This window comes from Streptomyces sp. NPDC054770 (genome assembly GCF_053611985.1).
Genome location: NZ_JBSHBL010000046.1, coordinates 1 through 96,272 on the forward strand (window position 1 = coordinate 1; position 96,272 = coordinate 96,272).

At 70.9% G+C, this 96,272-nt stretch carries 94 protein-coding genes; 48 read left to right on the top strand and 46 right to left on the bottom strand.

The features are described 5' to 3' along the window. Positions 1 to 275 precede the first annotated feature (275 nt). Positions 276 to 950: a transglycosylase SLT domain-containing protein gene (locus tag ACWGKQ_RS32540; RefSeq protein ID WP_453295590.1), complete on the top strand. Its 675-nt coding sequence runs from the start codon at positions 276 to 278 to the stop codon at positions 948 to 950. A 26-nt stretch (positions 951 to 976) separates the two neighbouring features. Here ACWGKQ_RS32540 and ACWGKQ_RS32545 read toward each other — a convergent pair whose 3' ends face one another. The 3 genes from ACWGKQ_RS32545 to ACWGKQ_RS32555 all read right to left on the bottom strand — a co-directional run bounded on the left by ACWGKQ_RS32545 (position 977) and on the right by ACWGKQ_RS32555 (position 3,102). Continuing rightward, a complete protein-coding gene (locus ACWGKQ_RS32545) occupies positions 977 to 1,171 on the bottom strand; it encodes a twin-arginine translocase TatA/TatE family subunit (RefSeq protein ID WP_453295591.1) in 195 nt (64 codons plus the stop codon). A gap of 153 nt (positions 1,172 to 1,324) precedes the next feature. Then, a complete protein-coding gene (locus tag ACWGKQ_RS32550; protein ID WP_453295592.1) occupies positions 1,325 to 2,437 on the bottom strand; it encodes a sensor histidine kinase in 1,113 nt (370 codons plus the stop codon). Continuing rightward, positions 2,434 to 3,102 carry a response regulator gene (locus tag ACWGKQ_RS32555; protein WP_453295593.1) on the bottom strand — a complete coding sequence of 223 codons (669 nt, stop codon included), beginning with the start codon at positions 3,100 to 3,102 and terminating at the stop codon, positions 2,434 to 2,436. Before ACWGKQ_RS32555 ends, ACWGKQ_RS32550 begins: the two co-directional genes overlap by 4 nt. Before the next feature lie 173 nt (positions 3,103 to 3,275). Between ACWGKQ_RS32555 and ACWGKQ_RS32560 the strand changes: the two genes are divergently transcribed. Beyond that, positions 3,276 to 4,589, top strand: coding sequence for a DUF418 domain-containing protein (locus ACWGKQ_RS32560; protein ID WP_453295594.1), 1,314 nt, complete (start codon positions 3,276 to 3,278; stop codon positions 4,587 to 4,589). A 17-nt stretch (positions 4,590 to 4,606) separates the two neighbouring features. Here ACWGKQ_RS32560 and ACWGKQ_RS32565 read toward each other — a convergent pair whose 3' ends face one another. Next, positions 4,607 to 5,014, bottom strand: a complete 408-nt coding sequence (locus ACWGKQ_RS32565; RefSeq protein ID WP_453295595.1) for an ArsR/SmtB family transcription factor — start codon at positions 5,012 to 5,014, stop codon at positions 4,607 to 4,609. A 168-nt stretch (positions 5,015 to 5,182) separates the two neighbouring features. Between ACWGKQ_RS32565 and ACWGKQ_RS32570 the strand changes: the two genes are divergently transcribed. Further along, on the top strand, positions 5,183 to 7,168 hold the full coding sequence (locus ACWGKQ_RS32570) for a heavy metal translocating P-type ATPase (protein ID WP_453295596.1): 1,986 nt from the start codon (positions 5,183 to 5,185) through the stop codon (positions 7,166 to 7,168). A gap of 258 nt (positions 7,169 to 7,426) precedes the next feature. Here the strand turns inward: ACWGKQ_RS32570 and ACWGKQ_RS32575 are convergent, their stop codons facing one another. Next, entirely contained in the window at positions 7,427 to 7,873 is a 447-nt protein-coding gene (locus ACWGKQ_RS32575; RefSeq protein WP_453295597.1) for an anthrone oxygenase family protein, read from the bottom strand. Positions 7,874 to 7,963: 90 nt separating this feature from the next. On the opposite strand from ACWGKQ_RS32575, the gene ACWGKQ_RS32580 reads away from it, so the two are divergent. Then, complete coding sequence (locus ACWGKQ_RS32580; RefSeq protein ID WP_453295598.1) at positions 7,964 to 8,542, top strand: TetR/AcrR family transcriptional regulator; 579 nt, start codon at positions 7,964 to 7,966, stop codon at positions 8,540 to 8,542. Positions 8,543 to 8,604: 62 nt separating this feature from the next. On the opposite strand, the gene ACWGKQ_RS32585 is transcribed toward ACWGKQ_RS32580, so the two are convergent. Genes ACWGKQ_RS32585 through ACWGKQ_RS32595 form a run of 3 tightly spaced genes read right to left on the bottom strand, consistent with a single transcriptional unit; the run spans position 8,605 to position 9,641 of the window. Further along, positions 8,605 to 8,847, bottom strand: a complete 243-nt coding sequence (locus ACWGKQ_RS32585; RefSeq protein ID WP_453295599.1) for a hypothetical protein — start codon at positions 8,845 to 8,847, stop codon at positions 8,605 to 8,607. A gap of 33 nt (positions 8,848 to 8,880) precedes the next feature. Further along, a complete protein-coding gene (locus tag ACWGKQ_RS32590; RefSeq protein WP_453295678.1) occupies positions 8,881 to 9,123 on the bottom strand; it encodes an FAD-dependent monooxygenase in 243 nt (80 codons plus the stop codon). Further along, positions 9,090 to 9,641: an SDR family NAD(P)-dependent oxidoreductase gene (locus tag ACWGKQ_RS32595; RefSeq protein WP_453295600.1), complete on the bottom strand. Its 552-nt coding sequence runs from the start codon at positions 9,639 to 9,641 to the stop codon at positions 9,090 to 9,092. The genes ACWGKQ_RS32590 and ACWGKQ_RS32595 overlap by 34 nt, the downstream gene beginning before the upstream one ends. A gap of 6 nt (positions 9,642 to 9,647) precedes the next feature. Between ACWGKQ_RS32595 and ACWGKQ_RS32600 the strand changes: the two genes are divergently transcribed. Further along, entirely contained in the window at positions 9,648 to 10,136 is a 489-nt protein-coding gene (locus ACWGKQ_RS32600; RefSeq protein ID WP_453295601.1) for a cupin domain-containing protein, read from the top strand. Here the strand turns inward: ACWGKQ_RS32600 and ACWGKQ_RS32605 are convergent. Together ACWGKQ_RS32605 and ACWGKQ_RS32610 are read right to left on the bottom strand one after the other, a co-directional pair. After that, positions 10,106 to 11,155 (bottom strand): nuclear transport factor 2 family protein, encoded by a 1,050-nt coding sequence (locus tag ACWGKQ_RS32605; RefSeq protein ID WP_453295602.1) that lies wholly within the window; start codon positions 11,153 to 11,155, stop codon positions 10,106 to 10,108. The genes ACWGKQ_RS32600 and ACWGKQ_RS32605 overlap by 31 nt on opposite strands. Before the next feature lie 104 nt (positions 11,156 to 11,259). Further along, positions 11,260 to 12,060 carry an alpha/beta fold hydrolase gene (locus ACWGKQ_RS32610; protein WP_453295603.1) on the bottom strand — a complete coding sequence of 267 codons (801 nt, stop codon included), beginning with the start codon at positions 12,058 to 12,060 and terminating at the stop codon, positions 11,260 to 11,262. Between the two features lie 287 nt (positions 12,061 to 12,347). Here ACWGKQ_RS32610 and ACWGKQ_RS32615 point away from each other — a divergent pair, with 287 nt between their 5' ends. Then, entirely contained in the window at positions 12,348 to 13,295 is a 948-nt protein-coding gene (locus ACWGKQ_RS32615) for a GlxA family transcriptional regulator (RefSeq protein WP_453295604.1), read from the top strand. A gap of 142 nt (positions 13,296 to 13,437) precedes the next feature. On the opposite strand, the gene ACWGKQ_RS32620 is transcribed toward ACWGKQ_RS32615, so the two are convergent. Further along, entirely contained in the window at positions 13,438 to 14,403 is a 966-nt protein-coding gene (locus ACWGKQ_RS32620; protein WP_453295605.1) for a GlxA family transcriptional regulator, read from the bottom strand. Positions 14,404 to 14,480: 77 nt separating this feature from the next. Between ACWGKQ_RS32620 and ACWGKQ_RS32625 the strand changes: the two genes are divergently transcribed. The 7 genes from ACWGKQ_RS32625 to ACWGKQ_RS32655 all read left to right on the top strand — a co-directional run bounded on the left by ACWGKQ_RS32625 (position 14,481) and on the right by ACWGKQ_RS32655 (position 20,130). After that, the gene (locus ACWGKQ_RS32625) at positions 14,481 to 14,828 is read left to right on the top strand and encodes a DUF6616 family protein (RefSeq protein WP_453295679.1); all 348 of its coding nucleotides are present in this window, start codon (positions 14,481 to 14,483) and stop codon (positions 14,826 to 14,828) included. Then, complete coding sequence (locus tag ACWGKQ_RS32630; protein ID WP_453295606.1) at positions 14,825 to 15,487, top strand: HD domain-containing protein; 663 nt, start codon at positions 14,825 to 14,827, stop codon at positions 15,485 to 15,487. The genes ACWGKQ_RS32625 and ACWGKQ_RS32630 overlap by 4 nt, the downstream gene beginning before the upstream one ends. 175 nt (positions 15,488 to 15,662) lie before the next feature. Then, the gene (locus tag ACWGKQ_RS32635; protein ID WP_453295607.1) at positions 15,663 to 16,559 is read left to right on the top strand and encodes an AraC family transcriptional regulator; all 897 of its coding nucleotides are present in this window, start codon (positions 15,663 to 15,665) and stop codon (positions 16,557 to 16,559) included. Positions 16,560 to 16,834: 275 nt separating this feature from the next. Next, the gene (locus tag ACWGKQ_RS32640) at positions 16,835 to 17,617 is read left to right on the top strand and encodes an alpha/beta fold hydrolase (protein WP_453295608.1); all 783 of its coding nucleotides are present in this window, start codon (positions 16,835 to 16,837) and stop codon (positions 17,615 to 17,617) included. Between the two features lie 40 nt (positions 17,618 to 17,657). Further along, a complete protein-coding gene (locus ACWGKQ_RS32645; RefSeq protein WP_351708201.1) occupies positions 17,658 to 18,038 on the top strand; it encodes a YybH family protein in 381 nt (126 codons plus the stop codon). 84 nt (positions 18,039 to 18,122) lie between these two features. Then, complete coding sequence (locus tag ACWGKQ_RS32650) at positions 18,123 to 18,800, top strand: response regulator transcription factor (protein ID WP_453295609.1); 678 nt, start codon at positions 18,123 to 18,125, stop codon at positions 18,798 to 18,800. 40 nt (positions 18,801 to 18,840) lie between these two features. Continuing rightward, positions 18,841 to 20,130 (top strand): ATP-binding protein, encoded by a 1,290-nt coding sequence (locus ACWGKQ_RS32655; protein WP_453295610.1) that lies wholly within the window; start codon positions 18,841 to 18,843, stop codon positions 20,128 to 20,130. A gap of 178 nt (positions 20,131 to 20,308) precedes the next feature. Here ACWGKQ_RS32655 and ACWGKQ_RS32660 read toward each other — a convergent pair whose 3' ends face one another. Next, entirely contained in the window at positions 20,309 to 20,770 is a 462-nt protein-coding gene (locus ACWGKQ_RS32660; protein ID WP_453295611.1) for a winged helix-turn-helix transcriptional regulator, read from the bottom strand. A gap of 133 nt (positions 20,771 to 20,903) precedes the next feature. Between ACWGKQ_RS32660 and ACWGKQ_RS32665 the strand changes: the two genes are divergently transcribed. From ACWGKQ_RS32665 to ACWGKQ_RS32685, 5 genes are all read left to right on the top strand, one after another. Continuing rightward, on the top strand, positions 20,904 to 21,521 hold the full coding sequence (locus ACWGKQ_RS32665; RefSeq protein ID WP_453295612.1) for a nuclear transport factor 2 family protein: 618 nt from the start codon (positions 20,904 to 20,906) through the stop codon (positions 21,519 to 21,521). Beyond that, complete coding sequence (locus ACWGKQ_RS32670) at positions 21,518 to 22,456, top strand: MBL fold metallo-hydrolase (RefSeq protein WP_453295613.1); 939 nt, start codon at positions 21,518 to 21,520, stop codon at positions 22,454 to 22,456. Before ACWGKQ_RS32665 ends, ACWGKQ_RS32670 begins: the two co-directional genes overlap by 4 nt. A gap of 288 nt (positions 22,457 to 22,744) precedes the next feature. After that, positions 22,745 to 23,107 carry a hypothetical protein gene (locus ACWGKQ_RS32675; RefSeq protein WP_453295614.1) on the top strand — a complete coding sequence of 121 codons (363 nt, stop codon included), beginning with the start codon at positions 22,745 to 22,747 and terminating at the stop codon, positions 23,105 to 23,107. Between the two features lie 231 nt (positions 23,108 to 23,338). Continuing rightward, the gene (locus ACWGKQ_RS32680) at positions 23,339 to 23,989 is read left to right on the top strand and encodes a DsbA family protein (protein WP_453295615.1); all 651 of its coding nucleotides are present in this window, start codon (positions 23,339 to 23,341) and stop codon (positions 23,987 to 23,989) included. Between the two features lie 39 nt (positions 23,990 to 24,028). Next, positions 24,029 to 24,838 (top strand): MBL fold metallo-hydrolase, encoded by an 810-nt coding sequence (locus ACWGKQ_RS32685; RefSeq protein ID WP_453295616.1) that lies wholly within the window; start codon positions 24,029 to 24,031, stop codon positions 24,836 to 24,838. A gap of 84 nt (positions 24,839 to 24,922) precedes the next feature. Here ACWGKQ_RS32685 and ACWGKQ_RS32690 read toward each other — a convergent pair whose 3' ends face one another. After that, positions 24,923 to 25,876, bottom strand: coding sequence for a helix-turn-helix domain-containing protein (locus ACWGKQ_RS32690; protein WP_453295617.1), 954 nt, complete (start codon positions 25,874 to 25,876; stop codon positions 24,923 to 24,925). Positions 25,877 to 26,046: 170 nt separating this feature from the next. Between ACWGKQ_RS32690 and ACWGKQ_RS32695 the strand changes: the two genes are divergently transcribed. Then, positions 26,047 to 26,637, top strand: a complete 591-nt coding sequence (locus ACWGKQ_RS32695; protein ID WP_453295618.1) for a flavodoxin family protein — start codon at positions 26,047 to 26,049, stop codon at positions 26,635 to 26,637. Between the two features lie 389 nt (positions 26,638 to 27,026). On the opposite strand, the gene ACWGKQ_RS32700 is transcribed toward ACWGKQ_RS32695, so the two are convergent. The 7 genes from ACWGKQ_RS32700 to ppgK all read right to left on the bottom strand — a co-directional run bounded on the left by ACWGKQ_RS32700 (position 27,027) and on the right by ppgK (position 36,416). Next, a complete protein-coding gene (locus tag ACWGKQ_RS32700) occupies positions 27,027 to 28,214 on the bottom strand; it encodes an AAA family ATPase (RefSeq protein ID WP_453295619.1) in 1,188 nt (395 codons plus the stop codon). A 1,207-nt stretch (positions 28,215 to 29,421) separates the two neighbouring features. Then, positions 29,422 to 30,831 carry a glucose-6-phosphate dehydrogenase gene (gene zwf, locus ACWGKQ_RS32705; protein WP_453295620.1) on the bottom strand — a complete coding sequence of 470 codons (1,410 nt, stop codon included), beginning with the start codon at positions 30,829 to 30,831 and terminating at the stop codon, positions 29,422 to 29,424. A 48-nt stretch (positions 30,832 to 30,879) separates the two neighbouring features. Continuing rightward, positions 30,880 to 31,572, bottom strand: coding sequence for a 6-phosphogluconolactonase (pgl, locus tag ACWGKQ_RS32710; protein ID WP_453295621.1), 693 nt, complete (start codon positions 31,570 to 31,572; stop codon positions 30,880 to 30,882). Positions 31,573 to 31,577: 5 nt separating this feature from the next. Further along, complete coding sequence (gene gnd / locus ACWGKQ_RS32715; RefSeq protein ID WP_453295622.1) at positions 31,578 to 32,609, bottom strand: phosphogluconate dehydrogenase (NAD(+)-dependent, decarboxylating); 1,032 nt, start codon at positions 32,607 to 32,609, stop codon at positions 31,578 to 31,580. Beyond that, on the bottom strand, positions 32,576 to 33,520 hold the full coding sequence (locus ACWGKQ_RS32720) for a transaldolase family protein (RefSeq protein WP_453295623.1): 945 nt from the start codon (positions 33,518 to 33,520) through the stop codon (positions 32,576 to 32,578). The genes gnd and ACWGKQ_RS32720 overlap by 34 nt, the downstream gene beginning before the upstream one ends. After that, the gene (gene tkt, locus ACWGKQ_RS32725; RefSeq protein WP_453295624.1) at positions 33,517 to 35,583 is read right to left on the bottom strand and encodes a transketolase; all 2,067 of its coding nucleotides are present in this window, start codon (positions 35,581 to 35,583) and stop codon (positions 33,517 to 33,519) included. Before tkt ends, ACWGKQ_RS32720 begins: the two co-directional genes overlap by 4 nt. A gap of 59 nt (positions 35,584 to 35,642) precedes the next feature. Continuing rightward, the gene (gene ppgK, locus ACWGKQ_RS32730; protein WP_453295625.1) at positions 35,643 to 36,416 is read right to left on the bottom strand and encodes a polyphosphate--glucose phosphotransferase; all 774 of its coding nucleotides are present in this window, start codon (positions 36,414 to 36,416) and stop codon (positions 35,643 to 35,645) included. Between the two features lie 315 nt (positions 36,417 to 36,731). Between ppgK and ACWGKQ_RS32735 the strand changes: the two genes are divergently transcribed. The 3 genes from ACWGKQ_RS32735 (at position 36,732) to ACWGKQ_RS32745 (ending at position 40,105) form a co-directional block, all read left to right on the top strand. Then, positions 36,732 to 37,535 carry a Cof-type HAD-IIB family hydrolase gene (locus tag ACWGKQ_RS32735; protein ID WP_453295626.1) on the top strand — a complete coding sequence of 268 codons (804 nt, stop codon included), beginning with the start codon at positions 36,732 to 36,734 and terminating at the stop codon, positions 37,533 to 37,535. Between the two features lie 435 nt (positions 37,536 to 37,970). Continuing rightward, positions 37,971 to 39,335 carry a glutamate decarboxylase gene (locus ACWGKQ_RS32740; protein ID WP_453295680.1) on the top strand — a complete coding sequence of 455 codons (1,365 nt, stop codon included), beginning with the start codon at positions 37,971 to 37,973 and terminating at the stop codon, positions 39,333 to 39,335. A gap of 377 nt (positions 39,336 to 39,712) precedes the next feature. Further along, positions 39,713 to 40,105, top strand: coding sequence for a hypothetical protein (locus ACWGKQ_RS32745; protein WP_453295627.1), 393 nt, complete (start codon positions 39,713 to 39,715; stop codon positions 40,103 to 40,105). A gap of 235 nt (positions 40,106 to 40,340) precedes the next feature. Here the strand turns inward: ACWGKQ_RS32745 and ACWGKQ_RS32750 are convergent, their stop codons facing one another. Continuing rightward, positions 40,341 to 41,525: a magnesium and cobalt transport protein CorA gene (locus ACWGKQ_RS32750; RefSeq protein WP_453295628.1), complete on the bottom strand. Its 1,185-nt coding sequence runs from the start codon at positions 41,523 to 41,525 to the stop codon at positions 40,341 to 40,343. Positions 41,526 to 41,716: 191 nt separating this feature from the next. Between ACWGKQ_RS32750 and ACWGKQ_RS32755 the strand changes: the two genes are divergently transcribed. Continuing rightward, entirely contained in the window at positions 41,717 to 42,850 is a 1,134-nt protein-coding gene (locus tag ACWGKQ_RS32755; protein ID WP_453295629.1) for a winged helix DNA-binding domain-containing protein, read from the top strand. 19 nt (positions 42,851 to 42,869) lie between these two features. Here ACWGKQ_RS32755 and ACWGKQ_RS32760 read toward each other — a convergent pair whose 3' ends face one another. After that, positions 42,870 to 43,517 (bottom strand): LysE family translocator, encoded by a 648-nt coding sequence (locus ACWGKQ_RS32760; RefSeq protein WP_453295630.1) that lies wholly within the window; start codon positions 43,515 to 43,517, stop codon positions 42,870 to 42,872. A 98-nt stretch (positions 43,518 to 43,615) separates the two neighbouring features. On the opposite strand from ACWGKQ_RS32760, the gene ACWGKQ_RS32765 reads away from it, so the two are divergent. Both ACWGKQ_RS32765 and dmpI read left to right on the top strand, forming a co-directional pair. Then, on the top strand, positions 43,616 to 44,482 hold the full coding sequence (locus tag ACWGKQ_RS32765; protein ID WP_453295631.1) for a LysR substrate-binding domain-containing protein: 867 nt from the start codon (positions 43,616 to 43,618) through the stop codon (positions 44,480 to 44,482). Between the two features lie 128 nt (positions 44,483 to 44,610). Beyond that, a complete protein-coding gene (gene dmpI / locus ACWGKQ_RS32770) occupies positions 44,611 to 44,793 on the top strand; it encodes a 4-oxalocrotonate tautomerase DmpI (protein WP_453295632.1) in 183 nt (60 codons plus the stop codon). Positions 44,794 to 44,892: 99 nt separating this feature from the next. Here the strand turns inward: dmpI and ACWGKQ_RS32775 are convergent, their stop codons facing one another. The 3 genes from ACWGKQ_RS32775 to ACWGKQ_RS32785 form a co-directional block, all read right to left on the bottom strand. Then, positions 44,893 to 45,684 carry a S1 family peptidase gene (locus tag ACWGKQ_RS32775; RefSeq protein ID WP_453295633.1) on the bottom strand — a complete coding sequence of 264 codons (792 nt, stop codon included), beginning with the start codon at positions 45,682 to 45,684 and terminating at the stop codon, positions 44,893 to 44,895. Positions 45,685 to 45,888: 204 nt separating this feature from the next. Continuing rightward, the gene (locus ACWGKQ_RS32780) at positions 45,889 to 48,690 is read right to left on the bottom strand and encodes an AAA family ATPase (RefSeq protein WP_453295634.1); all 2,802 of its coding nucleotides are present in this window, start codon (positions 48,688 to 48,690) and stop codon (positions 45,889 to 45,891) included. Between the two features lie 143 nt (positions 48,691 to 48,833). Beyond that, positions 48,834 to 49,667: a response regulator transcription factor gene (locus tag ACWGKQ_RS32785; RefSeq protein ID WP_453295635.1), complete on the bottom strand. Its 834-nt coding sequence runs from the start codon at positions 49,665 to 49,667 to the stop codon at positions 48,834 to 48,836. Positions 49,668 to 49,795: 128 nt separating this feature from the next. Here ACWGKQ_RS32785 and ACWGKQ_RS32790 point away from each other — a divergent pair, with 128 nt between their 5' ends. Continuing rightward, positions 49,796 to 51,478 carry an AMP-binding protein gene (locus ACWGKQ_RS32790; protein ID WP_453295636.1) on the top strand — a complete coding sequence of 561 codons (1,683 nt, stop codon included), beginning with the start codon at positions 49,796 to 49,798 and terminating at the stop codon, positions 51,476 to 51,478. Then, complete coding sequence (locus ACWGKQ_RS32795; protein ID WP_453295637.1) at positions 51,475 to 53,082, top strand: AMP-binding protein; 1,608 nt, start codon at positions 51,475 to 51,477, stop codon at positions 53,080 to 53,082. Before ACWGKQ_RS32790 ends, ACWGKQ_RS32795 begins: the two co-directional genes overlap by 4 nt. 75 nt (positions 53,083 to 53,157) lie before the next feature. Here ACWGKQ_RS32795 and ACWGKQ_RS32800 read toward each other — a convergent pair whose 3' ends face one another. Further along, complete coding sequence (locus tag ACWGKQ_RS32800) at positions 53,158 to 53,829, bottom strand: hypothetical protein (protein WP_453295638.1); 672 nt, start codon at positions 53,827 to 53,829, stop codon at positions 53,158 to 53,160. Between the two features lie 199 nt (positions 53,830 to 54,028). Here ACWGKQ_RS32800 and gcl point away from each other — a divergent pair, with 199 nt between their 5' ends. Then, a complete protein-coding gene (gcl, locus tag ACWGKQ_RS32805; RefSeq protein ID WP_453295639.1) occupies positions 54,029 to 55,813 on the top strand; it encodes a glyoxylate carboligase in 1,785 nt (594 codons plus the stop codon). 209 nt (positions 55,814 to 56,022) lie between these two features. On the opposite strand, the gene ACWGKQ_RS32810 is transcribed toward gcl, so the two are convergent. Beyond that, positions 56,023 to 56,265, bottom strand: coding sequence for a hypothetical protein (locus ACWGKQ_RS32810; protein WP_453295640.1), 243 nt, complete (start codon positions 56,263 to 56,265; stop codon positions 56,023 to 56,025). A 73-nt stretch (positions 56,266 to 56,338) separates the two neighbouring features. On the opposite strand from ACWGKQ_RS32810, the gene ACWGKQ_RS32815 reads away from it, so the two are divergent. After that, complete coding sequence (locus ACWGKQ_RS32815) at positions 56,339 to 57,556, top strand: Shedu anti-phage system protein SduA domain-containing protein (protein ID WP_453295641.1); 1,218 nt, start codon at positions 56,339 to 56,341, stop codon at positions 57,554 to 57,556. 293 nt (positions 57,557 to 57,849) lie between these two features. Here ACWGKQ_RS32815 and ACWGKQ_RS32820 read toward each other — a convergent pair whose 3' ends face one another. The 3 genes from ACWGKQ_RS32820 to ACWGKQ_RS32830 all read right to left on the bottom strand — a co-directional run bounded on the left by ACWGKQ_RS32820 (position 57,850) and on the right by ACWGKQ_RS32830 (position 61,335). Beyond that, positions 57,850 to 59,307, bottom strand: coding sequence for a catalase (locus ACWGKQ_RS32820; RefSeq protein ID WP_453295642.1), 1,458 nt, complete (start codon positions 59,305 to 59,307; stop codon positions 57,850 to 57,852). Between the two features lie 184 nt (positions 59,308 to 59,491). After that, positions 59,492 to 60,385, bottom strand: coding sequence for a 2-hydroxy-3-oxopropionate reductase (locus ACWGKQ_RS32825; protein WP_453295643.1), 894 nt, complete (start codon positions 60,383 to 60,385; stop codon positions 59,492 to 59,494). A 110-nt stretch (positions 60,386 to 60,495) separates the two neighbouring features. Continuing rightward, the gene (locus ACWGKQ_RS32830) at positions 60,496 to 61,335 is read right to left on the bottom strand and encodes a TIM barrel protein (RefSeq protein ID WP_453295644.1); all 840 of its coding nucleotides are present in this window, start codon (positions 61,333 to 61,335) and stop codon (positions 60,496 to 60,498) included. 133 nt (positions 61,336 to 61,468) lie between these two features. Between ACWGKQ_RS32830 and polX the strand changes: the two genes are divergently transcribed. The 8 genes from polX (at position 61,469) to ACWGKQ_RS32870 (ending at position 68,998) form a co-directional block, all read left to right on the top strand. Further along, positions 61,469 to 63,208 carry a DNA polymerase/3'-5' exonuclease PolX gene (polX, locus tag ACWGKQ_RS32835; RefSeq protein WP_453295645.1) on the top strand — a complete coding sequence of 580 codons (1,740 nt, stop codon included), beginning with the start codon at positions 61,469 to 61,471 and terminating at the stop codon, positions 63,206 to 63,208. A 47-nt stretch (positions 63,209 to 63,255) separates the two neighbouring features. After that, positions 63,256 to 63,510: a hypothetical protein gene (locus ACWGKQ_RS32840; protein WP_453295646.1), complete on the top strand. Its 255-nt coding sequence runs from the start codon at positions 63,256 to 63,258 to the stop codon at positions 63,508 to 63,510. After that, entirely contained in the window at positions 63,507 to 63,875 is a 369-nt protein-coding gene (locus ACWGKQ_RS32845) for a helix-turn-helix domain-containing protein (protein WP_453295647.1), read from the top strand. The genes ACWGKQ_RS32840 and ACWGKQ_RS32845 overlap by 4 nt, the downstream gene beginning before the upstream one ends. Positions 63,876 to 64,002: 127 nt before the next feature. Next, on the top strand, positions 64,003 to 64,515 hold the full coding sequence (gene uraD, locus ACWGKQ_RS32850; protein WP_453295648.1) for a 2-oxo-4-hydroxy-4-carboxy-5-ureidoimidazoline decarboxylase: 513 nt from the start codon (positions 64,003 to 64,005) through the stop codon (positions 64,513 to 64,515). A 4-nt stretch (positions 64,516 to 64,519) separates the two neighbouring features. Continuing rightward, positions 64,520 to 64,927: a hydroxyisourate hydrolase gene (uraH, locus tag ACWGKQ_RS32855; RefSeq protein WP_453295649.1), complete on the top strand. Its 408-nt coding sequence runs from the start codon at positions 64,520 to 64,522 to the stop codon at positions 64,925 to 64,927. A gap of 6 nt (positions 64,928 to 64,933) precedes the next feature. After that, positions 64,934 to 65,866: a factor-independent urate hydroxylase gene (gene pucL, locus ACWGKQ_RS32860; protein WP_453295650.1), complete on the top strand. Its 933-nt coding sequence runs from the start codon at positions 64,934 to 64,936 to the stop codon at positions 65,864 to 65,866. A 113-nt stretch (positions 65,867 to 65,979) separates the two neighbouring features. Then, on the top strand, positions 65,980 to 67,356 hold the full coding sequence (locus tag ACWGKQ_RS32865) for an 8-oxoguanine deaminase (protein WP_453295651.1): 1,377 nt from the start codon (positions 65,980 to 65,982) through the stop codon (positions 67,354 to 67,356). A gap of 310 nt (positions 67,357 to 67,666) precedes the next feature. Beyond that, positions 67,667 to 68,998: a nucleobase:cation symporter-2 family protein gene (locus ACWGKQ_RS32870; RefSeq protein ID WP_453295681.1), complete on the top strand. Its 1,332-nt coding sequence runs from the start codon at positions 67,667 to 67,669 to the stop codon at positions 68,996 to 68,998. Here the strand turns inward: ACWGKQ_RS32870 and ACWGKQ_RS32875 are convergent. Continuing rightward, entirely contained in the window at positions 68,983 to 70,107 is a 1,125-nt protein-coding gene (locus ACWGKQ_RS32875) for an Lrp/AsnC family transcriptional regulator (RefSeq protein WP_453295652.1), read from the bottom strand. The two genes, ACWGKQ_RS32870 and ACWGKQ_RS32875, sit on opposite strands and share 16 nt — an antisense overlap. Before the next feature lie 122 nt (positions 70,108 to 70,229). On the opposite strand from ACWGKQ_RS32875, the gene ACWGKQ_RS32880 reads away from it, so the two are divergent. Together ACWGKQ_RS32880 and ACWGKQ_RS32885 are read left to right on the top strand one after the other, a co-directional pair. Continuing rightward, on the top strand, positions 70,230 to 71,492 hold the full coding sequence (locus ACWGKQ_RS32880; protein ID WP_453295653.1) for an amidohydrolase family protein: 1,263 nt from the start codon (positions 70,230 to 70,232) through the stop codon (positions 71,490 to 71,492). Then, positions 71,492 to 73,063 (top strand): AbgT family transporter, encoded by a 1,572-nt coding sequence (locus tag ACWGKQ_RS32885; RefSeq protein WP_453295654.1) that lies wholly within the window; start codon positions 71,492 to 71,494, stop codon positions 73,061 to 73,063. The genes ACWGKQ_RS32880 and ACWGKQ_RS32885 overlap by 1 nt, the downstream gene beginning before the upstream one ends. A gap of 5 nt (positions 73,064 to 73,068) precedes the next feature. Here the strand turns inward: ACWGKQ_RS32885 and ACWGKQ_RS32890 are convergent, their stop codons facing one another. The 4 genes from ACWGKQ_RS32890 to ACWGKQ_RS32905 are packed head-to-tail and all read right to left on the bottom strand — an operon-like array spanning position 73,069 to position 76,251. After that, entirely contained in the window at positions 73,069 to 73,851 is a 783-nt protein-coding gene (locus tag ACWGKQ_RS32890; RefSeq protein ID WP_453295655.1) for an alpha/beta fold hydrolase, read from the bottom strand. Positions 73,852 to 73,862: 11 nt separating this feature from the next. Then, on the bottom strand, positions 73,863 to 74,903 hold the full coding sequence (locus ACWGKQ_RS32895; protein ID WP_453295656.1) for an LLM class flavin-dependent oxidoreductase: 1,041 nt from the start codon (positions 74,901 to 74,903) through the stop codon (positions 73,863 to 73,865). After that, complete coding sequence (fdxA, locus tag ACWGKQ_RS32900; protein WP_453295657.1) at positions 74,903 to 75,223, bottom strand: ferredoxin; 321 nt, start codon at positions 75,221 to 75,223, stop codon at positions 74,903 to 74,905. The genes ACWGKQ_RS32895 and fdxA overlap by 1 nt, the downstream gene beginning before the upstream one ends. An 11-nt stretch (positions 75,224 to 75,234) precedes the next feature. After that, positions 75,235 to 76,251: an NAD(P)/FAD-dependent oxidoreductase gene (locus tag ACWGKQ_RS32905; RefSeq protein WP_453295658.1), complete on the bottom strand. Its 1,017-nt coding sequence runs from the start codon at positions 76,249 to 76,251 to the stop codon at positions 75,235 to 75,237. Between the two features lie 223 nt (positions 76,252 to 76,474). Between ACWGKQ_RS32905 and ACWGKQ_RS32910 the strand changes: the two genes are divergently transcribed. Continuing rightward, entirely contained in the window at positions 76,475 to 77,452 is a 978-nt protein-coding gene (locus tag ACWGKQ_RS32910; RefSeq protein ID WP_453295659.1) for an ABC transporter substrate-binding protein, read from the top strand. Here the strand turns inward: ACWGKQ_RS32910 and ACWGKQ_RS32915 are convergent. From ACWGKQ_RS32915 to ACWGKQ_RS32945, 7 genes are all read right to left on the bottom strand, one after another. After that, the gene (locus ACWGKQ_RS32915; RefSeq protein WP_453295660.1) at positions 77,421 to 77,846 is read right to left on the bottom strand and encodes an acyl dehydratase; all 426 of its coding nucleotides are present in this window, start codon (positions 77,844 to 77,846) and stop codon (positions 77,421 to 77,423) included. The genes ACWGKQ_RS32910 and ACWGKQ_RS32915 overlap by 32 nt on opposite strands. Then, positions 77,843 to 78,349 (bottom strand): FAS1-like dehydratase domain-containing protein, encoded by a 507-nt coding sequence (locus ACWGKQ_RS32920; RefSeq protein WP_453295661.1) that lies wholly within the window; start codon positions 78,347 to 78,349, stop codon positions 77,843 to 77,845. Before ACWGKQ_RS32920 ends, ACWGKQ_RS32915 begins: the two co-directional genes overlap by 4 nt. After that, a complete protein-coding gene (locus ACWGKQ_RS32925; protein WP_453295662.1) occupies positions 78,346 to 79,179 on the bottom strand; it encodes an IclR family transcriptional regulator in 834 nt (277 codons plus the stop codon). The genes ACWGKQ_RS32920 and ACWGKQ_RS32925 overlap by 4 nt, the downstream gene beginning before the upstream one ends. A 94-nt stretch (positions 79,180 to 79,273) precedes the next feature. After that, positions 79,274 to 80,134 (bottom strand): alpha/beta fold hydrolase, encoded by an 861-nt coding sequence (locus ACWGKQ_RS32930; protein ID WP_453295663.1) that lies wholly within the window; start codon positions 80,132 to 80,134, stop codon positions 79,274 to 79,276. Then, positions 80,131 to 81,120, bottom strand: a complete 990-nt coding sequence (locus ACWGKQ_RS32935) for a DODA-type extradiol aromatic ring-opening family dioxygenase (protein WP_453295664.1) — start codon at positions 81,118 to 81,120, stop codon at positions 80,131 to 80,133. Before ACWGKQ_RS32935 ends, ACWGKQ_RS32930 begins: the two co-directional genes overlap by 4 nt. Further along, positions 81,117 to 82,448: a M20 family metallopeptidase gene (locus ACWGKQ_RS32940; RefSeq protein ID WP_453295665.1), complete on the bottom strand. Its 1,332-nt coding sequence runs from the start codon at positions 82,446 to 82,448 to the stop codon at positions 81,117 to 81,119. The genes ACWGKQ_RS32935 and ACWGKQ_RS32940 overlap by 4 nt, the downstream gene beginning before the upstream one ends. Positions 82,449 to 82,563: 115 nt before the next feature. Beyond that, positions 82,564 to 83,766 (bottom strand): Rieske 2Fe-2S domain-containing protein, encoded by a 1,203-nt coding sequence (locus ACWGKQ_RS32945; protein WP_453295666.1) that lies wholly within the window; start codon positions 83,764 to 83,766, stop codon positions 82,564 to 82,566. 255 nt (positions 83,767 to 84,021) lie between these two features. On the opposite strand from ACWGKQ_RS32945, the gene ACWGKQ_RS32950 reads away from it, so the two are divergent. The 3 genes from ACWGKQ_RS32950 to ACWGKQ_RS32960 are packed head-to-tail and all read left to right on the top strand — an operon-like array spanning position 84,022 to position 86,680. Then, positions 84,022 to 84,927, top strand: coding sequence for an ABC transporter ATP-binding protein (locus ACWGKQ_RS32950; protein WP_453295667.1), 906 nt, complete (start codon positions 84,022 to 84,024; stop codon positions 84,925 to 84,927). Further along, complete coding sequence (locus ACWGKQ_RS32955; protein WP_453295668.1) at positions 84,924 to 85,733, top strand: ABC transporter permease; 810 nt, start codon at positions 84,924 to 84,926, stop codon at positions 85,731 to 85,733. Before ACWGKQ_RS32950 ends, ACWGKQ_RS32955 begins: the two co-directional genes overlap by 4 nt. Continuing rightward, entirely contained in the window at positions 85,730 to 86,680 is a 951-nt protein-coding gene (locus ACWGKQ_RS32960) for a quinone oxidoreductase family protein (RefSeq protein ID WP_453295669.1), read from the top strand. The genes ACWGKQ_RS32955 and ACWGKQ_RS32960 overlap by 4 nt, the downstream gene beginning before the upstream one ends. Positions 86,681 to 86,738: 58 nt before the next feature. Here the strand turns inward: ACWGKQ_RS32960 and ACWGKQ_RS32965 are convergent, their stop codons facing one another. Together ACWGKQ_RS32965 and ACWGKQ_RS32970 are read right to left on the bottom strand one after the other, a co-directional pair. Next, positions 86,739 to 87,164 (bottom strand): MaoC family dehydratase, encoded by a 426-nt coding sequence (locus ACWGKQ_RS32965; RefSeq protein ID WP_453295670.1) that lies wholly within the window; start codon positions 87,162 to 87,164, stop codon positions 86,739 to 86,741. Further along, positions 87,161 to 87,640, bottom strand: coding sequence for an FAS1-like dehydratase domain-containing protein (locus ACWGKQ_RS32970; RefSeq protein WP_453295671.1), 480 nt, complete (start codon positions 87,638 to 87,640; stop codon positions 87,161 to 87,163). The genes ACWGKQ_RS32965 and ACWGKQ_RS32970 overlap by 4 nt, the downstream gene beginning before the upstream one ends. A 103-nt stretch (positions 87,641 to 87,743) precedes the next feature. Here ACWGKQ_RS32970 and ACWGKQ_RS32975 point away from each other — a divergent pair, with 103 nt between their 5' ends. From ACWGKQ_RS32975 to ACWGKQ_RS32985, 3 genes are read left to right on the top strand one after another with little or no spacing between them, the layout of a single operon-like run. Continuing rightward, positions 87,744 to 88,610: an alpha/beta fold hydrolase gene (locus ACWGKQ_RS32975; RefSeq protein WP_453295672.1), complete on the top strand. Its 867-nt coding sequence runs from the start codon at positions 87,744 to 87,746 to the stop codon at positions 88,608 to 88,610. A gap of 18 nt (positions 88,611 to 88,628) precedes the next feature. Then, the gene (locus ACWGKQ_RS32980) at positions 88,629 to 90,956 is read left to right on the top strand and encodes a CoA transferase (protein WP_453295673.1); all 2,328 of its coding nucleotides are present in this window, start codon (positions 88,629 to 88,631) and stop codon (positions 90,954 to 90,956) included. Between the two features lie 19 nt (positions 90,957 to 90,975). Then, a complete protein-coding gene (locus ACWGKQ_RS32985) occupies positions 90,976 to 92,535 on the top strand; it encodes an AMP-binding protein (RefSeq protein WP_453295674.1) in 1,560 nt (519 codons plus the stop codon). Here the strand turns inward: ACWGKQ_RS32985 and ACWGKQ_RS32990 are convergent. Beyond that, the gene (locus ACWGKQ_RS32990) at positions 92,483 to 93,274 is read right to left on the bottom strand and encodes a helix-turn-helix domain-containing protein (protein ID WP_453295682.1); all 792 of its coding nucleotides are present in this window, start codon (positions 93,272 to 93,274) and stop codon (positions 92,483 to 92,485) included. The two genes, ACWGKQ_RS32985 and ACWGKQ_RS32990, sit on opposite strands and share 53 nt — an antisense overlap. 102 nt (positions 93,275 to 93,376) lie before the next feature. On the opposite strand from ACWGKQ_RS32990, the gene ACWGKQ_RS32995 reads away from it, so the two are divergent. Continuing rightward, positions 93,377 to 94,231 (top strand): SDR family NAD(P)-dependent oxidoreductase, encoded by an 855-nt coding sequence (locus tag ACWGKQ_RS32995; RefSeq protein WP_453295675.1) that lies wholly within the window; start codon positions 93,377 to 93,379, stop codon positions 94,229 to 94,231. A gap of 36 nt (positions 94,232 to 94,267) precedes the next feature. Here the strand turns inward: ACWGKQ_RS32995 and ACWGKQ_RS33000 are convergent, their stop codons facing one another. Then, positions 94,268 to 95,701, bottom strand: a complete 1,434-nt coding sequence (locus tag ACWGKQ_RS33000; protein WP_453295676.1) for an MFS transporter — start codon at positions 95,699 to 95,701, stop codon at positions 94,268 to 94,270. Positions 95,702 to 95,832: 131 nt separating this feature from the next. On the opposite strand from ACWGKQ_RS33000, the gene ACWGKQ_RS33005 reads away from it, so the two are divergent. Then, a complete protein-coding gene (locus tag ACWGKQ_RS33005; protein WP_453295677.1) occupies positions 95,833 to 96,234 on the top strand; it encodes a winged helix-turn-helix transcriptional regulator in 402 nt (133 codons plus the stop codon). The last annotated feature ends 38 nt before the right edge of the window (positions 96,235 to 96,272 follow it).

The following is a 96,272-nucleotide window of genomic DNA, read 5'->3' on the forward strand; positions in this document are numbered from 1 at the left end:
GCGGGTGATGGTGGGGCAGCTGACCGCGCGTTCGCACCAGGCCGGCGCGTCGGTGCACCGGCTGCACGGGACCGGTGGCTGAGACCACCGCGGCCCCGGGACCGGCCGCCGGGCCGCCCGGCCGTGCTGCGGCCACGCGAACTCCTTTGCTTCAGCGCGGGCTTCGGACCGGCACCGAGACGTGAGGCCCGGGCCCGGCGGTGCCTCACGGGGGTCTTAGCCCCGCTCCTGTACAAGGGGTGCCGGTACCGGCCCGGGGGCGAGAGGGGCGAGACATGTCCGAGTCCCGTACACCGAGGCGTCGGCGATGGCTCGTGGTGATCGTCCTCGCCCTGGCGCTGTACGTCATCGCGCGTGCGGCAGCCACCCCGCAGGGGGCCGCACCGCCTTCGGCGGGCGCCGCCACCCGGGCCTCCTCGCCCGGCCCGGCAAGTCCTTCCGCTTCGGCGACGACGGCCTCGCCGTACGACCCCGCCGCCTACGTGACCCGGATCCGTGCCCGGGCCCAGCAGACGGGCGTCAGCGCCCAGTTGCTGCTGGCGATCCTCTACAACGAGGCGTACAAGCCTCATGACCCGGCCGTGGAGAGGGCCTGGCAGAAGATCAAGCCGGACGCGGCCTTCGGGATCGCGAACATGCACCGCGCCACCTTCGACGAGGTGAAGAAGGGCCGGGACTTCACCGGCCGGAGCTGGAACGAGCTTCCCGACGACCGGGACCTCGCCATCGAGGCCGAAGCCTGGTACCTGCACGACCTCGCGGCCCGGCTGCCCGCGACCTGGTCCGCCCCCTACACGAAGAGCGAGCTGCTGGCCGTGGGCTACAACGCGGGTCCCGGCAACATGCTCGCCATCGCCCGTGGCGCGACCCCCGGCAGCCAGGTCCGGTCGTACCTGGAGCAGCTGCACACGAACTGGGCCAAAGCGGGGCGCGAGGTCGACCAGGACTGAGGCGCGTCCTGCGCAGGCACCGCGCCTCAGTCCCGGTCGACCACGATGCCCGGGACCACGCGGTCCGAGCCGGGCGGGTCCTGCTCCCGGAGCGCCCTGGCCTCGCTCTTGAAGATCCGGGTCGCCTTGCCCGCCGAACGCGCCAGCTCGGGCAGCTTCTTGATGCCGAGGACCACGACGGCGACGACGAGGATCAGGGCCAGCTCACTCAAGCCGAACATCAGATCTGCCCTCCGCATTTCGATCTACAGTGCCGTAGAAGTCTCCCTGCAAGGTGATCACGCGGCAAGCCCGCCCTCCGACCGGGGCGGCGGGGCGCGTCGCAGTGCGGCCGGGACACCGGAACCCGCCCCGGAGCCGCGGAGGAGCCTCGTTCAACGGCTCGGCTCGGCGGGCAGATCCAGGTGGAGCTCGTAGCCGCCGTCGGGCGTGGGGCCGGATGTGACCGTGCCGCCGAGGAGTTCCGCGCGCTGACGCAGACCGGCGAGACCGTGGTGGGCGCTGGGCAGGGCGAGCGGGAGGTGGGTGGGGGCGGTGTTGGTGACGATGGTGCGGAGGGTGCCGCCCCGGAGGTGGATGTGGATGGTGGCTGTGGCACCGGGGGCGTGTTTGCGAACGTTGGTCAGGGCTTCCTGCACGGTGCGGTAGACGGCGCGCTGGATGGTGGGCGGCAGGTCTTCCGGCAGGTCCGTCTTGAGTCTCGCTTCGATGCAGCTGGTGTCGACCAGCCGCTGCAGGTCGGCGAGGGACGGCTGCGGAGTGAGTTCCGTGGGACTGCTGCCGGAGGCGCGCAGCACGCTCACCATGTGCCTGAGTTCGTCGAGGGTCTGCACGCTGAGCTGGCGGATGGTGGCCGCGGCCCGTCTGGTCTCGCCGTCGCCGCTGCCCACTTGGAGTGCCCCGGCCTGTACGGCGATGAGGCTGACCTGATGGGAGACCACATCGTGCATCTCCCGGGCGAGCTGCGCGCGTTCCTTCGCGAGGACGCTCTGCGCGGTCAGCAGACGTTCGTACTCGCGGGCCTCGGAGATCTCGGCGAGCCGGAGGGACAGGTCGCGCCGGGCCTGGACGAGCTGGCCCAAAAAGACGGGGGCGGCCGCGGTGGCCAGTGTGTAGGTGAGATGGAGGAGGCCGTCGGCACCGGAGACCTGGGCGGCCTTCAGGGAGGACCACGGCCAGGGGAGGAAGTCGCCGGCGGCGAAGAGCAGCGCGCAGCCGGCCAGCAGGAGGCGGTGGCGGCTGAGCGAGGCGAGTGTGTACAGCGCGACCGTGATGGCGAACATCGCGTCGGAGACGAGGGCGGCGGGCAGCGTGAGGACGAAGGTCGTCAAGGGGAGCCGGCGACGCAGCGTGAGCGCTCCGGCGGCGAGCAGCGCCAGCGCCATGGCCGGCTGCTCGCCGCCGTCGACGTGCACCCATGTGTCCGCCAGCGCGACTCCGACGAGCACGAGGTCCAGGACCACGGCCGACGGCCTGGCGGTGGTCACCCGGCGTCCTCGTCGTCCGGTGAAGTCAGCAGGCCCGCGCGCTCGGCGATCAACGCGGCCTGGACGCGACTGCCGACCTCCAGCTTGCCCAGTACCGCACTGACATGGCCCTTGACGGTGCCGGTGCTCAGATGGAGCCGTTCGCCGATCTCGTTGTTGGCCAGTCCCTCGGCCATCAGCACGAGGACGGCATGCTCGCGCTCCGTCAGCCGGTGGGCGAGGCGTACGGCGGACGGGTCACGGCCGCCGGCGTCGAGGTAGCCGTCCACCACCGTGCGGGTGATCCTGGACGACAGCGCGGGGCTGCCTTCGGCCAGCGTTCGTACCAGATGGGGGAGCTCCTCGGGGTCGGTGTCCTTGAGCAGGAATCCCGCGGCACCCGAGCGCAGGGCGGTCGCCACGTATTCGTCGGTGTCGAAGGTGGTGAGCATGGCCACCACCGGAGGGTCCGGCATACGACGGAGCTCGGCCAGCACGGTGAGCCCGTCGACGTCCGGCATCCGGATGTCCAGCAGGACGACGTCGGGGCGCAGCTCCCGCACCGTCCGGACGGCCTCGCCGCCCGGTACCGCGGCCGTGACCTCGATGCCGTCCGCCGCGTTGAGGATGTGCGAGAAGCCCATGCGGACCAGGGCTTCGTCGTCGACCACCAGGACCCGGATCACGTGCGCTCCGCTCGTCGCATGCCCAGCAGCGAATCCGTACCACCGCAGCGCCGTCCGTCGCCGGGCCGGCTGCGATACCCGCCGGTTGGCGGGGGTGACATCAGCCGGTCGGCGGGGTGTTTCCGGAAACCCGCCCGGGTGGATCGCGCGGCCCGTCGGTCAAAGCTCAGGACATGAGGCTGAACGCACCGTCGGCAGTGCCGGCAGACGTGTCGGACGAGTGCACGAGGGCACGCTCCTCCGCTTCCCCCGTCACGCCCTCATCCGTCGCCTCAGACACGGCCACCCCCGTCGCGGCCGGTACCCCGTCCACGGGGCGGCTCGTCGGCATCGACCTCGCGCGCGGTCTCGCGGTCTTCGGTATGTACGCCGCGCACGTCGGCCCCGACGTCACGGTGGGAGGCCCGGTGGGATTCCTGCTGGAGACGGCGCGGGGGCGCAGCTCCGCCCTCTTCGCGCTGCTGGCCGGCTTCTCGCTGATCATCATCACCGGTCGTCCGCATCCGCGGACCGGGCGCGCCGGACGTCAGGCCATGGCCCGGATCGTGATCCGCGCCGTCGTCCTGGCGGTGCTCGGCTACGCCCTGACCGCCCTGGACACCGACGTGGCCGTGATCCTCAGCTTCTACGGGCTGCTCTTCCTGGCCGTCCTACCGCTGTACCGGTTGCGGGCAGGGACGCTCGCGCTGATCGCCGCCGCGGGTGCGCTGGTCATGCCCCAGCTGCTGTACATGATCAGAAGCACGATCGAGCGAGGGAGCTGGGCGGACGCCGTCATCGCCCGGGATCCGCTTGCCCACCTGACCGGCACGGACGGCTTGGTGGAACTGCTGTTCACGGGCGAGTACCCGGTGCTCACCTGGATGCCGTTCGTGGTCGCGGGTATGGCGGTGGCCCGGCTGGACCTCACCCGGCCGGGCGTACGGTCACGACTCGCCCTCGCGGGCGGGGGGCTCGCCCTGCTCGGCTACGGCGGTTCCTGGCTGGCCCTGCGCCTGGTGCCGCACGCCCTCTCCACCGTGGCGGCCGCCACGGACGGCGGGTCGGCGTCGTCGGCCTGGTGGTCCGACACCGTCGGTGACCCCGAGGGCCGCACCCCGCTCACCTGGCTGCTGGTGGCGGCGCCGCACAGCCAGACGACCTTCTCCGTCCTCGGGAACACGGGCGTCGCCCTCGCGGTGGTGGCCGGCTGCCTGACCGTCGCCGACCGGATGCCGCGCCTCATGGCCCTGGCCGGACCCGTCGCGGCCGTCGGCACGATGGCGCTGACGCTGTACGTCCTGCACATCGTCGCCCTCTGGTTCCTCACCGACGTCTGGCGCGTGCCGGCGATCGAGGACGAATCCCTGCGCGGGGGGCTGCCGGTCCTTCTCGGCTTCATCGGGACGGCGACGGTCCTGGCCGTCGTCTGGACCCGCCTGTTCCGGCGCGGCCCCCTGGAGTACCTGCTGCACAACGCCACCCGACCTGCCCGCCGCCTCAGGTAGGCGAGGACCTGTCGGGCTCAGCGGGCCCCCGCCGTCACGGCGGCCGGAGTCTCCGCCTGCGCCTGGGCCGGGGTGTCCCGCAGACCGAGGCGCAGGTGCTCGACGTGGTAGAGGGCCTGCTCCAGGAGTTCGGCGACATGGTCGTCGTAGAGGGCGTAGATGACCGAGCGGCCCCGGCGCTCGCCGGTGACCAGGCCGAGGTTCCGCAGCAGCCGGAGCTGGTGGGAGCAGGCGGACTGCTCCATGCCGACGGCGTCGGCGAGTTCCGTCGCCGCGCACGGGCCCTCCTGGAGGCGGGCCAGGATCCGCAGCCGGGAGGGCGTGGCCAGTGCCTGGAGGGTGGTGGCCACGTCGGCGGCGCCCACGGTTTCCAGACGCTCACGCGCGGTGGCTTTGGTCTTGGCGGCGTCAGCTCGGTGGCCCATGCCCTTCATCCTACGGAGAACGATCCATGAACGTATGAATGAGTCTTCATGTGATCCTGTACGGTGGGGAGCGCGGCGCCCACCCGGGCTGCCCGCGATCTCGTCCTGGCCGTCCTGGCCGTCATGTCTGTCGTGCCCGTCGTGCCTTCGTGAAGGATCTCCGCTCCGATGACCTCCGCTCTCGCTCCGGCGCCCGCCGTCCGCACCACCGATACACGTGGCGACAACGCGCCCCGGCGGCGCACCCGTCTCTTCGCGTTGCCCGAGGCGCGCTGGGCGGCCGCGGCCACGGTGCTGTTCCTGCTCGCGCTCCCGTTGCGGCCGGCCGGCGCACCGGCGTGGGTGTGGGGGCCGCTGTACGCGCTCACCTACGCGGCCGGCGGCTGGGAGCCGGGCTGGGCGGGTGTACGGGCGCTGCGGGACCGGACTCTCGACGTTGACCTGCTGATGGTCGTCGCCGCGCTCGGGGCGGCGGCGATCGGGCAGTTCACGGACGGAGCCCTGCTGATCGTCATCTTCGCCACGTCAGGGGCGCTGGAGGCGCTGGCCACCGCGCGTACGGCCGACTCGGTGCGGGGGCTGCTCGACCTGGCGCCGGCCACCGCCACGCGTATCGACGCCGATGGTGACGAGGATGCCGTGGCCGTCGGGGAACTGTCCGTCGGCGACGTGGTCCTCGTGCGGCCCGGTGAGCGCATCGGTGCCGACGGGCGGGTGCTCGACGGGGCGAGCGAGGTCGACCAGGCCACCATCACCGGCGAACCGCTGCCCGTGGCCAAGGAGAAGGACGACGAGGTCTTCGCGGGCACCCTCAACGGCACCGGAGCCCTGCGCGTCCGCGTCGAGCGCGGCGCCTCCGACACGGTGATCGCCCGGATCGTGCGGATGGTGGAGGAGGCGTCGGAGACCAAGGCGCCCACACAGTTGTTCATCGAGAAGATCGAACAGCGGTACTCGCTGGGCATGGTGGCGGCGACCCTCGCCGTGTTCCTCCTGCCGCTCGCCCTCGGCGCCGACCTCACCGGCTCCCTTCTGAGGGCGATGACCTTCATGATCGTCGCGTCGCCCTGCGCGGTCGTCCTGGCGACCATGCCGCCGCTCCTGTCGGCGATCGCGAACGCCGGACGTCATGGTGTGCTGGTCAAGTCCGCGGTGGTGATGGAACGGCTGGGCGAGGTCGACGCGGTGGCGCTCGACAAGACCGGGACGCTGACGGAAGGCACCCCGCGCGTCACCGACGTACGGCCGCTGGCCGGATCCGGTGTGGACGAGGGGGAGCTGCTGGCGCTGGCGGCCGGGGCCGAGCACCCGAGTGAACATCCGCTGGCCCGGGCGGTGGTCGCCGCGGCGCGCGAGCGCGGACTCGCCGTCGCGGTGGCGGAGGACTTCGACTCGACACCCGGGGTCGGGGTGACCGCGGCCGTCGACGGGCGGGTGGTCGCGGTCGGGGCTCCGGCGCGGCTCCTCGGCGGCGCGACGGACGGCGCGTCCGCGCGTGCCGCTGCCCTCGCCCTCGCCGGTGCGTTGGAGGGGGACGGGCGCACCGCGGTGCTGGTCATGGCGGACGGTGTGCCTGTGGGACTGCTCGGCATCGCCGACCGGCCGCGCGCCGACGCCGCCGTGACCGTCTCCGCCCTGACGGCCCTCACCGGGACCGCGCCCCTGCTGCTCACCGGTGACAACCCGCGCGCCGCCGCCCGCCTCGCGGCCGAGGTCGGCATCGAGGACGTCCGCGCCGGGCTGCTGCCCCAGCACAAGGCGGGCGCGGTCAGGGAACTGGGGGAGACGGGCCGCAAGGTGCTGGTGGTCGGCGACGGTGTCAACGACGCCCCCGCGCTGGCCGCCGCGCACACCGGGGTCGCCATGGGCCGGGCGGGCTCGGACCTGGCGCTGGAGACCGCCGACGCCGTGATCGTCCGCGACGAACTGGCCACCGTCCCGGCCGTGATCTCCTTGTCCCGGCACGCCCGGGCCCTCGTGGTGCAGAACCTGGTGATCGCCGCGGTGTTCATCGCCGGCCTGGCGGTCTGGGACCTGGCCGGTACCCTGCCGCTGCCGCTCGGCGTCGCGGGCCACGAGGGCTCCACGGTCATCGTCGGCCTCAACGGCCTGCGGCTGCTGCGCGAAGCGGCCTGGCGGCGGGCCGCCGAGTGAGCCGCCGGAGCGGTTGCCCGGGTGAGGACGGTGAACTGCCTCCATGCCTGCGGCAGGCCGACGTCATCGCCGTAGAGGCCGCACCGCCGGCTTGAACAGCACCCGGTCAGGGGCGCAGCCTTGCCGCGACCTTGCGCCTGCTTGCGAAGCAGGGTGTCCTGTTCGTGGTCCGTTCCTGATGTCGCCGTGGTTTCGGTGGCTCGCCGCCGCCCGGGGAGTGGGGGCTGTGCGCCACCGGCGCGATGCCGGCTCGCGGGCTCAAGCGAGGGCGGCGGCCAGCAGGGTGAAGGCGGCGATGATGACGGCGACGCGGACGTAGTGGAAGCGGTCCCAGCGGTTCATCTGCTCCTTCCAGTCCTCGGGCAGGTTCTCGGTGGTCCACGTCTTGGTCCTGTTGTTGATCGGGACGAGCAGCAGGAGCGACATGATCACGCTGAGGATCAGCAGCGCGGCGGCGATGACGACGAGGCCGGCGCCGTGGTGATGCCGTCCGGCGATGGCCCAGACCGCGCTCAGGGCGAGCGAGCCGATGTACCAGAACGGCATCAGGGCGCCGAGCATCCGGGCCCCGTGGGTGCGGCCGCGCAGGCCGCTGTCGCCGGGGAGGCCGTTGAGGATCGGGTTGATGACGAAGGCGACGGAGAACTCCACCCCCACCATCACGCCGACGACCACGGTGGTGAAGACCTCAAGTGCGTTGAGCATGATGACCCCTCCAGGATCTAGCGCTGCTAGATGATGAGTCAACGCTAGTACTGCTGCCGCTCGATTGTCTAGCGGTGCTAGGATCGAATCATGTCGGTACAGGAACGCAAGGAGCGCGAACGGGCGGACCGCGAGCGCCTCATCGTGGCGACGGCCCGCGAACTCGCCGAGCAGCAGGGCTGGGACGCGGTCACCACCCGCCGGCTCGCCGAGCGCATCGAGTACAGCCAGCCCGTCCTCTACAGTCACTTCCGCGGCAAGCGCGAGATCATCGGCGCCGTCGCCCTCGAGGGCGCCAGCGAGATGGCCGCGGCGCTGCGGGCCGCGGCCTCGGTCGCGGAGGGTCCGCGCGCCCGGGTCACCGCCCTCGCCCGCGCCTACCTCGCCTTCGCCGAGCGCAACCCGGCGGTCTACGACGCCATGTTCCAGCTCGACGGCGGCCTGGCGTTCGCGCAGGAGGACACCCCGGAGCCGCTGAAGGACGCCTTCGCCGCCCTGCTGGAAAACCTCGGCGAGGTCGCCGGGGACGGCGTCCACCCGGGGCTTTTCACCGAGGTGTTCTGGGCGGCCCTGCACGGGCTGGCGACCCTGACCCGGGCGGGGCGACTGCCGCCGGAGGACACCGAGCGGAGGACGGAGCTGCTGGTGGACCGGCTCGCCGTGGTCTGACCCGCCCACCGTCGCGGTCGGTACGCAGCCGGGGTCCTCGGGCCCGGCCGCGTACCCCCGACCTAGGGATGCCGGGCGGAAGCTGCTGTGCCGGGAGCAAGTCCCAGGGCTGCCTTGGCCTGTCGGGTGCGTTCGTCGGCGAGGACGCCGGCGTCGTGGAGTTCGCCGCGGATCCCGTTGGTCAGGGCCCAGGCGGGTTCGACGACCGACCGCGGGTCGCGGGCTCCGCCGTAGACGCGCTGCGCGCCGTGTTGCAGGAGCAGCCGGGCCGCCACCTGTCCGAGCCCCCGGTTCGCACCGGTCACCAGCGCTGTCGCCCTCTTTGGACCCGGATGCTGTCAGGACGCCGGCAAGGGGTCCTGGCCGAGCATGCGCCGTCCGTTGTCGGCTGAGGTGCGCACCGCATCGAATCCATATCCGGTCATCACGGACTCGTAGTCGGCGAGTGCGTCGATGACCGGCCGGCCATGGGCTGCCTCCCCCAGCGCGGCGGCGAGCAGGCCGGCGTCGCGCAGGGCGGTGTTCGCGCCGATCCCGCCCGCTGGGCTCATCGCGTGGACGGCGTCCCCGAGCAGCGTGATGCGGCTCGGGCGGGATCGCCGAGCCGCAGACCGCGCATGTCGAGGCGGCGTTCGCGGACCGGGGCGAAGACCGGGTCGTAGTCGGCGATGGTGCTTTCTACGCGGTGCATGGAGCGGCCGGCCCAGTCGGTGCGGAAGGAGCCGGGCTCGAACGCCGCGACGTGAATGCCGAATGGCGCGACGTCTGAAGCGAGCGTGGCCGCAATGCCCTCGACGGCGAACTTTGAGCCGTGATAGGCGGCCAGCCCGGAGAACGCGCGCAGACCGCCCATGGAGGTCACGAACAGGATGTTCCCGGCACGGCGCTCACGCATGCGGGGCAGAACGGCTTGGGTGACCGCGATGACACCGAAGACGTTGACGTCGAACTGGTGGCGGAAGGTGTCGGGCGGGGTTTCCTCGAAGGTGCCCTCGACGCCGTAACCGGCGTTGTTGACGAGTACGTCGATGGGGCCCACGGTGCCCTCGATCGCTGCGCCGGTCGGCTCGATGGCATCGGTGTCGGTGACGTCCAGCACGCGGGCGTGAGCGCGGCCCGGAGCACGACGTACATCTCGCTGGTGGGCGACACGTACGCCATGCTGGTCACCGGCGAGCAGACCAACGGCCGGTACTGCCTGATCGACATGCACGTCCCCGACGGCGGCGGCCCGCCGTCGCACCGGCACGACTTCGAGGAGATGTTCACCATCCTCGAAGGCGAGGTCGGGCTCACCTTCCGCGGCGAGAAGCACACCGTGCGGGCCGGGTCCACGATCAACATCCCGGCCAACGCGCCGCACAACTTCCGCAACGGGTCAGGTGCACCGGCCCGCATGCTGTGCATGTGCACCCCGCCGGCCAGGACGAGCTCGCCGAACGTCGCCGTCGCGCCGCCGAGTTGGCCTCGACCTACCGATGCGAGTTCCCGTAGCTCGCAGGCCCGGCAAGCCCTGGGAGGGGCGGGCGGCCTGTGCTTCCGTGTCCAGGCCGCCCGACGCGATCAGCTGAAGAACGGGTCGTCCACGACGTGAACCCAGCCGCCCCCCGGCTGGCGCCGGAGGATCTCGGTGGTGGTGGAGACCACCGGCTCCGGCCCGACCCCGGTGAGGGTGGCGATGTTCGACACCAGGGCGACGTCGTCGACCTGTCGGATCTCTCGCGGTTCGAGCTTGAGGTGGGCACCGCTGTCGACCATCTGCTGCATGGCCGTGCGGATGGCGTCCGTGCCCACCAGGTGGGTCCCGGGAGCGGGGACGAAGTGGGCGTTCGGCTCGTAGAGCGACACCAGCCCCTCGACGTCGCCGGCCTCCAGGTACTCCATGTACAAGGTCCCCACCTGCTGGGGCGTCTCGGCACGGCGCCGGGCGGTGACGCCGACCGGCTTGTCGCCCCAGCCGGCCGCGTCGATCAGGTCGTACCAGGTGGGATAGGCGCCGTAGGGCAGGTGGCGACGCACCAGGTCACCGATGAAGGTCGTCGGGGACGCCTTCTGGGGCTTGGCCACGCCCTGGGTGATGATGAGGTCGCTGAACCCGTGGGCCAGGTCCCGGCGCGGCAGCAGGGCGTGCACTTCGTCGGCGAGGCCGGCCGGAAGGCTCTCACGCTGGATTCCGAGGATGTCGGTGGCGATACCCGCCTGGGCCAGTGCCACCTCCGTGCCCTTCCGTGACGCGATGCCGTCCGAGGTGTGCAGGGCGATGGCGTCCCAGGCGACGGCGATGCGCTCTTCCTCGACTCCGCGCTCGCGGAGGAACGCCGCGGCGAGGTCGGCGCCGTCGACCTCGAAACGCTGGTCGCCGTTGCTGCCCTCCTCGCTCAGTCCCAGGTCGTGCAGGACGCAGGCGACGAACAGCAGCTCGTCGTCGTAGTCGGTACCGGCGCGTAGCCCCTTGTTCTGGGCATGGGCGCGGGCGAACACGTAGCTGCGGACGCAGTGATCGTGGATGAAGGCAGGCGTGGCCTGTGCCGCGAAGGCGAATGTGTCCCGGGTGAGGCTCGTGTCGGGGAGGTCGAGCTGCTCGAAGACGGACAGGTGTGCGTCGGTGGTCATGAGGTGTCTCCTTCTTTCGGGCCCCGGTCCGGGGCGGATCGGCACGGTGGCCGGGCGGCACGCGCACGCGTGCCGGGTATGGGGGTGCGGCTGGAGTGCTGCGCTTACAGCTGGGCGACGAACGCGTCGATGCGCGCGGCCACCTGGTCGGGCACCTCGAGGGGCGAGAGGTGGCCGGTGTCCTTCAGGACGGTCAGCGTGGCGGTCGGGATCAGCGGCAGCAGGTGGTCGGCGAGCACGGTCGGCGGGTCGACCTGGTCGTGGCTGCCCGCGAGAACCAGCACCGGCACCTCGATGGCCGAGAGGCCGGCCGACACGTCCTGGACCAGGCCCTGGCGCGGCCACTCGAGACGGGCCTCGTCGCCGCCGCGCAGACTGTCCTCGACCACCTGCCGACGCAGCTCGGGAGTCAGCCCGCCGCGGGTCAGCATCAGGTCGATGCTCTGAAGAACCGCCTCCTCGCTGTCGTAGGCGTGGGAAAACGTCTCCTGCACCTGCTCGGTCACCCCGATCGGCGCGGGCGGCGCGGGCGCCACGAGCACGACTCCCCTCAGACCGGCGGGCTTGCGTGCGGCCACCATCTGAGCGACCTTGCCGCCCATGGAATGCCCGACCAGCACGTAGTCGGAGTGTCCGAGCGCGTCGACGACCCGCTGCGTGTCGTCGGCGAGCTGCTCCAGGTCATAAGGTCCCGGCACGCTCGTGGAGTCGCCCCATCCACGCTGGTCGTAGGCCACGAAGCCCTGCCGGGGATCCAGCCGTTGCAGCACCGGGATCCAGGTGCGCCGTGAGCCTCCCCAGTAGTGCAGGAAGACCAGCGCCGGGCCGTCACCCTCGCGGACGTGGGCGTACACCTGGCCGCCCCGCACGTCGAAGAAGCGGCCCACCACACTCTGCGAAGTCATCGCCGGCTCCTCGTCCACGGCCGGGGCTCTCGGACCACTCCACCGGTGTGTGGAGTCGGCCGCCCCGTGCTCGCTCTTCGATCCTGCTCCGGAACACCCCTTCCAGGACACGGCTCATCTGCCAGCATGCGCATCTTTCGGGCCAGGTCGCGCAGGTGAGCCCTTGCTTTCCGGTCACACGGCCAGCGACTTGATCAGGGGATTTGCCCTGGGAGCATTATTGGGGCGAGGCGCGACGGCTCCCTGGCTCTCCCTGCGACTCCGGTGCTGGACGTAATATTGCGGCCATGAACAAGCACCGGGTCATGGTCCTGGCGGTCGACGGCGTGCTGCCCATGGATCTGGGGATCCCCACGCAGATCTTCAACGCCCGTCCGAACACCCCCTACGAGCTGACCGTGTGCGGCGACACCGAGGAGGCCGTGACCACGAGCTCCGGTTTCACCCTCGGGCTGACCGCGGGTCTCGAGGCGCTCGCCGAAGCGGACACGATCATCGTCCCGGGCTTCGAGGACTTCCGGCGCCCTCCGCGTCCACGGGTGAGGGCCGCTCTCAAGCTCGCCGGCCGCGCCGGGATACGCATCGCTTCCATCTGCACCGGCGCCTTCGCCGTCGCCTCGGCCGGACTCCTCGACGGCCGCACCGTCACCACCCACTGGGCCAAGGCGGATGACCTCGAAGAGCTCTACCCCCGGCTGCGCGTCGACCGCAACGTCCTCTACATCGACAACGACACCATCCTGACCTCCGCGGGCTTCACCGCCGGCATCGACCTGTGTCTGCACCTGGTCCGCAAAGACCTCGGCGCGGCCGTCGCGAACGACATCGCCAGGGACATCGTCGCCGCCCCGCACCGCGACGGCGGACAGGCCCAGTACATCAACAGGACCCTCCCCACCCCCCAGGCCACCACGCTCGCCGACACTCGTGAATGGGCCCTGCTCCGCCTCGAAGAAGACCTCACCATCCCCCACCTCGCCGACCATGCCGGCGTTTCTCCGCGCACCCTGACCCGCCTGTGGCGCCAGGAAACCGGCGTCAGCCCCCACCAGTGGCTCCTGACCGCCCGCATCAACCGCGCGCGCGAACTCCTGGAGGCCACCGACCTCCAGGTGGAGCAGATCGCCGTCCGGTGCGGACTCGGCAGTGGTGCCAACATGCGCGCCCGCTTCCGCGACACCGTCGGCAACACCCCCACGGCCTATCGCCGCACCTTCCAGCACCAGGCCGCCTGACGGCGAAGGCCGGACCGCGCGCGGCCCGGGAAGATCGCCTCACGGCAGGGCGTCGAGAAGACTCGTGGCTTGTCCGGTTCGAACGGGCATGATCGCGCACCTCGGCTCTGTGCGGTCTGCCGAAGGCTGTCGGGCAACAGCATCAGGAAGCGAAGGTGCGGCGGTAGTTCGATGGGCTGGTCCTGGTCGTCGCGGTGAAGTGGATGCGCAGTGACTCCGCGGAGCCGAAGCCGCATCGGTGGGCGATGTCGTCGATGCCGAGCCGAGTGGTCTCGAGGAGTTCGCGCGCGCGGGCTACGCGTTGCATGGCCACCCAGTTCATGACGCTCGTTCCGGTCACGGCCCGGAATCTGCGGCGCAGGGTTCGTGTGCTGATGTGGCTGTGCCGGCCGACCGACTCCAGGGTGAGCGGCTCGTCGAGGTGTTCCAGGATCCAGGCGATCAAGTCGGTGATCTCGGAGTCACCGTCGGGCGGGATGTGCTCGATGAACTGGGCCTGTCCTCCTTCGCGGTGGGGCGGGCTGACCAGGAAGCGGGCCATCGTGTTCGCGGCGGCCTGACCATGGTCGAGCCGCAGGAGATGCAGGCACAGGTCGGTTCCGGCGAGGACACCCGCGGAGGTGAAGACGCCGGTGTCCTCGACGTAGAGCTCCGCTTCGCGGACCTCGACCGACGGGTGGCGGTCTCGTAGCAGGCCGGCCCAGCGCCAGTGGGTGGTGGCGCTGCGGCCGTCCAGGATCCCGGCCGCCGCCAGGGCGAAGGCGCCCGTACAGATCGACACCATCCGGCTGCCCCGGTCGTACGCGTCACGCAGCCGTTCGACCAGCTCGGCGTCCGGAGAGCCGGTGGGGTCCTGCACTCCGGCGACGATCACGGTGTCCGCCGTGTCCAGCCGGTCGAGCGGCTCGACCTCGCGGGGCACCAGCGGGTTCTCCGCGGGAACCGCACTCACCAAGGTCAGCTCGTAGGGGGCGCCGCCGGGCCAGCAGGCGGTCACCCAGTCCGGCCAGCGGCCGAACACCTGCTGAGGAACGGCTACGTCCAACAGCACGTAGCCGGGCTGCACCACCACCGCGACCTTGGCCGGATCTTTGGGATTAATGGCCATCTGGCCATCGTACGGTGATCGCGGCCTTCCTAGGCTGGTCGCATCACGCCGATGCGATTGGTCAGGAGATGTGCAATATGTACGTAGTCGTCGAGACGTGGACACCGAAGCCCGCGTTCTTCGCAGCCGCCGAAAAGACGCGGAACGACCTGTTCACAGGGATTCAGGAAGCCATGAAGCAGCTCGCGGACATCGGATTCGTGACGCTCGGCTGGGGCAGGGTGGAACCGGCCGCGCACTCCGCGTCCTATGAGTGGTTCGCGGTCTGGCAGGCCCCTTCGAGGGAAGTGGCCGACGTGTTCCTGAACGGTGTCGAGAGCTCCGGCTGGTACACCTACTTCGAGCAGACCAACGTCGTGGGTGAGCTGCGCCCGGCCGAGGGGGTCATGGCCGAGCACCTGGCACTGGAGGCTGAGGTCCAGTGAGCGTGCTCGACAATCTGCCGGAGGAAATCGGAGGGTGGCCGCGTACGGCGGCCACGGAGGCCGCCGTTGCCTTCACTGCCGAGCACTCTCCGGATTGGCTGCTCAACCACACTGTCCGCAGCTACTTCTATGCGCGCAGCATCGCCACCGCCAGGAACCTGGTCGCGGGGGTGGACTACGACGACGAGACGCTCTTTCTCGCCACGGTGCTGCACGACATCGGTCTGACCGACGCGGGGCAGGGGCCGAACCGGTTCGAGGTGGACGGTGCGTTCCGGGCCGCTCGATTCGCCCGGGAGCACGGGCTGTCCGATGTCGCCGCCGACCGGATCTGGGATGCGGTGGCGCTGCACACCTCGCCGGGGATCGCGCCCCACAAGCATCTGGTCGGCGCGCTCGCGCATTTCGGTATCGGTGCCGACATGTTCGCTTTCGGCGTCGATGAGGTGGACCGGGCGGTACTGGACGCGGCGCACGCGGCGTTTCCGTATCTGGATCTGCGGAACAAGATCCATGCGCAGCTGGTCCATCAGATCGACGAGCAGCCGTCGAAGTGGGCGCCGGTGTCGTTCGTCGACATCGTGTATCGCAAGCACCGGCCGGACAATCCGTTCCCCGGGCTGGACGAGCTGGTCGCCGCCCCGGTGCGCCCGGACTGACGGCGGTGCGCGGCGGCTGCGGCCGGGTTCCGTGGCCGCTTGCCGGCGGGCAGCCGTCACGCAGAAGACGCGGAGCCGGGCATCCCGTGTGCCTGGCTCCGCGCCTGTGTCGGCCCGGCACCGCGTCACGGGCCTTTGAGCGTCTGTGGTCAGCCACAACTGCGATCATGGGTGGATGGCTGGTATGGGAGGCCCGGATGTTGTCGACGTCAGCTATTACAACCCGGATCAGCCCCGGCTGGGGCTGGAGGTCTTGTCCTTCGCGACGCTGCGTGAGCGGCTGCTGCCGTCTGTCGCGACGGCGCCCAGTCGTCCGGACTTCCATCAGCTGACCCTGGTCACCCGCGGCGAGGGCACCGCGTTGATCGACTTTGTGGCCTACCCGTGCGCTCCGGGGACTCTGCTGCATCTGCGTCCTGGTCAGGTGCAGCGTTTCCCCGCGGATCCGCAAGGGGGCATTGCGGATCTCGACGCGACCTTGGTGGTGTTCACGCCTGCCTTTCCAACGCCGGTGCCTGCCAGCGCAGCCGTCATCGACGAGGGGCTCAGTCCTGCCGCTTTCGCACTGTCCGCGGGGGAGTACCGGGCCATGTCGGTGGCGGTGGCCGAGATAGCGGCCGAATACGCCACGCTGCCCGAGCGGGACGCTTCACAGGCGGAACTCACCGTGGAACTGCTGCGGCAGCTTCTTGCCGCGCTGCTGGTACGCATGGCCCGGCTGCCGCATCCCGGTGAATGGAATCCCGCGGCGGGAGGCGAGGTGTTCCGGGTCTTCCGCGGCGAGCTGGAGCGCGCGTTCGCCACGAGGCGCCGTGCTGCCGAGTACGCCGCGCACCTCGGTTACGCGCCGCGGACGCTTACGCGAGCCTGTCTGGCCGCTACCGGCCGTACCGCGAAGGATCTCATCGACGACCGTGTCGCCCTGGAGGCCAAGCGGCTGCTGGTGCATACCGGCCTTCCTGTCGCGTCCGTCGGGCGCATGCTGGGCTTCACGGAGCCCACCAACTTCGGGAAGTTCTTCGAGCGGACGGTGGGTGCCACTCCCGGGGCGTTCCGCGCCACGCAGCGCTGACAGCCCCGACCGCTCGGACAGTCGCTGACAGCCCCGACCGCTCGGACAGCCAGCGGCATCTGGGCCGTGGGGCGGAGACTGCGCCGCGCCCGGGCTCTCCGAGGCGCACGCCTTGAGCGGATCGGTGAGTCCATTTTCGACCATGGCGCGTCTCTTGCATACCTCGCCTGCGCAGCACGCATCGCGCATTGTTTAAGCACGCAGTCAGCGCGTAATCCGCGCCCGGTCAAGCCTCTGACTGCCTGGTGAGGCCGGGAGGAATGGAGAAAACAACCATGCCGTACGCAGACGTCAACGGTGCCCGCCTCTACTTCGAGGACAGCGGTGGTGAGGGCCCGGTCGTGGTCTTCAGCCACGGCAACGTCATGGACCGTGACATGTGGGTGCATCAGATCCAGGTCCTGGCCGGTGACTTCCGGGTCGTCGTGTGGGACGAGCGGCTGCATGGCCGGACCGAGGACGACGGCAAGACCTACACCTACTGGGACTCGGCCGCCGACTTGATCGGACTGCTGGATCACCTGGGCGTGCCGCAGGCGACGCTGGTGGGGCATTCGCAGGGCGGCTTTCTGTCGATGCGGGCCGCTTTGCTGGCGCCTGAGCGGGTCAAGGCCCTGGTGCTGATCGACACGACCTCGGTCTCCTGGCCGCTCGAGGCACTGGAGCAGATGCGTGGTGTGTCGGAGGGATTCCGCGGCGCGGGTCCGGAGGCAGTGGCCCCGGTACTGCTGGGGATGCTGCTGGGCCGGCCCGCGATCCACGACCAGTGGCTGGCGAAGTGGAGGGCGCAGCCGCGTGAACGGCTCGCCGACGCGGTGCAGGTACTGATGGGGGCCGACGACATCACCGACCGGCTCGGTGAGATCACGGTGCCCGCCCTGGTCGTCCATGGCGACGCGGACCAGCCGATCCCGTACCCGTTGGGCCAGGCACTGGCCGGGAAGATCCCCGGTGCCCAGGAGCTGGTCACCGTGACCGGGGCCGGACACACGCCGAACCTCACACATCCCGACCAGGTCAACCCGGCGTTGACCGGCTTCCTTCGCCGGTATGCCTGACGGCCCCACGCCTCCCCATCCCATTCTGAAAGGAACGACCATGCCGACTCCCATCACCGACCCGGCGCAGCTCCCCCCGGCCTTCGAGAAGGCCATGAACTCCGGGAATCTTGACGAGGTCCTGAGCCTGCTCGCGCCCGGTGCCGTCATGCGTACCGTCACCGGTGAGACCGTCACAGGTCAGGCGCTGCGCGACTACACGGCCGGGTCGATCGCCGGCAACGCCCAGCTGTCCAACGGCCCGTCGCGCATCGTGGCCGGCGACGACATCGCGTTCATCAGCGAGGAGTGGACCCTCGAGATCACCGGTCCCGACGGCAACCGGAAGAAGGCCACCGGCACCACTGCCAACGTCGCCCGTCGTGGTCAGGACGGCACCTGGCGCATGGCCATCCTCAACCCCCTCGGCACCGCCGCCTGAGCGTCCGTGGGCGGCCGGGCTTCGCTGAACGTCCTGAAGATCCTCTTCAGCGCCTGGCGCGACCGATCGGGCAAGGTAGAGGGCATGCGTGTGCTGGTGATGGACGACGACACCCGTCTCGTGGAGCTGCTCCAACAGGGCCTTCGCGCAGAGGGTTTCGCGGTGGACGCCGCGAGCGACGGCCTTGACGGTCTCGCCAGGGCGGCGGCGGAGACCTACGACGTGATCATTCTCGACGTCATGATGCCGGGCCTGAACGGCTACAAGGTCTGCGCCCACCTGCGGTCGATCGGCGACAACACCCCGATCCTGATGCTGACGGCGAAGGACGGTGAGTACGACGAAGCGGAAGGGCTGGAGACCGGGGCGGACGACTATCTGACGAAGCCCTTCTCCTTCGTCGTCCTCACCGCCCGGCTGCACGCCCTGATACGTCGCACGCGCCCGGAGCGGCAGATCGTCCAGCACTTCGGGGACCTGGAGATCGACACCGGAGCCCGCCGCTGCCGCCGCGCCGGTACGGACATCGCCCTCACTCCTCGCGAGTTCGATGTCCTCGCGCTGCTCGCGGCAACGCCGGACATCGCCATCAGCAAGGCCGCGATCCTGGACCGGGTATGGGACAGCGCGTACGAGGGCGGCCCGAACATCGTGGAGGTCAACGTCAGTGCTCTTCGCCGGAAGCTCGACCGGCCCTTCGGCCGGGCCAGTATCGAAACCGTGCCCGGCGGGGCCTACCGGCTCCGCTCCGACGGGGCGTGACCGCGGACACCACCGGCGCCGGTGGCTGCGGCCGCAGACCGTGCGTGTCCGTGCCACCGTCGCCGTCGCACTGGTCGCCAGCCTTGCCCTCGCCGCCTGCTCGGTGGTCCTGCTCTACGCCGTCCACACCAACCTGGTCGCCTCCGCCCAGAACGCGGCTCGTGACCACGTCGACAAGGCAGCCCACCAACTCGGCTCAGGGATGACTCCGGCCGACGTACAGGCCGCCCTGCCGGACATCGTCCTGGACACCGCGCCCCCTGCCGACGCGTCGTCCACCGCGTCGGCAGACCAGGGTGCCAGTGCCAGTGTGAGCACGCCCACGGGGCCGATCCTGGTGCAGGCGTTTGCGAACCGTGCTCCCGCGCATACCGCCGTCATCACTCTGACCTGGGCCCTGGTCCCCTGTACCGCCCTGCTGGTCCTGCTGGTGGCCTACCTGACGTGGTACGCCATGGGCCGGGCCCTGCGACCGGTGGAGAACATCCGTGCCGAGTTCGCCGACATCACCGCCCACAGTCTCGAGCGGCGCGTCCCCGTCCCCGACTCCGACGACGAGGTCGCATCGCTGGCGGAGACGATGAACGGCACTCTCGATCAACTCCAGCGCGCCGTCGGCCGCCTGCGGACCTTCACCTCGGACGCCTCGCACGAACTGCGTGGCCCCCTCACCACCCTGAAGGCCCGTCTCGAGCTGGCCCTGGCCCGTCCCGACCGGGCTGAATGGACCGCGGTCGGCAGCGAGGCGCTGCGCGACACCACACGTCTTGAGGACATCGTCGCCGATCTGCTGCTCCTTGCCCGCCTGGATGCGCGCCAGCCCCTGAAACTCCAACCCCTGTGCGTGACCGACCTCTTGCGACGGACCCTCGCCGAGCGCTACCCCGGTCGACCTGTCGTCCTCGTGGCGGACCCCGACCCCGATGAGACGGTGCTGGGCAGTCGTACGGCACTCGCCCGCCTCTTCACGAACCTCCTCGACAACGCCCTGCGCCACGCACACAGCACGGTGACGGTTCAGGTGCGGCACACGGAGCACGACGTGGTCGTCGAGGTGAGCGACGACGGCCGGGGCATCCCCGAACCCGACCGGGAGCGGGTCTTCGACCGTTTCACGCGTCTGGACAACGCCCGTACCCGCAGCGAGGGAGGCACTGGTCTCGGCCTCGCCATCGCCCGCGACATCGCGACCGCCCACGGGGGGACGCTCACTGCGGAATCGCCGCGGACCACCGACGGGGGTGCCCGTCTGCTCCTGATCATCGCCAGGCAAGCGGGCGACCGCGTGCCTCCGGTACCCCGGACCGGGGACCCGGGCACGCTCCGCTGAGCGGCGGATCCGGTGGAAGTGACAGCTCCGATGGCGCTGAACCGCTCCCGGGCGCCGACCGGAACACGCGGTGGGCCGCGGGACCGGCGCGGAAGACACGGCTCAGGGCCCGGCTTGTGGTGGGCGGAGGCGGCCGGCGCGAGGTTCCGGGCCGGAGGGCGTGCGAGACGCTAGGCGCTCAGGGTCGTATCTGCGGCGGGTGGGTGCCTCCCACCACGGCCAGGTCCTCGAAGCGGATCTCCTCGCCGCAGGCTGCGCAGTCCGCTCGGGTGTGCAGGACGGCACCGCATCGGTGCTGGAACTCCGCTGTGGCGATGCCGTCGCGGCAGTACGTGTCGCCCCACTCCTTGAGGGCGGCGAGCACGGGGAGCAGGGCCCGGCCCGCCTCCGTGAGGACGTATTCGTCTCGCGGCGGATGCTCGCTGTAGCGCCGCCGTTCCACGACGCCGGCCGTCTCCAGCCGGCGCAGCCGTGTGGACAGCAGCGTCCGGGAGAGTCCGACGGCGTCGGCGATCTCGGAGAAGCGCCGGTTGCCGTACAGCAGCTCGCGCACGATCGGCAGCGAATGGCGTTCGCCGACGACTGCCACCGCGTCGGTCACAGAACAGACACGGGGTGTCGGTGCAGATTCAGTACTCACTGTGCTAGGTTAGCGTCACCAGTGAGTACATTTTTTGTACCCACTTCTCCGGGTGTGGCCGCCGCCCTCGACGGGGTCCGGTGCGGCCGTACGACGGTCAGCCCCCGTTTGCGAACGACAAGAGGCGAACGTCATGAGCAATGAAGCCAACAAGCAGGTCGTCCTAGCGGCCATCGACGACACCACCGGGCGCAAGAACCAGGTGCACCGTGTGCTGGCACAGGGGGACTTCGTCGTGACTCACGCCACGACGACGTTCCCCGACGGCGGCCGGGCCGCAGCCTTCGATCTCTGGCAGATCGGGGATGGGCAGATCACCGGCCACTGGGGTGACCAGGAGCCGATCGTGGAACAGACCGCCAACGGTCACACCCAGGTCGACGGCGCCGCCGTCACCGACACGGCGGCCGACACGGACGCCACGCGCAGGGTGGCGGAAGAGACGGTGCGCACGATTCTGGTCGACAACGACTTCTCCGACCTGGACCACTACCTGGCGGGCGAGTCCTACATCCAGCACAATCCCCGCTTCGCCGACGGCATCAGCGGGCTGGCGGCCGCACTGGGTGAGTTGGCGAAGTCCGGCCAGTCCCTCAAGTACTCCGACGTACTGGACGTCGTCGCCGAGGGGAACTTCGCCTACGTCCGTTCGACGGGCGTCTTCGCGGGCGCCGACTTCGTGTTCCACGACCTGTTCCGGGTGGCGGACGGGCGAGCCGTCGAGCACTGGGACGTCATGGTCCCCAGGTGAAAGGGGCAGCCGAGCTGTCCGGCCCCGTCAAGGTGCCACCAGACAACCACCACACGGAAAAGGGCGTGGCAGAGATGGTCTCCCAGACCGGTTTGGCGTACGAAGTCTTCATCTCCGATCCGATCCCCACCAGCGTCACGGATCCCATTCCCGACGGAGAGCTGTTCTCCTGGTCGCCGATGTCGACCACGCTGATCCATGGGGAGAGGAACGCGGTGCTGGTCGATCCACCGCTGACGATCGAGCAGGCCCGGAGGGTGGGGGACTGGGTCGAACAGTCGGGCAAGCACCTCGAACACATTTTCATCACGCACGGCCACGGTGACCACTGGTTCGGCTCCGGCCCTCTGGTCGAGCGCTTCCCCGGCGCCGTGGTACTCGCCGGCGAGGACAGCATCCGCCTCATGCGGCAGCAGAGCTCGGCGGAATTCAGAAAGGCCCAGTGGGACAACCTGTTCCCCGGTCAGATCCCGCCGACTCCCGTGCTCGCACAGCCCGTACCACCGCAGGGATTTCTTCTGGAGGGCAACGTCCTGCGCTCCGTCGAAGTCGGGCACAGCGACACCGACGGCACCACCGTGCTGCACGTTCCCTCGATCGGGCTCGTCGTCGCCGGCGATGTCGTCTACAACGGCGTGCACGCGTACCTCTCCGAATCCGCGGATGGCGGGCGTGCACAGTGGCTTCAGGCACTCGACACGGTCGAGCGCCTCGCGCCGCGCCACATCGTCTCCGGACACAAGAACAAGGCACTTCCGGACAGTCCGGCCACCATCGAGGAAACTCGGCAGTACATCCGTGACGCGGACCGGCTCCTGAAGGAGACAACGAGCCGGATCGAATTCTTCGACGCCATGTGCTCCCTTCATCCCGAGCGCCTCAACCGGGCAGTCGTGTGGCTCACGGCCACCGCGCTCATGGACGCACAGAGCTGAACTGCGAAAGCAAAGGCTGCCGTGCCGTCCGGGTATCCCTGTCCTTCCGGGCTTGAGGCCTGCGATTGCGCTGTCATCACCGATGGCCGGAAGGATCTCTTCAAGGACCGCGGTGCGTGCCCGAGGGTGCTGCGCCCGAGACTTCAGGTGCTGAAGGGGATCTTCAGGACGTTCAGCGGATCTTCAGCAGGCAGGGGCGAGAGTTGCCTCGTTCTCGATCCCGAGGGACCCGGGGCCGGACGCGTGCCGGTACCCCTGTCTCCCTCCACCTGCGAAGGAGTTGATCACATGAAGCTGCGTACGAGTGGCATCTCGCGTCGTCAGGGTGCCGTGATGGCCGGCGCACTGGCCGTACTGCTCGCCTCGGGCGGGGTTGCCGCTGCGGCCTCGACCGGCGGCGGTACCGCCAAGCACGACGGCGTCACGATCTCCGAGGCGCCCGGCAACCCGCACCCGCACCACATCAAGCCGGGCACCGCCAAGAAGCTGCGCGACCTCACCGTCGTCGAGGGCGGCCCCGTCACGGCCGAGAAGCCGTCCCTTGTCGAGGTGCCCGGCGCGAAGCCGAAGGACTGGGTTCCCGGCGAGGCCACGCCGGTGAAGGGCGCCCCGGTCGTCGTCGGCGGCGAAGGCAACACCACGCTGCGCTAGCCGCACAGCGACAGGGCAGACGTGGGGCTGCCGCGTCGCAACCACGAAACGCCCGGCCGGACATCTCCGGCCGGGCGTTTCGCCCCCGAGGGGATCGCCGGGCAGTCGGATTTTGACCATGGTCAGTCGTCTGCGTATCCGGCAACGACGTACTTCTGAACATAGCTTTGACGGTGTCGGCCCGACCGATGCAGAGAGCCGGGTGACGGATTCCGGAAAGGACCAAGCGCGATGAGTTCTGTGGAGCGCATTCGGCTGACCTACGCCTTCGACGCCTACTGCGGCTGGTGCTACGGCTTCGAACCCGCCTTGCACGAGTTCGCCACCACCAACGCGGACCGGATCGAGCTGCGAGTGCTGTCCGGCGGTCTGTTCACCGGCTCCCGCGCACTTCCCGTGTCGTCCTACCCGCACATCCCCGGCGCCAACGAGCGCATCACCCAACTGACCGGTGCCACTTTCGGCGACGGTTACCGGGCCGTGCTGGCGGACGGAAACGCGGTGATGGACTCCGCCGACGCCGCCACCGGCCTGGTCGCGCTGCGCAGCCGGCCAGGCGTGAACGCCCTGGAAGCGGCGGCCGCGATGCAGCGTGCTTGGTACCGTGACGGCCGCAGTCTCTCCGCCGCCGGGGTGTACCGGGAGCTCGCGGCCGAGCTGGGTCTGGACGCCGAGGCGGTGGCGGCCGCGTTCGCTTCGCCCGCCGCCCGTGCCGAGGCGGAGGCCGACTTCCTCGAGGTGCGCCGTCTGGGCGTCGATGCCTACCCGACGCTGCTGCTGCACACCCCCCACGGCACCGACCGCCTGGGCGGCCCGATCGCCTCGGCCGACGCGCTCACCCAAGCCCTGGACCAGCACGTGGCCGCCACCACGGCCGCCTGAAGCCACCCCCCCCCGCAACCCCCGAAGGGCAGTGCACCCATGTCCAGCCTGACGTATTCCGTTCACACGGCCGGCGACACCGGCCTGAACAAGTCGTCCGTCCTCGTCACGGGCGAGCGCGAAGCACTCCTGGTCGACGGCCAGTTCACGCTCGCCGAGCAGCACCGGGTCCTGGCGGGCGTCATCGACAGCGGCAAGGAGCTGACCACCGTCGTGGTCACCACCGCCGACCCTGACTACTACTTCGGCCTGGAGGTGATCCGCCGGGCGTTCCCGGAGGTGCGGATCGTCGCCACCGCCACCACCGTGGAGCGGATCAGGAGCAGTTGGCAGGGCAAGCTCAAGACCTGGGCACACCTGGGCAGGAACCTGCCCACCGAGGTGATCGTCCCGGAGGTGCTGCAAGGAGACCGCGTCAGCATCGAGGGCCACGACTTCGAGCTGCGCGGCGGCCACCCCGACCTGGTCTGGCGCACCGAGTACCTGTGGCAGCCCGAGGACCGCGCGGTGGTGGGTGGGGTCCTGCTCTTCGCCGGTCTGCATGTGTGGACCGCCGACACCCCTACGCCGCGTGAGCGGCACGCCTGGGCCGAGACGCTCACCGAGATGGAGCGGCTCGCCCCGCGGTTCGTGATCGCCGGCCACCGTTCCGCCGACTCCGCCACCGATGCCTCGGTGATCGGCTTCACCCGCACCTACCTCGCCGAGTTCGAGGAGGAACTGGCCGAGCACGGCGACGACTCCGAGGCCCTGAAGTCCGCGATGCTCCAGCGCTACCCGGACCTGGGCCTGGCGGTGGCTGTGGATTTGGGCACCAAGGTCGCCACCGGCGAGATGCGCTGGGGCTGACCCGCACTCACTACGGGCCCGCCGGATGACGGCGGTCTCCCGCTCGGCCGGGACCTGCCGTGACCGCGTCTTCGGGAGCGACGCTCACCAACCAGGTGGGGTGGCGTGGGGCGTTTCGCTCCCGCCGTCCTCCGAGGAGTGGCCGCGGACGGTCGCGCGGAAGGCGATCGGTGACTGGCCGGTGCGCTGGTGGAAGAACTTGCTGAAGTTGGTGGCACTGGTGAAGCCCAGTTGCGCCGCGACACGGGCGGCTGATTGATCGCCGTGCGCCAGCAGGCGTTTGGCTTCCAGGACGACCCGCCGGTCGATGAACTCCTTCGCCCCCACCCCGGCTCCGGTCAGCGCGGCCCTGGAGAGGGTGCGCGGTGAGTAGCCCAGTTCTCGGGCGTAGTCCTCCAGGCGGCGGGTGCGGGTGAAGTCGCGTTCGACCGCGTCACGGAAGCGGAGGAATGCCTCCCCCGGATCCGGTGCCGGGCTGCCCACGGGCGCGGTGCGCTGCGAAAGGCGCAGCACGAGGACCGCCAGCAGGTGGCGCAACACCGCCACGTGAGCTTCCAGGGAGATGCCGCGCAACGCCTGGAACTCCAGCGCCAGATGGTCCACGGCCAGCTCCAGCGCGTGACGGTCCTCGGGACCGGGAACCTGGAGCGCGGGGGCGTACGGATCGTCCATCCGCGCTGCGGCCGCGGTGGCCGGATCCAGGAAGTCGCCCTCGAAGAGGACCAGGGTGCCCTCGGCGTCGTCCAGATCACCCCACTGCTGCACCTGACCAGGTCGGGTCCAGAGCCAGGAGCCCGGCTCAAGGGCGTAGCCGGTGAAGTCCACCGTGTGCCACAACGAGCCGCTGGAGAGGGTGATCAGGTGGTGGAACGTGGGTCGCTGCGGTGCCTGCAGCCGTCCTTCGCCCATGTGGACGGCGGCCCGCTCCCGCAGGTCGGCCAGAGAGATGATCTCGATGCCGGCAGGTGTGCCGACGGCGGGAGCGAAGCCGATGTCCGCGATCTCGCGCGATGCGTCCTGTCGTTTTCTCACCGTCATCAGTAGCCACCATCACGCAGGGAACCAGGCCGATGCCAGCGTAACGGAGTAGCCCTCGCACCCGAGTGTCGGATTTTAACCATGATCTGTCAGCGTCGTACCTGGTTCACCTCCGAGGGCGCCAATAAGTTGAATATCGAAGCTTTCACTTTCAAGCGTAGGAGGTACTTGTGACTTCGCCCATCGTGTCCATCGCCTATCACTCCGGCTACGGCCACACCGCCGTCATCGCCGAGGCTGTCCAGCGTGGCGCCAAGGAGGCCGGCGCCGTAGTGAACCTGATCGCCGTCGGTGAGATCACCGACGCCCAGTGGAGGCAGCTGGACGCCTCGGATGCGATCATCTTCGGTTCCCCCACCTACATGGGAACCGCTGCCACCGCCTTCCACGGCTTCGCGGAGGCCAGCTCCGAGCGTTGGTTCGGGCAGGCCTGGAAGGACAAGCTGGCGGCCGGATTCACCAACTCGGCCTCCAAGGCGGGCGACAAGCAGTCGACTCTCCAGTACTTCGCGACGCTGGCGTCGCAGCACGGTATGCACTGGATCGCGCTCGGCCTGCCGGGAGGCTGGAACTCGTCCAAGGGGAGCGAGAACGATCTCAACAGGCTGGGCTTCTTCCTGGGCGCCGCCGCTCAGTCCAACGCGGATCAGGGGACCGAGGGGGTGACGGCCAGCGACATCGCCACCGCCGAGGCGCTGGGGCGTCGCGTCGCGGATGCCGCCACCACGTGGCTGGCCGGCCGCGCCGCTCGCGCCGCCTGATCCCAGGCCGTTCGCCCCGGCGCCGGGTTTCCGTACGGCGCCGGGGCGGGCGGCGGACCTTGTCCTTCTTACGACGATCGTCCCGACCAGTGTCCGAGCGAAGAGAACGGCCGCCCAAGAAGAGGCCTTCTTGAAGTTGTCTACCTGGTGGCGCTGACCTGCACGGATGTGCCTCTGCTGGCCTCTGGCATGCGCGGATGGATCTGCCGGGTCTTGTCACGGCCGCGGGGACGTGCCCCGGCCTCGCGGTGGGTGGTGAAAGCCATGCCCGAAGAGATCCAGACGACCGGCAAGGTGGTCAGCGTCAGCGCGAACCGCTATGCGGAAATCGTCACTGAGCTGCGGAAAGTGGTCGAGACGTCCAGCCGCATCCAGTTCACGATCGGCGACTACGCCCTGGAGGCCGAGCCGATGCGCGAGCACGGCGGCTCGGCGCCGGCCGCCGTGATCGCATCGGCTACCTGTTCGACGGTATGTCCGTCGGTGTCGATGCGCAGATCACCGATCCCGGCATCTTCCAGGCTGGCGGCCGATGCCACCGACTGGTCGGCGACGTGGAGCAGGCGTGTGACGGACTGCCCCCGCAACGGGTCGCCCGGTTGGGCCCAACTGCCGCCTTGTCCACGGGACATGATGCGTTCCGTCAGGTGCTGCCGTCCGGCGTGCAGTCGGCACAGCGTGAGCTCGGCCGCAGGCATCGCGTCGGAGTACGCCTTGACCGTGGCCTCGTCCTCGACCGGGCCGGACATGATCAGGCACTGGGCCCCGACCGCACGGTAAGTCCGCCACACGGCGGCCAGGTTGCGGGCCTTGACCCGGTGGTTGGCGGGATCATCCGGAACCGGGCGGCAGAAGCCGAGCTGGTCGAGATCGAGATACGCGGCGGTGGCACCAGCACCCAGGACTCTTCGGTAGACCTCGAAGCCGACCGTCGACTTGCCGACGCCGGTCGCGCCGCACAGCCACAGAACCGGAAGATCAGCGGAAGGCTCCGCCCGCGCCAAGGCCGAGCTCCTGCCCACAGCGGTGACCGCCGACGGCTCGGGCGCGTCAGCTGACCGGCCAAGAGCCGTGGCCGGCCATCCGCCGGTTCGCTCCCCGACACGCCGCGCCACCTCGTTCACCAGCAATCCGCTGGTGTCGACGCAGGCATCCGCGAAGGTGCTCGCGTCCAGGGCGTCGGCTTCCCGCAGCACCTCGTCGACCAACTCGGCAGGGCCTCCGCGACCGGTGAACCGCTGCTGAAGCACCTCCCGGTCGGCACGCAGGCGGCAGACCGTCACCGCGGCCTGCGGAATCTGGTCGACGTGCACTCCGCAGGCGGGATCGACGACACCCGAAACGATGAGACACCGGGCGCCGGCCGCCCGGAAACCGGCCACCACCGCATCAACGTTGCGTGCCTTCAGACGGTGTCGCCCTGGATCCCCCGCAGGCTCGGGGTAGCAGATCCCCAACTGGTCAATGTCAACGAAACCGCTCTCGATCCCGGCCCGTATGAGGTGGGAGTACAACTCCCAGGCGACCGTGGTCTTACCGACTCCTGGCGGACCGCAGAGCCACAGCACGGGGAACACGGCGCCCCTCACCAGCTTGCCGCCAGATCCGGGCGACGCGCCGTGAGCTCCGGAAGCGCGGCTTCGATGACAGAGGCCATGGCCCCGGATTCTCTCCATCGCGCACGTACTTGTCGACAGATTTTGGCGCGCTCGCGGAACGCCCCCACGAGGATCAGGAACAGGCACTGAGCTTGTTCTTTAACCTCGGTCCTGCCATGGCGGGGTGGCTGGCGGGTCTGAGCGTGAGCGGTCGAATCGGGATGCACCGCTGTGCAAGGCGGTTGCGTACTCACTGCGGCCTTGTTCTCTGGGCGGTTCCGGGATCCGCGTAGCACTGAGTACGACTTCATCAGCCTGATCATTGTGCGGTGTCCTGGTTGCGAGAAGGCCGCTCGTGTCGTTCCAGCGCCCGAAGACTCTGATCCCGGGGGTCGGATCCTGTTCAGGCCGCGGCATCGCTGCGGGAACGAGCGCCCTGGTACGACACCGGGCAGAAGATGACGTTGGTGGCCCGTCTTCCGGCATGGATCAAGCGGGCGAAGAACCGGGGCGAGATCCTGCGGGCCGTCAGCCGCATCCAGGCCTCGCTGGTTGCCGCCTGACCTGCTCACCGGCGTTCAGACACCACTCGAACTCGGTCTCTGGTTGGGCTGTTCAACGGACACGCGGGCGGCACCTCCGCACGATCATGTGCTCTGACCAAAGAGGCACTTGACCAGTGCGAAGGCCGTAAGGGTGAGTCTGATGCCTGATGCCGTTCCGGCGGAGGCGTTCGCGAACGCCTCACGCTTTCGGGACGACGGTGAACTCCTCACCCGGACGCATCCAGTGATCGGTTCCCCACGGCTCGACCCAGAGGCAGACCATGCTGCTGGTCTCGTTTCTCACACTCGTCTTGGACACGCTCGCACCCTGACCAGCAACATGATCGGCCGGACACGTGAGGACCCCCGTCGGCTTGCTCCGGCGGGGGTCCTGCGTAGACGGGGAGGTGCGTGCCTGCGCAGCGGTCCGGATCCCCTTGCTGTGCAGCAGATGTGACGCCACGTCAAGCAGTAACTCTCCCGGTGGACAACCCCCTTGACCTGGTGACTCTCCTGGAGTTCCCCAGCCTCTGCTGCCCGCCCGGCTGCCCCACCTCGCGCGGGCGATATCCGTTGCGGTGGTTGACCCACCGTCTCCAGGGGCGCAACCGGCGGTTCACCGGGTCCGGGGCGTGACGGTGTCAGTCGGGAGACCTCTCCGGCAGCCATGGTTCGTGCCATCGCGGGTATCCGGCGACGAGCTTGCTCGCGCCCGCCGGGCCCCAGGTCCCCTGCCGGTAGAGCTCGGGGTCGCCGGGCGCCTCCAGCAGTGGCTGGACGATTCGCCACGTCTCCTCCACCGAGTCCTCCCGGGTGAACAGGCTGGCGTTGCCTTGCATCGCATCACTGAGCAGGCGCTCGTACGGCTCGGGTGCCTCACCGAGCTCGGCCGCGAAGAGGAGGTCAAGGTCCACCAGCTGCGTGTCCTGCTTGCCCGGCTGCTTGGCCTGGATGCGGAAGTTCATGCCAGGGCTCGGATCGATCCGCAGGATCCACTGGTCGGGCTCGGGCGCGAAGTGCTCCGCGAACGCAAGCCGCGGCGGGCGCTTGAACATGATCCGGATCTCGGTCACTCGTTCGGGGAGCGACTTGCCGGCGCGGATGAAGAACGGCACCCCGGACCAGCGCCAGTTCTCGACCTCCAGCCGCAACCCTACGAAGGTCTCGGTGCGCGAGCGCGGCCGCACGCCGGGGACCTGCAGGTACCCCTCGTACTGCCCGCGGACGTAGTGGGCCGGGTCGGCGTCGGGGATCGCCCGGAACACATCAACCCGGCGGTCCCGGAGCGCGTCCGCATCGGCGGCTGATGGCGGCTCGGACGCCATCAGGGCGAGCAGCTGCAGCAGGTGGTTCTGCACGACGTCGCGGAGCGCGCCGACCGGGTCGTAGAAGTGGCCGCGGTCCTCGACCCCGAAGTCCTCGGCCATGGTGATCTGCACGCACGAGATGTGGTCGCGGTTCCACACCGGTTCGAACACGGAGTTGGCGAACCGCAGGAACAGGATGTCCATCGCCGGCTCTTTGCCGAGGAAGTGGTCGATCCTCAGCAGCTGATCCTCATCGAGGAGCTGACGCAACTCGGCGTTGAGGGCGCGCGCCGACGCGAGGTCATGCCCGAATGGCTTCTCCACGACAACCCGGGCGCCCTTGGTCATCCCTGCGCCTGCCAGGCCCCCGACCACCCGGGCGAACAGCGACGGCGGGATCTCCAGGTAGAAGACCGGGCGCCGCTTGCCGTTGACCGTCCGGGCGAGGCGATGGAACGTCTCCTCGTCGGTGTAATCGCCCTGCACATAGCTGAGTCGGGCGGCGAACCGGGCAAAGACGCTGTCGTCGAGCGGCTCGCCCGTTGCCTTGATCGCCGCGCGGGCGTGGTCACGCAGCGCGTCGTCGGACCAGCTGTCGCGCGCCACTCCGACGATCGGGCAGGTCAGCAGCTTGCGCCGCTCAAGCCGATAGAGCGAGCGAAACGTCATCTTTCGCGCGAGGTCGCCGGTGATCCCGAAAATGACCAGCACGTCTGCGGGAACGTTCGATGAGTTCAAAGCCATCTGATCCCCCTTACGGGGCCGGCACGGCAAAAGGGTTGGGCGTCATGGTCATGCTGGCGACTGGGCGTCGGCGCGCGCCGGGCCCTGGCCGGCCGCCGCGTCCGCGAGGATGAGCGACGCCGCCGCCTCGACCCGGCCGGCGGGAATCGACCGGTCTCCCGTGACGAGCCTCGAGAGCGGTTCGCGCTTGTCCGCTCCGGTGATGAGCCAGAGCACTTGCCGGGCGCGGGCGAGCGCGGGGTAGGTGAGTGTCATGCGCTGGTGGCCCATGTAGGGGGCCGTCAGGGCCACCAGCCGGTCCGAGACTTCGAGCACCGGGTCCCGTGGCACCAGCGAGGCGGTGTGCCCGTCCGGGCCGAGGCCCAGGTGAACGAGGTCGAAACGCTCGGGCAGGGACCGCCCGTAGGCGGCCGCCGCCGCGTCAAGGTCGGCGTCGTTCACGGGCATCGCGATGACCTCGGCCGGGGCCGCACCGAGGCTCTCTCGCAGGTGGGTGAGGTTGCGGTCCGGGTCGCCGTCGGGCGCGACGCGTTCGTCGACCTGGAACACCGCCACGTGCTCCCAGGGGACGTGCTCATGTGCGAGCCGCGCGAACATCGCCCAGGGCGTGTGTCCCCCGCTGACGGCGAACGTGAATCGGCCGTGGGCTTGCACGCAGGCCCGGGCCAGCCGCGCCACGAACGCCGCCGCGGAGCCGGCGACCTCATCGGGGCCGGCGACGACTTGGAGTTCGTGATGCACAGCCCTCAGCCCTTCTTTTCGGCGTGCCCGCCGAACTCCGAGCGCATCGCCGAGAGGATCTTGTCGGTGAACTCCCCGGCCTGCCTGGACTCGAAGCGCTCGTAGAGCGAGGTGGTGATGACCGGTACCGGGACGCCTTCGTCCACGGCGGCGAGGACGGTCCAGCGGCCTTCCCCGGAGTCGGAGACCCGCCCGGCGAAGCCGTCGAGGGAGGGCGAGCGGGCGAAGGCGTCGGCGATCAGGTCGACCAGCCACGAGCCGACGACCGAGCCGCGCCGCCAGACCTCGGCCACCTCTCCGACGTCGATGCCGTACTGGTAGGCCCACGCATCGCGCAGGGGCGTCGTCTCCGCGTCGACCTCTTGCCGGCTTGTGCCGGCGTCCGCGCGCTTGATGATGCTCAGGCCCTCGGCGATCGCGGCCATCATCCCGTACTCGACCCCGTTGTGGACCATCTTCACGAAGTGCCCGGCGCCGTTCGGTCCGCAGTGCAGGTACCCGAGCGGGGCGGTGCCCCCGGTCCGGGTCCGGCTCGGGGTCGGCTCGGCGCTGCCCTCTCCGGGAGCGATCGTCTTGAAGATCGGGTCCAGATGGGCCACGACCTCGTCCTCGCCGCCGATCATCAGGCAGTAGCCGCGCTCCAGGCCCCAGACTCCACCGCTGGTCCCGCAGTCGACATAGTGCAGCGACTTGTCGGCAAGACGCTTGGCGCGTGTGATGTCGTCGCGGTAGTAGGAATTGCCGCCGTCGATGAGGATGTCGCCGGGCTCCAGCAACGGCTCGAGCTGGTCGAGGATGGAGTCGACGATCGCAGCCGGAAGCATGAGCCACAGCGCCCGTGGTTTGTCCAGTTTCGCAACCAGATCCTGGAGTGAGTCTGCGCCCGTCGCGCCCTCGCCGGCCAGTTCGGCGACTGCGTCCGCGTTGACGTCGGACACGACGCAATGGTGGCCGTCCCGCATCAGCCGACGCACCAGGTTCGCCCCCATCCGGCCGAGCCCGATCATCCCGAGCTGCATGGGCTTGTCTGTCGCCATGTGGTGCCTCCTAGTCCTTGAGCGTGCGGTAGTGCCGGATCAGCGCGTTCGTGGACGAGTCGTGGCAGGGTGCCGTCGGGCATCGTGTTGACCGTGAGCGGCGCGGCCAGACCGTGGACGTAAAGCATGTCGGAGGCGGCCGGGTCCTTCGTCCTCGTGCCGGCCCAGAGCAGCCGCTGCATGCGCGCGCCGGCGTTCTCCAGCCGCTGGAGGCGCTGCGAGCCCATCACTTCGCGGTACGCCCGGTACAGGTCGAGGCCGACGGCGAGCGCGAGGGTATCGGTGAGGCCGGCCGGTGCGGTGTCCTTGACCGCCACGTCCCAGCGTGACACGAACACCGACGGGACCGATCCGACAGCGGGGTCGTGGTCGGCCTGCACCCGGCGCTGGACGCCACGCAGGTAGGCGTCAGCCGCGGCCCGGTACTGGTCTGCCGAGCACAGCAGTGCCACGTTCACCGGAACGCCCGAGGCGATGGCCTCCTCGATCGCCGGCAGCCCCTCGGGCGTCCCGGGGATCTTGATGAAGAGGTTGCGCAGGTCGGCCCTGGCGTGCAGCGCCTTGGCGGCCGCCACCGTGCGCTGCGTGTCGTAGGCGAGCAGCGGCGAGACCTCCAGCGAGACCCAGCCGTCCACGCCGTCGGTGCGTTCGTGGATGGGCAGGAACAGGTCGACGGCCGGCTCGAAGAACAGCTCCTCGCCCGTGCGCCCGCCCGCCGCCTTCGCGCGGATCGCGTCGTCGTAGTCACCGGAGCCGATCGCCTTGTCGAAGATCGAGGGGTTGGAGGTGAGCCCTGCCACCGAGTACCGGTCGATGTACTGCTGGATCTGGCCCGTACCGAGCATCGAACGGGTGATGTTGTCCAGCCGGATGCTCTGGCCCTGCTCATGGAGCGCCTGGGTTGCGTTCACGCCCGCTCCCTGCCGGCGGCCACGCACTCGCGGGCAACCTGGGTGACCTTCTCGGGAGTGAAGCCGAATTTGGTCAGCAGCATCTTGAGCGGCGCCGATGCCCCGAAGGTGTGCATGCCGACGACCGCTCCGCCGTCGCCGACGTAACGGTCCCAGCCGAGGGTCGCCGCCTGCTCGATGGCGACCCGGGCCCTGACCCCGGGCGGGATGACCGAGTCGCGGTATTCCTTGGGCTGGCGGTCGAACAATTCCCAGCAGGGCATGCTGACCACGCGAGCCGTGAGGCCTTCGGCGGCGAGCTCGTCACGGGCCGCGAGCGCGAGGTGCACCTCCGACCCGGTGGCGAGCAGGACGACGTCGGGCTTGCCGTCCACCGCGTCGACCAGAACATAGGCGCCCCGGGCCACCCCGGATGCGGCCCCCATCTCGGAGCGGTCGAGGGTCGGCAGTGCCTGACGGGAAAGGACCAGCACCGCCGGCTCGTGCCTGAGCGCGGCGACGACCCGCCAGGTCTCGACGACCTCGTTCGCGTCGGCCGGGCGGAACACCAGCAGCCCCGGCATCGCGCGCAGCGACGCGAGCTGCTCGACCGGCTGATGGGTGGGACCGTCCTCGCCGACCCCGATCGAGTCGTGGGTGAAGATGTGCACGACCGGGATCTCCATCAGCGCTGAAAGCCGGATCGCGCCGCGTGCATAGTCCGAGAAGATCAGGAACCCCGACCAGTACGGGCGCAGCTTGGTCAGCGCCATCCCGTTCGTGATCGCGGTGGCGGCGTGCTCGCGGATCCCGAAGTGCAGGTTGCGCCCCGAGCGGTCATCGGCCTGGAAGTCGCCGGCGCCGGAGAACGTGAGGTTGGTCTTGGTCGACGGTGAGAGGTCCGCCGACCCGCCAAGCACCCACGGCACGGCTTGGGCAAGCGCGTTGAGCACCTGGCCGCTGGAGTCACGGCCGGCGATGCCCTTGGGGTCGGCCGGGAAGGTCGGCAGCGCCGACTCCCAGCCCTCCGGCAGCTCACGCCGCTGGATGCGCCCCAGCTCGTCGGCGAGCTCGGGATGGGTGGCCGAGTAGGCCTCGATTCGAGCCTCCCAGCTCGTCCGGGCTTCGCGACCGCGCGCGCCGATGCCTGCGGCGAAGTGCTCGTAGACGCCGTCGGGAACGAAGAAGTCCTTGTCCTCCGGCATCCCGAGGAATCGCTTGGCCGACTTGACGCCCTCCACGCCGAACGGCGCGCCGTGCGCCTTCGGGGTGTCCTCGACCGGTGACCCGTAGCCGATGTGGCTGTGCACCACGATGAGCGTCGGGCGCTCGTTCTCGGACTTGAAGGTGTGCAGCGCGCGGGCCACGGCGTCGAGGTCGTTGGCGTCGGCCACGGTGGTGACGTTCCAGCCGTAGCCGATGAACCGGGCCGCCACATCCTCGGTGAACGCGATATCGGTGTGGCCCTCGATCGTCACCCGGTTGGAGTCGTAGATCCAGCAGAGGTTGGACAGCCGCTGATGGGCCGCGAGCGAGGCAGCCTCCGAGGAGATCCCCTCCATCATGCAGCCGTCGCCGGCCATCGCGTACACGTCGAAGTCGAAGACGGTGAAGCCGTCGCGGTTGTACCGGGCGGCGAGCCACTGCCCGCCGATCGCCATCCCGACCGAGGTCGCGACGCCCTGGCCGAGCGGGCCGGTCGTGGCCTCCACGCCGCTGGTCCACCGGTACTCCGGGTGCCCGGGGCAGCGCGAGCCGAGCTGGCGGAACGTCCTGAGGTCGTCGAGGGTCACGGCGTTCCGGCCGAGGACCTCGTAGTCGGGGTCGACAGCCCGCACGCCGGTGAGGTGGAGCAGCGACCAGAGCAACGCGGAGGCGTGTCCTTCCGACAGCACGAAGCGGTCGCGGTTGGGCCAGATCGGGTCGGCCGGGTCGAAGCGCAGGAAGCGTTGCCAGAGCGTGTACGCGACCGGAGCGATTCCCATCGGTGTCCCCGGATGGCCGGAGTCCGCCGCCTGGATGGCGTCCATGCACAGAGTGCGCATCGTGTTGACGGAAAGTGTTTCCAGGTCGTTGCTGCTCAATGCGAGCCTCCCTGAAGGTGCTGCCCCTGCGCCCCTGCGCTCATATCGAGCGCGGCAGACTAGGGTTGAGCTTTCCCGGCCGGGGCGATGAGCGCCGCGCCGACAATGCCCGCATCGTTCAACAGCTGCGCCGGCACGATCTCGGTCCTGAGTTCGATGTACGGCAGGAACTTGTCGGCCTTCTTGCTGACGCCGCCACCGATGACGATCAGGTCGGGCCACAGCAGCCGCTGGACGAGCTCGAGATACGTCTCCAGACGGTGCGCCCATTTCTTCCAGGACAGGTCGTCGTGCTCGCGCACCGACTCCGCGGCCCAGTCCTCGGCATCCCCGTGGTGCAGCGGCAGGTGCCCCAGCTCGCTGTTGGGCACCAGGAACCCGTCGGAGAAGACGGCGCTGCCGATACCGGTGCCGAGCGTCACCATCACGACGACGCCCTTGCGTCCCTTGCCGACGCCGAAGCGCATCTCGGCGATCCCGGCCGCGTCGGCGTCGTTCACCACCTTCACGTCGCGGCCGGTCGCTCGTGCGAAGAGCTGGGCCGCGTCCGTCTCCATCCAGGCCGGGTCGATATTGGCCGTCGTCTGGACTCTGCCGCCCCGGATGACTGCCGGGAGGGTCAGCCCGACCGGTCCTGGGACGCCGATCTGGGAGAGCACCTGCACGACCACGTCCGCGACTGCCGCCGGGGTCGCCGGATGCGGCGTCGGGATCCGGACCCGCTCACCGATGAGGCTGCCGAGCTCGAGGTCGACCGGCGCTCCCTTGATACCGGTCCCGCCGATGTCGACCCCCAGTACGTGGGCCGTCTTGTCCTGACTTGCCTGCGCCACTGCCCGCTCCCCTCAGGGGCTGGCCCAAAATGTGTTGCTTGAAATTTGGACATCAAACCCCGTAAGAGATTCGCCATACAATTCTCAATACTCCCACATATTCTTTATATTCGCCACATCGCCCTTATGGGGTTATTTTGAAGATTGCTGGGTATATTCAAGAATCGCGCACCCTAAAAGGCATCGGCCTTCCCCTCTGCTCAAGGGGAACGCGAAATCAAGCCGACCGGGAACCCGTCACCCAGATCCCCCGCATCCACGAGCCGATGCCTCTCCCCACACGGACCGGCAGCGACCAGAGCTTACGGAGGCGTGATGTCAACCCGCCCGATCCGCCTGCTTCTTGCCGACGTCGATGGCACTTTGGTCACGAGCGACAAGGTCCTCACCGACCGCGCCGTCCGTGCGGTCCACAAGCTCTACGACGCCGGCGTCCTCTTTGCGGTGACCAGCGGGAGACCGCCCCGAGGCATGTCGATGATCATCGAGCCCTTGACGCTGGCCACTGAACTCGCCGCCTTCAATGGTGGTCTCATCGTCAACCCGGATATGACCGTTGTCGAGCAGCAGGTCGTTCCCGCGGAGGTGGTGGCCCCGGTCGTCGCGCTGATGGAGTCGTTCGGCCTCGGCGTCTGGATCTACCGGGGTGCCGACTGGTACGTCCGCGACGTGAAGGGGCCACACGTGGATCGTGAGAGCTGGACGGTGCAGTTCGCCCCCACGCTCGTTCCCGGCTTCGACGGGCTCGAGCAGGGCACCGCCAAGGTCGTCGGGGTCAGCGATGACCACCAGGTCGTCGAGGCGGCCGCGGTCGCAGCTCGCGCGCAGTTCGGCGAGCATGTCTCGGCTGCCCGCTCGCAGCCCTACTACCTCGATGTGACCCATCCGCAGGCCAACAAGGGCGGTGTCGTCAAGTACTGGTCCGCCAAGCTGCAGATTTCCCCCGAACAGATCGCCACGATCGGCGACATGCCCAACGACGTACTGATGTTCGCCCACTCGGGACTGTCCATCGCGATGGGCAACGCCAGTCACGAGGTCCAGCGCGCGGCGAGGCGGGTTACGACGAGCAACGAGGAGGAGGGCTTCGCGAACGCGGTCGAGCAGTTCATCCTATGACCCGCGTCACCGCATGCCCGCGCCTGGCGCCCTGAGCCTGAGACCTGGTCTGGTCAAGGCTCGATCTGCGGGTCGAACCGTTCGGCAGCATCGACCGCTTCGACGTCGCGATCGGCGGTGCGGACCAGGTGCGCCGGACGGCTGGCTCGTCAAGGGCGGCGGCGCCGCGCACACCAGGGAGGGTGGCGCGCTCCACCTGGACGCCCGGCACCGCGCCCGCTCCGCATAGGTGGGGGTCGACGGCAGACGGGATGGGCGTTGGGCGGGTCGGTGCGTGTGGGCAGGCGAGCCGACGAACTCCGGGGGCTGGTCGGTGCCTTTTCTCAAAGAAAGGGCTATTCCGTTCGCGCTGGGCCGCAGCCAGTTCGGAGCCTCACTTTTCCATCTCGGCGTGTCCCTCGCCGAGGCGGGCACCGGCGCTGTTTGAATCGCCATATGACTAAGGGTGACGACGCGGCTCTTTTCGGCAACAGATTCTTGACCGTGCCCGCTCCCTCGGAGACCTTCCCCGAGGAAGGCATGCCTGCGACGGACGCAATGAGGCTGCTGGATGTGGACCTCGCCATGGAGGGGGACCCGCAGCGTAACCTCGCCACGTTTGTCACCACGTGGATGGAGCCGGAGGCGCAACGGATCATCGCCGAGAATCTCCACCGCAATTTCATCGACCATGCGGAGTACCCGATTTCCGCCGAGATCGAGCAGCGTTGCGTGCGCATGCTCGCCGGCCTCTTCAACGCGCCGGGCAGGACGACCGGATGCCGGACCCAGGGCTCGTCCGAGGCGATCATGCTCGGGGCGCTGTCGCTGAAGTGGAAGTGGCGGGAGCGCCGCCGGGCGGCCAATCTGTCGGTCGACCGACCCAACTTGGTCTTCGGCGGGGACGTCCACGTCGTGTGGGAGAAGTTCTGCCGCTACTTCGACGTCGAGCCGCGGATCGTGCCGCTTGCCGAGGGCAAGTACACGATCGGCCCGGAGGACGTGGAGCCTCACCTCGACGGGAACACGATCGGCGTCGTCGCCGTCCTCGGCACCACGTTCACCGGCCACAAGGACGACGTCGTCGGGATCGACAAGCTCCTGCGGGACGTCCGCAAGGAGCGGGACCTCGACATCCCGATCCACGTTGACGGAGCCAGCGGCGCATTCGTGTGGCCCTTCCTCTACCCGGACTCGAAATGGGACTTCCGGCTCGAGCACGTCCGTTCGATCAACGTCTCGGGACACAAGTACGGCCTGGTCTACCCCGGCATCGGCTGGCTGGTCTTCCGCGAGGAGTCCGACCTGCCCATGGACCTGGTGTTCCACGAGAACTACCTGGGCAAGACCGACGCGACGTTCACGCTGAACTTCTCCACCGGCGCGTCGATGGTGCTCGCGCAGTACTACAACTTCGTCCGGCTCGGTCGCCAGGGCTACACCTACGTCATGAAGATGTTGCAGGAGAACGCCCACACGTTGGCGGACAACCTGCGTAGCAGCGGCCGCTTCGAAGTGATCGGGAGCGACCTCGAGCAGCTGCCGCTGGTTGCTTTCCGCCTCGCCGGCAAGCACGCCTACGACGAGTCCGACGTCGCCTGGCAACTCTCGGCCGAGCGCGGCTGGATGGTGCCGGCGTACACGCTCCCGCCCAACGCGGAGCGGGTGAAGATCATGCGCGCCCTGGTCAAGGAGACCCTGAGCCGCGAGCAGATCGATCGCCTGAGCCAGGACATCACCGACGCGTGTCGCACATTGGACGACAAGGGTGCGACCCATGAGATCGAGCGGACCCAGGTCAAGCGCGGCACCGGCTACTGACGCACCTCTGCCCTCCCCGGTTGCACACATCTGCCGGCTCTGAGGGCGTCTCCACCGCGGACCTGCCTCGGGTAGATCTGCTGCGCGTGCCGGATCGAACGGTCTGTCCGAACCAAGGGCGCCACGCCCGGGCCTCGTCCTCCGGCTGCCGGACGCGCACAAGGACCTGCGGAGCGAGAAGTATCTGGTTCTGGTGCGGTAGCCGGGCATACCCGCCCGCCCTACCGTGAACAGGAGGAGCGGGCGTGTCTCTGCACCGAATCGACGAGGAGGCCACGGGTGCCCCTTCGCGACGGGCTGGAATGGCTGCGGGCCCGTGATCCGGGCGGCGCTTGCACTTCACACTCCCGAAGGGCGGCAAGGCGTGCGTCGTCGACATGCCTCCCTCGGTTGCCTCGGCGCTGGCGGAGTACTTCCTTGAGTACCCTGCCGTCGAGGCGGAGCTGCCCTGGGGCGGTCTGGAGGACGACCGGGAGAGGAAGAAGTTCCCGCTCATTCTCACCACGACGTACGGCAACGCCCTCCGGGCGGACATCTTCGATGTCGAGGTGTGGAAGCCCGCTCCGGCCGCGGCCGGCGTCATCCCGGTGCGGAATGTCATCCTGGAAGCGGGCGAGTCCGTGGTCACGCTCGCTCGGTGGCTTGGCCACTCGACCCCCACCATCACCCTCGACTTCTACGCCCACTTCATGCCCGAGGCCGGCGGAGAGGGGCGCGGTGCCATCGACGCACTCCTCAACCGAAGCGCCCGGGCCGTCACGGCCGGGTAGTGGGACGCTGCTTGGACGCCCACGAGAAGAGGGGCGCAGCATTGCTGCGCCCGTCTTCGGCGTTCCGGTCCGGAAGTGCGGTTACCCTCCGTGATGTTCGGCGTCCGCCGTTGATGCTGATGCCCCAGGGTTCAGCAAGACCGTTGGCCCGCGGCCCCAGCGGCCTTGGGCGGGCCTTCTGGCGACTACCTCGGCTCCCGCGAGGCCCTGGCGCAGGCCCTCGTCTTCCGGTTGCTCAGAGCCAGTCCTTCCGCTTGAAGATGAAGTACAGACTGGTGCATACGACCGCCATGAGGACGATGGCGAAGGGGTATCCGAGTACCCAGTGCAACTCCGGCATCTCCCGGAAGTTCATCCCGTAGATCGTCCCGACCAGTGTCGGAGCGAAGAGAATGGCCGCCCAAGAAGAGATCTTCTTGATCTCCTCGTTCTGTTCGAAGCCTGCCTCCGCCAACGCCCGCATCTCCGCGTTCTGTTGCTGGGTGACGAGGGTCGCGTTGACCGTGAGGATTTCCGTGAGGGCCTGGCGGAAGCCGTCCACGCGTTCGCTGATGTGGGTGACGTGGTCGGCGACGTCGCGGAGGTAGCGCTGGAGTTCCTCGTCGGTCTCGTATTTGGTGAAGCCGGCCATGAGGCCGTGCAGCATGCCGACGAGGGGGCGGGTTGCACGCTGGAACTCGACCATCTCGCGGGAGAGTTCGTAGATACGGCGGGACACCGACGGGTCGCCGCGGAAGACCTCCGTCTCGATCTCGTCGATGTCGTTCTGGACGCCCTCGACGACCGGGACGTAGCCGTCGACCACCGCGTCGAGTATCGCGTACAGGACCGCCTCCGGGCCGAGCTTGAGGAGGTCGGGGGAGTCCTCCATGCGGCGGCGGACCGCCGAGAGGTCCGGGGCCGCGCCGTGCCGGACCGTGATCACGAAGTCGGGGCCGACGAACACATGCAGCTCGGCGAAGTCGACCTCCTCCGGCGCGTCCAGGTAGCGGGCGGCCCGCAGGACCACGAAGAGCGTCTCGCCGTACCGCTCCAGCTTGGGGCGCTGGTGTGCCTCCATCGCGTCCTCGACCGCGAGTGGGTGCAGGTCGAACTCGGAGGCCAGGGACAGGAGTTCGTCCGAGGTGGGCCGGGCCAGGCCGATCCACGCCATGCCCGAGGGTGTGTCGCGCAGTTCACGGTACGTCTCCGCGAGGGTCGACGGCGTCGACACGCGCACTCCGTCGCTGTACAGCGCCGCTTCCACGATGCTCGGCGGCTCGCCGGACTCCCCGCCCGACGGGGACCCGGGCTCCGGCAGCTCGGCCGTGTCGTCATGCGCCGGTGACAGGGCACGGCGCCAGACGGACCTTCGGGTACCCCGGCCGTTCCTGCCGTTCGCGGAGTTCTTCGAGGCCGGGCTGGGGCGTCGCTCGGACATCGCGGCCGCCTCTCGGTGGAGCCTGCATCGGCGTGATCTGGGAGATCCGCGTGGTCCAGGTGAATACGCGTGATCGGTGAGTCTCGGAGCAGGATATACGGGGCATACGGGCCCGGCGGAGGGAATCCAGGACGGGATTCGGTGAGAGATGGGGACAGGAGGTGTCCGCATTCGACGTTAGCGTGCCCGGCATGACGAAGCAGCCGCCCGCCCCGGTCCTCGGCACCCGTGCCCTCAACCGTGCCACCCTCGACCGTCAGCTCCTGCTGCGCCGCTCGTCCCGGTCGGCGAAGGAGGCCGTGGCCCACCTCGTCGGCCTCCAGGCGCAGAACGTCAAGCCGCCGTACTACGCGCTCGCCGCCCGCCTCGACGGCTTCGTCCCCGAGCGGCTCTCCGAGCTCATGGCCGACCGGGAAGCGGTCCGGATCGTCACCCTGCGGTCGACCATCCACACCCACACCGCCGCCGACGCGCTGACCCTGCGCCCGCTCATCCAGCCCGCCCGGACCCGGGAACTGACCGCCTTCCGCAAGGGCCTGGCCGGGGTCGACCTGGACCGGCTCGCCGCACTCGCCCGGGACCTGGTCGAGGCCGAGCCGCGCACCATGGCCGGGCTGCGGGAGGCACTGCGCGCCGAGTGGCCCGACGCCGACCCGCAGTCCCTCGCCGTCGCCGCCCGCTGCACCCTGCCCCTCGTCCAGGTCACCCCGCGCGGACTGTGGGGGCGGTCCGGGCAGGTCGCCCTCACCACCGCCGAGCACTGGCTCGGCCGCCCCGCTGTCGAGCCCGCACCCGCGCCCGACGCCACCGACGCCGTGGTCCTGCGGTACCTCGCCGCGTTCGGCCCGGCCTCCGTCAGGGACATGCAGACCTGGGCCGGACTGACCCGGCTCCGCGCGGCCTTCGAACGGCTGCGGCCCCGCCTCCTCACCTTCCGGGACGAGGCCGGCGTCGAACTCTTCGACCTGCCCGACGCGCCCCGCCCCGACCCCGGAACCCCGGCCCCGCCCCGCTTCCTCCCCGAGTTCGACAACCTTCTCCTCTCCCACGCCGACCGCACCCGCGTCGTCCCGCCCGAGCTCCGGGGCCGCGCCTGGCAGGGCAACCAGGCCTACCGCACCCTGCTCGTCGACGGCTTCCTGGCCGGTGTGTGGAAGCTGACGGAGGACGCCCTGGTCATCGAGACCTTCGGAGAGAAGCAGCGGACCCGGGCGGGGGAGCGGGACTCGATCCTGGCGGAGGGCGAACGGATGCTGGCCACCCTGCACCCCGGCACGTCCTACGACATCCGGTTCGGGGCCGTCGCAACCCAAGGCCGCCCGTGAGCAGCCGGTCGGCCGGCGTTCAGTCCGCCCGGCCCGTCACCGCCACCGTCACGCCCAGCCCGATCATCGTGACCCCGCCCGCCCCGCCGATCAGCGACAGACGGCGGTCGGACCGGGCGAACCAGGTGCGGGCCGCGGACGCGGTCAGGCCCCACAGGGTGTCCGTGACCAGGCCGATCGAGATGGGGACCAGGCCGAGCAGCAGCATCTGAAGGGGGACCCGGCCCGCCGAGTGGTCGACGAACTGGGGGAGGACCGCGGCGAAGAAGACCACGCCCTTGGGGTTCGTGGCACCCACCAGCACGCCGTCCAGAACCGTGCGCAGATCGCCGCGCGGTTCGCCTGCCGGGGCCCGCCGGACCGCGGCGGCCGTCAACTCCCTGCGATGCCGGACGGCCTGGACGCCGAGGTACACCAGGTAGGCCGCGCCCAGCAGCTTGACCGTCAGGTACACCGTCACCGAACGCTCCACCAGCGAGCCGATGCCGACCGCGACGGCCACCACCAGCAGATACGAGCCGAAGACGTTGCCGACCGCGGTGGCCACGGCGGTGCGGCGGCCGTGCGCGAGCGCCCGGCCGATCACGAACAGCACGCTCGGCCCGGGGATCGCGATGACCAGCAGCGACATCGCGGCGAACGCCAGGACCCGGTCCGTCGACACCATGTGCAACACCTGCACCATCCCTCCGGCGCCGCGGACAGCGCCACCGACCGCGAGCCCATTGAAACAGCCTGTTCGGACCGGGCTCTAGAGTCGGGGCCATGGAACTGCGGCAGCTCAGCTACTTCGTCGCCGTGGCCGAGGAACTGCACTTCGGGCGCGCCGCCGAGCGGCTGCACATCGTGCAGTCGGCCGTCAGCCAGCAGATACAGCGTCTTGAACGGGAACTGGGCGCCGAGCTGTTCGACCGCTCGCCGCGCCGGGTCCGGCTCACCGGTGCGGGGGAGCGGCTGCTGCCCGAGGCGCGGGCGGTGCTGGCGGCGGCCGAGCGGGCCCGGGCCGCGGTCGCCCCGCCGGCCGGGCTGCGGATCGGCACCAGTACGGGACTCGGCGTGCACCTGGACCGGGTGCTGGCGGCGTTCGCGCGCCGTGCCCCGGACGTGCCCGTCGAACTCTTCTCGCTGCCGGCCGCCGAGCGCCTCGCGAGGGTCGCGGGCGGTGGATTGGACGCCGCGTTCGTCCGGGCCGTCGAGCCCGTGCCCGGCGTACGGGTCCGGCCGCTGTGGCCCGACCCCCTGGTGGCCGCCCTCCCCGCCACCCACCCCCTCGCCGACCGCACCGAGATCGGCGTCGACGAGCTGGCCGGCCTGCCCCTCGCGCTGACCGAGCGCCGTACCAACCCCGCCCTGGTCGACCTGGTCGTCGGCGCCTGCCGCGAGGCCGGCTTCGAGCCGCTGCCCGGACCGTCGCCCGGCTCCCTCCAGGACACCCTCGCCAGCATCGGCACCCGCCCGCTGTGGACGGTGGTGTACGCGTCCCACGCGCGCGTGCTGCACAGCCCCCGGGTGGCCTTCGTACCGTTCCGCGCTCCGGGCCTGGCCCTGTCGACGGGCCTCGCCGTGCCCGCCGTCAGCCCTTCGCCGCATCTGGCCGCCCTGCTGCTGGCCTGCGGCGATCACGAAATCTGATCGCTGCCGTCGGGATCTGCTTCTTGGCCGCGGACGTCCGGCGCGATGGACTGGACCCACCGAACAGGACCCCGAACGGGAACCCGAGCAGGACCCCGAACGGGACACCCACTCGAAGGAGTTCAGCGATGCCGATCGTCACCGTCCAGCAGGGCCCCCGCGACCCGGAACTCAAGCGGGACCTCGTCAGGCGCGTCACCGACGCGTTCGTCGACGCGTACAAGATCCCGGCCGAGACCGTGCAGGTCTGGATCCACGAGGTCCCGGCCGACAGCTGGGGCGCGGCGGGCACACTCACCGCCGACAAGTAGCCGGGCCGGGACGTGGATAGGGGGCGCTGCGGGCTGCTCGTGGTAGCCCGCAACGCCCCCTGGTCACTCACCCGAGGGATACTCGGGAGACCTTCTGGGTTATGAGTTGACCTGCGTGGTCACCAGGTCCGAGAAGGTGGTCAGCCGGGTGTAGACACCCGGGTAACCGGCCTCCGCGCACCCCTCTCCCCAGGAAGTGATCCCTGCCAGGACGCCCCCGATGAGCAGGGGACCGCCGCTGTCGCCCTGGCAGGTGTCTGTGCCGCCGGACGTGTATCCGGCGCAAACCATGTCGGTCTGGACGAAGTCCGAACCGTAGGAGCTCTTGCAGCTGGAGTCGGACACGATCGGGACGGTCGCGGTCCGCAGCTGGTTGGAGGAGCTGCCGTTCTCCGAGGTGGTGCCCCAGCCGAGGATGCGGGCCGTGGTGCCGGCCGCGTACACGCTCGTCTGGGAGGACGTCACGTACGGCGCCGGGGTGTACGACATCGCCGTCGACAGCGTCAGGACGGACACGTCGTCGCCGTTGGTGGCGTCCGTGTAGCCAGGGTTGATCCAGATCTTGCTGACCCGGCTCACCGTGCCGTTGGTGCCGTTCAGGTACGTGCGGCCGCCGACCACGCGGACGCTGCTGGTGGACTCGCCCTCCATGCAGTGCGCGGCGGTCACCACCTTGGTGGCCGACACCAGGGTGCCGCCGCAGAACTGGCTGCCGGACGCGTCCGTGATCTGCATCATGAACGGGTACGCGGTCGTCGTGGTGGTCGTTCCGCCGACGATCGGCTGGGGGGCGGCTGACGCGGTGGGGGACGCGATCAGCGCGGTCGCCGCGGCGGCGGCGGTGGCCACCAGGACTGCGGCGGACCTTCTTGCGCGGTGGTGCCCGAACATGAGTCTCCTCAGTGGGGGTTGCCGGTGGGGGTCGCGCGGGTGTGGGGGGTGCAGCACGGGGGTCGCGGGACCGACCCCCGTATGCCCGGGCGAGCGGCACATCCATAAGCTAGGACCCGGAACCCCACCCTCCCAATGAGGGAACCCCCTAGGGGGATGGGGGAGGGAAAACCCTCGGTCCGCCTCAGTTAACCGGGAGCGCTCTCACTTCGCGCGTCGCCCCGCGGCCAAACGGACTATGTCCACGCGCGATCGGATGCCCAGCTTGCGGTAGACCCGGGTGAGCGTGGCCTCCACCGTCTTGACGCTGATGAACAGCCGGGCGGCGATCTCCCGGTTGGTGGCGCCCTCCATGACCAGCGCGGCGACCTGACGCTCCATCGCGGCCAGCCCGTCCAGGACGGCCGGTTCGGCCGGCGCCTCCACGGGCCGCTCCGGCACCGAGACGGCCTCGTCCACCTGCCGCAGCCACGGTAGCGCCCGGCACCGCCGGAACAGCCGGGTGGCCTCGTCGAACACCGCGGGGGAGCGCCGGTCGCGCAGCGCGGCCAGGGCGAACGCGGCCCGCGCCTCCTCCAGGCCGTAGCCCAGTTTGGCGAACCGGTCCTGAGCCGAGGTCAGCTGGGCGACGGCCGCGTCGTGTTCCCCGTGTGCCGCCCGGACCAGTGCCTCGGCCCGGTCGAGCGAGGCGAGCACACTCTCCCGGCCGAGTCTGAGCGCGTGCTCCCGGGTGACGTCGATGACGTCCTGCGCCTCGGCGGGTTCACCCACCCGGACGAGTGCCTCGGCGAGGTCCCCCTGCCAGCGGCCGCGGGCCGGATCGGTGATGCCGAGGCTCTGCTCCAGCTCCCGCACCCGGCGCAGCGAGCGCACGGTGCCGGCCGGATCGCCGGCCACCAACTGGGCGTATCCGAGGGCGCCCAGGGCCCGGGACAGGTACATGGTGTCGCCGTCCTGCTCGGCGTGCTCCACGGCCTCCCGGGCCAGTGCCAGGCCCCGGTCCACGTCGCCGCCGGACGCCTCGGCCAGCGAGGTGAGCATCGCGGAGGCGGTCTCGCCGATCCCGGAGTCGTGGGCGAGCCGCAGTCCCTCCCGGGCCAGGTCGAGAGCCCGGCCGCAGTGCCCGGAGCGCAGCTCGGTCTCGGCGAGCCCGCGCAGGAAGTGCACCTCGCTCTCCACCTGCCCGCGCCGGCGCACCTCGCGCAGCAGCGCGGTGACGGTTGCCCGGGCCTCGGCCAGCTGGTCGCCCATCACCAGCCAGCGGAACCGGGCGCTGCCCGCCCCGTTGTGATGGCAGGCCACGTTCGGGTCCTGGGGCTCCTTCAGGGCCCGCTTGATGGTGGCGGGTGCCGCCGGATGGCCCATCAGGGTCTCGACCTGGGCCTGCAGGGACAGTGCGAGGAGTTCGGTGCGCCGGTCGCCGCCCTCGGCCGCGAGGTCGGCGGAGTGCGCCGCCGCCTGCCGGGCCTCGGTGAAGTCGCCGCCCACGATCAGCGCCCGCCAGGCCAGCTGGTAGTGGACCTTGCCGAGCAGCCGCGGGTCGTCGCCGGCGTCGGCGAGGGCGTGCGGGAAGGCCGCGTCGACCTCGGTCATGGTGTGGCCGGCGGAGTCGATCACCAGGATCCAGGCCCGCACCCGGTCCGCCGGACGGGTGGCGTGCGTGAGCACCTCGCGGGCGATGTCCTGGGCGAGGTCGATCTCGCCCGCGCTGGTCGCGTCCTCGGCCGCCTGGAGCCGGCGCTCGTCCGGGGTGGGCGTGTGGTCGCCGGGGGTGTGCCGGGCGGCGAGCAGGCCGATCTGCGCGGCCACCGAGGGCGCGCCCCGGTCCCGGGCCTCGGTCGCGGCCTCGGCGAGCCGGTCGGCGACCTCCGGGTCGGTGCCGGTGGTGGCCAGGGCCAGGTGCCGGGCCCGCTCGATCGGGTCGGAGGCGGCCGTGGACAGCGCCGCGTGCGCGGCCCGGCGCTCCTGCGCGGGCGCCTCCGCGTACAGCGCGGCGGAGATCAGCGGATGCGCGAAGCGTACGGCGGGTCCCTCCGGCTCGGTCGCCAGCAGCCCGAGTTCGGCCGCCTGGGCGCACTCGGCCTCGGCGTTCTCCCGGCCGGCCGCGTGCAGCAGGGCCTGGGTGGGGCGGGCGCCGGCGCTGGCCACCAGCAGGGTGCGGCGGGCCTCGACGGAGAGCATGTCGAGGCGGCTGAGCACCAGGGCGCGCAGCGAGGTCGGCACCGGCAGCGGCTCGCCGGGGCGGGGCGGGGTCGGGTTCTCGGAGAGGGCGCGGCCGAGTTCGAGAGCGAACAGCGGGTTGCCGCCGCTGGTGCGGTGGATCTCCCGGACGGTGGAACGGGTCAGCCCGGCGTGCCCGCGGTGGTCGAGGAGTTCGGAGACCTGCCTGCGGGTGAGCGGGCCGAGGCGGACGGCGACGGTGTCCGGGGGCGACGCGCGTAGGTGGCGGTCGTACTCCTGGCCCTCGGTGCGGACCGCGCACAGCAGCTGGACCGGGGTGCCGCCGAGCCGGCGGGCGGCGAAGCCGAGGAGTTCGGCGCTGGCCGGATCCAGCCACTGCAGGTCGTCGGCGACGATCAGTACGGGCCCCTCGGCGGCCAGTGCGCGCAGCGCGGAGAGCACCGCGAGGCGCAGGGCGAGGCCGTCGCGCTGGAGGGTGGACTCGCCGCGGCCGGTGAGCGCCGACTCCAGCGCGGTCCGCTGGGCGCCGGGCAGGTGCGTGGAGATGTCGTCGAGGACCAGGCCGAAGAGGTCGGCGAGGGCGAGGAAGGGAAGGTGGGATTCGGACTCGGTCGCCGAGCAGCGCAACACGGTGCGGGCGGTGCCGGAGTATTCCGCGTCCAGGGCCCGCAGGACGGTGGATTTTCCTATTCCGGCGGGCCCGTGCAGGAGGACGCTGCCGCCTGAGGCGAGCTGCTCCCGGGCGGCCGCGACCAGCTCCGCCCGGCCGATGACCAGGTCGGGGCGGCATCTGGCAGGCTCCTGGAAGTCCCGTCGCACGGTCACCGCTCCCCTCGTGTGTCGTGTCCAAACCAAATTCTAGGCAATGAACCCCGAAATCCGGCCGAACGGCGTGGTGAGGGAAATAACAGGGGCTTGGCAGATGGCAATTCACAGCGCGTCCGCATGAATGGAATGAGTCCCCTCCGCTATGGCAACACCCCCGTCCGACGAGCCGCCGACACCGCCTCCCCCCGGGTGCGCGCGCCCAGTTTCCGCATCGCCGAGCGCAGGTAGCCCTTGACCGTCTCGGGCCGCAGCCCCAGCCGGTCGGCCACCGCCGCGTTGGTCGCCCCGGCCGCCACCCAGGCCAGCACATCCAGTTCCCGCGGCGCCAGCACCACTTCGGCCGCCGGGACCGGCGCGGTCAGCAGCCCGCACGCGGCGAGCAGTTCGGCGCGCAGCTCCGGGTCGGCGATCCGCGGCGCCAGGGCCCGCAGCGCGGCATGCGCCTCCCGCACCTGCTCCCACGCGCCCTCCGGATCCGGTACGACGGCCGGTTCCGGCCGCGCCGCCGCCAGCAGCCCCCTGGCCTCGTCCTGCACGACCAGCGCCTGCTCCACGTCCCGGGCCGCCGCCACCGCCGCGCCCAGCGTGCGGTCGCCCAGCGGCTGGGCGGTGCGCAGCGCGCCGTACAGCACGCCCCGCACCCGGCGCCGTACCACCACCGGCACCGCGAGCACCGAGCGGATGCCCTCGGCCGCCACCGGGATGTCGTACTCGTGGCTGATCTGCTGTGAGGCCGAGTAGTCGACGACCGCGCAGGGGCGGGCCAGCGCGACCGCCTTGCCGCCCAGGCCGTTCCCCGAGGTGACCGCGAGTGAGCGCAGCGCCGCCGTGTTGGTGCCGGTCAGCTCGCTGATCCGGACCTGCGTCCGGCCCGCCTCCACCAGCCCGCCGAAGGCGATCGGCAGCCCGGTGGTGCGCCGGAGTCTGGACAGCGCACCGCGTATCTCCACCGCCCCCGTGACCTCTGCTGCCACCTGTCCTGCCCCTCCGACCCCGGCCTTGTGCTGTCCACACCCCCGTTCGGGGGTAGTGAGACCTGCATCACGGATTACACGATGCCAGAGAGCCGCCCGGCAATGGTCCGGTACTGAAGGAGACACGTATGACGAGTGCGACGGAGGACTTCCGCAGGGCACGTGATTTCCTGCTGGAACACCGTACCGACTACGCCACCGCCTACGAGGGCTTCCAGTGGCCGCGCCCGGACCACTTCAACTGGGCGCTCGACTGGTTCGACGTCATCGCCGAGGGCAACGACCGCACCGCCCTGCACATCGTCGAGGAGGACGGCTCTCGGACGAAGCTGTCCTTCGCCGAGCTGTCCGAGCGCTCCGACCGGGTCGCCAACCACCTGCGCGCGCGGGGCGTCGAGCCGGAGGACCGCATCCTGGTCATGCTCGGCAACCAGGCCGAGCTGTGGGAGACGGCGCTGGCCGCGATGAAGCTGCGGGCCGTGGTCATCCCGGCCACCCCGCTGCTCGGCCCGGCCGACCTGCGCGACCGCGTCGAACGGGGCCGGGTGAAGCACGTGCTCGTGCGCGCCGAGGACGCCGTCAAGTTCGCCGAGGTGCCGGGGACGTACACCCGGATCGCGGTGGGCGGGCTGCCGCCGTCGGAGGCCGGGCCCTGGGAGCCGTACGAGGACGCGTACACCGCCGCGGCCGGCTTCGTGCCCGACGGCCCCACCCTCGCCGACGACCCGCTGATGCTCTACTTCACCTCGGGCACCACCGCCCGCCCCAAGCTGGTCGAGCACACCCACACCTCGTACCCGATCGGGCACCTGGCGACCATGTACTGGATCGGCCTCAAGCCCGGTGACGTGCACCTGAACATCTCCTCGCCGGGCTGGGCCAAGCACGCCTGGTCGAACCTGTTCGCTCCCTGGAACGCCGAGGCGACGGTCTTCATCCACAACTACGCGCGCTTCGACGCGGGCCGGCTGATGGCCGAGATGGACCGGCACGGGGTGACGTCCTTCTGCGCCCCGCCGACGGTGTGGCGGATGCTGATCCAGGCGGATCTGAGCCAGTTGGCGACCCCGCCCCGCGAGGTCGTGGCGGCGGGCGAGCCGCTCAACCCCGAGGTGATCGAGCAGGTGCGGCGGGCCTGGCAGGTCACCATCCGGGATGGCTTCGGGCAGACGGAGACGGCCGTACAGGTCTCCAACAGCCCCGGCCAGCCCCTGAAGACCGGCTCCATGGGCCGCCCGAGCCCGGGCTACCGGGTGGAGCTCCTTGATCCGGTGTCGGGAGCGCCGGGCGTGGCGGAGGGCGAGATCGCGCTCGACCTGTCGGTGCTGCCGGTGGGCCTGATGACCGGCTACCACGGGGACGCGGACCGTACGGCGGAGGCGATGGCCGGCGGCTACTACCGCACCGGGGACATCGGCTCGCGCGACGAGGACGGCTACATCACGTACGTGGGCCGCGCGGACGACGTGTTCAAGGCCTCCGACTACAAGATCAGCCCGTTCGAGCTGGAGAGCGCGCTGCTCGAGCACGAGGCGGTGGCCGAGGCGGCCGTCGTCCCGGCACCGGACGAGCTGCGCCTGGCGGTGCCGAAGGCGTACATCGTCCTCGCGGCGGGGTGGGAGCCGGGCCCGGACACCGCGAAGGTGCTCTTCGAGCACTCGCGGCAGGTCCTGGCGCCCTACAAGCGGATCCGGCGCCTGGAGTTCGCGCCGCTGCCCAAGACGGTGTCCGGGAAGATCCGGCGGATCGAACTGCGCGAGGCCACGGCCGCCGGTTCGGCCGGCGAGTACCGCGAGGAGGACTTCCGGTGAGCTCGTCCTACACACACGGCACGAGCGGCAGCACGCTGCTCGGCGACACCATCGGGGCCAACCTGGACCGGGCCGTCGCGGCCTGGCCGGACCGCGAGGCGCTGGTGGACGTACCGACCGGCAGGCGCTGGACGTACGCGCAATTCGCCGCCGAAGTCGACCGGTTGGCGTACGCGCTGCTGGCCGGCGGGATCGCCAAGGGCGACCGGGTGGGCATCTGGGCGGTCAACTGCGCCGAGTGGGTACTGGTGCAGTACGCCACCGCCCGGATCGGCGCGATCATGGTCAACATCAACCCGGCCTACCGCACCCACGAGGTCGAGTACGTCCTCAACCAGGCCGGGATCTCCCTGCTGTTCGCCTCCCTCAGTCACAAGACCAGCGACTACCGGGCGATGGTGGAGGAAGTGCGGGGCAGGTGCCCCGAGTTGCGGGAGACCGTGTACATCGGCGACCCGAGCTGGGACGCACTGACCGCCCGCGGGACAGCCGACAGGGCCCCCGAACTGGCGGCCCGCACCGCCGAGTTGTCCTGCGACGACCCCATCAACATCCAGTACACCTCGGGTACCACGGGCTTCCCGAAGGGAGCCACCCTCTCCCACCACAACATCCTCAACAACGGTTTCTTCGTCGGGGAGTTGATCGCCTACACCGAGCAGGACCGGATCTGCATCCCGGTGCCCTTCTACCACTGCTTCGGCATGGTGATGGGCAACCTGGCCGCCACCTCGCACGGCTCCTGCATGGTGATCCCGGCCCCGTCCTTCGAGCCGCAGGCCACCCTGGAGGCGGTCCAGCAGGAGCGCTGCACCTCGCTGTACGGCGTCCCGACCATGTTCATCGCGGAACTGAACCTGCCCGACTTCGCGTCCTACGACCTCTCCACCCTTCGCACCGGCATCATGGCGGGCTCGCCCTGCCCGGTCGAGGTGATGAAGCGGGTGGTCGCCGAGATGCACATGGCGGAGGTCTCCATCTGCTACGGCATGACGGAGACCTCCCCGGTCTCGCTCCAGACCCGGATCGAGGACGACCTGGAACACCGCACGAGCACGGTCGGCCGGGTGCTGCCGCACCTGGAGGTCAAGGTCGTCGACCCGGCCACCGGGGTCACCCGACCCCGGGGCACGGCGGGCGAGTTGTGCACCCGGGGCTACAGCGTGATGCTCGGCTACTGGAACGAGCCGGCGAAGACCGCGGAGGCCGTCGACCCCGGGCGCTGGATGCACACCGGCGACCTGGCGATGATGCGGGACGACGGGTACGTCGAGATCGTCGGCCGCATCAAGGACATGATCATCCGGGGCGGCGAGAACATCTACCCGCGCGAGATCGAGGAGTTCCTCTACGCCCACCCCAAGATCCGGGACGTCCAGGTCGTCGGGGTGCCCCACGAGAGGTACGGCGAGGAGGTCCTGGCCTGCGTCATCCCGCACGACCCGGCCGACCCGCCGACCCTGGACGACCTGCGCGCCTTCTGCGAGGGCCGCCTGGCCCACTACAAGGTACCCAGCCGCCTCCAGATCCTGGCCGACTTCCCGATGACGGTGTCAGGAAAGGTCCGCAAGATCGAACTGAGGGAGACGTACGCCGCCGGCTGAAGCGCCCCGCAAGGAAAGCGCCCCGTAAGGGGCGCGGGGAACTGCGCGACCAGCCCCCACCGGCCTGCAGTCAGGTCACTCACCTGAGCCACGCAGTTCATCGGCGCAACCATTCACCGGCTGCGGCGTCCCCGTGAAGTCCAGCACGAACAACGGCACCCCCAAAGCGTCGGCCCGCTCCCGCGCCTCCTCGGCGAACCCCGCAAGGGAGAAGTACACGCACCCCGAGTCCTCCGTCATCGCCGTCAGCCACAGGCACTCCACGTCCCGCAGCGAGGCCGGCTGCACGGACGGGTCGACCTGCGCCACCAGCCCCCGTGCGGCCAGGCCTATGCCGGACGGCGGCCGCTGGTCGGCGCGGCGGATGTCCCGGTAGCCGAGCCAGCGCAGATAGAGCGCGGCCGCGGTGACCGCGTCCCGGGCGGTGCGGATCGTCACGGGCTGGAAGGCCGGCCGGGGCTCGGGGGCCGGCGGCGGCGCGGACACGGCGCCGGCGACCGCGATGCGCAGCACCGCCCCGCACCCGCAGCCCAGCTCCGGCTGCGGCCACTGGTCCCGGCGGCCGCAGGAGCCGCAGCTCACCGTCACCCAGTCCGCGTCCCAGGCGCGGTGCGCCACCGGTGTCGGCCCGGCCGTGTCGTCGAGGCTCGGGGTGACCGGCGCGCCACAGGCGCAGGGGTACGACGGCGCGGTGTAGACGTGCTCGCGCCGACAGGCCGGACAGCGCACCGGCACGCTCTCGGACATGGCCCCACCTCAGGCGTCGCGTCGGTTCAGCCGTTCCATGGTGCTCCCGCCCGGGTCCGGTTGTCCGTCCCTTGACGACGTTCGTCGCCACACCTACATTGATTTCAGATAGCAGAATTTAGTTTCCGTAATGCGGAATTATGCTCACCGCGGGGCGCGCCGGGAGCAGGCATCCGACAGCCGAAAGCAGGAGTTCTCGATGGCTCGTATGACCGCTGCCCGCGCGGCAGTTGAGATCCTCAAGCGGGAGGGCGTCACCGATGCGTTCGGTGTGCCCGGCGCGGCGATCAACCCCTTCTACGCGGCGCTCAAGGCCTCCGGCGGCATCCATCACACCCTCGCCCGCCATGTCGAGGGTGCCTCGCACATGGCCGAGGGCTACACCCGTACCCGCCCCGGCAACATCGGCGTCTGCATCGGCACCTCCGGTCCGGCCGGAACCGACATGATCACCGGGCTGTACTCGGCCATCGGCGACTCCGTTCCGATCCTCTGCATCACCGGCCAGGCGCCGACCGCGGTGATCCACAAGGAGGACTTCCAGGCCGTCGACATCGCCTCGATCGCGGGGCCGGTGACGAAGATGGCGGTCACCGTGCTGGAGGCGGCCCAGGTCCCGGGCGTCTTCCAGCAGGCGTTCCACCTGATGCGCTCGGGCCGTCCGGGCCCGGTCCTGGTCGACCTGCCGATCGACGTGCAGCTCACCGAGATCGAGTTCGACCCGGAGACGTACGAGCCCCTGCCCGTCTACAAGCCGGCCGCCACCCGGGCCCAGATCGAGAAGGCGATCGGGATGCTGAACGCGTCCGAACGCCCGCTGATCGTCGCCGGCGGCGGGGTCATCAACGCGGATGCCGCCGAACTCCTCGTGGAGTTCGCCGAGTTGACGGGCGTTCCGGTGGTCCCGACCCTGATGGGCTGGGGCGTGCTCGCCGACGACCACGAGCTGAACGCCGGCATGGTGGGCCTGCAGACCTCACACCGCTACGGCAACGCGACCTTCCTGGAGTCCGACTTCGTGCTCGGCATCGGCAACCGCTGGGCCAATCGCCACACCGGCAGGCTGGACGTCTACACGGCGGGCCGGACGTTCGTCCACGTCGACATCGAGCCCACCCAGATCGGCCGGATCTTCGCCCCCGACTACGGAATCGCGTCCGACGCGAAGGCGGCCCTGGAGCTCTTCGTCGAGGTGGCCCTGGAGTCGAAGGCGACCGGCGGGCTGCCCGACCGCTCCGCCTGGGCCGCCTCGGCACAGGAGAAGAGGGCGACCCTCCAGCGCCGTACGCACTTCGACGACATCCCGATCAAGCCGCAGCGCGTCTACGAGGAGATGAACAAGGCCTTCGGGCCGGAGACCCGCTACGTCTCCACGATCGGCCTCTCGCAGATCGCCGGCGCCCAGATGCTGCACGTCTTCAGGCCCCGGCACTGGATCAACTGCGGCCAGGCGGGCCCCCTCGGCTGGACGATCCCGGCCGCGCTGGGCGTCGCCAAGGCCGACCCGGAGGCGTCCGTCGTCGCCCTCTCCGGCGACTACGACTTCCAGTTCATGCTGGAGGAGCTGGCGGTCGGCGCGCAGCACAAGATCCCGTACGTCCACGTCCTCGTCAACAACTCCTACCTGGGCCTGATCCGTCAGGCGCAGCGGGCGTTCGACATCGACTTCCAGGTCAACCTGGAGTTCGAGAACATCAACTCGCCCGAGCTGGGCGTCTACGGCGTCGACCACGTCAAGGTCGCCGAGGGCCTGGGGTGCAGGGCGATCCGGGTGACGGACCCGGCGGAACTGGGCGCCGCCTTCGAGGAGGCCAGGAAACTGGCCGCCGAGCACCGGGTGCCGGTCGTCGTGGAGGCCATCCTGGAGCGGGTCACCAACATCTCCATGTCGACCACCAACGACATCTCGAACGTCGTCGAGTTCGAGGAGACCGCGACCGAACCGGGGCACGCGCCGACGTCGATCAGGACGCTGAAGGTCTGAGCCGGCGCGGACAGGAGCGGGCGGTCCATCCGAGGGGATGGACCGCCCGCTTCGCGCTGTCGGTGACTCGGTGCCCGCCGCCCCCGTGCCGGCGGGCACCGTGTGACGTGAATATGCCCCCTGACTGGGGCGGTTGAAGCATGCTGAACACAGTTCAGAGCTTTATTTGAGGATCGGCCCGCGCGTTCGTCCCGGTGCGTACCGGTGCGTCAGCTTTCGGGGTGCTCGGTCAGCCCCGGCCAGTCGTCCGGGCCGCCGCCCTGCCACTCGATGAGGTCGCTCTCCTCGACCTCGATCCGGTCCAGGTCGGCCATCCGCAGGATCTCGACCACGTCGTCGAGGTGGGAGGCGATCCCGAGGGTCACGTCACCCTCGGTGACCCGCCGTGAGCCGTCCAGGGCCGGTGCGTGCACGACGATGCGCGGGAACTCCGTCGGTGGATGTGCAGTCATGCCTTCAGCGTGCTGTGCGGCGGGCGGATGTGCACGCCGAGGCGTTGTCAGACCCTCCCCGCACGATTCCCGCATGACGACGAGAAGCGACATGACGCTGGAGTGGCACCTTCGGGACGTAGTGGCCGAGGCGGCGGTCGACGCGACCGTGGGCGCGGCTGTGACGTCGGTCCTCGATCACATGCACAGCGGCAGGAGCCGCCAGCGGCGGGGCGGCAGGGAGCTGGTGCGGCTCCTGGAGGAGGCCCGGGGCGCTGCGGTGGCGGCCGGGGAGTGGCAGGTCGTACGGCTCGTGCAGGACGCGATCGAGTACGCGGAGGGGCGCATCCTCAGACATGACTTCGAGGACCGGTACCGGCTGTTCGGGGACGGGCAGCGAAGAGAGTCGCACACGGGTTTCCTCGGCAGCACGATGAAGGCAATGCACCAATGGCTGGTCGACAGCGGACGAGAGTTCTTGGCGGACCGTCCCGACGCCGGGATCGAGGAGTTCCTGGAGCATTTCCGGGCGCAGGGCGAGGACGCGATGTTCCTGCAAGCTCCTGAGGACCGCCCCGGACGCTATGTGATCCCGCGAGGTCAGGCCGAGACGGCGCTTTGGCTGGAGCGGATCATCTGCAGCAGGAGGGTCGACATCGAGGATCCCGCCGCGCAGGCCCGGAGGATCGCTGCCTCGCCCGAGGCCTTGGCCCTGCTGGCCGCCGATGACCAGGGGCTGCTTGTTCTCCAGGCCGCCGAGCTACGCAGACGTGCCGTCCGGCTCAAGGAGTTGCGCACTGTGGTCGAGGACCGTACGGCGACGGAGGCTGATCTGCAGCAGGCGCTGGAAGGGCAGTACTGGATCTTCGGCGGCCGGTTCGTGGGCGAGGCGGCGCAGCGGCGGCTCGCGCCGGGAGACGAACTCGACATCCCGCTGATACGAGGCGACGGCGCGCTTCATGTCGTCGAACTCAAACGTGCCATGAGCCTGAAGTCTCCCCTTGTCAAGCGGCACCGCAATGCCTGGGTGCCGGCGGCGCAGGTGAACGAGGCCTTCGGTCAGGCCATCAACTACCTCACCGGACTGGACGAGAACCGAGACCGTATCCGCACCGAGCTCGGCATCGAGACTCGCCGGGCCAGCGCCCTCGTTCTCGTCGGTCACCCCGCGCTGCATCCGGACGTTCCGGAGGAGGAGATCAACGAGGCGTTGCGGACGTTCAACTCGCACATCGCCAGGGTCGAAGTGCTGACGTACAAGGAACTCCTGGACAATGCCGAGCGCTCCCTCGCCGGGGAGTTCCCGGTGTAGGGAGCGCTCGGGGCTGTGGCCGTCCGGCGGTGCGAGGCTGGGTGTGGCAGGGCGTTCGTGCTGCCGGACGGGGTTCGGGGAGGGTGGCTGGGACCGCGGCGGGTGCGACGGAACCGGGGGCGTCCTTCCCTCTGGTCGGGAAGAGCGCCCGGTTCCTTCACCACCGCACTGGCTCGCACGCCGCCGCGGTCCTCGCCCCGCCCGCGCACCGGCACCGACCGGCCACCCCTCATCCGGGCCGGTCGGCCGCCGCGGGCCGTCTGTGGGGCTGTCTGTGGGGCTGTCTGTGGGGGTCAGTCCTCGCGCAGGGCGCGGACCGCCTCCGTCACCCGCCTGCCGTACTCCGGGTCGGCGGCGTGGAAGTGGGCCAGGTTCTTCTCGATCACGTCGTCGCGGGAGACCTGGGAGAGGCCGCCGGCGATGTTGGCCACCAGGCGCTGCCGCTCGTCCTCGGACATCAGGCGGTACAGCTCGCCCGCCTGGGAGAAGTCGTCGTCCTTGGTGTGCGGCGGGGCCTCGTGGGCGCCCGTGTGGCCGGTCACGGCGAGGGGCGCGGACAGGGGGCGGCCGGTCTCCACCGGGCCGTCGTAGGAGTTCGGCTCGTAGTTCCTGGCGTGCCGTCCCTGGGGGTTGCTGGCCATGAAGCCGTCCCGGCCGTAGTTCTGCGCGGTCGTCGCCTTCGGGGCGTTGACGGGGAGCAGGGTGTGGTTGACGCCCAGGCGGTAGCGGTGCGCGTCCGCGTAGGCGAACAGCCGGCCCTGGAGCATCTTGTCGGGGGAGGGACCGATGCCCGGCACGAAGTTGTTGGGGGAGAAGGCGGCCTGCTCGACCTCGGCGAAGACGTTGTCCGGGTTGCGGTCGAGGACCAGGCGGCCCACCCGCCGGAGCGGGTGGTCCCGGTGCGGCCAGACCTTGGTCAGGTCGAACGGGTTGAAGCGGTAGTCCGCCGCCTCGGCCGCGGGCATGATCTGGACATACAGGGTCCAGGACGGGTTGACGCCCCGCTCGATCGCCTGGAGCAGGTCCGTCTGGTGCGAGTTCGGGTCCTTGCCCGCCAGTTCGGCGGCCTGCTCGGCGGACAGGCTGCGCACCCCCTGGTTGGTCTTGAAGTGGTACTTGACGAAGAAGGCCTCGCCCTCGGCGTTCGTCCACTGGTAGGTGTGCGAGCCGTAGCCGTTCATATGGCGGTACGACGCCGGGATGCCGCGGTCGCCCATCAGCCAGGTCACCTGGTGCGTGGCCTCGGGGGTGTGCGCCCAGAAGTCCCAGACGTTGTCCGGTTCCTGACGGCCCGTGAAGGGGTCCCGCTTCTGCGAGTGGATGAAGTCGGGGAACTTCAGCGGGTCCTTGATGAAGAACACCGGGGTGTTGTTCCCGACGAGGTCGTAATTGCCCTCTTCCGTATAGAACTTGACGGCGAAGCCGCGCGGGTCGCGGACGGCGTCGGCGCCGCCGAGGGAGTCGGCGACCGTCGAGAACCGCAGGAAGACCTCGGTGCGCCTGCCGACCGTGCTCAGGAAGTCGGCGTGGGTGAAGCCGGTGACGTCGTCGGTGACCTCGAAGTAGCCGTAGGCGCCGCTGCCGCGGGCGTGCACCACGCGCTCCGGGATCCGCTCGCGGTTGAAGCGCGCGAGCTTCTCGAGGAGGTGCTGGTCCTGGAGAAGCAGCGGGCCGCCGACGCCGGCGGAGGCGGAGTTCTGGTTGTCGGCGACGGGGGCGCCGGACTCGGTGGTGAGCACGCGCTTCGACATCGTGGGCCTTCCGTGCGGGTGTCAGCGGAAATGAGTTTCCGCTTCGTGGAGCCTTCTTGGAGCCTAGGATCGGGTCGACCTGGGCGTCAACAGTTTGTTGAAGTGGGTTCCGGGCGATGCCGGCACCTGGGCGCGACAGGACAGATGTCGGCGACGGCACCGCCCGGAAGTCGAGGGGGCCGGTTCAGACCTGGGCGCCGGACAGGCGCTCCACCGAGCGCAGCAGTGCCGAGTGGTCCAGACCGCCGTCGCCCTGCGCGCGCAGGGAGGCGACCAGTTGCGCCACCACGGCTCCGACCGGCAGGGCGGCGCCGACGTTGCGGGCCGCGTCCGTCACGATGCCCATGTCCTTGTGGTGCAGGTCGATCCGGAAACCCGGCCTGAAGTCGCGGTTCAGGAAGTTCTCCTTCTTCCGCGTCAGCACGGTCGAGCCGGCCAGGCCGCCGTTCAGGACGTCCAGCGCGGCCGTCAGGTCCACGCCGGACTTCTCCAGGAAGACCACGGCCTCGGCGCACGCCTGGATGTTCACGGCCACGATCAGCTGGTTGGCGGCCTTCACGGTCTGGCCGGAGCCGTGCGGACCGCACAGCACGATGGTCCTGCCCAGCGCCTCGAAGATCGGCTTGGCGGCCTCGAAGTCGGCCTGCTCGCCGCCGACCATGATGGACAGCACGGCCTCGACGGCCCCTGCCTCGCCGCCGGACACGGGCGCGTCGAGTACGCGGATGCCCTTGTCCCGCGCCGCCTTCGCCAGGTCGACGGAGGTCTGCGGGGTGATGGACGACATGTCGATGAGAAGCGCGCCGGACCGCGCGTTCGCCAGGATGCCGTCCGGGCCGTAGGCGATGGCCTCGACCTGCGGAGATGCCGGCACCATCGTGACGACCACGTCGGCGTCCCGCACGGCCTCGGCGATCGAGCCGGCCGCGCTGCCGCCGGCGGCGGCCAGCCGGTCCAGCTTGTCCTGCTCCAGGGTGAAGCCGGTGACGTCGTAACCCGCCTTGACCAGGTTCTCGGACATGGGGGAGCCCATGATGCCGAGGCCTATCCAGGCGATCTTGGGGAGTGTGCTGCTCATGGAGGGTGCCTCTCTGGATGCGTCGATCACACAGCCCGTCCGGCGTTCGAGGACGAGGCCGAAGGCCGAAGCGGGGGGTCTGGGGGCGGCGGCCCCCAGGGACGGTCACGTCAACGGGCGGCGCGCTGTTCCCTCGGCAGCCAGCCGAAGGCGTCCGCGCTCGGGCGGTCGCCCGGCTTGTACTCCAGGCCCACCCAGCCGTCGTACCCGGCCTTTCTCAACCCGTCGAGGAGGTCCGCCAGCGGCAGCGACCCCGTGCCGGGGGCGCCGCGGCCCGGGTTGTCGGCGATCTGGACGTGGCCGGTCTTCGAGGCGTACCGCTCGATCACCGACGGCAGGTCCTCGCCGTTCATGGACAGGTGGTAGAGGTCCATGAGGAAGCGCGCGTTGCCGAGACCCGAGGCCTCGTTGACTTTGTCGACGACCTCGACCGCGGCCGGCGCCGACACCAGCGGATACCGCGGCGACTCCGGCTCGTTGAGCGCCTCGATCAGCAGGATCGCGCCGTTGCGGTCGGCCGCCTCCGCGGCGCGGACCAGGTTCTCCAGGGCCAGCGCGTCCTGCTCGGCCGGGTCCACGCCTTCCACCCGGTTCCCGTACAGGGCGTTGAGCGACCGGCAGCCCAGGGAGCGGGCGAAACCGGCCGCCACGTCGATGTTGGCGCGGAACCTCTCCGACTCCTCGCCCGGGACCGACAGGGCGCCCCGGTCGGGTCCGGGCAGTTGTCCGGCGTAGAAGTTCAGGCCGGTCAGCCGGACGCCCGCGGCCGTGACCGCCTGGCGCAGCGCGTCGAGTTCGGACCGCGCGGGGGTGGGGGAGTCGACCCAGGGCCACCACAGTTCGACCGCGGTGAAGCCGGCCGCGGCGGCGGCCGCGGGGCGCTCCAGAAGCGGGAGCTCCGTGAAGAGGATCGACAGGTTGACGGTGAAGCGCTGCTCTGCAAATCCCATGGGGGTGGGCGCTCCCTTCCACTGGCTCTATTTCCACATTATGGAAGTTGGTTTCTGCTTAATGGAAGATTGCCTGTCGGTGGGGAGAGCTGTCAAGAGCGCCCGCGCAAAACCCGCGCCCTACCCTGAAGGCATGGCTCGGTCCAACGACGAGGTCGCCGCGCTGCTCCAGGAGTACGCCGACCTGATCTCGATCACCGGTGGGGACGCGTTCAAGGCGCGGGTCTACGAGAAGGCCGCCCGGTCCCTCGGCGGCCACCACGCCGATGTCTCCACCCTCGGCCTCAAGGCGTTGCAGGAGATCCCGAACGTCGGGAAGTCCATCGCCCAGAAGGTCCGCGAGTACGTCGACAGCGGCAGCGTGGCCGCGGTCGAGGAACTGCGGGCGCGGATCCCGGACGGGGTCCGGCGGCTGACGGCCATCCCCACCCTCGGCCCGAAGAAGGCCATGGCGGTCTACGAGGAACTGGGCGTCTCGTCGGTGGCGGAACTCGCCGACGCCATCCGCGACGAACGGCTGCGCGACCTCAAGGGCTTCGGGCCGAAGACCGAGGAGAACATCCTCCACGGCATCGAACGGCTCCGGTCCTCCGGCGGCCGGGTGCAGATCGACGTGGCCATGGAACTGGCCGAGGACATCGTCGCCGCCCTGTCCGCGGTGCCCGGCTGCGAACGGTGCACGTACGCCGGTTCGCTGCGCCGGATGCGGGAGACCATCGGCGACATCGACATCCTCGCGGCGGCGGAGCAGTCGGCGCCGGTCATGAAGGCGTTCACCGGGCTGCCGTACGTCACCGAGGTCATCGGGCAGGGCGGGACCAAGACGTCCGTGCGCACCGGCAAGGGCCTCAACGTCGACCTGCGGGTCGTACCGCCGGACTCGTGGGGAGCCGCCCTGCAGTACTTCACCGGCTCGAAGGCCCACAACATCCGCACCCGGGAGATCGCGGTGCACCAGAAGCTCAAGCTCTCCGAGTACGGCCTCTTCGACGCCGAGAGCGGCGAGAAGATCGTCTCCCGGACCGAGGAGGAGGTGTATGCCCGGCTCGGCCTGCCGTGGATCCCGCCGACCCTGCGCGAGGACCGCGGGGAGATCGAGGCCGGGCTGCGCGGTGAACTGCCCGACCTGGTCACCGAGGCCGACCTGCGCGGCGACCTGCACACCCACACCGACCTCACCGACGGGCTCGCCCCGCTGGAGGAGATGGCGCAGGCGGCCGCCGCGCGCGGCTACGCCTACTACGCGATCACCGACCACGCGCCCGACCTGGCCATGCAGCGCATGACCGACGAACGGATGCTGGCCCAGCGGGAGCGGGTGCGCGAACTGGACGGCACCTACCCCACCAAGGGCCGGCGCGGCGGGCTGCGCCTGCTGCACGGCACCGAGCTGAACATCGGCCCGGAGGGCGAGGTGGACTGGCCGGACGACTTCCTCGCCGGGTTCGACCTGTGCGTGGCCTCGGTGCACTCGCACTTCAGGCAGAGCCGCGAGCAGCTGACCAGGCGGCTCGTCCGGGCCTGCGAAAACCCGTACGTCCATGTCATCGGGCACCCCACCACCCGGCTCATCGGCAAGCGGCCCGGCATCGACGCCGACCTGGACGCGGTCTTCGCCGCCTGCGCCCGCACCGGCACGGCCCTGGAGATCAACGCCCACCCGCACCGCCTCGACCTGCGCGACGAGGACATCCTGCGGGCCCGCCGGCACGGCGTGAAGTTCGCCGTGAACAGCGACGCCCACGCAGTCCCGCACCTCGCCAACATGCGGTACGGCATCGGAACCGCCCAGCGCGGCTGGCTCACCAAGGACGACGTGATCAACACCTGGCCGGAGCGGCGGCTGCGGAGCTTCCTGCGCAAGAGCGGGTAGGCCGGAAGGGCTGCCCGAAGAACAGCGCCGCGCGTTAGGTTGAGCCCGTGCGATTGAGAGTGGAGTTCACGACCGAGCCCTTCGACCTCGACGAGGCCCCCGCGCACGCGCTGGTCGCCCGTGAGGTCATCGAGGCGGCCGAGCTGGACGCGGTGGACGTCGGGCCGTTCGGGAACACGGCGGAGGGCGGCTCCGAGACCGTGCTCACCGCCGTCGACGCGCTGCTGCGCCGCGCCCTGGAGGCCGGGGCCACCCGGATCTCGCTCCAGGTCAACGTGGTGGGGGAGGGCGACGACAAGTGACCGGACACGGGGACGAGCCCTTCATCACCGCCGTGAAGCCGCTGGTCGACGCCATGGGCGGCGAGATGCTCCCGCCCGACGAGGCCGGCCCCGACGACGTCGTGCTCGCCTGGGAGGGCGCCGACGTGGTCGCCGTACGGCTGCCGCAGCTCGCGGACTCCCTCGACCACATCCTGGCCGCCATGGAGCGCAAGCAGGGCAAACCGCTGGCCGACCTGGACCGCAAGGCGAAGCAGGAGGTCGTGCGCATACTGGAGGCGCGGGGCGCCTTCTCCGTACGGCACGGCGTGGAGACCGTGGCGAGCGCGCTCGGGGTCAGCCGCTTCACCGTCTACAACTACCTCAACCGCGACAAGGACAGCTGACCCGGCGGGCGCGGCCCGTGGGTTGTTACGCGGAATTTTCAACAAAGTGTTGACGCTGGGTTCCGGAGGGCGTTAGCTGACGGCAGCCCGTTCAGCACGAAGGCCGCCTACGGCCACGGAGGCTCCCGTGACGTCGACTTCCACGCCCCCGGGCCTGGCCAGGTTCAACGACCTGGCGGAGCCCGCGGCGCTCGCCGCGCTCCACGAGGCGTGCGCCGCCACGGCATGGGCCCGGCGGCTGCTCGCCGCCCGCCCCTACGCCACCCCCGAGGCCCTCTACTCCGCCAGCGACGCCGCCATGGCGGAGCTGAGTGCGGCGGACCTGGCGGAGGCCATGGCCGGACACCCGCCGATCGGCCGCCCCAAGCCGGGTGACCCCACCTCGGCCCGGGAACAGTCCGGCATGGCCGGCGCCGGGGACGCCCTCAAGGCGGAGATGCTCGAACTCAACCTGGCCTACCAGGAGCGGTTCGGCCATGTCTTCCTGATCTGCGCCACCGGCCGCACCGGCGAGGAGATGCGGGACGCGGTCAGGGAGCGGATCGGCAACCCGCCCGAGCGGGAGCGCGAGATCGTCCGCACCGAGCTGGGCAAGATCAACCGCATCCGGCTCGCCCGACTCGTCGAAGAGGACGCCTGACACCATGAGCACCAGCACCACCGCCTCCGTGTCCACGCACATCCTGGACACCAGCGTCGGCCGGCCCGCCGGGGGCGTCGCCGTCCGGCTGTCCGCCCGCGGCGGCCGGTCAGCCGACTGGCAGACGCTCGGCGGGAGCGCGACCGACGCGGACGGCCGGTGCAAGGACCTTCCGGACCTGCCGGAGGGGACGACACACGTACGGCTCGACTTCGCAGTGGAGCCGTATTTCGAAGAGAAGACCGCGAAGAAGCAAGCCGATGCGCAGCAGGACGCCCCCGCGAATCGGGACAGCGGACCGGCGGTGTTCTTCCCGGAGGTGGCGATCACGTTCGCCGTCGTACCGGGCGAGCACTACCACGTACCGCTGCTGCTCAACCCGTTCGGCTACTCCGTTTACCGAGGGAGCTAGCTACATATGCCTACGATTCTTGGACAGAACCAGTACGGCAAGGCCGAGAACCGGGTCGTGAAGATCACGCGGGACGGTGCCACCCACCACATCAAGGACCTCAACGTGTCGGTGTCGCTCTCCGGCGACATGGACGAGGTGCACTACTCCGGCTCCAACGCCAACGTCCTGCCGACCGACACCACCAAGAACACGGTGTTCGCGTTCGCCAAGGAACACGGCATCGAGTCCGCCGAACAGTTCGGCATCCACCTGGCCCGGCACTTCGTGACCAGCCAGGAGCCGATCAGCACGGCCCGGATCCGGATCGAGGAGTACGCCTGGGAGCGCATCGAGGCCTCCGACGCCAACTCGAAGTTCATCGGCGCCGACGAGGTCAAGCACTCCTTCGTGCGCAAGGGCCAGGAGACCCGGCTCACCCAGATCACGTACGACGGTTCGCGGTGGGAGGTCATATCCGGCCTCAAGGACCTCGTCGTGATGAACTCGACCAACTCCGAGTTCTGGGGCTACGTCAAGGACAAGTACACGACCCTCCCCGAGGCGTACGACCGCATCCTGGCCACCCAGGTCTCCGCCCGCTGGCGGTTCAACTGGACCGACGACGAGCAGAAGATGCCGAGCTGGGAGAAGTCCTACGAGCAGACGAAGAAGCACATGCTCCAGGCCTTCGCCGAGACCTACTCCCTCTCGCTCCAGCAGACGCTCTACCAGATGGGTTCGCGGATCATCAACAACCGCGGCGAGATAGACGAGGTCCGCTTCTCGCTCCCGAACAAGCACCACTTCCTGGTGGACCTGGAGCCGTTCGGTCTCAAGAACGCCACCGAAGACGGTGCTGTGTACTACGCCGCCGACCGGCCCTACGGCCTGATCGAGGCGACCATCCTCCGGGACGGCTGCGAGGCGAGGATCCCGGTGGACCTCACCAACCTCTGACCTCCCCTTTTCGGCACCCTCGGCCGGGGAACCGCCTCTTCGGCCGAGGCACTCAAATCTCCGGGGTCCTGCCGTGCCCACACCACAAGTCCACTGAGCGAAAAGGACGAACCATGGCAGCAGGCCAGCGCATCGTCATCGAGAACTGTTCGATCGCGACCGTCGACGCCCAGGACACCGAGTACGCCGACGGGTACGTGGTCATCGCCGGCAACCGCATCGAGTCGCTCGGCGCGGGCCGGGCCCCCGAGGGCCTGGAGAACGTCGTACGCCGGATCGACGCCACCGGCCACCTGGTGACCCCCGGTCTGGTCAACACCCACCACCACTACTACCAGTGGATCACCCGGGGCCTGGCCACCGACCACAACCTCTTCAACTGGCTGGTCGCGCTGTACCCGACCTGGGCGCGCATCGACGAGCCCATGGTGTACGCGGCCGCGCAGGGCTCGCTCGCGATGATGGCCCGGGGCGGCGTGACCACCGCGATGGACCACCACTACGTCTTCCCCAAGGACTCCGGCGACCTGTCCGGCGCGATCATCCGCGCCGCCCGCGAGACGGGCGTCCGCTTCACCCTCGCCCGCGGCTCCATGGACCGCAGCGAGAAGGACGGCGGGCTGCCTCCGGACTTCGCCGTCGAGACCCTCGAAGGCGCCCTCGCCGCCACCGAGGCGACCGTCAAGGAGCACCACGACTCCTCCTTCGACGCGATGACCCAGGTCGCCGTCGCGCCCTGCTCGCCCTTCTCCGTCTCCACCGAACTCCTGCGCGAGGGCGCCGAGTTGGCCCGCCGCCTCGGGGTACGGCTGCACACCCACGGCTCGGAGACGGTCGAGGAGGAGAAGTTCTGCCACGAGCTGTTCGGCATGGGCCCGACCGACTACTTCGAGTCCACCGGCTGGCTCGGCGAGGACGTGTGGATGGCGCACTGCGTCCACATGAACGACTCCGACATCGCGGCCTTCGCCCGCACGAGGACCGGCGTCGCCCACTGCCCGTCCTCCAACGCCCGCCTCGCGGCCGGGATCGCGCGCGTCCCCGACATGCTCGCCGCCGGCGTCCCGGTCGGCCTCGGCGTCGACGGCACCGCGTCCAACGAGTCCGGCGAACTCCACACCGAACTGCGCAACGCCCTCCTGATCAACCGCCTCGGCGCGCACAGGGAGGCCGCGCTCAACGCCCGCCAGGCGCTGCGGCTCGGCACCTACGGCGGCGCCCAAGTACTGGGCCGGGCAAGCCAGATCGGCTCCCTCGAACCCGGCAAGCTCGCCGACCTGGTGCTCTGGCGGCTGGACACCCTCGCCCACGCCTCCATCGCCGACCCGGTGACCGCCCTGGTCTTCGGCGCGGCCGCCCCGGTCACCGCCTCCTTCGTGAACGGCCGTCAGATCGTTGAGGACAACCGCCTGCTGCACGTGGACGAGGACGCGATCGCACGCGCCACGCGGGCCGAGGCCCAGCGGCTGGCACAGCTCTCCGGGCGGTAACCCCACTCCGCCGTACGGCACTTGAGCTCCGGTCGGGAGGGACGGCTCCCGGCCGGTGGCCGTGGACCCGAACCATGTCCACGGCGGCTGTCTCCTGGGCGCGCACTGTCACGTGCGCGCCCAGGAACGGTCACACCGTCCTTCGGTCCCTCCCCCACTCTCGGCTTCGCTCGAGCGGGAGGTGCCCCCATGACCGCACGCACCACCTCCCTGAAACCCGTGTCAGAGCCGACGCGTCAACCGACCGGAGGAGCCGCCCGTGTCCGCGCATCCCGTGCATCCCGTCGACGAGAAACTCCCCGCCCTGAAGATGGCCACCACGGGCCTGCAGCACGTGGCCGCCATGTACGCCGGAGTGGTCGCCCCGCCCCTGATCGTCGGCGCGGCCATCGGCCTCACCGGCACCGAACTGACCTTCCTGACCGGCGCCTGCCTGTTCACCGCGGGCCTCGCCACCTTCCTCCAGACCCTCGGCGTCTGGAACATCGGAGCCCGGCTGCCCTTCGTCAACGGCGTCACCTTCGCCGGGGTCGCCCCGATGACCGCGATAGCCGCCGCCACCCACGACAAGTCCGACGCCCTGCCGGTCATCTTCGGCGCGGTGATCGTCGCCGGCCTCCTCGGCTTCCTCGCCGCCCCCTTCTTCAGCAGGGCGGTCCGCTTCTTCCCGCCCGTCGTCACCGGCACGGTCATCACCCTCATCGGCGTCTCCCTGCTCCCGGTGGCCTTCGGCTGGGCGCAGGGCCCCGACTCCACGGCGGACGACTACGGTTCGGCGAAGTACCTCGGGCTGGCCGCCGCGACGCTCCTCCTCGTCCTGCTCCTGCGCCGTTTCACCCGCGGCTTCGTCAAGCAGATCGCCGTGCTGATCGGCCTGCTGGCGGGCACCCTGGTCGCGATCCCGTTCGGTGTCACGGACTTCGGCCCGGTCGCGGACGCGGACGTCGTCGGCTTCCCGACGCCCTTCCACTTCGGTGCCCCGCAGTTCCACATCGCCGCGATCCTGTCGATGTGCGTGGTGATGGTGGTCTCGATGACCGAGTCGACCGCGGACATGCTGGCCCTGGGCGAGATCGTGGAACGGCCCGCCGACGAGCGGACGATCGCGGCGGGACTGCGCGCCGACACCCTCGGCTCGGCGCTCAGCCCGCTCTTCAACGGGTTCATGTGCAGCGCCTTCGCGCAGAACATCGGGCTGGTCGCGATGACCCGGATCCGCAGCCGGTTCGTGGTCGCGGCCGGCGGCGGCTTCCTGGTGCTGATGGGGCTGTGCCCGATGGCCGCCTCGCTGATCGCCGTCGTACCCCGCCCGGTGCTGGGCGGCGCAGGCGTGGTCCTGTTCGGGTCGGTGGCGGCCAGCGGCATCCAGACCCTGGTCAGGGCCGGTCTCGACAAGGACGAGAACATCCTGGTCGTCGCCGTCTCCCTCGCCGTCGGTATCGTCCCGATCACCGCGCCGGACTTCTACCACGCCTTCCCGGAGACCGCCCGGATCGTCCTCGACTCGGGCATCTCGACGGGCTGCGTGGCTGCCGTGCTGCTGAACCTGGTCTTCAACCACCTCGGCCGGCAGCGCACGGAAGGCGGGGGCAGGACGGAGCCCGCCGCCGTACCCCGCACGGAGCCTCAGTCGATCCCATAGCCGGACCGCGCGCGGTGCGCGCCGGGGACCTGGGGGTTCCGCAGCGGGACCACTCCCACACAGCGGCCGTCGTGGTCGAGCAGGCGGCCCATGTGCTTGACCGTGCGCAGCACCACCGAGCGGTCGGCGACGGTCAGCCGGGGCAGCTTGCGGGACAGGTGGGCCTCGAACGCGTGCACATCGCGCAGGTCGCGGAGCCAGACGTCGATCACCAGGTTGTACGGCCCCGCCGTGATCGCGCACGAGCGGACCTCGCGCACCCCGGCCAGCACCCTGCTGGTCTCCTCGACGTACCGGCCCGGCACCGAGGCGAAGTAGACGGCCGACAGCGGCCAGCCCGACAGCGGCCGGGCCAGGTCGCAGCGCAGGCAGAGCCGGGAGGCCAGCAGTGACTGCACCCGGCGGCGCAGGGTGCTGAGGCTGGTTCCGGTGGCCGCCGCCAGGTCGCGCAGCGACATCCGGCCGTCCACGCTGAGCAGTTCCAGGAGGCGGGTGTCCAGCTCCTCCCAGCGCGGCTCGGCCAGTGGCGCCGGGAGGCCGGACGGGGGAAGCGCCGCTTCGAGGCGGGCGGCCTGGGCCTCGTCCAGGCTGCGCAGCCGCCACCGGCTGCCCTCCGTGGAGACGCCGGTCGAGACATGCGTGCGGGTCGCCCGCACCCCCGGCGTCCGCTGGAAGAGGGAGGTGGTGACCCGGGCCAGCTCGTGCAGGCTGCGGGTCTGCACCGCGGCCACCAGGTCCCGGCCGCCCGCCGTGAGCTTGATGTTGGGCACGGCCGGGTCCTTCGCGATGGCCTGCGCCACGTCCTCGGCGGCGCCCGGCTCGGTGTCCACCTCGACGGTCCCGGTGACCACGATCCGCGGGTCGTACAGCCGGGGATAGGCGGTCACCCAGGCCAGACCCGCCTCCTGGAGCCGCTGCCAGCGCCGGGCCGCGGTGACCGGGTTGACCCCGAGCACCTCGCCGACGAGCGTCCACGGTGCCCGGGGATGGATCTGGAGGGCGTGGACGACGCACCGGTCCAGCTCGTCGAGTTCCGGTTCCGGGGTGGCACGATCCTGCACGCCCATGAGCGGCGTTTCTCTGCGCGCGGCGCGGAGATCCGGCGCCATGTCTGCATCGTCACACCAGGTTTTCTTCAGCATTCCACACTCCCTTCTCCTGTCCCCGACTGTTCACGACCGTCCCCGACTGTTCTCGACTGTCTCCGACAGAGGAGGAGTGACCGCACCCCATGACGGAAACCGACGCCCCCCAGACCGCTCTGCGGATCCACGGTGCCCGCCTCATCGACGGCACCGGCGCCGCCCCGGTGGATGACGCCGTGGTCACCATCGATGCCCAGGGCTCCATCGCCTACGCCGGTCCCGCCGCGACCGCCCCGCCCGCCGCCGGTGAGCGGAGCGTCGACGCCGGTGGCCGCACGGTACTGCCCGGTTTCTTCGACTGCCACGTCCACCTCGCCTACGCCCACGGCTCGCATCCCGGGCGGCGCGCCGAACTCGATCCGGTCCTGGTCACTCTGGACACCGTCACCCGGCTGCGCCAGACCCTCGACGCCGGCATCACCACCGCCCGCGACCTCGGCGGCCTGTCGACGGGCTTCCGGACCGCCGTGGAGACCGGCCGGGTCGTCGGCCCGCGCCTGCACACCGCCGTACGCATCATCAGCCACACCGGCGGGCACGCCGACGTCCGGCTGCCCGACGGGACCGATCTGAGCGCCGGGATGTCCGAGATCGCCGACGACACGGCGGCGGCCCGGCTCGCGGTGCGCCGGGTGCTGCGCGACGGCGCCGACCTGGTGAAGGTCTGCGCCACCGGCGGCATGGGCAGCCCGTACGACGACCCCGACGACGAGGGCCTCCTGGAGGAGGAGATCCGGGCCGTCGTGGACGAGGCCCGCCGGCACGGCGGCAAGCCGGTCGCCGCGCACGCGCAGGGCAACGCCGGCATCCTCAACGCGATCCGCGGCGGTGTCACCAGCATCGAGCACGGCTACGGCCTCGACGAGCGCGCCCTCGACCTGGCCGCGGAGCGCGGGGTGTTCGTCGTACCGACGCTGTCCACCGTGTACGCCGGCATCAACAAGGCGACGATGCCCGACTACCACTACCAGAAGAAGACCCGCTGGTCCGGAGTCACCAAGGAGAACATCGCGCGGGCCATCGAGTATGGTGCCCGGATCGCCCTCGGCACGGACGCCGCCGTGGGCCCGCACGGGGTGAACCTGATGGAGCTCTCCTACCTGGTGGACCTCGGCATGGACCCCATGGCCGCCATCGTCGCCGGCACCCGCACCGCCGCCGAACTGCTCGGCGTCGCCGACCGGCTCGGCACCCTCGCCGCGGGCCGCACCGCCGACCTGATCATCTGCGACGGCGACCCGCTCCAGGACATCGGCGTCCTGGGCGACCCCGCGAACATCGTCTGCGTCGTCCAGGACGGCGTCGTACGCAAGGACCTCCTGCCGGCAGCGCCAGAAGGGCGGCTCTGATGTCCTCACTCACCGGCCTTCCCGCCCCGAGCGAGTCCCCGGACCAGCGGCGGCCCAGCGGCGTCGACCGGGTGCTCGCGCTGATCGAACGCGCAGGCAACGCGCTCCCCAACCCAATCCTGCTGTTCACCGCGCTCTTCCTGCTGCTGGCCGTGGTCTCCACCGCGCTCGCGCTCGGCGGGGTGCACGTCACCGTCCCCGGCACCACCGACACCAAGCCCATCACCGGGCTGTTCACCGGCGAGGGCGTGCGCTGGCTGACCGAGAACCTGGTCACCAACTTCGCGACCTTCCCGCCCGTCGCCGCCGTACTGCTCATGATCATGGCGGTCGGCGTGGCCGAGAAGGCCGGGCTCCTCGAGACCGTCATGCGGGCCACCCTGGCCCGCGCGCCCCGGGCACTGCTGCCGTACCTGGTCGCGCTGGTCGCCTGCCAGGCGCACATGATCAGTGACGTGGCCGCGATCGTGCTGCCGCCGCTGGCCGCCGTGGTCTTCAAGAGCGCGGGCCGCCACCCGGTGGCCGGTCTCATCGGCGGCTTCGCGTGCGTCGGCGCCGGCTACGCGGCCGGGTTCACCATCGGCTCGCTGGACGCCCTGTACATCGGCATCACGCAGCAGGCGGCCTCGGTGCTGCCCGCCGCCAAGGGCCTCGACCTCAACCTCCTCGTCAACTACTTCTTCACCGCCTCCAGCAGTCTGGTCCTCGGCGCCCTGGGCGGCTTCCTCATCAGCCGCGTCCTGGAGCCCCGCCTGGGCCCCTACGAGCCCGCCGCCGACGAGCCGGAGGAGGAGCAGGACCTCACCCTCACGCCGGCGCAGCGCCGGGGCCTGCTCCACACCGCACTCGTCGTGCTGGCGTACGTGGCCGCGGTGCTCTCGCTGTGGCTGCCCGAGGGCGGTCCGCTGCGCGGCGACGGCGGGGCGCTGGTGCCCTCCCCGCTGCTGACCGGCATCGTCCCGGTGCTGTTCGGGGCGTTCCTGCTGGCGGGCCTTACCTACGGCTTCACGGTCAAGGCGCTCAGCGGCTCGGAGGGCGTGGTCACCGCGATGACCGAGTCCGTGCAGAACATGGCCGGCTACCTCGTCCTGATGTTCGTGGCCTCCCAGGTCATCGCCCTGTTCAACTGGTCCAACGTGGGCATCCTGCTGGCGGTGAAGGCGGCGGCCGGTCTGGACGCGATCGGACTGACCGGGTTCTGGGCGCTGGTCGCGTTCGTGCTCCTCGCCGCCTGCCTGAACCTGTTCATCGTCTCCGGGTCGGCGCTGTGGTCGCTGGTGGGGCCGGTGTTCGTGCCGGCGTTCATGCTGCTCGGCATGAGCCCGGCCCTCAGCCAGGCGGCGTTCCGCATCGGCGACTCGGCCACCGGCATCATCACGCCGATGAACCCGTACGTCTTCCTCCTCCTCGCGATGCTCCGCCGCTACGAACCCGACGCCCGGCTCGGCACCCTGATCTCCCGGCTGGCCGTCTTCACCGTGCCGTTCCTGGTGGTGTGGCTGGCGATCCTGGGCGTCTTCTACGGCTTCGACCTGCCGCTCGGCCCGGGTGCGCACATCGGCCTCAGGTGACCGCGTTACCCGGCCGCCGCCCATTCCCGTACCACCTCGGCGAACTCCCCGGGCAACTGCTCGGGGACGGGCACGTGCCCACCGGACAGCACCCGCGTCTCGCAGCCGAGGGCCGCGGCGAACTTCTCCAGGGCGGGCAGCGAGTAGTGGTCCCCGGGGGCGCAGACGGCGAGCGTACGGGCGGTGATCCGCGGCAGCCGCCGGTCCATCCCGTAGGCGCGGACGGCGACGTGACCGTCCTCGACGCTGTCCAGGACGGCCAGCGCGTCGATCATGAACCGGGTGAGCGCGGCCTCCTGGCCCACCTCGTAGAAGCCGCGCCGCCGGTTCCACAGGTCGAGGAGGTGGGAGCCGTCGGGCACCGGGTCCACATGGTCGACGGGCTTGCGCTCGGCGGCCGTCCGGCGCTTCTCGTCGTCGATGAACGGGGTGGCGGACAGCAGGAGGCTGGCCACCCGGTCCTGGAGACGGGCGGCCAGCTCCACCGCGATCACCCCGCCGGTGTGGTGGCCGACGAGATGGAAGCGGTCCAGGCCGAGGGCGTCGGCCAGCTCCTCGGCCGCGTCGGCGAACCGCTCTATGGAGTGCGGCCCCTCGGGCCTGGCGGAGGCGCCGAAGCCGAGGGTGTCCATGGCGATCGCGCGGTGTCCGGACCCGACGAGCGGCAGCACGTCCAGGTACTCGGTCCAGGAGCGCGGGGTCTGATGCAGCATCAGGACAGGCTCGCCGGTACCGCACTCGGCGTAGTGCAACTGGCCGAACCTGCTGGGCACATAGCCTTTGTGCACGGTCTTCTCCCTCAGTTGAGTTGGGGCAGCACAGCGCTGCCCACGGCCTCGATCAGCTCGGTGGGCGGGTCGTAGGAGCCGACGTGCTGGAGGAACACCCCGGTGACCCCGCTCGCGGGCAGGGCCCGCAGCCGGCCCGCGATGTCGTCGGCGGTGCCGAACAGGCAGAACTCCTCGGCGAACCGGAGCGCGTTCTCGTCGCTGATCCAGGCCGAGCAGATGCGGACGGCCGCCTCCCAGTCCTCCGCGTGGACGAGGTCCGGGTAGACGCCCCCGACCTTTTCCGGCACGTGGACGTCGATGCCCGCGAGCGCGAGGAACGGTGCCCCGCCGTTCTGGGCGATCGAGGCGCAGATCGGCTTGAGCTGCCGGGCCTCGGCCTCCACGTCGTCGGTGACGGCACAGAACGCGGAGACGGTGAGCGGCAGCCGGGCCGGACGTCCGGCGGCGCCCTCCCGGACCCGGGCGGTCGCCTGGGCGAGGGTCCGCGGGGAGACCCCGCTCAGCAGGATCACCCCGTCGGCGATCTCGCCGGCCAGCCGCAGGTTCTTCGGCCCGCTCGCGGCCAGGTGAAGGGGGATACCCGGATTTCCCGGACTCCCCGGACTTCCCGGAGACTCCGGGCCCGGGTCGCGCAGGCGTGAGCGGACCCCGCCCGGGAACTCCCACTCCGCACCACCGAGCAGGGCGCGCAGCATCCCGACGCCCTCGCGCATCGCCGCCGAGGTGCTCTGCCGCAGCCCGACCGGGCCGACCGAGCTGTTGCCGACACCGAGGCCCAGGGTGAAGCGGCCGGGCGCGAGTTCGGCGACACTGCGGGCGGCGGAGGCCACCACGGCCGGGTGCCGGGTCGCCAGGTTGGTGACGGCGGTGCCGAGGCCGATGCGGTCGGTGCCGAGGGCGGCGGCGGTGAGCGTGGTGAACACGTCCCGCCACAGCAGCTGGGAGTCCGGGAACCAGACGTCGTCGAAGCCGAGTTCCTCCGCCCGCCGTACGGTCTCCAGTACGCGGTCGGCCCGGTCGCAGGGCGGGACACGGACGCCGACGCGCATCAACGGGCCTCCACCAGCGGGGTGTCCACGCCCACCGGGCCGAGGCCGTTCGCCCCGCCCGGCGACCCGAGCGGCGCCGCCCTGCCCGGCAGGGTCTCCTCGAAGAACCGCTTGTTGTCGGCGCGGAACTCGGGGTCGGCGAGCCGGTCCACGGTGATCGCCTGCTCGGGACAGGCCGTCTCGCAGGCACCGCAGTCGATGCACTCCGTCGGGTTGATGTAGAGCTTGCGCTCGCCCTCGTAGATGCAGTCGACGGGGCACTCCTCGACACAGGAGCGGTCCATGATGTCGACGCAGGCCGATCCGATGACGTAGGCCATGTCGGTTCTCCTCAGGAATCTGTCGAGTGGCCGGGGAACAGCGCGGCCTCGGGGTCGATGACGGTGGCCGCGTTGTTCACGGCGGTGGCGACCTCGCCGAAGCCCACGGCGATCAGGCGCACCTTGCCCGGGTAGTCGGTGATGTCGCCGGCGGCGAAGACCCGGGGCAGGTTGGTGGCCATGCGGGTGTCGACGGCGATCCGGCGGGCGTTCAGGGCGAGCCCCCAGTGCTGGAGCGGGCCGAGGTCGGCGATGAAGCCGAGGGCCGCGACCACGCCCTGGGCCGGGACCTCCCTGGTCGCCTTGGTGGTGCGGTGCCGCAGCTCGACCCGCTCCACGTGCGCGGTGCCGTGCAGGGCGCTGACCTCGGTGTCGGTGATGATCTCGATACCGAGTCCGCGGACCTTCTCCACGCTCGCGTGGTGGGCGCGGAAGCGGGCGGTGCGGTGCACCAGCCGCACGGACCGGGCGATCGGGGCGAGGACGGCGGCCCAGTCGAAGGCGCTGTCACCGCCGCCGACCACCACCACGTCCCGGCCGGTGTGCTCGGCGGGGTCCGGCACGAAGTACACCTGGCCGCGCCCCAGGAAGTCCTCGCCGGCCGGCAGCGGCCGGGGCGTGAAGGTGCCCACCCCGCCGGTCACGACCACCGCCCCGGCCCGGACCACGGCCCCCCGGTCGCTGCGCACGACCGGGTACAGGTCGGGCCCGTGCGTCAGCTCCACGGCCCGGTGGCCGAGGAGGTAGCGCGGCCCGTACGGCTCCGCCTGCGCGACCAGGTTCGCCACCAGGTCCCGGCCGCGCACCGCCGGGAACCCGGCGATGTCGTGGATGGGCTTCTCCGGGTACATCGCGCTGATCTGCCCGCCCAGCTGCGGAAGCACGTCCATGACGGTGACGCGCAGCCCGCGGAAGCCGGCGTAGTAGGCGCCGTAGAGACCGGCCGGGCCGGCGCCGACGATCAGGATGTCCGTCTCGATCGTGCCGGGGGTGTCCGTGCTCGTCGGCACGTCGGTGGGAACGCTCATGGCCCGGGAGCGTAGGAGCGGGACCGGATACCGCCCTACGGGTTCGTTCCGGTGAGCAGGACGCGCCGCCCGCGCCTGCCCGCCCGTGCCGCTTCGTTCCGGTGAGCGGGACACGGGGCCCGCCCCGGCCGTTCCGGCCAGCAGGACGCTTCGCTTACGCGTCCCGGCCCGGCGCTGGGACCGTCGTCCCTCCATCCACGCAGCACGACGCCGGGAGGGCGACATGCACACGGACGCGATCGGCAGGAGAGGTGTCGCGGGTGCGGCACTGGCCCTGTTCCTCACCACGGCCTGCACGGCGGGGTCGACGGACTCGGCGGGGACGTCGGCGGCGGGGCTGCCGACGGTGCGGGTCGCCCTCGGCATCGACGCCTCGTACGCCCCCTTCTATCTCGCCGAGGAGCGCGGGCTGTTCAAGAAGGCGGGCGTGAACGTCGAGCTGGTGAAGACGGAGGGCGGGCCCGCCGCCTCCCAGGCGGTGACGGCGGGCACCGCGCAGATCGCGGCCAACGCCGACTCGACCGCCCTGCCGCTCATGGTCACCGACCCCGGACTGCGCGCCCTCGGCGTCTTCCAGTCCTCCGACCGCTACCTCAAGGTCGTCCTGCGCAAGGGGATCACCTCGCCCAGGCAGATCAGAACCATGGCGTCGATCGGCGGCCTCGGCCTGTACGCCACCCACCAGTACCTGCTGCACAACGGCATCGCCCCGAACTCCGTGAAGATCCTCCAGAGTTCGGCCCCGGAGATCCCCGGCATGCTGGAACGCGGCTCCATCGACGGATACATCCTGTACGAGCCCTGGGCGGCCAGGGGCGCCGCGTCCGGCGGGCACATCACCGCACGCATCGGCGACTTCGGGGTGCGCTACGTGCAGTGGCTGCTGGCCGACCAGTCGTGGCTCAAGGACAACCAGGACACCGCCGGCAAGGTCTTCAAGGCCGTCGCCCAGGCGGACAAGCTGGTCACCTCCGACCCCGAGGCGGCCGCCGAGGCCTCGAACAAGCAGGTGAAACTCCCTGTCGCGGACACGGAGAAGGTGCTGCCGGAGATCACCTTCGCCGCCCGCTCCCTCGACGGCGCTGACATCACCTCGTCACAGAAGATCGTCGACTTCCTCCTCGACCAGAAGCTGATCAAGAAGTCCCCCGACCTGGACACCACCCTGCTCAAGGCCTGGTACGCGCAGCACGCCAAGTGAGTTCCACGTGCCCGGTGACGCAGGGGACGCCGTCGCCCTTCACCACGGCGACGTCGAGCGTCACGCGCGTTCCCGCGTCACAGGGCTCGGCCGCACGGACCGTCCCGGTCCAGGTGAGCGGCTCGCCCACCACGGCCGTGGCACGGTTGCGCCAGCCCACGGACTCCAGCGCGGCCTCCGGCCCGGCCCACTCCAGCGCATAGCGGCTGAGGGTCTCGCCGTGCAGGGTGGACTGTACGACGACTCCGGGGAACCCCTCGGACGCGGCGTACCCGGCGTCGTAGTGGATGCGATGCGAGTTCCACGACACCGCGCTGAACCGGAACACCTGTACGGCGCTGTGCGTGTAGGAGCGCGGCGGGCACACCTGCCCGGCCGCGGGGGCGGCGCTCACGGACCCTCCAGTACGACGATCGTCTCGTCCATCGCCATCAGTTCGGCACCGTCCGGTGCGGTGAAACGGGTGGTGACGCCCAGCAGGACGAAGTCGCCGGCGCGCCCCTGCCGCCGGTCCGCCGACGTCACCGCCCGGGCGGCGGTCACCCGGGTGCCGGCCACCGGGGCCCGCCGCAGCGTCACCGTCTGGCCCCCGTGCACCTGGCGGACCGGCAGGCCCTGGGTGCACGGCGACTCCCGGGCGGCCAGTCCGTCCGGACGCAACTCGTCCTCGGCCGGGCCGTCCTGCCAGCTCATCGTCCCGGCGAGGAACAGCGCCGGTGCGGCGACCGGCTCCCCGGCGGCCTCCTGGGCCCGGGCCCGGCGGAGGTAGCCGACGTCGTTCAGGGCCGCCGCGTACCGGCAGAAGTCCTTCACGGCGAGCACCCCGCAGTCCTCGCTCTCCCACTCCCCGACCAGCCCCCGCGCCCGCGCCAGGACCTCGTCCAGTACCGCGCTCACCGCAGCGACCTGGCGATGCCCAGGGCGGCGGTACGCAGCGCCACGGCGTGGCCGGGGCCGTCCATCCGGTAGGTGGGCGCGGTGATGGACAGCGCCCCCACCAGCGTGGACTGCGGGCTGAAGACGGGCACCGCCATGCTCGCGTAGCCCAGCCGGATCTCCTCCGCCTCGGACGCCACACCGTCGGCCCGGATCCGCTCCAGCTGGGCCCGCAGCCGGCCCGGCGAGGTCACCGTGTGCCGGGTCAGCGGCTTCATCCCGTTCCTGACCACCTCGGCGAACAGGGAGGCGGGCGAGAACGCCAGGATCGCCTTCCCGGTGGCCGTGCAGTACAGCGGCAGCCGCCCCGCGACCCGGGACTCCTCGCTCAGGCCGCGGTGCGGGAAGATCTTCTCCAGGTACACGACGTCCAGGCTGTCGTGGATGGCGAAGTGGATGGTCTCCTGGGTGGCCAGCAGCAGGTCCTCCATGTACGGCTGGGCCACCTCGCGCAGGATCCGCTGCCGGTGCACCCGCTGCCCGATCTCGAAGAGCCTGAGCCCCAGCCGGTAGTCGCAGCCCGAGCGCTCCAGCAGCCCCCAGACGACCAGCTCCTGCGCGAGCCGGTGCACGGTCGCCTTGGCCACCCCGGTCCGGCGCACCAGCTCCGCCAGGGACAGCGCGTCGTCGTCGGCGTTGAACGCCTCCAGGATGGGCCTGACCTTGCCGAGGACCGAGTTCATGGGATCGGGACCGGGAGCCTCGGCCCGCGGGATCAGGGAACCGCGCGGAACGGCCGGTGCGGGTTCGGCTTGAGTGGTGTCGGCGCGGCCGACCGTGGTGACGGTCATGGGCGGAACCTCCCGGTCAGTCCGTGGTCATGCAGGAAACGGAATCATGTGCCCCGTAATCAGGCCATAGGCCACGTGTAAATTCGCCGTACCGTTAGCCGGCCGCACCGAGGAACGCCAGGCTGAGCGGGTTGTACAGCTCGGCCTTCTCGTGCTGCGGCCAGTGCCCGCACTCGGTGAAGACCTCCAGCCGGGCCCCGGGGATCGCGGCGGCGATGGCCTCGCCCTCCGGGACGTCCCCGAACGGGTTCTTGTTGGCCCAGACCACGAGGGTGGGCGCCTTGATCCGGGCCATCCGGTCCGGCCGCAGCAGGTTGCGCTCGCGCCGGTCGACCTCCTGGAGGGCCAGCAGGTTGTCCAGGTTCTGCTGGAATTCCGGCTGGTGGTAGATCTCGTACCGGACCCGGGTCAGCTCCTCGCCGAGGTCCTCGTCCCACTCCGCCCACAGCAGCCGCAGCCGCTCCCGGGTCAGGGAGATGTCGTCCTCCAGGGCCGCCGCCCGCGTCGAGGCCTTCAGCCGCTCCATCACCTGCGGGTTGATCTTCGTGCCGCCCATGCACAGCAGCTGGAGCGAGGCGACCCGGTCCGGGTGCTCGCTCGCCGCCCAGGACGCCACCCAGCCGCCCAGCGACTCACCGACCAGGTGCGCCCGCTCGGCACCGACGGCGTCCAGGTAGGCGATCAGGTGCTCGACGTAGGCGGGGATCTCACCGGGCCGGTCGGGCTTGTCGGTGTAGCCGTGGCCGAGCATGTCGACGGCGTGGACGCGGTAGCCGGCCGCCGCGTGCACCGGGATGTTCTTGACGAAGGCCTCCAGGTGGCCGGTGGTGCCGTGCAGGAACACCACGTGCTCGCCGTCCTCCGGCCCGGCCTGCAGGGCGCGGGTGCGGATGCCGCCGGCGTCGACGTAGGCGAGACGGTGGTCGGTGCCGGTCAGTTCGGTCCAGATGCTCATGACTGCCTTTCGGGAGACGTGGGGGACTCGGGCGAGGCGGGAGAGGTGGGCTGCGCGGGGTCGAGGACGGCGACGGCCATGGCGGTGAGCCACTCGGGCAACTGCTCGTAGGCCAGCCGCTGCCCGGGGACGTGGCCGAGGGCGGCCGCCATCAGCAGCCAGGTGCGGATCTCCTGGGCGCCGTTGCCGGCCCGCTTCTCCAGGTCCTCGGTGGTGAGACCGGTGAGCCGGCGGGTCTCGCCGCGCTCCAGGAGGGTGAGGAACTCGTCGTCGAACTCCGGGGAGAGCGCGGCCTCGGCGGCCCGGATGATCTCGCGGCGGCGGACGTCGTAGTCCTGCCAGTTCTCCCGGCCGTTGAGCCAGGCGTCGACCATGAACTCCTCGTCGTCGCCGTGCGGTGCACGCCAGTCGGGCCAGGGCAGCCGGTGCGAGAGCCCGCCCGAGCCGACGACCGCGACCCGCCGGTCCGCCGGGAAGGAGAGCACCGTCTCCCTGATGGCGCGGCCGAGTTGCTCGCAGCGCTCCAGGGTCGGCAGCGGCGGTGCGAAGACGTTGACGACCAGCGGGACGATCTCCACGTCCAGGCCCTCCAGCAGGTACTGGATCGCGTGCGACTGGCCGTGGTCGATCTGCAGCCGGGCGGAGAAGGCGATGTCGAAACCGTGGCTCTCGACAAGCGAGTCGGCGAGGTGCCGGGCCAGCGGGACGTCGACCGGCTGCGGGCCCTTCGGGGTGCCGGACTCGCCGCTCGCGATGCACTCGCCCACGCCGAGGGTGAAGCTCGGGACGAGGTCCAGCCAGAAGCCGCGGAAGTGGTTGGAGCCGACCAGCACCACCGTGTCCGGGCGGGCGGCGGCCAGCCGGTCGCGGGCCTCCCCGAGGGCGTCACGGAAGCGTTCGGCACGGTCCTTGTGGAAGGTCTGGTCCCAGTGGGTGTTCATCAGCGTGCTGTGCGACGCGCCGACACCCAGGACGATCTCGGTCATGCCGGGTCTCCAAGGGTCTCTGTACGGGTGCGGGTGACGGTGTCGACGGCGGTACGGACCAGATGGCGGGTGAGCTTCTCCATCGCCCGCACGGAGACGGTGTTCATGCCGCGCGCGAAGTCGATCTCGAAGGGCGCCCCGTCCTGCGGGACCTTCGGCATGCCGACGCGGACCGTCGGGATGCCGCGCCCGCGCAGGATGTTGGCGTCGGTGGCGCCGCTGTTGCCGCGGATCACCTCGTGCGCACGCCCCTCGAAGGCCTCCCAGGCGGCGGTCGCGGAGCGGCGGATCCAGCTGTCCGGGTCGGTCCGGGTGCCGGGAATGGCCAGGACCATCTCGGCGGTGACGTCGCCGGGCAGTTTGCCGAGGGCGGCCAGGAACTCCCGTTTGGCCTGCATCGGGGTCGTGCCGGGCGCGATCCGCAGGTCCACCATCAGGGTGCAGGAGGCCGGGGTGACCGCGGCCATCCGGGGCCAGCCGGCGCGCACGGAGGAGACGATGCCCTGCGGGGCGACCGTGCCGCCGGTGTGCCGCTCGGCGTACTCGGCGAACCACTCCTCCAGGTACCGGGCCACCTCCCCGGCGTGGGCGATCGCGTTGTCGTACGGCAGCCGGTGGCGGGAGCCGACGTAGGTGTGCGTGCCGTGCACGGTGACCTCGAACCAGACCAGGCCGACCTCGTCCCAGGAGACCGTCCAGCCGGGCTTGGCGATGACCGCGAAGTCCGTCCACACGCCCTGCTCCAGGAGGAACGAACAGCCCGCGCCCTGCCCGGTGTTGAGCCTCGGGCTGCCGGGCCGCGCGTTGGTGGGCATACCGCCCGCGCCGAACGCCGCGACCAGGTCGCCGGTGAGCGGGAGGCCGGCGCGGGCGATCGCCTCGGCGGCCATCATCACGCAGGCCGCGTGCCCCTTGGGGTTGGAGGCGCCGAGGCCGGTGACCAGGTCGTCGTAGACCGTCGCCCGCGGCCGCATGTCCTCCCGCAACTCCGGGCCGATCCAGGGGAGGTCCTCGCGCTCGTCGCCGACGGTGAGGGTGTCGATGGGGGCGTAGAGCATGAGGTCGGGGCCGGTGCCGTCGCCTTTGAGGCGGGACCGGGCGTTGGCTTGGCGGTCGTCGAGGGGCTGGACGGTTGAATCCTTGATGGAATGTGACATAGCACTGGCGATGTGCCGGGCCAGCGGCCCCTCGTCCCCCGTAGGGCTCGCGATGTCCACCAGCCCGGTGACCAGCTCGCGCAGCCGGTCGCCGGTGACATGCCGCCAGGCCTCGGCGACCCAGGCGGCGCGCTGCTCGTCCAGGCCCGCGAGTTCCGTGTGGGCGTTCACTGGTTGATCCTGTGCACCTGGGTCATGGTGGTGCGCTCGAAGCGCCGCTTGGCCAGCGGCAGCCCGATCGCCAGGGCCGCTCCGGCCAGCAGGGTGAACAGGGTGCGGCGCATGGTCACGCCTCCTTCTCTGCGGGTGCTGCGGGTGCTGCGGTGCCGGACCCGGCCAGCTTCTTGCCGTACTCCTCCTCGCTGAGGTTCCGCCAGGCGGTCAGCGAGACGTCGGGGCGGTAGAGCTTCTCCGGGGGCGCGTCGGTGACGTCGACCATCCAGGCGTCCTGGCCGGAGAACTGGCCGTGGAAGAGCCAGCGGATGGCGCCCAGGTACTTGGCGTAGAAGCGCAGGGTCGACCAGCCCTCGGTGAAGTTGACCATCACGCCGACGTAGTTGTGGTGGTCGGCGTCGACCGGGACGTAGAACTCGTAGTGGATGAAGTTCGGGTAGACGATCCGCAGCACGCCCGGCATGGACAGGGACGCGAAGCCGGGGAAGTCCTGGGCCTCGATCGTCGGGTTGATGCTGTCCGCCTTGCCGGTGTTGCCGATGTTGAAGGTCTCCTTCGGCGGCTGCATCTTCCACCAGCGCTTGTTGGACCAGTGGCCCACGCCGGGGAAGTCGGCCTCCCAGTGCACCTCGTCCTGGACCCGGAAGATCCAGCGGCCCCTGGGCACGATCCGGGTGATGTTCCAGGTGGGCATCGGCTTGAAGAGCCGCCACAGGGCCGTGCGGTGCAGGTACTTGGCGTGGCCCTCGTCGAAGCCGTTCTCGCAGGCGAACCGCCAGTTGCCGCCGCGCGGCTCGATCCGGCCGCCCATCACGAAGGGGTTGGAGACGAGTTCCTCGGGGAGCTGCTCGTCGATGGGGTGGGGTTCCTCGTCGGCGAGCGGGATGTACACCCACACCATGCCGAGGCGCTCCTCGACCGGGTACGTCCGTACGCTCACCTTGCCGGTCAGCCGGCAGCCGGGTCCGTCGGTGATGACGGCGCTGAGCTTGCCGGTGGGCAGGTCGAACGTCCAGCCGTGGTAGGGGCAGCTGACCGTGCCGGGGAACTGCTGGTCCCCCTCGGAGAGCGGCACCCCGCGGTGCGGGCAGCGGTTGTGCAGGGCGTACGCCGTGCCGCCGTCCCGGATGAGCGTGATCTTCTCGCCGCAGATCGTGAACGGCTGCGGCTTGGCGGTCAGGTGGCTGGACCAGGTGACCGGGTACCAGTAGCCGCGGAAGCCCTGGGCGGCGCCGTCGTAGTGCGGCCAGGAAGACCAGTCCTGCCGGCCCGGCGCGGACCGGCTCCTGTTCTTCGGGCCTTCACCCGTCGTCATCGTGCGTGACCTCCTGCTGCCGTCGGTGCGTGGTGACGAGCTTCGGGTCACGGCCGGTCGCGGCCTACGAAACCGTTCCGCTGAGCAGACCACCGGCTCGGCGGCGGCTCGGCGGCGGTCCGGCGCGGCGGGTGTCCCGTTCAGCGGACCACCGTCCATGCGGGCACGTCCCGGCGCGTTCTACGGTGCGCGAATTGCAAGCCACAGGCCGGCGGCAGAAGCCTCCTCCCACTCGACTCGAAGGGATCGTGAGCGATGACGAAGGCCATCCAGACGGGCCCGGCGCCCGCCCGGCCCGACGGCGCGGACAGCAGGGACGCCGGAGAACGTGGGCACGGCGCCGCGGTCCGCGTCGACGGCGCCGGGATCCGGTTCGGTTCCTTCCACGCCGTGGACGGTGTCTCGCTCGACATCGCCGCCGGCGAGTTCCTGTGTCTGCTCGGGCCCAGCGGCTGCGGGAAGTCCACGCTGCTCTCGGCGCTGGCGGGGTTCGTCCGGCCGTCCGAGGGCAGCCTGACCGTCGACGGGAGGCCGGTCACCGGACCCGACCCGGACCTCGGGATGGTGTTCCAGAGCAGCGAGGCGCTCTTCGACTGGCTGACCGTCCGGCAGAACGTGGCCTTCGGGCCCCGGATGCGCGGCCGCTCCCGCGCCGAGCAGCACCAACTGGCTGACGAGTACCTGGGGTTGGTCGGACTGCGGCACTGCGCCGACCGGTTCCCCGGGCAGCTCTCGGGCGGTATGCGGCAGCGGGTGCAGATCGCGCGCGTGCTGGCCAACCAGCCCCGGGTCGTGCTCATGGACGAGCCCTTCGGTGCGCTCGACGCGCAGACCCGGCAGGTCATGCAGGAGGAGATGGCCCGTATCTGGCAGGCCTCGGGCTGCACCGTCGTCTTCGTCACCCACGACATCGAGGAGGCGATCCTGCTGGCGGACCGGGTCGCCGTCATGACGGCGGGCCCGGCGGCCTCGGTCAAGTCCGTCTACCCCGTCGACCTGCCCCGGCCCCGGGACGTGGACGACCCGGCCGCCCTCGACCTGCGCCGCAGCCTGCGCCAGGACATCGGCGAAGAGGTCCGCAAGTCCCTGCGTGACCAGGGCCTCGACCAGGGAATCGATCACGCACCCGGCCAGGGCCTCGACCCGAAGGAGACGTCATGACCACCGTGACCGTGGCCGCGCCGCCGAAACCGCGCGCCGAACGCAAGGCGGTCCTCGGGCTGCGGGCCGCCGGCCTGTACATCGTCTCCGTCCTCGTCGGCCTCGGCGTCTGGCAGCTGCTGGCCCTGCACTACGGCCCCTCGCTCGTCGCGTCCCCGCACGAGACCCTCACCGCCGCCGGCGACCTCGCCAAGGACGGCACCCTCACCAACTCGGTCATCGCCTCCAGCCGCCGCATCCTGATCGGCTGGGGCCTCGGACTGCTCGTCGGCGTGCCGGCCGGGCTGCTCGTCGGCCAGAGCAAGGTCGTACGCCGGCTCCTGGAGCCGTACATCGAGTTCTTCCGGTTCATCCCGCCGGTCGCGTTCGTCACCCTGGCCGTGGTCTGGCTGGGCATCGGCGAGTCCTCGAAGGTCGTGCTGATCTTCTACACGGCCGTCTTCATCGTCATCCTCAACACCAGCGCCGGCGTGATGTCGGTCGGCGAGTCCAAGCTGCGGGCCGCGGCCAGTCTGGGGGCGAGCCAGGGGCAGGTCCTGCGCGGGGTGGTGCTGCCCTCGACCGTGCCGTACATCGTCACCGGGGCCCGGCTGGCCATGGGCAACAGCTTCCTGACCATCGTCTCCGCCGAGATCGTCGCCGCCCAGGTCGGCCTCGGCTCCCTGATCTGGACCTCCCGCAACTACGGCCGCATCGACTGGGTCTTCGTCGGGATCATCACCCTGGGCATCCTCGGGTTCGTCTTCGACCGCGTCCTGCGGATCGTGGCCTCCCGGGTCCTGCGTCGATACGGAGTGAAACTGTGAGCGGCACGTCGAACGCCCTGGTCCTCGAACGGTTCGGGGACCTGCCCCGGCTCCTGGAGCGGCCCGTACCGGAGGCACGGCCGGGCCACACCCTGGTGCGGATGCTGGCGGCCCAGGTCGGCCACCTCGATCTCAACGTCGTGGACGGCAGGTTCGGCATCCTGCCGGACCTGCCCGCCGTGCCCGGCACCAACGGGGCCGGCCTGGTGCTCGCCTCGGACACCCACCCCGTGGGCGGCCTGGTCAGGATCAACGGCAAGGGCCTCGGCCTGCGCCGGGACGGCTGCTGGCAGAGCCACGCCCTGGTGCCGGACGCCACCGCGATCCCGGTGCCTCAGGGCACGGATCCCGCGCTCGCCTGCGGGTTCTTCACCCCGGCCGGTACCGCCTGGGCGGCCGTGCACTCGGTGGCGGCCGTGCGGCCCGGCGAGCGGGTGCTGGTCACCGGCGCCGCCGGTGCGGTCGGATCGCTGACCGTGCAGGTCGCGGCGCGCGCCGGGGCCGAGGTGATCGGCGTGGTCGGGCGGCCCGCCAAGCTCGGCCGGATCCCGGCCGCCGCGAAGGCCGTCCTGGCCGGCGACCTGACGGCCGAGGCGGTCGGCGGACCGGTCGACGCGGTCGTCGACACGGTGGGCGGGCCGGTGCTGCGAGCCGCCCTCGGTCTGGTCCGGCCGCGCGGCCGGGTCGCCCTGGTCGGCTACACCGCGGGCCGCGAACTCACCGTCGACCTGGCGGACTTCCTGCTCGCCGATGTCTCGCTGCTGCCGGTGAACCTGATGACCCGGGGCCGGGAGGTCGCCGCCGACGCGGAGCGGATGCTGGGTGAACTGGTGGCCGGAGAACTGGAGTTGCCGGTCGAACGGCACCGGCCGGAGCGGCTGGCCGAGGCGGTCGCACGGCTGCGGACGGGGGAGGCGGTGGGGAAGGTGGTGCTGGACTTCTCCTGACCCCTCCTGACCTCTCCCGACCTCTCCCGACCTCTTCTGGCTTCTCCTCAGGAGCGGGTCAGTCCCGGGAGTGTTCCCGGCGTACGACGACGGCGTGGCCCCGGCAGCAGACGACACCGTCCGTGCGGTGCTCGACGAGATCGAGGGTGATCTCGCCGCTGACCGGGTCCACGTCCCGTACCGTGCTCGCCACCGTGAGCCGGTCACCGGGGTGGGCGGGCGCCCGGTTCTGCCAGGAGACCTCGCGCACCCGCCCCGCCGGTCCGGCGTGGGCGGCGGCCGCCCGGTGCAGCAGACAGCCGTGCAGCTGGGCCATGACGACCGGCCCGTCCAGGCCCTCCGAGCGGGCGAAGGCGGTGTCGTAGTGGATGCGGTGCGTGTTGCGGGTGACCGCGCCGAAGCGCAGCAGCATGACCTCGTCGGGCACGAGTTCCGTCCGCGCGGCCGGTGCCGTTTCGGCGGCTGTCGTCGGGTCCTGCGTCATCGCACGATGAACCTCTCCGTGACCTCGATGAGCGTGACCTCGGCGAGGGGGCCGCGTTCGGCGGCGTACGTCTTCGCCACGGTGATCAGGAGCAGGTCGGGCCGTTTCCGTTCGACCGCCGTCACCGCGCGGCGCACTTCGACGCGGTCGCCGACCCGTACCTCCTCGACCCAGTGCACCGCCTGGCCGCCCGCCATGAGCCGGACGTCGAGGCCGTCGGTGCCCGGCACCTCGTCGCGGTACATGCCGTCGGGCCGCAACTCGCCCGCCGCCGCGCCAGGTTCGGGCCGCAGCAGGCTGACGACGTACATCGGGTGGACGACGAAACCGGGGTCAGCGGGATCGACCAGTCCCGGCGCGGTGTCCCCGGCGGCGCGCGCGAACTCGGCCGCCGCCTCGGCCCGTACGACACCCAGCGAGCGGGCCTCCCAGCGGCCCAGCTCCGCCCGTGCTCTTTGCTCAGCGAGATCCAGCATGCCGGCGACCCTAGGCGGGGCGGCGCCCCGGCGGCCACGGACCCGGACCACTCAGCGGACCGTCCCGCTTGGACCCGCCCGCGCCGCCGGGCACGATCCGCTCATGGATCTCATGGACATCCAGGCGCCCCCGCAGGGCGCCTACGCGGAGGCGGACGGCGTCAAGTACCACTACATCGAACTGGGCACCGGCAGCCCCACGATCTTCCTGCACGGCGGCGGCCCCGGCTGCACCGGCTGGTCGGACTTCGGGCAGGTCGCCCCGCTGTTCGCCGCCGACCGCCGCTGTCTCCTGGTCGACATCCTCCAGTACGGCAAGTCGGCGAAGCCCGTCATCGAGGGCCCCATGTGGGACTACCACGCGGCCAAGACCGTGGCCCTGATGGACGCCCTGGAGATCGACCGGGCCGACTTCGTGTGCAACTCCTGGGGCGGCACCATCGCACTGAACCTGGCCGCCAAGTACCCCGAGCGCGTAAGGTCGTTGGTCGTCACCGGAAGCATGCCGGTCTTCTACGGCCCGCTCGCCCCGCTCCCCGAGGGCGGCCGCCGCGGCCGCAACGCCCGGGACGTCTACTACGGCGGCGACGGCCCGTCCCTCACCAAGATGCGCGAGCTGATGGCCCGCCTGGAGTGGTACGACCCCGAGGCCATCCCCGAGGGCACGGTGCGGCTGCGCCACGAGCAGAGCCTCGACCCCGAGGAGACCGCGCTGGCCGGCGCCTCCGACAACCCGCGCGGCGACTGGCAGGACCTGACCGCCGAACTCGGCACGATCCAGGCCCCCGTGCTGTTCATGTGGGGCATGCAGGACGCCTTCCTCACCCCCGACTACCCGCTGATGCTCGCCCGCATGATCCCCAAGGGCAACCTGCACGTGATGCACGAGGCCTCCCACCACCTCCAGGAGGAGCGGCCGTACGACTTCCACAGCGTGGTCGACGGCTTCCTGAACCAGCGGCACGGCTGAGCACGGACAGGAGGACGGATGAGCGCGTCAGCAACCCCGCGGGTCGTCGAACTGACCAGCCCCTTCGCCCGCTTCGCCGGCCGGCTGCTGGTCGGGATCGGCTACGAGGTGATCCTGGCCGAACCCCCCGGGGGCCACCCCGACCGGCACGAGGACCCGGTCGGCTTCGCCCACTGGCACGCCGGGAAACGCTCGGTGACCGTCTCCGGACCGGACGAACTGCGCCGTCTGCTCGCGGGCGCCGACATCCTCCTCGACGGCACACCGGACGGCACACCGGACGGCACACCGGACGGCACACCGCACGGCACCTCCGACGGCGCCGACACCACCGGCCTCGACCACCTGGTCCACGTCCGCGTGACCCCCTTCGGGCTGGTCGGCCCGCGCAGCGACTGGCAGGGCACCGACCTCGTCGTGGCCGCTCTCGGCGGGATGCTCGCCCAGGTCGGCGACCCCGACGGGCCGCCCCTGCACCTGCCCGAGAACCAGGCGGAACACCTCGCGGGCGTCAACGCGGCGATCGCCGCCCTGCTGGGCCTGCGGGCGCGCCGGCGCGGAGCCGGACAGCTCGCGGACGTCTCCGCGCAGGCCTGCGTCGCCGCCGCGCTGGAGGCCGGTACCCTCGCCTACCTGCACGAGGACCGGGTGCCGCCGCGCCCCGGACATGTCCACCCGCTGGTCCCGCACGGCCTGTTCCGGGCCGCCGACGGCCATCTGGGCGGCGGGCTCGGCGGCAGCCCCCGGATGTGGGACGCGCTGCTCGACTGGCTGTGCGAGCAGGGGGCGCAGGCGGACCTCACCGAGCCCCGGTGGCAGGACCCGGTCGAGCGGAAGGCCCACCAGGAGCACGTCTTCAAGGTCGTCCAGGACTTCGCGGGCACCTGGCCGAAGGCCGAGTTCGCCGAGCGCGCCCAGGACCGCAAGCTGCCCTGGGCCGCCGTCGACGTACCGGCCGAACTGCCGGACAATCCGCAGCTCGCCGCGCGCGGCTTCTTCACCGAGGTCGACGGCCGGACCGACCTCGGATTCCCGTTCGCGTTCCCCGAGGGCCACCGGACCACCGCGCTCACCGTGCCGGCGGCCGGCGCCGACCAGGAACTGCTCGACGGGCGGCGCCCGGTGTCCGTGACCGAGGAGGCCGAGGACGACTCCGGCCGCCCCGCCCTCGACGGCGTCCGCGTCCTCGACCTGACCTGGGTGCTCGCCGGCCCCTACTGCACCAAGGTCCTGGCCGACCACGGCGCCGACGTCATCAAGGTGGAGTCGGCCGGCCGCCCGGACCCCACCCGGTTCGCGCCCTTCATGCACCTCTCCCGCGGCCCCCACACCGATCCGAACACCAACGGCTACTTCAACGAGGTCAACCGCAACAAGCGCAGCATCGCCCTGGACACCCGCACCGACGACGGCGTCGCCGTGCTGCGCGACCTCGTGGCGTCCTGCGACGTCCTCGTGGAGAACTTCAGCGCCACCGTCATGACCAGGCTCGGCCTCGGCTGGGACACCCTCCGCGAGATCAACCCCCGGCTCGTCTACGTCAGCATGTCCGGCATGGGCCACACCGGACCGAGGGCGGGCTGGGTGTCGTACGCCGACACCGTCTCGGCGAGTTCCGGGCTCACCGGCCTGACCGGATGGGGACCCGGTGACGTGGTCGGGGTCATCTACGGCCACGGCGACATCGTGGCCGGACTCCAGGCGGCGCTCGCCACCGTCGCCGCACTGGAACACCGGGAGCAGACCGGCCGGGGCCAGCACATCGACCTCTCCCAACTGGAGGCGATCGCGGCCCACATGGGCACCAGCCTGCTCACCGCGGCCGAGGTCCCGATCGGCAACACGCATCCGGTGTGGAGCCCGCAGGGTGTGTACCGGTGCCTGGGCACGGACAACTGGCTGGCCCTCAGTGTCCGTTCGGACGACGAGTGGGCGGCGCTGTGCCGGGTGATCGGACGGCCCGACCTGACGGCGACGGCCGACCGCAGGCGGCACAGCGACCTGGTGGACGAGGCGATCGGCGGGTGGACGCGCACGCTCCCCGCTGACCTGGCCGCCGAGTTGCTGCAGGAGCAGGGCGTGCCGGCCGGGGCCGTCCAGGACGGACGTCAACTGGTCGAGCATGACCCGCAGTTGCGTGCCCGCGGCTTCTACGTCCGCAAGGAGCACCCGGCGGCCGGAGCCTTCCTCCATGAGGGCCCGCCCATCCGGCTCACCCGCACCCCCGGCTCGGTCCGCACCCCCGCACCGCTGCTCGGCGCCGACACCGAGGAGGTGCTGCGCGAGGTGGCGGGCTACTCTTCGCAGCGACTCCGATACCTCTACGACGCGGGGGTGCTGCGGTGAGCGACACCGGGATGCCGGCGTGACCGCCGTCGGCCCGACCGTGCCGGAACTCGTCGAGGCGGCCGCGCAGCGGTACGGCGACCGCCCGTTCCTGCGGATCGGCGGTACGGCACGCACGTACACCGGGACTCGTGCGGCGGCGGCCGGGATGGCCGGGGCACTGGCGGCCCGGGGCTGCCGGCCGGGCGACCGGGTGGCGGCGCTGCTCGGCAACCGGGTCGAACTCGTGGACCTGGTCCTCGGGTGCGCCTGGCTGGGCGCGGTCGCGGTACCGCTGAACACCGCACTGCGCGGCCGGTCGCTGGAGCACGCCCTGCGGGAGGCCCGGCCCAGGTTCCTGTACGCCGAGCCCGAACCGGCCCAGCGGGCGGCCGAGGCCGGGTACCCCGGGACGGTGTGGGTGGCGGGGGAGACCGGGGCCCCGTACCCCGGCGAGGCCGCGCCGCTGCCCCCGGCCCCCGTCCGTCCGCAGGACACCGCCGCCGTGCTCTTCACCTCCGGCACGACCGGGCCGCCCCGCGGAGTCCGCTGCCCCCAGGCGCAGTTCGTGTGGTGGGGCCGTACGGTCTCGGACGCCCTGCGCCTCACCTCCGACGACGTGCTGTTCACCTGCCTCCCCCTCTGCCACACCAACGCCCTGAACACCCTGGCCCAGGCGATGACCGTGGGCGCGAGCTGTGTGATCGGCGAGCGGTTCTCCGCCTCGCGGTTCTGGCGGCAGGCGGCCGACGCCGGTGCCACCGTCGTCCATCTGCTCGGCGCGATGCCGCCCATGCTGCTCGCCGCGGAGCCCGGCCCGGGCGACCGGGCGCACCGGGTGCGGCGCGGCCTTTCCCCGGCCACCCCGGGCCCGCTGTGGGAGCCCTTCCGCGAGCGGTTCGGCGTGACGCTGGTCGACGGGTTCGGCTCCACGGAGACGAACCTCGTGATCGGCTCCACCCCCGAGCACCACCGGCCCGGCTACATGGGCACGCTCCGGGCGGGCTTCGGCGCCCGCGTGGTCGACGAGCACCTCGTCCCCGTACCGGACGGCACCCCGGGCGAACTCCTCGTCCGCAGCCGGCACCCCTTCGCCTTCGCCACCGGCTACCTGGGCGATCCCGAGCCGGCCCCGGACTCCTGGCGCCGGACCGGCGACCGCGTGGTCCGCGAACCCGACGGCTGGTTCCGGTTCGTCGACCGCATCAAGGACGTCATCCGGCGGCGCGGCGAGAACATCTCCTCGTACGAGGTGGAGGCGGCCGTCCGCTCGCACCCCGCGGTCGTCGCGGCCGCCGCCTTCCCGGTCGCCTCCGAGCTGGCCGAGGACGAGGTGATGGTCGCCGTGGTCCTGCGCCCCGGCTGCGCGCCGGACCCGGCGGAGCTGGCCCGGCACTGCGCCCGCGAGCTGCCCGCGTTCGCCGTTCCCCGCTACATCGAGGCCGTCGGGGAGCTGCCGCTCACCGAGACCGGCAAGGTGCGCAAGGCGGTACTGCGGGAGCGGGGCGTCACGCCCGGCACCTGGGACCGCGACCGCGCGTCCGGGGTCAGAGCTGCCGGATCGACTGGCACGGGGTGGTTGCGGGAAGGCGGCCCGTGAAGTACGAGCGCGGCGGTACCCCCATCACGGCACGGAAGTCGGTCGTCATGTGCGACTGGTCGAAGTAGCCGGTGGCGGCGGCCAGTTCGGACCAGCCGGTGCTGCCCGCCCGGGCGGCGACGGTGCGGACGCGGTCGATCCGGGCGTAGTGCTTCGGGGAGACACCGACGCCGTCGGTGAACAGGTTCCGCAACTGGCGCTCGCTGACGGCCAGTTCCCGGGCCACCTCGCGCACCTGCGCGGGCGCCCGGTCCAGCCGCACGGACAGCGCCTCCACGCCGGCCCGCAGCAGCGCCGTCCGGGCCGGGTCCGCCCGCTCCGACAGCAGCCCGGGCAGCACCTCGGCGATCCTCGGCAGCGCCGCCCGCGGATCCAGCCACCGCACCTCACGCGCGAACCGGCGGGCCACCCCGTCCGGCAGGGCGTCCAGCGGCACCACCCGGCCGACCAGCCCGGCGGCCGGAACGCCCAGCAGGGGCCGGGCGGTACCCGGTGCGAGACGCAGCTCCACACACGCGATATGGGCCTTCCCCTCGTGATAGGCCGCCCGCACCCGCGGCCCGACGGCCAGCACGTCACGCCGCCCGTCCCCGGTCACCCGCAGCACCACCTTGGTCCCGGCGTCCGGCAGTTGGACGAACGTCCCCTCGGGCGGGTCGGTGAAGGACATGGTCCGCACCTCGGCGACCCACGGGCGCAGCGCCTCCGGCGTGGCCGGAAGCGTCTCGGCGATGGTCATCGGCACCCTTCCACGGTAAGCGACCGGCACCGAGGTCCGGACGGACCCGCCGTGCCGGAATTTCCAAGAGCCGGGCACCCCGGCGGGCCCACCGTGGACCCCATGATTCTGGTGACGGGTGCCACGGGCACCATCGGACGTGACGTGGTACGACAACTGGCCGAGCGCGGTGCGAAGGTGCGCGCGCTCACCCGCGACCCGGCGAAGGCGCGGGTACCCGCCGGGGTGGAGGTGGTGCGCGGGGACTACGCCGACCCCGCGTCCCTGGACGCCGCGCTGGCCGGGGCGACGGCCGCGTTCCTGCTCCGGCCGCCCGGCCCCGACGAGGGACAGGACGCGGCCCTGGCCGCCGCGGCGCGGGCCGCGGGCGCGGCCCGGCTCGTGAAGCTCTCCGCCATCGCCACGGGCGACGCGGACTCCGGTCCCTCCGGGTCGTGGCACGTGGCCGGCGAGCGGGCCGTGCGGGACAGCGGGCTCGCCTGGACGGTGCTGCGGCCGTCGTCCTTCGCCTCCAACACGCTGACCTGGCTCCAGGCCCTGCGCGCGGGCGAGCCGGTGCCCAACATGACCGGGGACGGCGCGTCCGGCGTGATCGACCCCGGCGACATCGCCGCGGTGGCGGTGCGGGCCCTGCTCGACGACGGGCACGCGGGACGGACGTACACCCTGACCGGCCCCGAGGCGATCACCGTCCCCGGCCAGGCCGCCGTGCTCGCCGAGGTCCTGGGCCGTCCGGTGCCGACCCGGGACCTGTCCCCGGAGCAGAGCCGTGACTTCCTCCGCACAGCCTGGGGCATGGACGAGACCCGGGCGCAGGGCGCCCTGACCGGCCTGGCGTTCGTCCGCGCCGGCGGCAACGCGGTGCTCACGGACGACGTGGCCGAAGTACTGGGCCGGCCGGCCCGGACCTTCCGGGCCTGGGCCGCGGACAACAAGGGCCTCTTCGACGTGAGCTGAGGTCCTCCGGGCCGGTTTCCCGGCCGCGGTACGGCCTCACCGGCTCCGCGGCCGCAGCGCCGCCCCCGCCAGCACCAGGGCCGCCGCCGCGATCCCGGTCGCCACCCGGAAGGCCAGCCGGTAGCCCTCCGCGGTGGCCGGGATCAGCTCCGCGCCCCGGTCGAGCAGTCCGCCGGTGCGGTCCGCCGCCAGTGTGCTCAGCACCGCCAGGCCCAGCGAACCGCCCACCACCTGCGTGGTGTTGAAGAGCCCGGAGGCCAGTCCGGCATCCTCCTCGCGGGCGCCGGCCATGGCGAGGCCGGTGAGCGGGGGCATCGCCGCGGCGAAACCGGCCGCCATGAGCAGCATCGGGGGCAGCACGTCGGCCGCGTACGAGCCGTCCGCGGGCGCCCGGCTCAGCAGGGCCATCCCGACGGTGATCAGCGTGAGCCCGGCGAGGAGCACACGGTACGCGCCGAAGCGGCCGGCCACCCGCACCGACAGCCCCAGCATCAGGGCGCCGATCGCGAGCGGTGCCGGCAGGAAGGCGAGCCCGGTGTGCAACTCGCCGTACCCCAGCACGCGTTGGATGTAGAGCGCGCCGATGAACTGGAAGCCGTACATCGTCGCGATCATCAGGATCTGTACGCCGTTCGCGCCGCTCAGCGTCCGGGAGCGCAGCAGCCGCAACCGCAGCAGGGGGCGTTCGGTCCGGGCCTGGCGGACGGTGAACGCGACGAAGAGCGCGAGGGTGAGCGCGGCCAGGAGCAGGGTGGCGGCCGGGCTCCGGTCGCCGGAGCCGACGATGACGTAGACGGTGAGCATCAGCGCCCCGGTGACCAGGGCCGCCCCCGGATAGTCGGCGCCCCTGCCGAGCCCGGCGCCGGGCTCGCGGGCCAGGATCCGTACCGCGGCCAGCCAGGCCAGCAAACCGATCGGCAGATTGATCAGGAAGATCCAGTGCCAGCTCAGCGCCTGCGTCAGAGCGCCGCCGAGGAAGGTGCCCAGGGTGGCGCCCACCGACCCCACCGCGCTGAACACCGCGATGGCACGGGCCTGTTCACGCGGTTCGGGGAAGAGGGACACCAGCATGCCGAGCACGACGGCCGAGGCCATCGCCCCGCCCGCGCCCTGCACCGCCCGCGCCGCGATCAGCGCGCCCTGACTCGTCGCCAGCCCGCACGCCACGGAGGCCGCGGTGAACACGGCGATCCCGGCCGTGAACATCCGCTTCCGGCCCACCAGATCACCCAGACGGCCGAACAGCAGAAGCAGTCCGCCGAACGGGATCAGGTAGGCGTTCACCACCCAGGCCAGCCCCGGACCGCTGAAGCCCAGGTCGCGTTGGACGGCCGGCATCGCCACGGTGACGATGGTGCCGTCCAGGATCGTCATCAGCGCGCCCGCGCACAGGACGGCGAGGGACGCCCGACGCGGGTATGTTCGAGAAGTAGTCACCGGTGCGGCCGGTGTGCCGGTCGTGGTCGACATGGCCTTGTGGCCTCCGTAATCGCCGTATCTCGCCAGGGACATCAACAGGAACCGATCGTGCGCAAGGTGCACGACTTGTAACGGGGTTCATGGTGAGTGACCATGAGAGGACGGCGTAAGGAGGCAGCTCGATGTCCCAGAGGAACACCGGTGTTACCAGCCAGGTCGTGAACGCGCACGCGTGCCCGGTCCGCGAGGTTCTTGACAGGGTGGCCGGCAAATGGAGCGTGCAGATCCTGGTCGCGGCCTCGCACGGCCCCATCCGCTTCACGGAACTGGAGCGCGGCATCGAGGGCATCAGCCGCCGGATGCTGACCCTCACCCTGCGCAACCTGGAGCGCGACGGACTGGTGACCCGCACCGTCTATCCGACCGTGCCCCCACGGGTGGAGTACGAACTCACCCCGGTGGCGATGGAGTTGCACGAGACCCTGCTGCGGCTGACCGACTGGGCCGAGCGCAACCGCGGATACATCGCGCAGGCGCGGGCGGACTACGACGCCGAGCACCAGCCCGACCTGCTCGACGCGTAGACGGCGTGGCCGACGCGGTCGGCGCGGTCCGCATGGAC

What these genes read in the sequence shown, in the direction of transcription:
- gcl (WP_453295639.1), top strand. Translation starts at nt 54,029, where the DNA reads ATGGCTCGTATGACCGCTGCCCGCGCGGCAGTTGAGATCCTCAAGCGG.
- ACWGKQ_RS32810 (WP_453295640.1), bottom strand. Translation starts at nt 56,265, where the DNA reads ATGACTGCACATCCACCGACGGAGTTCCCGCGCATCGTCGTGCACGCA.
- polX (WP_453295645.1), top strand. Translation starts at nt 61,469, where the DNA reads ATGGCTCGGTCCAACGACGAGGTCGCCGCGCTGCTCCAGGAGTACGCC.
- ACWGKQ_RS32675 (WP_453295614.1), top strand. Translation starts at nt 22,745, where the DNA reads ATGAAGCTGCGTACGAGTGGCATCTCGCGTCGTCAGGGTGCCGTGATG.
- ACWGKQ_RS32995 (WP_453295675.1), top strand. Translation starts at nt 93,377, where the DNA reads ATGATTCTGGTGACGGGTGCCACGGGCACCATCGGACGTGACGTGGTA.
- ACWGKQ_RS32540 (WP_453295590.1), top strand. Translation starts at nt 276, where the DNA reads ATGTCCGAGTCCCGTACACCGAGGCGTCGGCGATGGCTCGTGGTGATC.
- ACWGKQ_RS32910 (WP_453295659.1), top strand. Translation starts at nt 76,475, where the DNA reads ATGCACACGGACGCGATCGGCAGGAGAGGTGTCGCGGGTGCGGCACTG.
- ACWGKQ_RS32990 (WP_453295682.1), bottom strand. Translation starts at nt 93,274, where the DNA reads ATGACCATCGCCGAGACGCTTCCGGCCACGCCGGAGGCGCTGCGCCCG.
- ACWGKQ_RS32775 (WP_453295633.1), bottom strand. Translation starts at nt 45,684, where the DNA reads ATGTTCGGGCACCACCGCGCAAGAAGGTCCGCCGCAGTCCTGGTGGCC.
- ACWGKQ_RS32650 (WP_453295609.1), top strand. Translation starts at nt 18,123, where the DNA reads ATGCGTGTGCTGGTGATGGACGACGACACCCGTCTCGTGGAGCTGCTC.
- ACWGKQ_RS32635 (WP_453295607.1), top strand. Translation starts at nt 15,663, where the DNA reads ATGGCTGGTATGGGAGGCCCGGATGTTGTCGACGTCAGCTATTACAAC.
- ACWGKQ_RS32865 (WP_453295651.1), top strand. Translation starts at nt 65,980, where the DNA reads ATGGCAGCAGGCCAGCGCATCGTCATCGAGAACTGTTCGATCGCGACC.
- ACWGKQ_RS32925 (WP_453295662.1), bottom strand. Translation starts at nt 79,179, where the DNA reads ATGACCGTCACCACGGTCGGCCGCGCCGACACCACTCAAGCCGAACCC.
- ACWGKQ_RS32680 (WP_453295615.1), top strand. Translation starts at nt 23,339, where the DNA reads ATGAGTTCTGTGGAGCGCATTCGGCTGACCTACGCCTTCGACGCCTAC.
- ACWGKQ_RS32545 (WP_453295591.1), bottom strand. Translation starts at nt 1,171, where the DNA reads ATGTTCGGCTTGAGTGAGCTGGCCCTGATCCTCGTCGTCGCCGTCGTG.
- ACWGKQ_RS32640 (WP_453295608.1), top strand. Translation starts at nt 16,835, where the DNA reads ATGCCGTACGCAGACGTCAACGGTGCCCGCCTCTACTTCGAGGACAGC.
- ACWGKQ_RS32755 (WP_453295629.1), top strand. Translation starts at nt 41,717, where the DNA reads ATGACGAAGCAGCCGCCCGCCCCGGTCCTCGGCACCCGTGCCCTCAAC.
- ACWGKQ_RS32735 (WP_453295626.1), top strand. Translation starts at nt 36,732, where the DNA reads ATGTCAACCCGCCCGATCCGCCTGCTTCTTGCCGACGTCGATGGCACT.
- ACWGKQ_RS32970 (WP_453295671.1), bottom strand. Translation starts at nt 87,640, where the DNA reads ATGCTGGATCTCGCTGAGCAAAGAGCACGGGCGGAGCTGGGCCGCTGG.
- ACWGKQ_RS32580 (WP_453295598.1), top strand. Translation starts at nt 7,964, where the DNA reads ATGTCGGTACAGGAACGCAAGGAGCGCGAACGGGCGGACCGCGAGCGC.
- ACWGKQ_RS32975 (WP_453295672.1), top strand. Translation starts at nt 87,744, where the DNA reads ATGGATCTCATGGACATCCAGGCGCCCCCGCAGGGCGCCTACGCGGAG.
- ACWGKQ_RS32980 (WP_453295673.1), top strand. Translation starts at nt 88,629, where the DNA reads ATGAGCGCGTCAGCAACCCCGCGGGTCGTCGAACTGACCAGCCCCTTC.
- ACWGKQ_RS32760 (WP_453295630.1), bottom strand. Translation starts at nt 43,517, where the DNA reads ATGGTGTCGACGGACCGGGTCCTGGCGTTCGCCGCGATGTCGCTGCTG.
- ACWGKQ_RS32955 (WP_453295668.1), top strand. Translation starts at nt 84,924, where the DNA reads ATGACCACCGTGACCGTGGCCGCGCCGCCGAAACCGCGCGCCGAACGC.
- ACWGKQ_RS32820 (WP_453295642.1), bottom strand. Translation starts at nt 59,307, where the DNA reads ATGTCGAAGCGCGTGCTCACCACCGAGTCCGGCGCCCCCGTCGCCGAC.
- ACWGKQ_RS32560 (WP_453295594.1), top strand. Translation starts at nt 3,276, where the DNA reads ATGAGGCTGAACGCACCGTCGGCAGTGCCGGCAGACGTGTCGGACGAG.
- ACWGKQ_RS32870 (WP_453295681.1), top strand. Translation starts at nt 67,667, where the DNA reads ATGGCCACCACGGGCCTGCAGCACGTGGCCGCCATGTACGCCGGAGTG.
- pucL (WP_453295650.1), top strand. Translation starts at nt 64,934, where the DNA reads ATGCCTACGATTCTTGGACAGAACCAGTACGGCAAGGCCGAGAACCGG.
- ACWGKQ_RS32625 (WP_453295679.1), top strand. Translation starts at nt 14,481, where the DNA reads ATGTACGTAGTCGTCGAGACGTGGACACCGAAGCCCGCGTTCTTCGCA.
- ACWGKQ_RS32905 (WP_453295658.1), bottom strand. Translation starts at nt 76,251, where the DNA reads ATGAGCGTTCCCACCGACGTGCCGACGAGCACGGACACCCCCGGCACG.
- ACWGKQ_RS32825 (WP_453295643.1), bottom strand. Translation starts at nt 60,385, where the DNA reads ATGAGCAGCACACTCCCCAAGATCGCCTGGATAGGCCTCGGCATCATG.
- ACWGKQ_RS32875 (WP_453295652.1), bottom strand. Translation starts at nt 70,107, where the DNA reads ATGGCGCCGGATCTCCGCGCCGCGCGCAGAGAAACGCCGCTCATGGGC.
- ACWGKQ_RS32610 (WP_453295603.1), bottom strand. Translation starts at nt 12,060, where the DNA reads ATGACTTCGCAGAGTGTGGTGGGCCGCTTCTTCGACGTGCGGGGCGGC.
- ACWGKQ_RS32685 (WP_453295616.1), top strand. Translation starts at nt 24,029, where the DNA reads ATGTCCAGCCTGACGTATTCCGTTCACACGGCCGGCGACACCGGCCTG.
- ACWGKQ_RS32885 (WP_453295654.1), top strand. Translation starts at nt 71,492, where the DNA reads ATGTCCTCACTCACCGGCCTTCCCGCCCCGAGCGAGTCCCCGGACCAG.
- ACWGKQ_RS32645 (WP_351708201.1), top strand. Translation starts at nt 17,658, where the DNA reads ATGCCGACTCCCATCACCGACCCGGCGCAGCTCCCCCCGGCCTTCGAG.
- ACWGKQ_RS32950 (WP_453295667.1), top strand. Translation starts at nt 84,022, where the DNA reads ATGACGAAGGCCATCCAGACGGGCCCGGCGCCCGCCCGGCCCGACGGC.
- ACWGKQ_RS32895 (WP_453295656.1), bottom strand. Translation starts at nt 74,903, where the DNA reads ATGCGCGTCGGCGTCCGTGTCCCGCCCTGCGACCGGGCCGACCGCGTA.
- ACWGKQ_RS32615 (WP_453295604.1), top strand. Translation starts at nt 12,348, where the DNA reads ATGAACAAGCACCGGGTCATGGTCCTGGCGGTCGACGGCGTGCTGCCC.
- ACWGKQ_RS32605 (WP_453295602.1), bottom strand. Translation starts at nt 11,155, where the DNA reads ATGACCACCGACGCACACCTGTCCGTCTTCGAGCAGCTCGACCTCCCC.
- ACWGKQ_RS32945 (WP_453295666.1), bottom strand. Translation starts at nt 83,766, where the DNA reads ATGACGACGGGTGAAGGCCCGAAGAACAGGAGCCGGTCCGCGCCGGGC.
- ACWGKQ_RS33005 (WP_453295677.1), top strand. Translation starts at nt 95,833, where the DNA reads ATGTCCCAGAGGAACACCGGTGTTACCAGCCAGGTCGTGAACGCGCAC.
- gnd (WP_453295622.1), bottom strand. Translation starts at nt 32,609, where the DNA reads ATGGCGACAGACAAGCCCATGCAGCTCGGGATGATCGGGCTCGGCCGG.
- ACWGKQ_RS32690 (WP_453295617.1), bottom strand. Translation starts at nt 25,876, where the DNA reads ATGACGGTGAGAAAACGACAGGACGCATCGCGCGAGATCGCGGACATC.
- ACWGKQ_RS32570 (WP_453295596.1), top strand. Translation starts at nt 5,183, where the DNA reads ATGACCTCCGCTCTCGCTCCGGCGCCCGCCGTCCGCACCACCGATACA.
- zwf (WP_453295620.1), bottom strand. Translation starts at nt 30,831, where the DNA reads ATGGCTTTGAACTCATCGAACGTTCCCGCAGACGTGCTGGTCATTTTC.
- ACWGKQ_RS32965 (WP_453295670.1), bottom strand. Translation starts at nt 87,164, where the DNA reads ATGACGCAGGACCCGACGACAGCCGCCGAAACGGCACCGGCCGCGCGG.
- ACWGKQ_RS32880 (WP_453295653.1), top strand. Translation starts at nt 70,230, where the DNA reads ATGACGGAAACCGACGCCCCCCAGACCGCTCTGCGGATCCACGGTGCC.
- ACWGKQ_RS32815 (WP_453295641.1), top strand. Translation starts at nt 56,339, where the DNA reads ATGACGACGAGAAGCGACATGACGCTGGAGTGGCACCTTCGGGACGTA.
- ACWGKQ_RS32935 (WP_453295664.1), bottom strand. Translation starts at nt 81,120, where the DNA reads ATGACCGAGATCGTCCTGGGTGTCGGCGCGTCGCACAGCACGCTGATG.
- ACWGKQ_RS32930 (WP_453295663.1), bottom strand. Translation starts at nt 80,134, where the DNA reads ATGAGCATCTGGACCGAACTGACCGGCACCGACCACCGTCTCGCCTAC.
- ACWGKQ_RS33000 (WP_453295676.1), bottom strand. Translation starts at nt 95,701, where the DNA reads ATGTCGACCACGACCGGCACACCGGCCGCACCGGTGACTACTTCTCGA.
- ACWGKQ_RS32765 (WP_453295631.1), top strand. Translation starts at nt 43,616, where the DNA reads ATGGAACTGCGGCAGCTCAGCTACTTCGTCGCCGTGGCCGAGGAACTG.
- ACWGKQ_RS32740 (WP_453295680.1), top strand. Translation starts at nt 37,971, where the DNA reads ATGACTAAGGGTGACGACGCGGCTCTTTTCGGCAACAGATTCTTGACC.
- fdxA (WP_453295657.1), bottom strand. Translation starts at nt 75,223, where the DNA reads ATGGCCTACGTCATCGGATCGGCCTGCGTCGACATCATGGACCGCTCC.
- uraH (WP_453295649.1), top strand. Translation starts at nt 64,520, where the DNA reads ATGAGCACCAGCACCACCGCCTCCGTGTCCACGCACATCCTGGACACC.
- ACWGKQ_RS32800 (WP_453295638.1), bottom strand. Translation starts at nt 53,829, where the DNA reads ATGTCCGAGAGCGTGCCGGTGCGCTGTCCGGCCTGTCGGCGCGAGCAC.
- ACWGKQ_RS32830 (WP_453295644.1), bottom strand. Translation starts at nt 61,335, where the DNA reads ATGGGATTTGCAGAGCAGCGCTTCACCGTCAACCTGTCGATCCTCTTC.
- ACWGKQ_RS32575 (WP_453295597.1), bottom strand. Translation starts at nt 7,873, where the DNA reads ATGCTCAACGCACTTGAGGTCTTCACCACCGTGGTCGTCGGCGTGATG.
- ACWGKQ_RS32750 (WP_453295628.1), bottom strand. Translation starts at nt 41,525, where the DNA reads ATGTCCGAGCGACGCCCCAGCCCGGCCTCGAAGAACTCCGCGAACGGC.
- ACWGKQ_RS32565 (WP_453295595.1), bottom strand. Translation starts at nt 5,014, where the DNA reads ATGGGCCACCGAGCTGACGCCGCCAAGACCAAAGCCACCGCGCGTGAG.
- ACWGKQ_RS32665 (WP_453295612.1), top strand. Translation starts at nt 20,904, where the DNA reads ATGAGCAATGAAGCCAACAAGCAGGTCGTCCTAGCGGCCATCGACGAC.
- ACWGKQ_RS32620 (WP_453295605.1), bottom strand. Translation starts at nt 14,403, where the DNA reads ATGGCCATTAATCCCAAAGATCCGGCCAAGGTCGCGGTGGTGGTGCAG.
- ACWGKQ_RS32790 (WP_453295636.1), top strand. Translation starts at nt 49,796, where the DNA reads ATGACGAGTGCGACGGAGGACTTCCGCAGGGCACGTGATTTCCTGCTG.
- dmpI (WP_453295632.1), top strand. Translation starts at nt 44,611, where the DNA reads ATGCCGATCGTCACCGTCCAGCAGGGCCCCCGCGACCCGGAACTCAAG.
- ACWGKQ_RS32745 (WP_453295627.1), top strand. Translation starts at nt 39,713, where the DNA reads ATGCCTCCCTCGGTTGCCTCGGCGCTGGCGGAGTACTTCCTTGAGTAC.